The sequence below is a fragment of the Streptomyces sp. NBC_00390 genome (genome assembly GCF_036057275.1).
GTDB lineage: Bacteria > Actinomycetota > Actinomycetes > Streptomycetales > Streptomycetaceae > Streptomyces.
Genome location: NZ_CP107945.1, coordinates 2,240,135 through 2,355,477, shown reverse-complemented (window position 1 = coordinate 2,355,477; position 115,343 = coordinate 2,240,135). Strand labels below are relative to the sequence as shown.

The 115,343-nt window shown below is 70.2% G+C and carries 97 protein-coding genes, 1 pseudogene and 1 riboswitch (2 of these 99 running past the window's edge); of the genes and pseudogenes, 63 read left to right on the top strand and 35 right to left on the bottom strand.

From position 1 onward, the window contains the following. The 7 genes from OHS70_RS09650 to OHS70_RS09620 form a co-directional block, all read left to right on the top strand. A protein-coding gene (locus OHS70_RS09650) for a helix-turn-helix domain-containing protein (RefSeq protein WP_328395721.1) crosses the window boundary here: on the top strand, positions 1-612 show its 3' portion. The gene continues 207 nt to the left of window position 1, outside the view; only the last 612 of its 819 coding nucleotides appear in the window; its start codon lies off the left edge, out of view; the stop codon is at positions 610-612. Positions 613-712: 100 nt separating this feature from the next. Beyond that, entirely contained in the window at positions 713-2,194 is a 1,482-nt protein-coding gene (rimO, locus tag OHS70_RS09645; protein ID WP_328395719.1) for a 30S ribosomal protein S12 methylthiotransferase RimO, read from the top strand. Then, positions 2,191-2,877: a CDP-diacylglycerol--glycerol-3-phosphate 3-phosphatidyltransferase gene (pgsA, locus tag OHS70_RS09640; RefSeq protein WP_328395716.1), complete on the top strand. Its 687-nt coding sequence runs from the start codon at positions 2,191-2,193 to the stop codon at positions 2,875-2,877. The genes rimO and pgsA overlap by 4 nt, the downstream gene beginning before the upstream one ends. Beyond that, positions 2,874-3,383, top strand: coding sequence for a CinA family protein (locus OHS70_RS09635; RefSeq protein ID WP_328395714.1), 510 nt, complete (start codon positions 2,874-2,876; stop codon positions 3,381-3,383). The genes pgsA and OHS70_RS09635 overlap by 4 nt, the downstream gene beginning before the upstream one ends. 109 nt (positions 3,384-3,492) lie before the next feature. Then, positions 3,493-3,876, top strand: coding sequence for a helix-turn-helix domain-containing protein (locus OHS70_RS09630; protein WP_019889909.1), 384 nt, complete (start codon positions 3,493-3,495; stop codon positions 3,874-3,876). 146 nt (positions 3,877-4,022) lie between these two features. Continuing rightward, positions 4,023-4,493: a Dps family protein gene (locus OHS70_RS09625; RefSeq protein ID WP_328395710.1), complete on the top strand. Its 471-nt coding sequence runs from the start codon at positions 4,023-4,025 to the stop codon at positions 4,491-4,493. Between the two features lie 103 nt (positions 4,494-4,596). Next, positions 4,597-4,836, top strand: coding sequence for a hypothetical protein (locus OHS70_RS09620; protein WP_328395708.1), 240 nt, complete (start codon positions 4,597-4,599; stop codon positions 4,834-4,836). Here the strand turns inward: OHS70_RS09620 and OHS70_RS09615 are convergent. The 3 genes from OHS70_RS09615 to OHS70_RS09605 form a co-directional block, all read right to left on the bottom strand. Next, positions 4,784-5,548 (bottom strand): SDR family NAD(P)-dependent oxidoreductase, encoded by a 765-nt coding sequence (locus OHS70_RS09615; protein WP_328395706.1) that lies wholly within the window; start codon positions 5,546-5,548, stop codon positions 4,784-4,786. The genes OHS70_RS09620 and OHS70_RS09615 overlap by 53 nt on opposite strands. A gap of 32 nt (positions 5,549-5,580) precedes the next feature. Further along, on the bottom strand, positions 5,581-6,402 hold the full coding sequence (locus OHS70_RS09610; protein ID WP_328395704.1) for an Fpg/Nei family DNA glycosylase: 822 nt from the start codon (positions 6,400-6,402) through the stop codon (positions 5,581-5,583). 193 nt (positions 6,403-6,595) lie between these two features. Next, entirely contained in the window at positions 6,596-11,221 is a 4,626-nt protein-coding gene (locus OHS70_RS09605) for an ATP-dependent helicase (protein WP_328395702.1), read from the bottom strand. Positions 11,222-11,358: 137 nt separating this feature from the next. On the opposite strand from OHS70_RS09605, the gene OHS70_RS09600 reads away from it, so the two are divergent. Genes OHS70_RS09600 through OHS70_RS09590 form a run of 3 tightly spaced genes read left to right on the top strand, consistent with a single transcriptional unit; the run spans position 11,359 to position 13,335 of the window. After that, complete coding sequence (locus OHS70_RS09600) at positions 11,359-12,231, top strand: AraC family transcriptional regulator (protein WP_328395700.1); 873 nt, start codon at positions 11,359-11,361, stop codon at positions 12,229-12,231. Between the two features lie 10 nt (positions 12,232-12,241). Next, a complete protein-coding gene (locus OHS70_RS09595; protein WP_443062587.1) occupies positions 12,242-13,030 on the top strand; it encodes an AzlC family ABC transporter permease in 789 nt (262 codons plus the stop codon). Further along, on the top strand, positions 13,027-13,335 hold the full coding sequence (locus OHS70_RS09590) for an AzlD domain-containing protein (protein ID WP_328395698.1): 309 nt from the start codon (positions 13,027-13,029) through the stop codon (positions 13,333-13,335). The genes OHS70_RS09595 and OHS70_RS09590 overlap by 4 nt, the downstream gene beginning before the upstream one ends. A gap of 12 nt (positions 13,336-13,347) precedes the next feature. On the opposite strand, the gene OHS70_RS09585 is transcribed toward OHS70_RS09590, so the two are convergent. Continuing rightward, positions 13,348-14,283, bottom strand: a complete 936-nt coding sequence (locus OHS70_RS09585; RefSeq protein ID WP_328395696.1) for a hypothetical protein — start codon at positions 14,281-14,283, stop codon at positions 13,348-13,350. Positions 14,284-14,362: 79 nt separating this feature from the next. On the opposite strand from OHS70_RS09585, the gene OHS70_RS09580 reads away from it, so the two are divergent. Both OHS70_RS09580 and OHS70_RS09575 read left to right on the top strand, forming a co-directional pair. Then, positions 14,363-14,557 carry a DUF3046 domain-containing protein gene (locus OHS70_RS09580; RefSeq protein ID WP_328395694.1) on the top strand — a complete coding sequence of 65 codons (195 nt, stop codon included), beginning with the start codon at positions 14,363-14,365 and terminating at the stop codon, positions 14,555-14,557. A 181-nt stretch (positions 14,558-14,738) separates the two neighbouring features. After that, positions 14,739-15,917: an AI-2E family transporter gene (locus tag OHS70_RS09575; protein ID WP_328405522.1), complete on the top strand. Its 1,179-nt coding sequence runs from the start codon at positions 14,739-14,741 to the stop codon at positions 15,915-15,917. 216 nt (positions 15,918-16,133) lie between these two features. Here OHS70_RS09575 and OHS70_RS09570 read toward each other — a convergent pair whose 3' ends face one another. Beyond that, positions 16,134-16,988 (bottom strand): alpha/beta hydrolase, encoded by an 855-nt coding sequence (locus OHS70_RS09570; RefSeq protein ID WP_328405520.1) that lies wholly within the window; start codon positions 16,986-16,988, stop codon positions 16,134-16,136. Between the two features lie 502 nt (positions 16,989-17,490). Between OHS70_RS09570 and recA the strand changes: the two genes are divergently transcribed. Continuing rightward, positions 17,491-18,618 carry a recombinase RecA gene (recA, locus tag OHS70_RS09565; protein ID WP_328395692.1) on the top strand — a complete coding sequence of 376 codons (1,128 nt, stop codon included), beginning with the start codon at positions 17,491-17,493 and terminating at the stop codon, positions 18,616-18,618. Between the two features lie 3 nt (positions 18,619-18,621). Next, a complete protein-coding gene (recX, locus tag OHS70_RS09560; protein ID WP_328395690.1) occupies positions 18,622-19,191 on the top strand; it encodes a recombination regulator RecX in 570 nt (189 codons plus the stop codon). Between the two features lie 137 nt (positions 19,192-19,328). On the opposite strand, the gene OHS70_RS09555 is transcribed toward recX, so the two are convergent. The 8 genes from OHS70_RS09555 to OHS70_RS09520 all read right to left on the bottom strand — a co-directional run bounded on the left by OHS70_RS09555 (position 19,329) and on the right by OHS70_RS09520 (position 25,567). Then, the gene (locus tag OHS70_RS09555; protein WP_328395688.1) at positions 19,329-19,721 is read right to left on the bottom strand and encodes a rhodanese-like domain-containing protein; all 393 of its coding nucleotides are present in this window, start codon (positions 19,719-19,721) and stop codon (positions 19,329-19,331) included. Continuing rightward, positions 19,718-20,257, bottom strand: coding sequence for a cysteine dioxygenase (locus tag OHS70_RS09550; RefSeq protein WP_328395686.1), 540 nt, complete (start codon positions 20,255-20,257; stop codon positions 19,718-19,720). Before OHS70_RS09550 ends, OHS70_RS09555 begins: the two co-directional genes overlap by 4 nt. A gap of 69 nt (positions 20,258-20,326) precedes the next feature. After that, complete coding sequence (locus OHS70_RS09545) at positions 20,327-20,374, bottom strand: hypothetical protein (RefSeq protein ID WP_309506048.1); 48 nt, start codon at positions 20,372-20,374, stop codon at positions 20,327-20,329. Positions 20,375-20,445: 71 nt separating this feature from the next. Continuing rightward, positions 20,446-22,041, bottom strand: a complete 1,596-nt coding sequence (locus OHS70_RS09540) for an FAD-dependent monooxygenase (RefSeq protein ID WP_328395684.1) — start codon at positions 22,039-22,041, stop codon at positions 20,446-20,448. Between the two features lie 175 nt (positions 22,042-22,216). After that, positions 22,217-23,128 carry an amino acid ABC transporter permease gene (locus tag OHS70_RS09535; RefSeq protein ID WP_328395682.1) on the bottom strand — a complete coding sequence of 304 codons (912 nt, stop codon included), beginning with the start codon at positions 23,126-23,128 and terminating at the stop codon, positions 22,217-22,219. Then, the gene (locus OHS70_RS09530) at positions 23,125-23,790 is read right to left on the bottom strand and encodes an amino acid ABC transporter permease (protein WP_328395680.1); all 666 of its coding nucleotides are present in this window, start codon (positions 23,788-23,790) and stop codon (positions 23,125-23,127) included. The genes OHS70_RS09535 and OHS70_RS09530 overlap by 4 nt, the downstream gene beginning before the upstream one ends. Before the next feature lie 85 nt (positions 23,791-23,875). Beyond that, complete coding sequence (locus OHS70_RS09525; RefSeq protein WP_328395678.1) at positions 23,876-24,727, bottom strand: glutamate ABC transporter substrate-binding protein; 852 nt, start codon at positions 24,725-24,727, stop codon at positions 23,876-23,878. A 54-nt stretch (positions 24,728-24,781) separates the two neighbouring features. Beyond that, positions 24,782-25,567, bottom strand: a complete 786-nt coding sequence (locus tag OHS70_RS09520; protein WP_328395676.1) for an amino acid ABC transporter ATP-binding protein — start codon at positions 25,565-25,567, stop codon at positions 24,782-24,784. A gap of 275 nt (positions 25,568-25,842) precedes the next feature. On the opposite strand from OHS70_RS09520, the gene OHS70_RS09515 reads away from it, so the two are divergent. Further along, positions 25,843-26,550 carry a response regulator transcription factor gene (locus tag OHS70_RS09515; protein ID WP_328395674.1) on the top strand — a complete coding sequence of 236 codons (708 nt, stop codon included), beginning with the start codon at positions 25,843-25,845 and terminating at the stop codon, positions 26,548-26,550. Between the two features lie 15 nt (positions 26,551-26,565). Then, positions 26,566-27,960 carry a sensor histidine kinase gene (locus OHS70_RS09510; RefSeq protein ID WP_328395672.1) on the top strand — a complete coding sequence of 465 codons (1,395 nt, stop codon included), beginning with the start codon at positions 26,566-26,568 and terminating at the stop codon, positions 27,958-27,960. A gap of 21 nt (positions 27,961-27,981) precedes the next feature. Here OHS70_RS09510 and OHS70_RS09505 read toward each other — a convergent pair whose 3' ends face one another. Continuing rightward, a complete protein-coding gene (locus tag OHS70_RS09505; protein WP_328395670.1) occupies positions 27,982-28,989 on the bottom strand; it encodes a TAXI family TRAP transporter solute-binding subunit in 1,008 nt (335 codons plus the stop codon). Between the two features lie 109 nt (positions 28,990-29,098). Between OHS70_RS09505 and miaB the strand changes: the two genes are divergently transcribed. Both miaB and OHS70_RS09495 read left to right on the top strand, forming a co-directional pair. Continuing rightward, entirely contained in the window at positions 29,099-30,589 is a 1,491-nt protein-coding gene (gene miaB / locus OHS70_RS09500) for a tRNA (N6-isopentenyl adenosine(37)-C2)-methylthiotransferase MiaB (RefSeq protein WP_328395668.1), read from the top strand. Between the two features lie 62 nt (positions 30,590-30,651). Continuing rightward, complete coding sequence (locus OHS70_RS09495) at positions 30,652-31,359, top strand: class III extradiol dioxygenase subunit B-like domain-containing protein (protein ID WP_328395666.1); 708 nt, start codon at positions 30,652-30,654, stop codon at positions 31,357-31,359. Positions 31,360-31,468: 109 nt separating this feature from the next. On the opposite strand, the gene OHS70_RS09490 is transcribed toward OHS70_RS09495, so the two are convergent. Next, on the bottom strand, positions 31,469-31,708 hold the full coding sequence (locus OHS70_RS09490) for an antitoxin (protein WP_328395664.1): 240 nt from the start codon (positions 31,706-31,708) through the stop codon (positions 31,469-31,471). Positions 31,709-31,732: 24 nt separating this feature from the next. Continuing rightward, entirely contained in the window at positions 31,733-32,026 is a 294-nt protein-coding gene (locus OHS70_RS09485) for a hypothetical protein (protein WP_328395662.1), read from the bottom strand. Between the two features lie 180 nt (positions 32,027-32,206). On the opposite strand from OHS70_RS09485, the gene miaA reads away from it, so the two are divergent. The 6 genes from miaA to hflX all read left to right on the top strand — a co-directional run bounded on the left by miaA (position 32,207) and on the right by hflX (position 40,231). Next, positions 32,207-33,145 carry a tRNA (adenosine(37)-N6)-dimethylallyltransferase MiaA gene (miaA, locus tag OHS70_RS09480; protein ID WP_328395660.1) on the top strand — a complete coding sequence of 313 codons (939 nt, stop codon included), beginning with the start codon at positions 32,207-32,209 and terminating at the stop codon, positions 33,143-33,145. A gap of 106 nt (positions 33,146-33,251) precedes the next feature. Next, complete coding sequence (locus OHS70_RS09475) at positions 33,252-33,692, top strand: hypothetical protein (protein ID WP_328405518.1); 441 nt, start codon at positions 33,252-33,254, stop codon at positions 33,690-33,692. A 151-nt stretch (positions 33,693-33,843) separates the two neighbouring features. Beyond that, positions 33,844-34,755: a diaminopimelate epimerase gene (gene dapF / locus OHS70_RS09470; protein ID WP_328395658.1), complete on the top strand. Its 912-nt coding sequence runs from the start codon at positions 33,844-33,846 to the stop codon at positions 34,753-34,755. A gap of 140 nt (positions 34,756-34,895) precedes the next feature. Continuing rightward, positions 34,896-36,974: a RelA/SpoT family protein gene (locus tag OHS70_RS09465; RefSeq protein ID WP_328395656.1), complete on the top strand. Its 2,079-nt coding sequence runs from the start codon at positions 34,896-34,898 to the stop codon at positions 36,972-36,974. Between the two features lie 75 nt (positions 36,975-37,049). Further along, positions 37,050-38,549, top strand: a complete 1,500-nt coding sequence (locus OHS70_RS09460; protein WP_328395654.1) for a M1 family metallopeptidase — start codon at positions 37,050-37,052, stop codon at positions 38,547-38,549. Positions 38,550-38,728: 179 nt separating this feature from the next. Next, the gene (hflX, locus tag OHS70_RS09455) at positions 38,729-40,231 is read left to right on the top strand and encodes a GTPase HflX (protein WP_328395652.1); all 1,503 of its coding nucleotides are present in this window, start codon (positions 38,729-38,731) and stop codon (positions 40,229-40,231) included. Between the two features lie 93 nt (positions 40,232-40,324). On the opposite strand, the gene OHS70_RS09450 is transcribed toward hflX, so the two are convergent. Further along, on the bottom strand, positions 40,325-41,500 hold the full coding sequence (locus OHS70_RS09450) for a trypsin-like serine peptidase (RefSeq protein WP_328395650.1): 1,176 nt from the start codon (positions 41,498-41,500) through the stop codon (positions 40,325-40,327). A gap of 325 nt (positions 41,501-41,825) precedes the next feature. Here OHS70_RS09450 and OHS70_RS09445 point away from each other — a divergent pair, with 325 nt between their 5' ends. The 5 genes from OHS70_RS09445 to OHS70_RS09425 all read left to right on the top strand — a co-directional run bounded on the left by OHS70_RS09445 (position 41,826) and on the right by OHS70_RS09425 (position 49,894). After that, complete coding sequence (locus tag OHS70_RS09445) at positions 41,826-43,196, top strand: diaminobutyrate--2-oxoglutarate transaminase family protein (RefSeq protein WP_328395648.1); 1,371 nt, start codon at positions 41,826-41,828, stop codon at positions 43,194-43,196. 29 nt (positions 43,197-43,225) lie between these two features. Beyond that, positions 43,226-45,127, top strand: a complete 1,902-nt coding sequence (locus OHS70_RS09440) for an IucA/IucC family protein (RefSeq protein ID WP_328395646.1) — start codon at positions 43,226-43,228, stop codon at positions 45,125-45,127. A gap of 75 nt (positions 45,128-45,202) precedes the next feature. After that, positions 45,203-45,946 carry a GNAT family N-acetyltransferase gene (locus OHS70_RS09435; protein ID WP_328395644.1) on the top strand — a complete coding sequence of 248 codons (744 nt, stop codon included), beginning with the start codon at positions 45,203-45,205 and terminating at the stop codon, positions 45,944-45,946. 59 nt (positions 45,947-46,005) lie between these two features. Further along, complete coding sequence (locus OHS70_RS09430) at positions 46,006-47,871, top strand: IucA/IucC family protein (RefSeq protein ID WP_328395642.1); 1,866 nt, start codon at positions 46,006-46,008, stop codon at positions 47,869-47,871. A 52-nt stretch (positions 47,872-47,923) separates the two neighbouring features. Next, positions 47,924-49,894, top strand: a complete 1,971-nt coding sequence (locus OHS70_RS09425) for an ATP-dependent DNA helicase (RefSeq protein ID WP_328395640.1) — start codon at positions 47,924-47,926, stop codon at positions 49,892-49,894. Positions 49,895-49,997: 103 nt separating this feature from the next. On the opposite strand, the gene lexA is transcribed toward OHS70_RS09425, so the two are convergent. Then, positions 49,998-50,783 carry a transcriptional repressor LexA gene (gene lexA, locus OHS70_RS09420; protein WP_328395638.1) on the bottom strand — a complete coding sequence of 262 codons (786 nt, stop codon included), beginning with the start codon at positions 50,781-50,783 and terminating at the stop codon, positions 49,998-50,000. Positions 50,784-51,373: 590 nt separating this feature from the next. Here lexA and nrdR point away from each other — a divergent pair. Together nrdR and OHS70_RS09410 are read left to right on the top strand one after the other, a co-directional pair. Then, positions 51,374-51,886, top strand: a complete 513-nt coding sequence (gene nrdR / locus OHS70_RS09415; RefSeq protein WP_328395636.1) for a transcriptional regulator NrdR — start codon at positions 51,374-51,376, stop codon at positions 51,884-51,886. A gap of 170 nt (positions 51,887-52,056) precedes the next feature. After that, positions 52,057-54,948: a vitamin B12-dependent ribonucleotide reductase gene (locus OHS70_RS09410; RefSeq protein WP_328395634.1), complete on the top strand. Its 2,892-nt coding sequence runs from the start codon at positions 52,057-52,059 to the stop codon at positions 54,946-54,948. 139 nt (positions 54,949-55,087) lie between these two features. Here the strand turns inward: OHS70_RS09410 and OHS70_RS09405 are convergent, their stop codons facing one another. Together OHS70_RS09405 and OHS70_RS09400 are read right to left on the bottom strand one after the other, a co-directional pair. Beyond that, positions 55,088-55,618 (bottom strand): TerD family protein, encoded by a 531-nt coding sequence (locus tag OHS70_RS09405; RefSeq protein ID WP_328395632.1) that lies wholly within the window; start codon positions 55,616-55,618, stop codon positions 55,088-55,090. Between the two features lie 55 nt (positions 55,619-55,673). Further along, positions 55,674-56,631, bottom strand: a pseudogene (locus tag OHS70_RS09400) (DUF1152 domain-containing protein). A 90-nt stretch (positions 56,632-56,721) separates the two neighbouring features. Here OHS70_RS09400 and OHS70_RS09395 point away from each other — a divergent pair. The 4 genes from OHS70_RS09395 to OHS70_RS09380 all read left to right on the top strand — a co-directional run bounded on the left by OHS70_RS09395 (position 56,722) and on the right by OHS70_RS09380 (position 60,838). Continuing rightward, on the top strand, positions 56,722-57,327 hold the full coding sequence (locus OHS70_RS09395; protein ID WP_328395630.1) for a YdbC family protein: 606 nt from the start codon (positions 56,722-56,724) through the stop codon (positions 57,325-57,327). 14 nt (positions 57,328-57,341) lie between these two features. After that, positions 57,342-58,001: a histidine phosphatase family protein gene (locus tag OHS70_RS09390; protein ID WP_328395628.1), complete on the top strand. Its 660-nt coding sequence runs from the start codon at positions 57,342-57,344 to the stop codon at positions 57,999-58,001. Positions 58,002-58,013: 12 nt separating this feature from the next. Then, positions 58,014-58,922 carry an ADP-ribosylglycohydrolase family protein gene (locus OHS70_RS09385; RefSeq protein ID WP_328395626.1) on the top strand — a complete coding sequence of 303 codons (909 nt, stop codon included), beginning with the start codon at positions 58,014-58,016 and terminating at the stop codon, positions 58,920-58,922. A gap of 428 nt (positions 58,923-59,350) precedes the next feature. After that, complete coding sequence (locus tag OHS70_RS09380) at positions 59,351-60,838, top strand: DUF4153 domain-containing protein (RefSeq protein ID WP_443062586.1); 1,488 nt, start codon at positions 59,351-59,353, stop codon at positions 60,836-60,838. Between the two features lie 82 nt (positions 60,839-60,920). Here OHS70_RS09380 and OHS70_RS09375 read toward each other — a convergent pair whose 3' ends face one another. Next, positions 60,921-62,468, bottom strand: a complete 1,548-nt coding sequence (locus OHS70_RS09375; protein ID WP_328395624.1) for an MFS transporter — start codon at positions 62,466-62,468, stop codon at positions 60,921-60,923. 121 nt (positions 62,469-62,589) lie between these two features. Here OHS70_RS09375 and OHS70_RS09370 point away from each other — a divergent pair, with 121 nt between their 5' ends. From OHS70_RS09370 to OHS70_RS09360, 3 genes are all read left to right on the top strand, one after another. Next, the gene (locus OHS70_RS09370) at positions 62,590-63,216 is read left to right on the top strand and encodes a TetR/AcrR family transcriptional regulator (protein WP_328395622.1); all 627 of its coding nucleotides are present in this window, start codon (positions 62,590-62,592) and stop codon (positions 63,214-63,216) included. Between the two features lie 74 nt (positions 63,217-63,290). Further along, complete coding sequence (locus tag OHS70_RS09365) at positions 63,291-63,989, top strand: ribonuclease HII (protein WP_328395620.1); 699 nt, start codon at positions 63,291-63,293, stop codon at positions 63,987-63,989. A gap of 83 nt (positions 63,990-64,072) precedes the next feature. Next, positions 64,073-64,690, top strand: a complete 618-nt coding sequence (locus OHS70_RS09360) for a hypothetical protein (protein ID WP_328395618.1) — start codon at positions 64,073-64,075, stop codon at positions 64,688-64,690. A gap of 79 nt (positions 64,691-64,769) precedes the next feature. Here OHS70_RS09360 and OHS70_RS09355 read toward each other — a convergent pair whose 3' ends face one another. Then, positions 64,770-65,399 carry a hypothetical protein gene (locus OHS70_RS09355; protein WP_328395616.1) on the bottom strand — a complete coding sequence of 210 codons (630 nt, stop codon included), beginning with the start codon at positions 65,397-65,399 and terminating at the stop codon, positions 64,770-64,772. Positions 65,400-65,613: 214 nt separating this feature from the next. Beyond that, positions 65,614-67,785, bottom strand: coding sequence for a RecQ family ATP-dependent DNA helicase (locus tag OHS70_RS09350; RefSeq protein WP_328395614.1), 2,172 nt, complete (start codon positions 67,783-67,785; stop codon positions 65,614-65,616). Positions 67,786-67,895: 110 nt separating this feature from the next. Between OHS70_RS09350 and OHS70_RS09345 the strand changes: the two genes are divergently transcribed. From OHS70_RS09345 to OHS70_RS09315, 7 genes are all read left to right on the top strand, one after another. Next, positions 67,896-69,293, top strand: a complete 1,398-nt coding sequence (locus OHS70_RS09345) for a DUF4192 domain-containing protein (protein WP_328395612.1) — start codon at positions 67,896-67,898, stop codon at positions 69,291-69,293. 141 nt (positions 69,294-69,434) lie between these two features. Beyond that, positions 69,435-71,504 (top strand): glycogen debranching N-terminal domain-containing protein, encoded by a 2,070-nt coding sequence (locus tag OHS70_RS09340; protein WP_443062585.1) that lies wholly within the window; start codon positions 69,435-69,437, stop codon positions 71,502-71,504. Between the two features lie 98 nt (positions 71,505-71,602). Next, positions 71,603-72,367 (top strand): NUDIX hydrolase, encoded by a 765-nt coding sequence (locus OHS70_RS09335; RefSeq protein ID WP_328395610.1) that lies wholly within the window; start codon positions 71,603-71,605, stop codon positions 72,365-72,367. 149 nt (positions 72,368-72,516) lie between these two features. Then, positions 72,517-74,436, top strand: a complete 1,920-nt coding sequence (locus tag OHS70_RS09330) for an ABC transporter ATP-binding protein (protein ID WP_328395608.1) — start codon at positions 72,517-72,519, stop codon at positions 74,434-74,436. Between the two features lie 159 nt (positions 74,437-74,595). Next, positions 74,596-75,483 (top strand): FadR/GntR family transcriptional regulator, encoded by an 888-nt coding sequence (locus OHS70_RS09325; RefSeq protein WP_328395606.1) that lies wholly within the window; start codon positions 74,596-74,598, stop codon positions 75,481-75,483. Between the two features lie 356 nt (positions 75,484-75,839). After that, on the top strand, positions 75,840-77,399 hold the full coding sequence (locus OHS70_RS09320) for an RNA polymerase sigma factor (protein WP_328395604.1): 1,560 nt from the start codon (positions 75,840-75,842) through the stop codon (positions 77,397-77,399). Positions 77,400-77,541: 142 nt separating this feature from the next. Next, positions 77,542-78,375: a S1 family peptidase gene (locus OHS70_RS09315; protein WP_328395602.1), complete on the top strand. Its 834-nt coding sequence runs from the start codon at positions 77,542-77,544 to the stop codon at positions 78,373-78,375. A gap of 147 nt (positions 78,376-78,522) precedes the next feature. Here OHS70_RS09315 and OHS70_RS09310 read toward each other — a convergent pair whose 3' ends face one another. Beyond that, positions 78,523-78,753: a DUF7455 domain-containing protein gene (locus OHS70_RS09310; protein WP_328395600.1), complete on the bottom strand. Its 231-nt coding sequence runs from the start codon at positions 78,751-78,753 to the stop codon at positions 78,523-78,525. A gap of 434 nt (positions 78,754-79,187) precedes the next feature. Here OHS70_RS09310 and OHS70_RS09305 point away from each other — a divergent pair, with 434 nt between their 5' ends. The 5 genes from OHS70_RS09305 (at position 79,188) to OHS70_RS09285 (ending at position 85,449) form a co-directional block, all read left to right on the top strand. After that, a complete protein-coding gene (locus OHS70_RS09305) occupies positions 79,188-81,314 on the top strand; it encodes a DNA gyrase/topoisomerase IV subunit B (RefSeq protein ID WP_328395598.1) in 2,127 nt (708 codons plus the stop codon). A gap of 103 nt (positions 81,315-81,417) precedes the next feature. Further along, positions 81,418-82,578 carry a sensor histidine kinase gene (locus OHS70_RS09300; protein ID WP_328395596.1) on the top strand — a complete coding sequence of 387 codons (1,161 nt, stop codon included), beginning with the start codon at positions 81,418-81,420 and terminating at the stop codon, positions 82,576-82,578. Next, complete coding sequence (locus tag OHS70_RS09295) at positions 82,575-83,249, top strand: response regulator transcription factor (protein ID WP_328395594.1); 675 nt, start codon at positions 82,575-82,577, stop codon at positions 83,247-83,249. Before OHS70_RS09300 ends, OHS70_RS09295 begins: the two co-directional genes overlap by 4 nt. A gap of 98 nt (positions 83,250-83,347) precedes the next feature. Continuing rightward, positions 83,348-83,830: a DUF485 domain-containing protein gene (locus OHS70_RS09290; RefSeq protein ID WP_328395592.1), complete on the top strand. Its 483-nt coding sequence runs from the start codon at positions 83,348-83,350 to the stop codon at positions 83,828-83,830. Next, positions 83,827-85,449, top strand: a complete 1,623-nt coding sequence (locus OHS70_RS09285; RefSeq protein WP_328395590.1) for a solute symporter family protein — start codon at positions 83,827-83,829, stop codon at positions 85,447-85,449. The genes OHS70_RS09290 and OHS70_RS09285 overlap by 4 nt, the downstream gene beginning before the upstream one ends. Here OHS70_RS09285 and OHS70_RS39035 read toward each other — a convergent pair. The 3 genes from OHS70_RS39035 to OHS70_RS09270 form a co-directional block, all read right to left on the bottom strand. Further along, on the bottom strand, positions 85,446-85,628 hold the full coding sequence (locus OHS70_RS39035) for a hypothetical protein (protein ID WP_443062584.1): 183 nt from the start codon (positions 85,626-85,628) through the stop codon (positions 85,446-85,448). The two genes, OHS70_RS09285 and OHS70_RS39035, sit on opposite strands and share 4 nt — an antisense overlap. Further along, positions 85,625-87,355, bottom strand: a complete 1,731-nt coding sequence (locus OHS70_RS09275; RefSeq protein WP_328395588.1) for a sensor histidine kinase — start codon at positions 87,353-87,355, stop codon at positions 85,625-85,627. The genes OHS70_RS39035 and OHS70_RS09275 overlap by 4 nt, the downstream gene beginning before the upstream one ends. A 152-nt stretch (positions 87,356-87,507) precedes the next feature. Next, positions 87,508-88,089: a DUF6817 domain-containing protein gene (locus tag OHS70_RS09270; RefSeq protein ID WP_328405511.1), complete on the bottom strand. Its 582-nt coding sequence runs from the start codon at positions 88,087-88,089 to the stop codon at positions 87,508-87,510. 225 nt (positions 88,090-88,314) lie between these two features. Between OHS70_RS09270 and OHS70_RS09265 the strand changes: the two genes are divergently transcribed. Then, positions 88,315-89,256, top strand: coding sequence for a LysR family transcriptional regulator (locus OHS70_RS09265; RefSeq protein ID WP_328395586.1), 942 nt, complete (start codon positions 88,315-88,317; stop codon positions 89,254-89,256). 356 nt (positions 89,257-89,612) lie between these two features. Here the strand turns inward: OHS70_RS09265 and OHS70_RS09255 are convergent, their stop codons facing one another. Both OHS70_RS09255 and OHS70_RS09250 read right to left on the bottom strand, forming a co-directional pair. Beyond that, positions 89,613-89,849, bottom strand: a complete 237-nt coding sequence (locus OHS70_RS09255; RefSeq protein ID WP_328395584.1) for a hypothetical protein — start codon at positions 89,847-89,849, stop codon at positions 89,613-89,615. Between the two features lie 107 nt (positions 89,850-89,956). Beyond that, the gene (locus OHS70_RS09250) at positions 89,957-90,622 is read right to left on the bottom strand and encodes a DUF6082 family protein (RefSeq protein ID WP_328395582.1); all 666 of its coding nucleotides are present in this window, start codon (positions 90,620-90,622) and stop codon (positions 89,957-89,959) included. 552 nt (positions 90,623-91,174) lie between these two features. Between OHS70_RS09250 and OHS70_RS09245 the strand changes: the two genes are divergently transcribed. Further along, positions 91,175-92,857, top strand: a complete 1,683-nt coding sequence (locus OHS70_RS09245; RefSeq protein WP_328395580.1) for an RICIN domain-containing protein — start codon at positions 91,175-91,177, stop codon at positions 92,855-92,857. A gap of 94 nt (positions 92,858-92,951) precedes the next feature. Continuing rightward, entirely contained in the window at positions 92,952-94,046 is a 1,095-nt protein-coding gene (locus tag OHS70_RS09240) for a CobW family GTP-binding protein (RefSeq protein ID WP_443062739.1), read from the top strand. A 35-nt stretch (positions 94,047-94,081) separates the two neighbouring features. Here OHS70_RS09240 and OHS70_RS09235 read toward each other — a convergent pair whose 3' ends face one another. Further along, entirely contained in the window at positions 94,082-96,532 is a 2,451-nt protein-coding gene (locus OHS70_RS09235; RefSeq protein WP_328395576.1) for a DNA gyrase/topoisomerase IV subunit A, read from the bottom strand. Positions 96,533-96,705: 173 nt separating this feature from the next. Here OHS70_RS09235 and OHS70_RS09230 point away from each other — a divergent pair, with 173 nt between their 5' ends. From OHS70_RS09230 to OHS70_RS09215, 4 genes are all read left to right on the top strand, one after another. Beyond that, positions 96,706-98,085 (top strand): M16 family metallopeptidase, encoded by a 1,380-nt coding sequence (locus OHS70_RS09230; RefSeq protein WP_328405509.1) that lies wholly within the window; start codon positions 96,706-96,708, stop codon positions 98,083-98,085. Positions 98,086-98,102: 17 nt separating this feature from the next. Next, positions 98,103-99,470 carry a M16 family metallopeptidase gene (locus OHS70_RS09225; RefSeq protein ID WP_328405507.1) on the top strand — a complete coding sequence of 456 codons (1,368 nt, stop codon included), beginning with the start codon at positions 98,103-98,105 and terminating at the stop codon, positions 99,468-99,470. A 227-nt stretch (positions 99,471-99,697) separates the two neighbouring features. Beyond that, positions 99,698-99,863: riboswitch (cyclic di-AMP (ydaO/yuaA leader) on the top strand. Between the two features lie 12 nt (positions 99,864-99,875). Further along, positions 99,876-100,646, top strand: coding sequence for a M23 family metallopeptidase (locus OHS70_RS09220; RefSeq protein WP_328395574.1), 771 nt, complete (start codon positions 99,876-99,878; stop codon positions 100,644-100,646). Between the two features lie 215 nt (positions 100,647-100,861). Beyond that, positions 100,862-101,539, top strand: a complete 678-nt coding sequence (locus tag OHS70_RS09215) for a GntR family transcriptional regulator (protein WP_328395573.1) — start codon at positions 100,862-100,864, stop codon at positions 101,537-101,539. Positions 101,540-101,711: 172 nt separating this feature from the next. On the opposite strand, the gene OHS70_RS09210 is transcribed toward OHS70_RS09215, so the two are convergent. Continuing rightward, entirely contained in the window at positions 101,712-101,993 is a 282-nt protein-coding gene (locus tag OHS70_RS09210) for an HPr family phosphocarrier protein (RefSeq protein ID WP_328395571.1), read from the bottom strand. Positions 101,994-102,160: 167 nt separating this feature from the next. Here OHS70_RS09210 and OHS70_RS09205 point away from each other — a divergent pair, with 167 nt between their 5' ends. Genes OHS70_RS09205 through OHS70_RS09190 form a run of 4 tightly spaced genes read left to right on the top strand, consistent with a single transcriptional unit; the run spans position 102,161 to position 108,016 of the window. Further along, entirely contained in the window at positions 102,161-105,439 is a 3,279-nt protein-coding gene (locus tag OHS70_RS09205; protein ID WP_328395569.1) for a bifunctional acetate--CoA ligase family protein/GNAT family N-acetyltransferase, read from the top strand. Between the two features lie 46 nt (positions 105,440-105,485). Then, positions 105,486-106,070 carry a DUF5998 family protein gene (locus tag OHS70_RS09200; protein WP_328395567.1) on the top strand — a complete coding sequence of 195 codons (585 nt, stop codon included), beginning with the start codon at positions 105,486-105,488 and terminating at the stop codon, positions 106,068-106,070. After that, complete coding sequence (locus OHS70_RS09195) at positions 106,070-107,272, top strand: alkaline phosphatase family protein (protein WP_328395565.1); 1,203 nt, start codon at positions 106,070-106,072, stop codon at positions 107,270-107,272. The genes OHS70_RS09200 and OHS70_RS09195 overlap by 1 nt, the downstream gene beginning before the upstream one ends. 60 nt (positions 107,273-107,332) lie before the next feature. Continuing rightward, complete coding sequence (locus tag OHS70_RS09190; RefSeq protein ID WP_328395563.1) at positions 107,333-108,016, top strand: thymidine kinase; 684 nt, start codon at positions 107,333-107,335, stop codon at positions 108,014-108,016. Here OHS70_RS09190 and OHS70_RS09185 read toward each other — a convergent pair. Further along, positions 107,988-108,761, bottom strand: a complete 774-nt coding sequence (locus tag OHS70_RS09185; protein ID WP_328395561.1) for a VOC family protein — start codon at positions 108,759-108,761, stop codon at positions 107,988-107,990. The two genes, OHS70_RS09190 and OHS70_RS09185, sit on opposite strands and share 29 nt — an antisense overlap. Before the next feature lie 225 nt (positions 108,762-108,986). On the opposite strand from OHS70_RS09185, the gene OHS70_RS09180 reads away from it, so the two are divergent. Next, positions 108,987-109,817: a sulfurtransferase gene (locus OHS70_RS09180; RefSeq protein WP_328395559.1), complete on the top strand. Its 831-nt coding sequence runs from the start codon at positions 108,987-108,989 to the stop codon at positions 109,815-109,817. 561 nt (positions 109,818-110,378) lie between these two features. Here the strand turns inward: OHS70_RS09180 and sepH are convergent. The 3 genes from sepH to OHS70_RS09165 form a co-directional block, all read right to left on the bottom strand. Beyond that, the gene (gene sepH / locus OHS70_RS09175) at positions 110,379-111,428 is read right to left on the bottom strand and encodes a septation protein SepH (protein ID WP_328395557.1); all 1,050 of its coding nucleotides are present in this window, start codon (positions 111,426-111,428) and stop codon (positions 110,379-110,381) included. Between the two features lie 437 nt (positions 111,429-111,865). After that, on the bottom strand, positions 111,866-113,194 hold the full coding sequence (locus OHS70_RS09170) for a D-arabinono-1,4-lactone oxidase (RefSeq protein ID WP_328395555.1): 1,329 nt from the start codon (positions 113,192-113,194) through the stop codon (positions 111,866-111,868). After that, positions 113,145-114,395: an MFS transporter gene (locus tag OHS70_RS09165; protein WP_328395553.1), complete on the bottom strand. Its 1,251-nt coding sequence runs from the start codon at positions 114,393-114,395 to the stop codon at positions 113,145-113,147. Before OHS70_RS09165 ends, OHS70_RS09170 begins: the two co-directional genes overlap by 50 nt. A gap of 141 nt (positions 114,396-114,536) precedes the next feature. On the opposite strand from OHS70_RS09165, the gene OHS70_RS09160 reads away from it, so the two are divergent. Continuing rightward, positions 114,537-115,343, top strand: partial view of a ferrochelatase gene (locus tag OHS70_RS09160; RefSeq protein ID WP_328395551.1) — the 5' portion only. The gene runs 321 nt beyond the window's last position; 807 of the gene's 1,128 nt are visible here — the first part of the coding sequence; the start codon lies at positions 114,537-114,539; its stop codon lies beyond the right edge, outside the window.

Genomic DNA, 115,343 nt, shown 5'->3' with positions numbered 1-115,343 from the left:
CATATCCGTACGCTCGCCCGCGCCGTCGGGCTCGATCCCACTCCACTGATCGCGCGGTACGACGCGGCCCACGGCGGGCGGCCCGCGCCGACGCCCGCGGCGCCGCTCTTCGAGGCGGAGCGGATCCGTCCCGAGCGCCGGCGCCCCAACTGGACCGCGGCCATGGTCGCCGCGATCGTCGCCGTGGTCGGCTTCGCCGGCTTCACTCTCCTCAACGGCGGCGACGGCCAGGACACCCAGGTCGCCGAGGGTCCGGCGCCCGAGACGACCGGTCCCACCAAGGCGCCGCCGAGCAAGCCTGCCGATCCCAAGCCCGCCCCGTCGGACAGTGCCATCGCGGCCGTGCCCTCGGACAAGGTGACGGTGAAGCTGTCGGCCGTGGACGACAAGAGCTGGATCTCCGCCAAGTCGCACAACGGCAAGCTGCTCTTCGACGGCACCCTGAAGAAGGGCGAGAGCAAGACCTTCCAGGACGACGAGCGCGTCGATCTCATCCTCGGCAACGCCGGGGCGATCGAGCTGTATGTGAACGGCAAGAAGGTCGAGGCCGAGTTCGAGATGGGCGGCGTCGAGCGGCTGTCCTACACCAAGGGCGACCCCGAGGTCGGCTAGGCCTGTCAGGACGGCACGTACATCGGCCGGGGCGACGGTACGAGGGAGCGCAGAACCCTCGCGGCAAGGGCGTGGGCCAGGACAAAGTAGTCTTGAGCTCATGCCCGAACGCCGTACCGTCGCCCTTGTCACTCTCGGCTGCGCCCGTAACGAGGTGGACTCGGAGGAACTCGCAGGCCGCTTGGCAGCGGACGGCTGGGAGCTCGTCGAGGACGCCTCCGACGCCGATGTCGCCGTGGTCAACACCTGCGGATTCGTCGAGGCCGCCAAGAAGGACTCCGTCGACGCCCTGCTGGAAGCCAACGATCTCAAGGCTGCGGCTCAGGAGGGGGGCGGCAGAACCCAGGCCGTGGTCGCTGTCGGCTGTATGGCCGAGCGGTACGGCAAGGAGCTCGCCGAGGCGCTGCCCGAGGCCGACGGCGTGCTCGGCTTCGACGATTACGCCGACATCTCCGACCGGCTGCAGACCATCCTCAGTGGCGGCGTCCACGCCTCGCACACCCCGCGTGACAGGCGCAAGCTGCTGCCGCTCAGCCCCGTCGAGCGCCAGCAGGCGACCGATGTGGCGCTTCCCGGCCACGGAGACGTCTCCCCGGCGCCGGAGGACCTGCCCGAAGGCGTCGCCCCGGTGTCCGGCCCGCGCGCGCCCCTGCGCCGCCGCCTCGGCACCAGCCCTGTCGCCTCCGTGAAGCTCGCCTCCGGCTGCGACCGGCGCTGCTCCTTCTGCGCCATCCCCTCCTTCCGCGGCTCCTTCATCTCGCGCCGCCCCAGCGATGTGCTCGGCGAGACCCGCTGGCTGGCCGAGCAGGGCGTCAAGGAGGTCATGCTGGTCTCCGAGAACAACACCTCGTACGGCAAGGACCTCGGCGACATCCGGCTGCTGGAGACGCTGCTGCCGGAGCTTGCCGCCGTCGACGGCATCGAGCGGGTGCGGGTCAGCTATCTGCAGCCCGCCGAGATGCGGCCCGGACTGATCGACGTCCTGACGTCGACGCCGAAGGTCGCCCCGTACTTCGATCTGTCATTCCAGCACTCGGCGCCCGGTGTGCTGCGCGCGATGAGGCGCTTCGGGGACACCGAGCGGTTCTGGGAGCTGCTGGAGACCATCCGCGGCAAGGCCCCGCAGGCCGGCGTGCGGTCCAACTTCATCGTCGGCTTCCCCGGCGAGAGCGAGGCGGACTTCGCGGAACTGGAGCGCTTCCTCGGAGCGGCGCGTCTGGACGCGATCGGTGTCTTCGGCTACTCGGACGAGGAAGGCACCGAGGCAGTCTCGTACGACGGCAAGCTGGACGCGGACGTCATCGCGGAACGGCTCGAGCATCTGTCGCGCCTCGCCGAGGAGCTCACCGCGCAGCGCGCCGAGGAGCGGCTGGGCGAGAGCCTGGAGGTGCTCGTCGAGTCCGTGGACGGTGAGGACGGGGCCGTGGGCCGCGCCGCGCACCAGGCGCCCGAGACCGACGGCCAGGTCCTGTTCACCTCACGCGACGGCCTTGAGCCCGGTCGTATCGTCATGGCGAAGGTTGTGGGTACGGAAGGCGTCGACCTGGTGGCCGACTGTCTTGGCGAGGAGGCGGGCAGATGACCGGAGTGCCGGCATCCGCGGCGGGCGGGACCGGCAGGCCGGCGCCGGGCGGCAAGCTGGGTGCTGCGGCCGTCAATCAGGCCAGCCTGTGGAACATCGCCAACATCCTGACCATGCTGCGGCTGGTCCTGGTGCCCGCCTTCGTGGTGCTGATGCTGCAGGACGGCGGGTACGACCCGGCATGGCGGGCCTGGGCCTGGGCCGCCTTCGCGGTCGCCATGATCACGGACATCTTCGACGGGCATCTGGCACGCACGTACAACCTGGTCACCGACTTCGGGAAGATTGCTGATCCGATCGCCGACAAGGCGATCATGGCTGCGGGCCTGATCTGCCTGTCGGCCCTCGGCGATCTGCCGTGGTGGGTGACCGGTGTGATCCTCTTCCGGGAGCTCGGGATCACGCTGATGCGGTTCTGGGTGATCCGGCACGGAATCATCCCGGCCAGTCGCGGCGGCAAGATGAAGACGCTGGCGCAGGGCACCGCGGTAGGGATGTACGTGCTCGCGCTGACCGGGGCACTGGCGACCCTGCGCTTCTGGGTGATGGCGGTGGCCGTCGTGCTGACGGTCGTCACAGGTCTGGACTATGTGCGGCAGGCGATCGTGCTGAGGCGCAAGGGGCTCGCCGAGGAGCGAGCCGCGCGGGCCGGGGACCGGGCCGGGAAGGGCTCAGCCGGGTGAATACGGCGGCCCGGGTGCTGGCACTGCTTGCGGAGCGTGGTGAGACGCTGGCCGCCGCGGAGTCGCTCACGGGTGGTCTGGTGGCCGCGGAGCTGACCGCCGTGCCCGGCGCCTCCCAGACCTTCCGCGGTTCCGTCACGGCTTACGCAACCACCCTCAAGAGGGATGTTCTGCGGGTCGACGGGACTCTTCTGGAGCAGCGCGGAGCGGTGGATCCCGAGGTCGCGGGGCAGATGGCAATCGGTGTGCGCGATGTGCTGGGCGCCGCATGGGGCATCGCCACCACAGGCGTCGCGGGGCCCGAGCCCCAGGACGGGCAGCCGGTGGGGACGGTCTACGTGGCCGTCGCGGGGCCGGGTCGCGAGGCGAAAGTGGCCGCATTGCGGTTGAACGGGGACCGTGCGGAAATCCGTAGAGAGAGTGTACGGAGAGTGCTCGAGCTGCTCTCCGTAGAACTCCACGAGAATGTGCGGACACAGGATACGGAACACAACGGGGGGACTTGATGTTTGCAGCCCTGAGTGAACACGACATCGCTCCCCGCACGGCCGCGGCGCAAGGCGGTACGGTGGGGCGTGAAGGATGCGGCTACGCGGTCCGAGGAGGGAGCCACCGATGATTCTGCTCCGTCGCCTGCTGGGTGACGTGCTGCGTCGGCAGCGCCAGCGCCAGGGCCGTACTCTGCGCGAAGTCTCCTCGTCCGCCCGAGTATCGCTCGGCTATCTCTCCGAGGTGGAGCGGGGGCAGAAGGAGGCATCCTCCGAGCTGCTCTCCGCGATCTGCGACGCGCTTGACGTACGGATGTCCGAGCTCATGCGCGAAGTGAGCGACGAGTTGTCGCTGGCCGAACTGGCCGAGTCGGCAGCCGCCAGCGAGCCGGTGCCTGCGCCAGTACGCCCGATGCTCAATTCCGTCTCTGTGACGTCGGTGGCAGGTGTGCCGACGGAGCGGGTGACGATCAAGGCGCCTGCGGAGGCGGTCGACGTCGTCGCCGCCTGATCCGCGAAGGCTCTGCACGGCTTGGTTTGCAACTGGGCCCCGGTTGGTACTCGATGCCGACCGGGGCCCATTGCTATTCCCCGAATGAGCGTTTTGTGCAGCTGTGCAATGGTGGACGGTATCGGCGGAACCGAGTGGAGGCATGCATGTCTGTCGTGAAGAGCTCGTTGTCGGACGCGGACCTCAAGACTGTCGGCGGTGCCCTGCAGGGTGCGCTCGTGGATCTGGTGGATCTCGGGCTCGTGGCCAAGCAGGTCCACTGGAACGTGGTCGGCCCACGATTCAGGTCCGTCCACCTGCAGCTCGACGAGGTGGTGGACACGGCGCGTCAGCACTCGGACATCGTCGCCGAACGGGCGTCCGCGATCGGTGTGACACCCGACGGGCGGGCCGCGACCGTGGCCGCTCAGAGTGCGATCGGAGCGGTCCCTGACGGATGGATCAAGGACGGGGACGCCGTGCAGACACTTGTGGACGCGCTCGGCGCGGTCATCGGGAGGATGCGGGAGCGGGTCACGGCGACCGCGGACCCGGATCCGGTGAGCCAGGACATCCTGATCGGGCTCACGGCCGACCTCGAGAAGCACGCCTGGATGTTCCAGGCGGAGAGCGCATAGCGAGGTCGGGGCGTTCCGGCCGGCCGTGCGCGCCGGATCGGCCAACCATGCGCCCTCCCGGGGGTCGAGCGCGTCGCACTAGCGTGGACCGGAGGAGGCAGCCATGGCGATACGCGGGGCGGCCCTCGTGCCCGTCGTCGCGCTCGGGCTCGTGGTGGGCGGAGCGTGGTGGTGGGCAGTTCTGCGGCTGGTGCTGATGCCGGAACAGTCCGGGGCCATCGAGGGGGCGGTGGCGGCCGGCGGCTGGGGGCTGAGTCTGCTTCCGGTGCATGTGACGGCAGCCCGAGGGGTCACCAGGGCATCACGACGCCGCCGTTCGGACGGAGTATCTGACCCGTCATGAAGGACGAGGCGTCGCATGCCAGATGAAGCACGGTATGTGCGATGTCCTCGGGCTCGCCGACCCTGCGCAGCGGGGACATCCTGACCAGAACGGCCTCGGCCTGCTGCTGGAGACCGGCATCGTGACGGTCGGTCATCGGGGTGCGCACCCAGCCGGGGGCGACGGCATTGACGCGGATGGAGTGCGGGCCGAGTTCGGTCGCCAGGGTCTTGGTGAGCTGGACCACGGCTGCCTTGGCCACGCTGTAGCAGAGCAGACCCGCGTTGGCGGCGTCCATGGCTCCGGATGCCATGGTGATGATCGAACCGCCCGTGCCCGCGGCGATCATGGCTCGGGCCGACTCCTGGCAGGCGTAGAGAACACCCTTGAAATTGACGGCGAGAACGTGGTCGAGGTCTTCGTCCCGGGTTTCCAGGACGGGGCTGGTGTGCATGATCCCGGCGATCGCGGCCATGATGTCGAGCCGCTCCACGCTGAGCACCGCTGCGCGCAGCTGGGCGCGGTCGGTGACGTCCAGCGTGTGGGTCAGGGCGGTGCCGCCGATGCCTGTGATCAGGGCGCGGGTCCGGTCGAGGCCCTTCTCGTCCAGGTCGGCGCAGTGGACCGTGGCGCCCGCCTCGGCGAGCAGGACGGCCGTGGCGCGGCCGATACCGCCGGCCGCTCCGGTGACGAACGCGGTGCGCCCGGTGAGGTCGTACGCCGTGAGGCCCATGCCGGGACCGTACGACTGGATCTGACGGATCGTCAACTGATCGGTCCCGATTGGCAGCGCGGGCACCAGAAGGTGGGGCGCTCGCGGCTGCCGTCGCCCTGGTCGGCCTTGCGGATCAGGGTGCCGCAGCGGGGGCAGGGGCGGCCCTCGCGACCGTAGACGTACAGCCGTGGGGCCGGATGACGGGCGGCGGCGGGAGCGGGACCGGTGGTCGTGGTGCGAAGGTCGGGGCGGTCCTTGTTCGCGTCGAGGAGGCGGCGGGCGGTGGCGACGAGCCGCTCAGGAATGCCGGGCGGGAGTTCGCCGATCGGGAGCCAGGGCGTCACCCGTGCCAGGAAGGCCAGCTCGGACTTGTAGACATTGCCGATCCCCGCGAGATTGCGCTGGTCGAGGAGGGCTTCGCCGAGAGGGCGGGCCGGGTCGGCGAGCAGATTGGCCACGGCGGTCGCCGGATCCCAGTCCGGGCCCAGCAGATCGGGTCCAAGATGCCCGACGACCTGGTCCTCGTCCGTCGTCCTCAGCAGTTCCAGCACGGGCAGGCGGTAGCCGACCGCGGTGTGCGAAGCGTTGCCGAGGATGGCTCGGATCTGGTGCGCCGGCCCGCCACGCCAGCGCTCACCCGCGCCGTACACCTGCCAGGTGCCCTCCATACGCAGATGCGAGTGCAGGGTGAGACCACCCTCGATGCGGGTCAGCAGATGTTTGCCGCGCGGGGTGACGTCCAGGACACTGCGGCCGGTGAGATCGGTGGTCGCAAGGCGCGGAACCCGCAGATCCGACCGGGTCAGCGGCCGTCCGGCGAGGGCGGTGTGCAGGCGCTTCGCGGTCAGCCAGACGGTGTCTCCTTCGGGCATGTGTCCATGATGCGGGCGAGTCGCTGCGCGGGAGTGCTTTCCCGGCCCTGCCTTCCCGGCCCCTGCCGCACGGACGGCCGGTGGGCCGTCCGGCGAACGGCGGGCCCGCCACCGAGTACGGCGGGGGACAGAGCGCCGGCGGCGGGGCCGCCGCTGGGGGAGGGGCGGGTCGGGGAAGGCCTCGCTGAGGTGGTCAGGGACGCAGTCGCAGCCCCCTCGGAGTGGCGTGGAAGCCCGCCGTCTCCAGCGCGCGGCCCAGCGGAGACGTCAGGGCCGGCGTGCCGTTCACCCGCTCCACCGTGACGGAGCCGAGCGCACCCCCACGCGCCGCCGTCGCCAGGGCCTCCGTCGCCGCGTGCAGTGCCGGCGACTCCTCGTCCGTCGCCCAGGACAGCAGCGTCTTGCCGCCCCGCTCCATGTAGAGCGTCAGCTCGCCGTCGACCAGGACCACCAGCGAGCCCGCCTTGCGCCCCGGCTTGTGGCCCGCGCCCGTCGGCGGCTCCGGCCACGGCAGCGCTGCACCGTAGGCGTTGGCCGGGTCGGCGGCGGCCAGCACGATGGCGCGTGGCGCGCTCTGCCCGTCCGCGCGATCCCGGGCGGTGGCCGCCGCGCGCAGCCGGTCGACGGCGCCGTCCATGGCGAACTGGGCTGCCCCCAGCCCTTCGATGACATAGCCACGGCGAGCCTGTCCGCTGTCCTCGAAGGCGGACAGGATGCGGTACGTGGCGGAGAAGCCGCCTTCGACCCCTTCGGCTGCGACAGCGCCGCGGGTCACTACGCCATGGCGGTCCAGGAGCGTACGGGCGAGAGCGTGCGCCCGGTGGGTCGGCTCGGGTTCTGCCGCCGGCAGCAGGGACCAGCGGCCGCTCACCGTCGGCGGCCCCGTCCGCGACACGGGCCGGGCGGCGGCGGTGAGGCTGCCGTAACGCCCCCTCGGTACCGTGCGCTTCGCCCGGTGTGCCGTGGAGCCCGCCGTGCGGCCGGAGCCGAGCAGCGAACGCAGCGGGGCCAGGGTGTCGTTGGTGAGCCGACCGGACCAGGCGAGATCCCAGACGGTGTCGGCCAGTTCGGGATCGGTGGCGTCCGGGTGGGTGGTGGCGCGGACCTGGTCGGCGATCTGGCGGAAGAACAGCCCGTACCCGCCCGAGAGCGCGGTCAGGACCGATTCGTGGAGGGCGGTCAGCTCCAGCGGGTGGGGCGAGGGAAGCAACAGGGGTGCGGCGTCGGCGAGATAGAGCGAGACCCAGCCGTCCTTGCCCGGGAGCGCTCCGGCGCCTGCCCACAGAACCTCCCCCGTTGTGGTCAGTTCGTCGAGCAGGGTGGGGGCGTAGCCGGTGACCCGGGAGGGGAGGATCAGCTTCTCGAGAGCGGACGCGGGCACCGCGGCACCCTGCAACTGCTCGACGGCACGGGCCAGTCCGTCGATGCCCCGCAGGCTGTTGCTGCCCAGGTGCTGCCACTGCGGCAGGAAGGTGGCGAGCGCGGCGGGCGGAACCGGCTCCAGCTCGTGGCGCAGGGCAGCCAGCGACCGGCGGCGCAGCCGGCGCAGTACGCCCGCGTCGCACCACTCCTGGCCGATGCCGGAAGGGTGGAACTCGCCCTGAACCACGCGGCCGCTTGCCGCGAGCCGGTGCAGGGCCCCGTCCGTGACTGCCGCGCCGAGCCCGAAGCGGGCCGCTGCCTGCGCCGAGGTGAACGGTCCGTGTGTGCGCGCATACCGGGCGAGCAGGTCGCCCAATGGGTCCTTGACCGGCTCGGTGAACGCCTCCGGGACCCCGACGGGAAGCGCCGTGCCCAGTGCGTCCCGCAACCGGCCGGCATCCTCGACCGCGGCCCAGTGGTCCGCGCCCGCGATCCGCACGCGAATGGCCCGCCGCGACCCGGCCAGCTCCTGGGCCCACCCGGCCTCACTGCCGCGCTCGATCAGCTCTGCATCAGTGAGCGGACCCAGCACCCGCAGCAGATCGGCGACGCCCTCCGTGTCCTTGATCCGCCGGTCGTCCGTGAGCCACTGCAGCTCGCGTTCCAGCTCGCTGAGCACCTCCGCGTCGAGCAGTTCCCGCAGCTCGGCCTGGCCCAGCAGCTCGGCGAGCAGCCGGGAGTCCAGCGAGAGTGCCGCGGCGCGCCGCTCGGCGAGGGGCGAGTCCCCCTCGTACAGGAACTGGGCGACATAGCCGAAGAGCAGTGAACGGGCGAAGGGGGAAGGCTCCTGGGTGGTGACCTCGACCAGGCGGACCCGGCGGGACTCGATGTCACCCATCAGCTCCGTGAGTCCGGGGACGTCGAAGACGTCCTGGAGACATTCGCGGACCGCCTCGAGGACGATGGGGAAGGACCCGAACTCGCTCGCAACCTGAAGCAGTTGGGCGGCGCGCTGACGCTGCTGCCACAGGGGTGTGCGCTTTCCGGGGGTGCGCCGCGGTAGCAGCAGCGCACGGGCGGCGCACTCGCGGAAGCGCGAGGCGAACAGCGCGGAGCCGCCGACCTGGTCCGTGACGATGTGGTCGATCTCGCCCTTGTCGAAGAGTGCGTCCGCCGCGCCGATCGGTGCCTGCTCGCTGTCGAACGTCGTGTCCAGATGGACCGGATCCTGGTCGAGCAGGTCGAGGCCCATCAGATCGGCGTCCGGCAGTCGCAGCACGATGCCGTCGTCGGCGTGCATCACCTGCGCGTCCATGCCGTAGCGCTCGGCGAGCCTGGCACCCAGCGCGAGCGCCCACGGGGCGTGCACCTGAGCGCCGAACGGGGAGTGGATCACGACCCGCCAGTCACCGAGCTCGTCGCGGAACCGCTCCACCAGGATGGTGCGGTCATCGGGGACATGACCGCACGCGCGGCGCTGCTCGTCCAGATACGCCAGTACGTTGTCGGCCGCCCAGGCATCCAGACCCGCGGCGAGCAGCCGCAGCCTGCCGTCCTCGTCGGACAGGCCCCCGACCTCGCGCAGAAACGCGCCGACCGCCCGTCCCAGCTCCAGCGGTCGGCCCAGCTGGTCGCCCTTCCAGAACGGCAGCCGGCCCGGGACGCCGGGGGCGGGGGAGACCAGCACCCGGTCGCGGGTGATGTCCTCGATCCGCCAGGACGTGGTTCCCAGGGTGAAGACATCCCCCACCCGGGATTCGTAGACCATCTCCTCGTCGAGCTCACCGACCCGGCCGCCGCCCTTCTTGGGATCGGCGCCGGCGAGAAAGACTCCGAACAGGCCGCGGTCGGGGATCGTGCCCCCGGAGGTGACGGCCAGGCGCTGGGCACCGGGCCGGCCCGTGACCGTACCGGCGACGCGGTCCCACACCACACGGGGCCGCAGCTCGGCGAACGCGTCGGAGGGATAGCGTCCGGCGAGCATGTCGAGGACGGCGGTGAAGGCCGACTCCGGGAGGGACGCGAACGGGGCCGCCCGGCGGGACAGTGCGAGCAGGTCGTCGACCTGCCAGGTGTCCATGGCGACCATGGCGACCAACTGCTGGGCCAGCACGTCCAGGGGGTTGGACGGGACGCGCAGCGACTCGATCGAGCCGGTGCGCATCCGCTCGGTGACCACGGCTGCCTGCACGAGGTCGCCGCGGTACTTGGGGAAGACGACGCCCGTGGAGACGGCGCCCACCTGGTGCCCGGCGCGGCCCACCCGCTGCAGCCCTGAGGCCACGGAAGGCGGCGACTCGACCTGGACGACCAGGTCCACCGCGCCCATGTCGATACCCAGCTCGAGGCTGGAGGTGGCGACGACCGCGGGGAGCCTGCCGGCTTTCAGGTCCTCTTCGACCAGGGCACGCTGCTCCTTGGAGACCGAGCCGTGGTGCGCGCGGGCGAGCAGCGCCGGCGCTCCCTTCGCGGCGCCGGACTGCGCCATGATCTCGGCCGGCGGGGCTCCCTCGGGCATCGCCTCGCCCGTGGCCCGCTCGTACGCGATCTCGTTGAGGCGGTTGCACAACCGCTCCGCGAGCCGGCGGGAGTTGGCGAAGACGATCGTCGAGCGGTGCGCCTGGACGAGGTCGGCGATCCTCTCCTCGACGTGCGGCCAGATCGACGGCTTCTCCCCAGCGCCCTCGGACGCGTCGGTGGCGGGGGAGCCGCCCAGCTCACCCAGGTCCTCGACCGGTACGACCACGGAGAGGTCGAACTCCTTGCCCGAGGGCGGCTGGACGATCTCGACCCGGCGCTGAGGCGAGAGGAAACGCGCAACCTCGTCCACCGGCCGCACCGTCGCCGACAGCCCGATCCGGCGGGCCGGTCGCGGCAACAGCTGGTCGAGCCGCTCCAGCGACACCGCGAGATGGGCGCCGCGCTTGGTCCCGGCCACGGCGTGCACCTCGTCGAGGATCACCGTCTCGACACCCGCCAGCGCATCCCGGGCGGAGGAGGTGAGCATCAGGAACAGCGACTCGGGCGTGGTGATCAGGATGTCCGGCGGCCGGGTGGCCAGCGACCGGCGCTCGGCGGCCGGGGTGTCGCCAGAGCGGATGCCGACCCGGACGTCGGGCTCCGGCAGCCCGAGGCGCACGGACTCCTGCCGGATACCGGTCAGCGGGCTGCGGAGATTGCGCTCCACGTCCACGGCGAGCGCTTTGAGCGGCGACACGTACAGGACCCGGCAGCGTGCCTTCGCGTCCGCGGGCGGCGGCGTGGACGCGAGCCGGTCGAGGGCGGCCAGGAAGGCTGCCAGCGTCTTGCCGGATCCGGTCGGCGCCACGACCAGGACGTCCGAGCCTTCCCCGATGGCCCGCCAGGCTCCCTCCTGCGCGGCGGTGGGCGCGCTGAACGCCCCCGTGAACCAGCCTCGGGTCGCGGGGGAGAAGAGGTCGAGCGCAGTCCTGGCCATGTCCCCCATCGTGCACCCGGCCACTGACAACGGAAGCCCGCCGGCGATTCCGGCGCCGGACGACGCCTGCCCACTCTGCGTGTCCACCACCTGGACGGACTGCAGGCGGCCCGGCGGGCGGGCGCAGAATGGTCTGTATGGACACGGACGGGGCGGCGGACCGGAAGGGCGAGTGGGCGCGGCACTGGCAGTACCCGGGCGTACCCGGTCTCGATCTGCTCAGGGCCCGGTACGTGCGCCACTCATTCGCCCGTCACACCCATGAAGGGTTCGTCCTCGGCGCGGTCCGCCGCGGGATCGAGGACGTCGTCATGCCGGAGGGCACGATCCAGGCCAGACCCGGCACCGTCGTCATGATCAACCCCGAGGTGCCGCACTCGGCCCGTGCCGGGGTGCCCGAAGGCTGGGTGTACTCCACCCTCTACCCGTCGTCGGAGCTGATCGCCTCAATCGCGGCGGAGACGACCACCCTGCGCGGCACCGCGGCGTTCGCCGAGACCATCGTCGAGGACCCCGACACCGCCCGCCTCGTGCACGAGGTGCACCGCGCGGCCGAGGAGGGCAACGCGCTCGCGGCCGACAGCCTGCTGCGGATCGCCGTCGCCCGGCTGCTGCGCCGGCACGGCCGCTCGCTGCCTGCCCGTACACCCACGGAGTCCGGTGCACCAACCGCGGCGCTCGCCAGGCAGCTCCTCGAGGAACGCATGACCGAGCCGCCGTCCCTGGAGGAGCTGGCACAGGAACTGGACACCAGCCCGTTCGCCCTGCTGCGCGCTTTCAAGGCCAGCTATGGACTGCCACCGCACACCTGGCTCACCGACGCTCGGGTGCGCAGCGCGCGCCGCCTGCTGGATTCGGGCGTCGCACCGGCCGAGGCCGCGGTCGCCGTCGGCTTCACCGATCAGCCTCATCTGAACCGGCACTTCACCCGGATCGTCGGCGTCCCGCCGGGGGCGTACCGCAAGGAGCGCGCAAGAACGTACAAGACCGGCGACGGCGCTCCTGCGTAGCGTCGCGGACGTGGCAGAACAGACAGTGCAACCAGAGATACCCGCAGGGTCGCCGACGCCTGTGGCGGAGCCGGTGTCCAAGGCGGACTCGGCCGTCGTACGCGACGCACTCGGCGTCGGCATCGCCGTCGGCCTGTCGGGCTTCGCCTTCGGCGTGACGTCCGCGGGTTCCGGACTCACGCTCCTGCAGACCTGTGCGCTGAGCCTGCTGGTGTTCACCGGCGCCTCGCAGTTCGCACTGGTCGGGGCACTCGCGGCGGGAGGCAACCCGCTCACCGCCGCCGCGGGCGCGTTCTTCCTCGGCGTACGCAACTCGTTCTACGGGCTCCGTCTGTCGCAACTGCTCGCCCTGCCCCGCTTCGTACGGCCCTTCGCCGCGCACTGGGTCATCGACGAGACCACCGCGGTCGCCCTCGCGCAGCCCACCCGACGCAGCGCCCGGCTCGGCTTCACCGTCACCGGCCTCACGCTGTACGTGCTGTGGAACCTGACCACGCTGCTCGGGGCGCTCGGCGCGGAGGCGCTCGGCGACACCGACGCCTGGGGTCTGGACGCGGCCGGCCCCGCGGTCTTCCTCGCGCTGCTCGCGCCCATGCTGCGTACGGCCACGGAGCGCTCGGTGGCCGCCCTCGCGGTGCTGCTCGGGCTCGGCTTCCTGCCGGTACTGCCCGCCGGGGTACCGGTTCTGGTCGCCGCGCTGGCGGCCCCCGCGGTGCTGTGGCTCAAGGGCCGCGGGGCGGACGGCAAGGTCCGCGCGGACGAGGCGAAGGCCGGACGGACGAAGGGTGAGGGCCGATGAGCATCTGGATCGCAATCGCAGCGACTGTTGTCGGCTGCTACCTGGTGAAGCTCGTCGGCCTGCTGGTGCCGGCCGACACCCTGGAGCGTCCGCTCGTCCAGCGGCTGGCTGCCCTGCTGCCCGTCGCCCTGCTGGCCGCGCTCACCGCGCAGCAGACCTTCAGCGTGGACAACGCCCTGGTCCTCGACGCCCGGGCCGCCGGGGTCGCGGCCGCGGCGGTCGCCCTGGTGGTGCGCGCACCCTTCCTGGTGGTCGTCGGGGCGGCGGTTGCCGTCACCGCCGGCGTACGGGCGCTGGGCGGCTGATCCGAGAGGCGGTCAGCCGATGGCGCGGCCGTGCGCCCGTAGCGTGCGCAGCGCCTCGACGGTCACGATGGACCGCGCCTCCAGTGCGCTCCCGGGCGTCCATTCGCGCCAGGTGATGGGCCAGCCACCGTCCTCGTGCTGCTGCCGGGCCAGATGGTCCAGCGAACGCTCCATCTCCTCGTCCGTGAACCAGCGGCGGGCGAGCGATTCGGGCGTGCGGGCGAAGTGGTAGGCGAAGTGGTGCTCGCCCGGCGCGTAGCCGGGAGGGACGGGCTGCTCGGCGGCCCGGTCCGGGTCGAGCACCACCAGGCCCTGCTCCCGCACAAGCCGGCCGAGCCGGTCCGCCGCGGCCTGGGCGCGCACCCGGTCCGGGACGCCGTCGAGGAACGTGACTGCTGCCTCGATCTCGTACGGATGCGATTTCTCGAGCGCGTCCACCGCGGCCCAGCAGAAGTCAGTGGCGCGGAACAGCCACGCGTGCCAGACCTGATTGCGGTGGAGCAGACCGACCACCGGCCCGGTCGCGAGAAGCTCGCCGGGCGGGTCGTCCACGATGGGGATGAACGGGGCGGCAGGGTAGCCGCGCTGCGAGGGATGGATCGCCGGCAGTGCGCCGTCCGGCGTCGACACATCCGTGAGGTAGCGGCACATCCGCTCGATGCGCAGACCGTCGCAGCGGCCGATCGAGTCGAGCACGCGCAGTGCGTACGCGGTGTGCAACGGCTGGCTCACCGGGCCGCGCAGATCCGGCTCGAGGGCGTGCCCGTAGCCGCTGTCCTCGTTGAGATACGCGGTCAGGGCGCTCTCCACGGCATCCGCGCTGCCCCGGAGGAAGTGGTAGGCGAACCGCCGCTGCTCGAGCACGCGTGCTGTCAGCCAGATGAATCGTTCCGCGCGGGCGAGGGGGGACGGGTGAGAGGGCGCTGTGGTTGCTCCGGTTCCGGCCATGTTCCGACCGTAGGGCGGAAACGGCGTCCGGCAAGCAGGACGGCCAGGGCTGCACTCTCAGGGGCGGGATACTGAGTTCATGCGGTTGACGATTTTCTGGGAGCGGATGGCGGACCACTTCGGCCCGGCGTACGCCGACTCCTTCGCGCGTGACCATGTGATGTCCGAGCTCGGCGGCCGTACGGTCCACCAGGCGCTCGCCGCGGGCTGGGAGGCCAAGGACGTGTGGCGCGGGGTCTGCGCCGCCGTGGGTATCCCTGCCGACAAGCGATGAGTCACGGGGCGGACCTTTTGCCGCCACTCAGGTAGGCGACACTTGCCGGGTGGCCCAGACCGACGAGACCGCCCAGGACGCAACCGCCCCCGAGACGACGGCGCGGGACACCGCCACGGCGACCGCACCGCCCAGCGTGCCGCCGCCCCGGCACGGGAACGGGGTGGCCGGCCCCGTCCGGATGCCCCGCTGGCTGCCGCGCGCCATGGTCCTAGCCCTGGCGCTCTACGCCTGCTTCCAGCTCGGCAGCTGGGCCTTCCACCAGCTCATCGGACTGCTGATCAACGTCCTGATCGCGTTCTTCCTCGCGCTTGCCATCGAGCCTGCCGTGGGACGGATGGCGGCGCGCGGCATGCGCCGGGGACTGGCCACCTTCCTGGTCTTCTTCGCCGTGCTGATCGCGAGCGCCGGCTTCGTCGTCCTGCTCGGCTCGATGCTGGCCGGCCAGATCGTCGACATGGTCGAGGACTTCCCCAAGTACCTCGACTCGGTGATCCGCTGGATCAACGACACCTTCCACACCGAGCTCTCCCGGGTCGAGGTCCAGGACAGTCTGTTGCGGTCCGACTGGCTGCGGAAGTACGTGCAGAACAGTGCGAGCGGGGTGCTGGACGTCTCCGCCACCGTGCTCGGCGGGCTGTTCAAGCTGCTGACGATCTTCCTCTTCTCGTTCTACTTCGCGGCCGACGGGCCCAGGCTGCGCCGCGCGCTGTGCTCCGTACTGCCGCCGGCCAAGCAGACCGAGGTGCTGCGGGCCTGGGAGATCGCGGTCGACAAGACCGGTGGGTATCTGTACTCGCGCGGTCTGATGGCGCTGATCTCCGGCATCGCGCACTACATCCTGCTGGAGATCCTCGAGGTGCCCTACGCCCCCGCGCTCGCGGTCTGGGTGGGGCTCGTCTCGCAGTTCATCCCCACCATCGGCACGTATCTGGCAGGCGCGCTGCCGATGCTGATCGCCTTCACGATCGACCCCTGGTACGCGCTGTGGGTGCTCGGGTTCGTCGTGGTCTACCAGCAGTTCGAGAACTACGTGCTGCAGCCCAAGCTCACCGCCAAGACCGTCGACATCCACCCCGCCGTGGCCTTCGGGTCGGTCGTCGCGGGTACGGCGCTGCTCGGTGCGGTCGGTGCGCTGATCGCCATCCCGGCGGTCGCGACGCTGCAGGCGTTCCTGGGCGCGTACGTGAGACGGTACGACGTGACCGACGACCCGCGGGTGCAGGGCCATCACCGGCCGCGCGCGGGGCGCGCGCTCGCGCGGATGCGACGTCTGCTGCGCGACCCGGCCGCCCCGGCGGGGACGGCGGCTGTGCCGGAGACCGCCGACAGCGGTCCGAACGAAGCGCAGCAGACCTGAGGACGTCACCGGCAGGGCGGCCGTCATGCCACGTGACTCGGACGGGCAACCGTCGAGCCGGAGCCTCCGTGGTCCTCGTCGGCCGGGGTATGCCTCGGTGTCCTGTGACACTGAACCTTGAGCGTGTGTCATCGAGGTTTGAGCCGGCCACGGCGGCATGGAGCAGTCCGCCGTGGCCTTGATGTCGCCATCGGGTCGTGCTCTTCCTGCCCCCGGCTATCCCGCCAGTGCTGCGAGTTCACCCAGGACTCGGGCCGCTGGTGCCGGGTCGACCAGCCACTTCAGGTGGCTGCCGTCAAGGGTGCGGACGTCGTACGGGTTGTCCGGCCTCAGCGCGTTGCCCTCGCGGATCAGCCGGTCCTGTATGGCGAGCGGCAGGCTCGTGTCGTCGGCCAGGCGGACGTAGGTCTTCGGGATGCGGCCCCAGGTCTCGGCCTGTGCCCGATCGGTGGAGGTGCCGACGTCCAGGTTCTCGTCGGGCTGGAAGGTGTTCAGGAAGGTCAGGAACTCCTCGTCGGTGCCGTCAGCGAGGAAGGCCGCCTTGAAGGCCGCGAGGGCGTCCGGGTCCGCGGTGCGGAAGTTGACGCGGAGCAGACCGAGTTCGGCAGGGTTCCCGGCCAGCGCCAGGCCCAGGGAAGCGGCGTCGACCGTGGCCATCTCCGGCTCGGCGTAGTAGTCGTTGACGTCGAGATCGACAGGGCACCAAGCCGAGACGTAGACGATGCGGTCGATCAGGTCCGGCCGTACGTTGGCCGCCGCGGTGGCCGTGATGCCGCCGCGGCTGTGGGAGACGAGGATCACCGGCCCGTTCTGCTTGGCCCTTTCGAGGGTCCCGATCAGGTGCGCGGCATTGTCGGCGAGCGTGACGCCCTTGATCGAGCCGGGTGCCGTGGCGAGCCCTTCGAGATCTTGTGGGGTCTGGTAGGCGCGCGTGTAGGTCGCCTGGAATCCATGGCCGGGCAGGTCGACGGCGACCGAGCGGTGTCCGAGGAGGCCGAGCTCGGCCTGGAGTGGTGCGAATGAGAAGGAGTTCGAAAAGGCTCCGTGAACCAGTACGAACGTCGGTTGCATCTGTCTGCTCACTTTCTGACATCCTGCGGCATCGGCGGCACGCGCGTCGCTGGTCCCGGCCCGCAGTCACCTGCTCGAACCGGATGTCCCAGTAGGACCGGAGCGGCGTCGCACCCGGACGCCGCCTTCACAGGAGCCAAGGTCAAACGCTCCAACAGTCGGATCCGCGTACGCACCCGCGAGCTTCCCCACCGCCACCCCCGGCACGCGGGCACCCCGTGCCACTCGAACTTCGATGGCACCAACCTAATGATCATCAAGGTTCGGTGGCAATGATCAAGGTCCGATGGCACAGGACACCCGGTCGCGGCCGCAAGTGACGGTCTGCGTGGTGCGCTTGACACCAAAATCGAACATCCATTCTCATGGGGTTCCGGCCCTGGATTCCCGCGCGGTCTCCCGAGTTATCCACAGGTTGGACGGACGGCGGGGCCCATTGTCAGTGGCAGGGGTTAGCGTCTTTGACGTGAAGCGATCGACTCAAGCAAATCGGGTGGAACCCATGGCAGGAACCGACCGCGAGAAGGCGCTCGACGCCGCGCTCGCACAGATTGAACGGCAATTCGGCAAGGGTGCCGTGATGCGCCTGGGCGAGCGGCCGAACGAGCCCATCGAGGTCATCCCCACCGGGTCGACCGCGCTCGACGTCGCCCTCGGCGTCGGCGGCCTGCCGCGCGGCCGCGTGGTGGAGGTGTACGGACCGGAGTCCTCCGGTAAGACGACCCTGACGCTGCACGCCGTGGCCAACGCGCAGAAGGCCGGCGGTCAGGTCGCCTTCGTGGACGCCGAGCACGCTCTCGACCCCGAGTACGCGAAGAAGCTCGGCGTCGACATCGACAACCTGATCCTGTCCCAGCCGGACAACGGTGAGCAGGCGCTCGAGATCGTCGACATGCTCGTCCGCTCCGGCGCGCTCGACCTGATCGTCATCGACTCCGTCGCGGCCCTGGTGCCGCGCGCGGAAATCGAGGGCGAGATGGGTGACTCGCACGTGGGTCTTCAGGCCCGGCTCATGAGCCAGGCGCTCCGGAAGATCACCAGCGCGCTCAACCAGTCCAAGACCACCGCGATCTTCATCAACCAGCTCCGCGAGAAGATCGGCGTGATGTTCGGCTCGCCGGAGACCACAACCGGTGGTCGCGCGCTCAAGTTCTACGCCTCGGTGCGTCTGGACATCCGTCGCATCGAGACCCTCAAGGACGGCACGGACGCGGTGGGCAACCGCACCCGCGTCAAGGTTGTGAAGAACAAGGTCGCGCCGCCCTTCAAGCAGGCCGAGTTCGACATCCTCTACGGCCAGGGGATCAGCCGCGAGGGTGGCCTGATCGACATGGGCGTGGAGCACGGCTTCGTCCGCAAGGCCGGCGCCTGGTACACGTACGAGGGCGACCAGCTGGGCCAGGGCAAGGAGAACGCCCGCAACTTCCTCAAGGACAACCCCGATCTCGCCAACGAGATCGAGAAGAAGATCAAGGAGAAGCTGGGCGTCGGCGTCAGGCCGGAGGCCCCCGCGGCGGAGCCCGGCACGGACGCGGCAGGCGGGGCGGCCCCGTCGGACGACGCGGCGAAGTCGGTGCCCGCACCGGCCTCGAAGGCCAAGGCGTCCAAGACGGCGGCGGCCAAGGGCTAGCGCGTGGCCCGGCGAACCGAATGGCCGGGCGACAGCGCCGACTCGTCGAGGGCCGAGAAGGAGCTGTCGCCCCAGGATCCGGCCGAGCGGGCGCGGGCGATCTGCCTGCGCCTGCTCACCGGGACCCCGCGCACCCGCAAGCAGCTCGCGGACGCGCTGCACAAGCGTGAGGTCCCGCCGGAGGTGGCCGAGGAGGTCCTGTCCCGCTTCGAGGACGTGGGACTGATCAACGACGCGGCCTTCGCGGACGCCTGGGTGGAGTCACGCCATCACGGCCGTGGCCTTGCCAGGCGGGCACTCGCCAGGGAGCTGCGCACCAAAGGCGTGGACTCGACGCTGATCGACGAGGCGGTCGGGCAGCTGGACTCCGACCAGGAGGAGGAGACGGCCCGGGAGCTGGTGGCCCGCAAGCTCCGGGCCACGCGCGGTCTGGACCGCGACCGACGCCTGCGCCGCCTGGCCGGCATGCTCGCCCGCAAGGGGTACTCCGAGGGCATGGCCCTGCGGGTGGTCAAGCGTGCCCTGGAAGAAGAGGGCGAGCAGACCGACGACTTGGACGACATCGGCTTCTAGGGCCGGGAGCGAGGGCGGTCGCAGGGACCGGGTGGCGTTCTGTAGCGCGCGCCGCACACCGCACCGTCCCCCCGCCCCGCGCGCACGGAGCGACCGGGTGGCCACCGCGGGCGCAGTGACCAACCCCGCCGGCGTACCTACCGGGCGACCGGCAGCCCCGCGGCCTTCCACGCCTGGAAGCCCCCGACGAGGTCGGTCGCGCGGTGGAGTCCGAGCTGGTGCAAAGAAGCAGCTGCGAGGGAGGAGGCGTATCCCTCGTTGCACACCACCACGACATGCAGGTCATGGCTGACCGCCTCGGCGGCTCGGTGGCTCCCCTGCGGGTCCAGCCGCCACTCCAGCTCATTGCGCTCCACCACCAGAGCGCCCGGGATCAGCCCGTCCCGCTCGCGCAGCGCCTGGTAGCGGATGTCCACCAGGAGCGCCCCGGCCGCGGCGGCGTCATAGGCCTGCTGCGGTCCGATGCGCTCGTACCCTTCGCGCACCTGCTCCAGCAGTTCGTCGATGCCGATCGGCCTGCCCGTGCTCACTGCCAGTCCTCCGGACGCTCGACATGCTCCAGACGCAGGACCGCACCGGACCGGCTGAAGCGCCTGAGCAGCGGCAACGGCGGGAAGTACGCATGCACCGAGACGGCATGCTCGGTGTCCGACTCGTTCAGCACCTCGTGCACATGGTGCTTGCCGAACGCGCGGGACTGACCGACTGCCACCTGTCGTTCCCGGTCCACGCCCTCGTTCAGCTCAAGGGTCTTCCAACCGCTCGCCGGAAGCCGCACGGCGAGGGAGTGCTCCGTCAGCTCGCCCCCGGCCGTGGCGAAGGCCCCGAACGACTCGGCGTGGTCGTGCCAGCCGGTGCCGGTGCCGGGCGGCCAGCCGATCAGCCAGGCCTCGCTGCCGCCCGGCCCGTCGAGCCGCAGCCAGGTACGGCCCTCGGGGTCGAGGGGCAGGGTGGCGATCAGTTGCTCGTCCGCCGCCGCGCGGCGGACGAAGTCCACCAGTTCAGCGGCGGTCGGTGCGCTGGTCGCGGTGGAGGAGGGTGCGGGTGGAGACGCTGTCTGGGACACGTATACCGTCCTGGAAGTTCGCTGGAGCGCGCGCGGGCGCAGCAGGCCACGGCGCGTAGGAAGGCGAATTCAGCAGGAAGGTCGACACACGCAGCCCGCATAGCGGACGAGGTCCATATGGACCCTCCGCCACAGGCGCACATCGGTGTCGGTCACGCTCCGGAGTACACCATGCAGATCCTCGAGGGTCAATTGATGTCCGCAGTGCGGTCAGTGCGCACCGCCGACGGGGCACCCCCGCGCACCGCGTCCGCCGCCGCGTACAGCTCAGCGGGCCGCACCCCGCCGAAGGCCGCGACCAGGTGCCCGTCCGGACGCACCATCAGCACGGTGTGCGCCGAGGCTCCGGGATAGCTCTCCGTCACCAACAGCTCTGCCCGGACCGGCAGCGCGTCCACCGCGGCCGCGAGCCGCGGCATCACCCCCGCGCTCACCCAGTGCCGCCGGTCCCACACCCCTGTCCCGGGCGCGACCAGTACCACCAGCAGCAGTCCCCGGCCCAAGCGGTCCCGCAACTGTGCCGGGTTCCCGTCCGGAGCGGTCACGCGTACATCCTCGACCGCCGCACCCGTTTCCGTATCGACGGAGGCCTGTGAAGGGGCGTGTTCAGGTGCGAGAGGGGAGTGCCGGTAGATGGGGGGCGCGCCGAGCGGCCCCTGCCCGAGGTGACTGTCGGTGAGCATCGCATCATGTCCTCGCGCGGCACCCGGAAGGTACATACGCAGCCCACCGCCACCGCGCAGTATCGGCAGCGACTGGTCGGCGGCGCGCAGCCGTGCGGCGACCGCGCCTCGTCGCTCGGCCTGATAGCTGTCCAGCAGCGTGGCCGACGCGCCGTGGTGCCAGCACTGCGCCAGTTTCCACGCCAGGTTGTCGACGTCCCGCAGCCCTTCGTCCAGGGCCTGGGTGCCGATCGCTCCGAGCAGATGGGCGGCGTCCCCCGCGAGAAAGGCCCGGTCCACCCGCCACCGCCGGGCGAGCCTGTGATGGAGCGTGTAGACGCCGGTGTCGAGGAGTTCGTACGGGGGAGTGGTGCCGCACCAGCCGGCCAGGGTGTCCCGGACCCGCGCCACGAGGGCGTCCGGAGTCACGAGTTCGCCCCGGGGCGGCAGCAGCCAGTCCAGCCGCCACACGCCGTCCGGCAGGGGACGGGCGGTGATCTCGTCTCCGCCGGTGTGCCACGGCGGCTGATGGTGCAGCAACGCTTCGTCGGGCCAGGGAAGTTCGGTGCGCAGGGCCGCGACCGCGTGCCGTTCCACAGCAGTGCGTCCCGGGAAGCGGATCCCGAGCAGTTTGCGCACAGTGGACCTCGCGCCGTCGCAGCCGACCAGATAGCTGCCGCGCCACCAGGTGCCCGAGGGCCCGCGCGTGTGCACGGTGACGCCGCTCGGGTCCTGCTCCAGGGAGTCGAGTCGGCTGTCGGTGACGGTCCTGACCAGCCGGTGGCCGGCCAGGGCGTCGCGCAGCCCGTGGGTGAGCACATGCTGCGGAATGTGCAGCGGAGCGGCTGTGTCCCCGCTGCCCAGCGGCAATTCCGTTACGCCCTGCTTGCGCCGCATGGTGCGCCAACCGGTCCAGCGGGTGCCTTCGTCACACACCGTGGCGCAGCCGAGCCGCTCCACCAGCGCCGCCGTGTCGGGGCGCAGCACCGCGGTCCGGGCGGGTCGCGGCTCGTCCTTGCCGCCGCTCTCGTCCAGCACGACGGACGGAACCCCCTGGGCAGCTAGGGCCAAGGAGAGGGCGAGGCCGACAGGTCCCGCGCCGACGACGATCACCGGGTCCATGTCGAGACTCCTGGGGCCCGGAGGGTCGTGCGGTGAAGTGCGGCTGGAGCCCGGTGAGCGATCACAGAACGTATGCAACCCACTGCGGGTGTCCGCGTCAAGCGCCGCCGGAACTCGGCGAGGGGCGGCGGCCGCCTGGCCACCGCCCCTCGCGAGCCGAATCCGTGACGGACAATCAGCCCGACTGGCCGTCGTCGGTGTGGATCGTCGGCGGGCCGATGGTCTCCAGACCGCCGCCGGGACCGGCGTGCACCACCGCACCCGTGCTCTTCTTGCCGCGCCGCAGCTTGCGCTCCAGCCAGCTCGCGAACGAGGTGAGCGCGAAGTTCAGGGCGATGAAGATGAGGGCGACGACCGTGAAGCTGGCGATGTTGTTCGCGCCGTAGTTGGCGCTCATCGGGCGTACCGATGCCAGCAGTTCGGAGAAGGTGAGCATCGCGCCGCCGAGGGCGGTGTCCTTCACGATGACCACCAGCTGGCTGACGATCGCCGGAAGCATGGCCGTCACCGACTGCGGCAGCAGCACGTACCGCATCGTCTGGCCCTTGCGCATGCCGATGGCCTTGGCCGCGTCCGTCTGGCCCGTGGGCAAGGACTGGATACCGGCCCGGACGATCTCCGCGAGGACCGAGGCGTTGTACAGCACCAGGCCGGTGACCACCGCGTACAGCGGCCGCATATCGCTGTCGATGTCGGTGAAATCCGAGTACGCCTGGTTGGCGAACAGCATCAGGATCAGCACCGGGATGGCGCGGAAGAACTCCACGACCGTGCCGGCGATGCCTCGGACCCACCAGTGGTCGGAGAGCCGGGCGATACCGAAGAACGCTCCGAGCGGAAGCGCGATGACCAGAGCGAGGGCTGCGGCGGTCAGGGTGTTCTGCAGCCCTGGCCAGATGTAGGTCACATACGGCTGGGAGCTGGTGAAGAACGGCTCCCACTTGACCCAGTCGAGCTGGCCCTTGGAGTTGAGACCGTCGTAGACCCACCACACGACGACCGCGGAAGCGGCCAGGAACAGAGCCGTGTAGAGGAGGTTGCGCCGCTTAGCGCTCGGCCCCTGTGCGTCGTAGAGAACGGAAGTCATCGCTTCACCGCAACCTTCTTGCTCACCCAGCCGAGGATCAGTCCGGTCGGCAGTGTCAGGCAGATGAACCCGAGCGCGAAGACGCCGGCGATCAGCAGAAGCGCGGCGTATTCCTCGATCAAGCCCTTCATCAGGTACGCGGCCTCGGCGACACCGATGGCCGAGGCCACAGTGGTGTTCTTCGTCAGCGCGATCAGCACGTTGGCCATCGGATTGACGACCGAGCGGAAGGCCTGCGGGAGGACTATCAGCCGCAGCACCTGTGTGAAGCTCAGACCGAGCGCACGCGCGGCCTCCGCCTGTCCGACGGGCACCGTGTTGATGCCGGATCGCAGCGCCTCGCACACGAAGGCAGACGTATAGGCGATCAAGCCCAGTACCGCCAGCCGGAAGTTGATCACCGGGATGGTGTCGCCGCCCAGGGCGATTCCCAGGGTCGAGTAGAGGCCCAGCGACGTGAAGACGATGATCACGGTGAGCGGGATGTTACGGACCACGTTCACGTAGACCGTGCCGAAACCCCGCATGAGCGGGATCGGCCCCACCCGCATGCCGGCCAGCATTGTTCCCCATATCAGGGAGCCGAGGGCCGAGTAGACGGTGAGCTTCACCGTCACCCAGAACGCCCCCAGCAGCTCGTTCATATCAAGAAAATCGAACACGATCTCCCGCGCTTCCGCGTGTGCGTGTGGGAAGGGCCGGGCGCGCCGCCGCCGTCAGCGGCGGCGCGCCTCGTCAGCCCTGCAGTCACTTGACGATGTTGCCGATCTTCGGCGCGGGCTCGTTCTTGTAGCCGGCGGGGCCGAAGTTGGCCTCCACGGCCTTGTCCCAGGAGCCGTCCTTGACCATCTTCTCGAGCGCGGCGTTGATCTTCTTCTTGAGGTCGGCGTCGCCCTTCTTCAGGCCGATGCCGTAGTTCTCGTTGCTCATCCGGAAGCCGGCGAGCTTGAACTTGCCCTTGAACGCCTCCTGCGCGGCGTAGCCGGCGAGGATGGAGTCGTCCGTGGTCAGAGCGTCGATGACCTTGTTCTCCAGGCCGGTCAGGCACTCGGAGTAGCCGCCGTACTCCTGCAGCTGGGCCTTCGGGGCCAGCTTCTCCTTGACGTTCTTCGCCGAGGTCGAGCCGGTGACCGAGCACAGCTTCTTGCCGTTCAGGTCCTTCGGGTCCTTGATGGAGTCGTCGTCCGCGCGGACCAGGATGTCCTGGTGGGCCAGCAGGTACGGGCCGGCGAAGTCGACCTTCTGCAGACGCTCGTCGTTGATCGAGTAGGAGGCGGCGATGAACTTGACGTCACCGCGCTCGATCGCCGTCTCGCGGTCGGCGCTCTTCGTCTCCTTGAAGACGATGTCCGACTCCTTGTAGCCGAGCTCCTTGGCGACGTACGTGGCGACGTCGACGTCGAAGCCGGTGTACGAGCCGTCGGGGGTCTTCAGGCCGATGCCCGGCTGGTCGATCTTGATACCGATCGTGATCTTGCCGCCGGCCTCGGAGCCGCCGCCGGCAGCGTCGTCCTTCTTCTTGCCGGAGCCACAGGCGGTGGCGGCGAGGGCGAGCGAGAGCACGGCGGCAGAAGCGGCGGTGACCTTACGAAGCTTCATGGTGACTTCCCTAAGAGTTGACGCGATGAGGTGATCGGCTGATCCGGGACGGACTCAGTGGTGCAGGATCTTCGACAGGAAGTCCTTGGCGCGGTCGCTGCGCGGGCTGCTGAAGAAGTCCTCGGGCGAGGCCTCCTCGACGATCTTGCCGTCGGCCATGAATACCACCCGGTTCGCGGCGGAACGTGCGAAGCCCATTTCGTGGGTGACGACGACCATCGTCATTCCGTCGCGCGCCAGTTGCTGCATGACCTCGAGAACCTCGTTGATCATCTCGGGGTCGAGAGCCGACGTGGGCTCGTCGAACAGCATGACCTTGGGGTTCATGGCCAACGCCCGTGCGATCGCAACTCGTTGCTGCTGACCGCCGGAGAGCTGCGCCGGGTACTTGTCGGCCTGCGTGCCGACGCCCACCCGGTCCAGCAGGGCGCGGGCCTTGCTCTCGGCGTCCTTCTTGTCCGCCTTGCGTACCTTGACCTGGCCCAGCATCACGTTCTCCAGCACAGTCTTGTGCGCGAAGAGGTTGAACGACTGGAAGACCATGCCCACGTCGGCACGGAGCCTCGCGAGCTCCTTGCCCTCCTGGGGCAGCGGCTTTCCGTCGATCGTGATGGTGCCGGAGTCGATCGTCTCCAGGCGGTTGATGGTGCGGCACAGCGTGGACTTGCCGGACCCTGAGGGCCCGATGACGACCACGACCTCGCCACGGGCGATGGTCAGGTCGATGTCCTGGAGCACATGCAGCGCGCCGAAGTGCTTGTTGACGTTGCTCAGCACGACCAGGTCGCTCGCCGGGACAACCGCGTCCTCCGCGCCCTTGGTCACTGACACTCCGCTCATCGGCTTCTTGCTCCGTCCTCCTCGGTTGCTGAGGACCCTAGACAGGCGGTGCGACGAGCGTCATTACATCTGAGCGGAAATTGAGGATAACGATCCGGCTTCGACCGGACACCATGCGTGAACAGGACGGTGATCGGCGTACCGGGTGGGTAACGGAAACCCGGTGACAACAGGAACCCACTTGACTCCATGGGTGGGCATCGGTCTTGATGCTCTGTGCACTCCGTACAACTGACCAATGGCGGGGACACGACCAAACACGCTGGAGGGGGGCCATGAGACTACTGCTCGTCGAGGACGACGACCATGTCGCGGCCGCCCTGTCCGCCGTGCTGGCCAGGCACGGTTTCCAGGTCGTGCACGCCCGCAACGGCGAGGAGGCACTGCGCGCCGTGCTGCCCACCGCTGCCCCGGACAAGCCGCCCTTCGGGGTCGTGCTGCTGGACCTGGGCCTGCCGGACCAGGACGGCTACCAGGTGTGCGGCAAGATACGGAAGCTCACCTCGACGCCTGTGATCATGGTCACGGCGCGCGCCGACGTCCGCTCCCGGATCCACGGCCTCAACCTCGGCGCGGACGACTATGTCGTCAAGCCGTACGACACCGGTGAACTGCTCGCCCGTATCCACGCCGTGAGCCGGCGCACCGTGAGTGGTGACGAGGCCGCGGCGACCCCTGCGGACGACGCCCTGCGGCTCGGCCCGGTCACCATAGAGCTGCCCACCCGCCGGGTCAGTGTCGACGGTGTCGTCGTCCAGCTCACCCGTAAGGAGTTCGACCTGCTGGCCCTGCTCGCTCAGCGGCCCGGTGTCGTCTTCCGCCGGGAACAGATCATCAGCGAGGTGTGGCGCACCAGCTGGGAGGGCACAGGCCGCACGCTCGAGGTGCATGTGGCGTCGCTGCGTTCCAAGCTGCGGATGCCGGCGCTGATCGAGACCGTGCGCGGTGTCGGATACCGCCTCGTCCCTCCCGTCGGCTCGTAAGGTTCTCCGGCTCCGGTGCGTACCCGACTTCTCCCGCTGCTCATCGTGCTCATGGCCGGTGTGCTGCTCGCGCTGGGGTTCCCGCTGGCGGTGAGCGTCGCCGCGGCGCAGCAGCAGCGCGTCGTCGTCGACCGCATCGACGACACCGTGCGCTTCGCGGCCCTCGCGCAATTTGTCACCGACGAGAGCTCGGCGACGGACGAGCGGCGATCCACGCTCCAGGAGCAGCTCAACCGCTACCGGGACACGTACGGCATCGACGCCGGCGTCTTCTACCGCAACCGTGACTCGATGGCGAGCGCGCCCGAGTACCTGACGGTGCCGGAGGAGGGCGAAGGGCGCAACGCGTTCGAAGAGGCTCTCACCGGGCGGCGCAGCCAGGATCCGCCCCAGGTCTGGCCATGGCAGCAGGCCGGCCGGCTCGTCGTGGCGTCGCCGGTGGTACGGGACGGCGACGTCGTCGCCGTCGTACTCACCGACTCCCCCACCGACCAGCTGCGCTCGCGGGTGCTGCGCGGCTGGCTGCTGATCGCCGCCGGCGAGAGCGCGGCGATGCTGCTCGCCGTCGGCGCAGCCTTCCGCCTCACTGGCTGGGTGCTGCGCCCCGTACGCGTCCTCGATGCGGCGACCCACGACATCGCGACGGGCCGGCTGAACTCGCGCGTCGCCGCCGCCGGCGGGCCGCCGGAACTCAGACGGCTGGCCCGCTCGTTCAACGAAATGGCGGACAACGTCGAAGAGGTCCTGGAGCAGCAGCGGGCGTTCGTCGCCGATGCCTCCCATCAACTGCGCAATCCGCTCGCCGCACTGCTGCTGCGCATCGAACTCCTCGCGCTCGAACTTCCCGAGGGCAATGAGGAGATCGCGTCGGTGCGCACCGAGGGCAAGCGCTTGGCCCAGGTCCTCGACGACCTGCTGGACCTGGCACTGGCGGAGCACGCCTCCGCCGTTCTCCAGCTGACCGACATAGGAGAGCTGACGGGCGAACGGGTCGCCGCCTGGCGGCCGCTCGCCGACGAGAAGGGCGTCGTGCTGACCTCCGACATCGCCGCGATGACCGCCTGGGCCGATCCCATCGCCCTGTCCAGTGCGCTGGACGCAGTGATCGACAACGCTCTGAAGTTCACCCCGCCGGGTGAGGAGGTCAGGGTTTCGGTCGAGTCGAACGGCGATTCGTCGCGCATCGTGATCACCGACCGCGGACCCGGACTGACCGATGAGGAGCTGACCCGCATCGGCGACCGCTTCTGGCGCAGTGGACACCACCAGAACATCAAGGGGTCGGGCCTCGGACTGTCGATCAGCCGGGCGCTGCTGATGGCGGGCGGCGGCTCGATCGCGTACGCCCACCATGAGCCGAACGGCCTGCGGGTGACCGTCACCGTCCCGCGTACGTCCCCGGCCGCCTGACCAGCCCCCGCGGGCCGAAGGCTACGGCTTGGCGGAGCGGTAGTAGCGCCGGGCGCCCTCGTGCAGCGGCACAGGGTCGGTGTAGACCGCGGTGCGCAGGTCCACCAGCTGTGCCGGGTGGACCGTGTTGCCGATGTGGTCACGGCTCCTGATCACCGTGCGGGTGAAGCCCTCGGTCAGCTCCGGATCCATCCGGTCCGTGGTCACGAGCAGGTTGGGCACCGCCATCGTCGGTACCGGCACGCCGCCCTGAGCCAGCCGATAGGCATCGGCCGGCATCACGGCAGGGCGGTAGTACCCGGTCGCGTCGCCCTTCGCGTCGCCCGCCGCGTGCACCTTGTCCACGAGCCCGGGCGTCAGCGGCACCAGCCGGATCGCGAAGCGCTCGGACAGCTCCTGCACGGTGTTGGTCGGCAGGCCGCCCGACCAGAAGAACGCGTCGAGCTCGCCCTTCTCGAGCTGCGCCGGGGTCTTGTCGATACCCGCCGGGACAGGGGTGATGTCCTTCGTCGGATCGATCTTCGAAGCTCTCATTATCCGGTCGGCGACCAGCCGGATTCCGGAACCTTCCTGGCCGATGCCCACCACTTTGCCGCGGAGATCGCCGACCGAGCGGATCGAGGAGCGCTTGGGCACGATCAGCTGCACATAGTCGTCGTAGAGCCGCGCGCACCCGCGCAGCCGGTCGGCGCCCGGCAGCCCCTGCCGCTTGTACTTGGCGACCGCGTCCGCCGTGGCGATGGTGAAGTCCGCCTCGCCCGACGCGACCCGTGCCAGGTTCTGCTGGGAGCCCTCGCTGGTCTGCAGCGCTATCTCCACGTCCGGCATGTCCTGTGCCAGCGCCTCCTTCAGGAGCACCCCGTAGCGCTGGTAGACGCCGCTGTGCGAACCGGTGCTGAAGGTCAGCTTCCCGCTCGGCGACGACTGCCCGAAGGGCAGCAGCCACCACAGCAGCAGTCCGAAGACCACCAGGGCGGCCGCGGAGCCCTGCAGGGCACGGCGACGGCTGATACGGGAGGCGGGGAGCATGGCGCGATCCTGCCAGTTCGCTCCCCGTGATGGCCAGGGCCTGCATCCTCGCGGGGCAGCGGAAGGCAGAGGCGTACGGGCACGGGGACCCCGTACCCTGGTGGGCGCGATGAGTGCGAAAACTTACGAGGTGCGCACCTACGGGTGCCAGATGAACGTCCACGACTCCGAGCGGCTGTCCGGCCTGCTGGAGGACGCCGGATACGTGCGCGCGCCCGAGGGCGCCGACGGGGACGCAGATGTTGTTGTCTTCAACACCTGCGCGGTGCGGGAGAACGCCGACAACAAGCTGTACGGCAATCTCGGCAGGCTCGCCCCGATGAAGGCCGCCCGCCCCGGAATGCAGATCGCGGTCGGCGGCTGTCTGGCCCAGAAGGACCGCGACACCATCGTCACCAGGGCGCCGTGGGTCGACGTCGTCTTCGGTACGCACAACATCGGCAAGCTGCCGGTGCTGCTCGAGCGCGCCCGTATCCAGGAAGAGGCGCAGGTCGAGATCGCGGAGTCGCTGGAGGCGTTCCCCTCCACGCTGCCGACCCGCCGCGAGTCCGCGTACGCCGCCTGGGTCTCGATCTCCGTCGGCTGCAACAACACCTGCACCTTCTGCATCGTCCCTGCCCTGCGCGGCAAGGAGAAGGACCGCAGGCCCGGCGACATCCTGGCCGAGATCGAGGCACTCGTCGCCGAAGGCGTGTGCGAGATCACGCTGCTCGGCCAGAACGTCAACGCCTATGGCTCCGACATCGGCGACCGTGAGGCCTTCAGCAAGCTGCTGCGCGCCTGCGGCAGGATCGAGGGCCTGGAGCGGGTCCGCTTCACTTCGCCGCACCCGCGTGACTTCACCGACGACGTGATCGCCGCGATGGCAGAGACATCGAACGTCATGCCGCAGCTGCACATGCCGCTGCAGTCCGGCTCGGACACGGTTCTGAAGGCGATGCGCCGCTCGTACCGGCAGGAGCGTTTCCTCGGGATCATCGAGAAGGTGCGCGCGGCCATTCCGCACGCCGCCATCTCCACCGACATCATCGTGGGCTTCCCCGGCGAGACAGAAGAGGACTTCGAGCAGACCCTGCACACGGTCCGCGAGGCGCGCTTCGCGAACGCCTTCACCTTCCAGTACTCCAAGCGTCCCGGAACCCCGGCCGCCACCATGGACGGCCAGATCCCCAAGGAGGTCGTCCAGGAGCGGTACATGCGCTTGGTCGCCCTGCAGGAGGAAATCTCCTGGGAGGAGAACAAGAAGCAGGTCGGCCGCACGCTCGAGGTCATGGTCGCCGAGGGTGAGGGCCGCAAGGACGGTGCCACCCACCGCCTCTCCGGCCGCGCCCCCGACAACCGCCTCGTCCACTTCACCAAGCCGGACGCCCAGGTGCGCCCGGGAGACGTGGTCACCGTCGAGATCACCTACGCCGCGCCGCACCACCTGCTGGCCGAAGGTGTCGCGACGTCCGTGCGCCGTACCCGCGCGGGGGATGCCTGGGAGAAGCGGAACGCGGTCGAGGCGGCGAAGCCGGCCGGTGTGATGCTGGGTCTGCCGAAGATCGGCGTGCCCGAGCCGCTGCCCGCGGCTGCGGCCCCGGGCTGCGGCTGCGACTGACGCCGACGGCAGCGAGGCGGGCAGCGCGGTCCACCGGGCCGGACACGCATTAGGCTCCGATCATGCTTGTCGCCGCCGCCGTCTGTCCGTGTCCGCCGCTGCTGGTGCCCGAGGTGGCCTCGGGCGCCGCACCGGAGCTCGACACCGCCCGGGCCGCCTGTGCCGATGCCGTGGCCGTGCTCGCGGCTGCCCGGCCCGACCTGCTGCTGGTGGTCGGACCCGCCGACGAGGAGGGGCGCGGCGCGCATCACGTCGGTGCGCGCGGTTCCTTCCGCGGTTTCGGCGTGGACGTCGACGTGCGGTTGGGCGACGGCCCGGAGCAGGACCGTCCCCTGCCCCCCTCGCTGGCCGTCGCGGCCTGGCTGCTGGAGCGCACCCGCTGGGCGGCCGCGCCGCTCGAAGGCCTCGGTGTCGGGGAACGGCTCGACGTGGAGCAGTGCGCGGAGGTGGGCCGGGACCTGGCCGGCCGGGCGGAACGTGTTGCCCTGCTCGTCATGGGGGACGGCAGTGCATGCCGCACACTCAAGGCCCCCGGCTATCTCGACGCGCGCGCCGAGGACTTCGACCGGTTGGTGGCCCGGGCACTGGATGCCGCCGACGTCGATGCGATGTCGGCGCTGGACCCCTCACTGGCGTACGAACTCAAGGCGGCCGGCCGCGCTCCCTGGCAGGTGCTGGCCGGAGCCGCGCAGGGCGCCGGGCTCGCCGGGCAGCTGCTGTACGACGACGCGCCGTACGGCGTCGGTTACTTCGTCGCTGCCTGGTCCTGAGGTCACCTGCAGCCGGTAGCCCCAGCCGGAGCGCGGAGTCGCGAACGTGAGGACGGCCGTGGAGCGAAGCGCTCCACGGCCGTTCTGCGGTGAACTCACGAACGTGGACTCACGAGGCCGGCGGTGGTGTCATGCCGTCGTCCTTGTGCGCGATGCGGCCCAGGGTCTCCTTGGCCTTGCCGGTGCCGGTCTCGATCTTGCTGCTGTACTTGCCCTTGGTCGTGGTGTCGACCTTGTGTGCGGCCTTGTCGAGGCGCTGCCCGAACTTGTCCTCGTGTTCCAGGGCGAAGTGGGAGACCTTGTCCTTCGCCGGGGCGAGCTTGGCCTTCAAAGTGTCCATGAAGCCCATGGGTCACCTTCCCTCGTCGGGGGACTACTTACGGGCGCCTTCCCCGGCTTCGTTGTCCGCCGCCTCCCCGGCCGACTGCTGCTTCGGGATCTCCACGCCCTCCACTGCAGCGGGCCCGGATGGGACGCTCTCCGTCTCGTCGGCCCCGGTCTCCTCGGTGAGCCCGGCCTCTGCGCGGGCGGGCCCCTCTGTGTCCGATGCCGGACCGGACGTGGTGCCGGCCGCGGACCCGGCCGCGAGGCCCGTGGTGCCGGCCTCCTCGGTCGATGCCTCGGCCGTCACCGTGGGCTTACTGCGAAACCATGAAAAAACACCCATATCTACTCCATAGCGTACTCGTGTGGGCGAGGGCCCGCGCTGCCCGGAGCGTCCCATTGCGCCGCCCACGGGCACCGGCCCGAAACCGGCGCGCGAAACCTCGTAACAGGCAACGAAGCGCTCTCCGTGACGTCACCTCGCTCGTTCGGGGACGGTGCCGGGGTTTGCGAGACTGGGGCAGTGAGAAGTGCAGCTCCCGCACCGCGGGTCATCGCCGTCGTCGGTCCCACTGCGGCCGGAAAGTCCGACCTGGGGGTATTCCTTGCCCAGCGGCTGAACGGCGAGGTCGTCAACGCCGACTCCATGCAGCTCTACCGGGGGATGGACATCGGCACCGCCAAGCTGACGACCGAGGAACGCGGCGGCATCCCGCATCATCTCCTCGACATCTGGGACATCACCGAGACCGCGAGCGTCGCCGAGTACCAGAGGCTGGCCAGGGCCGAGATCGACCGGCTGCTCGCCGAGGGCCGCACCCCCGTCCTCGTGGGCGGCTCCGGGCTCTATGTACGCGGTGCCATCGACGCACTCGAGTTCCCCGGCACCGACCCCGATGTGCGCGCGCGGCTCGAGGAGGAACTCACGGTGCGCGGCTCCGGGGCGCTGCACGCACGGCTGGCCGCCGCCGACCCCGAGGCAGCCCTGGCGATCCTGCCGAGCAATGGTCGCCGCATCGTGCGGGCGCTGGAGGTCATCGAGATCACCGGGAGGCCGTTCACCGCCAATCTTCCTGGTCATGACGCTGTGTACGACACCGTGCAGATCGGCGTCGATGTCGCCCGGCCCGAGCTCGACGAGCGCATCGCGCGGCGGGTGGACCGGATGTGGGAGGCCGGACTGGTGGACGAGGTGCGCACTCTGGAGGCGCAGGGACTGCGTGAGGGGCGCACCGCATCCCGGGCCCTGGGTTACCAGCAGGTGCTCACGGCGCTCGCGGGGGAGTGCACCGACCAGCAGGCGCGGGAGGAAACCGTGCGCGCCACCAAACGCTTCGCGCGCCGCCAGGACTCCTGGTTCCGGCGCGACCCGCGAGTGCACTGGCTGAGCGGCGCGGCCGAGGGCCGGAGGGAACTTCCGCACCTGGCGCTGGCGTTGATCGAACGAGCGGTCACAGCCTGATCACGTGATGGCATCGGGACGCTCCGGCCGTCAATCCGGGCCCCCGGAGCGTGCCATCATCGAGCATCGATCGACAGCTGAGTCCGAGTTGGGAGGGCGCGTGGCGATGGAGGCCGGCCCTCGCGACACAGAGCGGGAACGACGGGACACCGTGGACGGCGCGCCCGGTCTGAGTCCGGACGGGCCCGACGAGCACGTCGTTGTCGCCGACGAGGTCGAGGTCGAACTGCGCCCGCAGCGACGGCTGCGGATCTGGCAGCTCGCCCCGATCGTGATGCTCGCCGCTGTCGGCTCGCTGATGTTCGCCTTCCCGCTGGCCTTCGGCACCGGTGACGGCGGCGCGGTCGTCGCCATGCTGGGACTGCTGATCAGCTGCTGCGCCGCCGGCTGGGCCATGATGGCCGCCCGCCGCGTCGGACACACCTGGCCGGGCCTGCCGGCCCGCGGCTCCGGCGAGCGCCCCGACTGGCGTGTGATCGCCCTGTACGTGGGAGTGAGCGCGGTCCTGGTCGCCCTCGCCGTGTGGCGGGTGGCCCGCCTCCGTTGAAGGCCCGTATACCGGTCGGTCCTCCTTTGGATCCTGCCGGGCTCTCGGCCCCGCAACGTCCGTCCCGGATGTCGCTGAGCTGTCCTGCCCGATCCGATGGGCGGGTCCGCGGGCCGACCGCAGCGGTGGGTGTCCCGGCCCCCCTCGTACGATGGTGGGCGTGAGCACCTCGCAGACCTCGCCGATCGCCTTCCTCAAGGGCCACGGGACCGAGAACGACTTCGTGATCGTCCCCGACCCCGACAACGTCCATGAGCTGCCCGCCGCGGCCGTCGCCAGGCTGTGCGACCGCCGGGGTGGAATCGGCGGCGACGGGCTGCTGCACGTCGTGCGGTCCGCCGCCCACCCCGAGGCGAAGCACATGGCCGACGAGGCCGAATGGTTCATGGACTACCGCAACTCCGACGGCTCCATCGCCGAGATGTGCGGCAACGGCGTACGCGTCTTCGCCCGCTACCTCCAGCGCGCGGGCCATGTCGACGCCGGTGATCTGGCCGTCGCCACCCGCGGCGGCGTCAAGAAGGTCCACCTCGCCAAGGCGGCGCCGGACGGATCCGCCGCCGGTGACATCACCGTCGCCATGGGCCGCGCGCTGCTGCCCGCCGACGGCGTCACCGTCACCATCGGGGCCCGCAGTTGGCCCGCGACGAACGTGAACATGGGCAACCCGCACGCGGTCGCCTTCGTCGAGGACCTGGGCCACGCCGGAGACCTGTACTCCGTACCGCCGTTCAGCCCGGCATCCGTCTACCCCGACGGGGTGAACATCGAATTCGTCGTCGGCCGCGGCGAGCGTCATGTCGCCATGCGCGTGCACGAGCGCGGCTCCGGCGAGACCCGCTCCTGCGGCACCGGCGCGTGTGCTGTCGCCGTCGCGGCCGCCCGCCGGGACGGAGGGGACCCCACGGTGACCGGCGTGCCCGTCACCTACACCGTCGATCTGCCCGGCGGCCGTCTGCTGATCACGGAACAGCCCGACGGCGAGATCGAGATGACCGGCCCCGCCGTGATCGTCGCTGAGGGGTACATCGATCCGGCCCTGCTCGAAACCGTGCACGTATAGAGCTTCGCTCGAATGGGTGATCCGGTTCACGCTGAGCGAGAGCGGGACTGCGCCACGTGGTGGGCTCGGTAGCATCAAGCACCGGCCCGGAGGGCACGCCTGCCTTTCCCACCGCCGGTCGAAGCAGCCGGAGGTGCCCCATGAGTGCAGAGGCCGCCAACCCTGGTGCCCACAGTCGCAGGCGCGGCCGCCCCAGGATCGACCTCCGCAGGCTGGGCCGCGCCGCGCTGCTCGGCACCACCGGCCGCGACCGGCTCCCCGACGCCATCAGCCATGTCGCCGACGTCCACCGGGCGCACCACCCGGACGCCGACCTGACCATCCTGCACAAGGCATATGTTCTGGCGGAATCCTCCCATCGCGGACAGTTCCGCAAGAGCGGCGAGCCGTACATCACCCATCCGCTCGCCGTCACCCTGATCCTCGCGGAACTGGGTGCGGAGACCACCACATTGACCGCGTCCCTGCTGCACGACACCGTCGAGGACACCGAAGTGACGCTCGATCAGGTGCGCGAGGAGTTCGGCTCGGAGGTGTGCTACCTCGTCGACGGGGTCACCAAACTCGAAAAGGTCGACTACGGAGCAGCCGCCGAACCAGAGACATTCAGAAAGATGCTCGTCGCCACCGGCAATGACGTCCGCGTGATGTCCATCAAACTCGCCGACCGGCTGCACAACATGCGCACCCTCGGCGTGATGCGTCCCGAGAAACAGGCCCGGATCGCCAAGGTCACCCGCGACGTGCTCATCCCGCTCGCCGAACGGCTCGGTGTGCAGGCGCTCAAGACCGAGCTGGAAGACCTCGTCTTCGCGATCCTGCACCCCGAGGAGTACGAACGCACCCGCGCGCTGATCGCGGAGAACTCCACGGCCTGCGACGCGCTCGCCGCCGTCGCCGACGACTTCCGGGGTGTGCTGCGCGACGCGGGCATCAGTTCCGAAGTCCTCATCAGACCAAGACACTTCGTCTCCGTGCACCGTGCCTGTCTCAAACGGACCGAACTGCGCAGCACCGACTTCGGCCGGCTGCTGGTACTCGTCGGCGAGGACGCCGACTGCTACGGGGTGCTCGGCGAACTGCACACCTGCTTCACCCCGGTGATCTCCGAGTTCAAGGACTTCATCGCCGCCCCCAAGTTCAACCTCTACCAGTCGCTGCACACGGCGGTCGCGGGCCCCGAAGGCGCCATCGTCGAAGTCCTCATCCGTACGCACCAGATGCACAAGGTCGCCGAGGCGGGAGTGATCGCGCTCGGCAACCCCTACGTACCCGTCGAAGGCGCCGAACCGCTCGACGGCGAGCGCGCCGACCCCACCCGGCCCGGCTGGCTCTCCCGCCTTCTGGAATGGCAGCAGTCCGCCCCCGACCCCGACACCTTCTGGACCTCATTGCGTGCGGATCTCGCGCAGGACCGTGAGATCACCGTCTTCCGCGCCGACGGCCGGGCGCTCGGCCTGCCCGCCGGTGCGAGCTGTGTCGACGCCGCCTACGCGCAGTACGGAGGAGAGGCGCACGCCTGCATCGGCGCCCGGGTCAACGGCCGGCTCGCGACCTTGAGCACCGTCCTGAGAGACGGTGACACGGTGCATCTGCTGCTCGCCCAGGACTCGGCGTCCGGACCGTCGCCCGACTGGCTGGACCACGCCCGCACACCCGCGGCGCGCATCGCGATCAAGGGCTGGCTGGACACCCACCCGGAAGGCGCGAGCACCCCTTCGGCCGCCCCCCGCCGCCCCGCCCCGGTCACCGCCGACCGCCCCACGGTCGCGAACGCCGTGGTCGACCTGCCCGAAGCGACTGTACGGCTCGCCGGGTGCTGCACACCCGTGCCGCCCGACGCTGTCATCGGCTTTGCCGTGAGGGGCGGCGCCGTGACCGTCCACCGTGCCCAGTGTCCCGGGGTGACCCGGATGAAGGAGACCGGCCGTGAGCCCGTGCCGGTGCGCTGGGGCGACACCGCCGAGTGCCGGGTCACGCTGATCGCCGAGTCCTTCGGACGCCCGCGACTGCTCGCGGATCTCACGGAAGCGATCGCAACCCAGGGCGCGGCGATCGTCTCGGCCACGGTCGAGCCTCCCAGCCAGCAGCGCGTACGGCACACGTACACCCTCCAACTCCCTGATTCCGCCGGGCTTCCCGCTCTGATGCGCGCCATGCGGGACGTTCCAGGGGTGTACGACGTGAGCCGCGCCCAGCATCCGGCGGCCACCGGCTGACATCGTTCGGGTGGTGCACACGCGTCTGTCGCGTGCCGTCACCGGACACGCCGGGCGCGCTGGTAGCCGTAATGCATGCCGCACTCTTCCCGGCGCCGTCTGCGTGCCGTACTGCTCGCCGCCACGTCCGTCGCTCTCGTCGCCGCGTCCGTGCCCTCGCCCGAACCCCTCGGCATCGGCGACCGGCTGTTCCCCCAGCTCGGCAACCCCGGTTACGACGTCCTCGAATACGACATCGCATTCACGTACAAGGGCAGCAACTCCAAGCCGCTGGACGCCGTCACCAGGATCGGCGCCCTGGCCACGCAGCGGCTGGAGCGCGTGAATCTCGACTTCCACCACGGCACGGTGCGCACGGTGGAGGTCAACGGCCGGACCGCCGAGTTCGCCACGGCGGGGGAGGACCTCGTCATCGAGCCGTCCTCCGTCGTCCGGCGGGGCACGATGATGCAGATCACCGTCACTCACACCAGTGACCCCCGCGGCCCCATGGACGCGGGCGGCTGGGTCCGGACCGGCGACGGGCTGGTGATGGCGAACCAGGCGGACGCCGCACATCGCGTCTTCCCCTCCAACGACCACCCGGCGGACAAGGCGTATTTCACCTTCCGGATCACCGCCCCCGCCACGTACACGGTGGTGGCCAACGGCCGTCGGCTGGCTCACGCCGTGAACGGCAGGACCGCCACCTGGGCCTATCGGACCGAGCACCCCATGGCCACCGAACTGGCCCAGGTGGCCATCGGCCGCTCGACCGTGATCGAACGGAAGGGGCCGCACGGGCTGCCCGTCCGCGACGTCGTCCCCACCGCCGACCGCACCAGGCTCGAACCCTGGCTGAAGAAGACACCCGCCCATGTGACCTGGATGGAAAAGAAGGTCGGCCGCTATCCCTTCGAGACGTACGGGCTGCTGGTCGCCGACGCCGAGACCGGATTCGAGCTGGAGACGCAGACTCTCTCGCTCTTCGAACGCGCGCTGTTCACCAACACCGCGCTCCCGGTGTGGTACGTCGACTCGGTCATGGTGCACGAGCTCGCCCACCAGTGGTTCGGCAACAGCGTCTCGCCCCGGACCTGGGCCGACCTGTGGCTGAACGAGGGACACGCCACCTGGTACGAGGCGCTGTACGCCGACGAGAAGGCGAACCAGTCGCTGGTCAAGCGCATGCGGCTGGCCTACCAGCACTCCGACGGCTGGCGTGCCGCGGGCGGACCGCCCGCCGCGCCCGAGACGCCGGCGCCCGGGAAGAAGCTCAGCATTTTCAGGCCTGTGGTGTACAACGGCAGCGCCCTGGTCCTGTACGCGCTGCGCCAGACGATCGGGACGGACGCCTTCGCCCGCCTCGAGCGCGAGTGGGTGCGCCGATACCGCGACGGCGTTGCCTCAACGCAGGACTTCACCCGGCTCGCATCGCAGATCGCGGGGCGTGACCTCACGCAGTTCTTCCAGGGCTGGCTGTACGCAAAGAGGACGCCGCCGATGCCGGGCCATCCCGACTGGCGCAGCGAGCCGCCGGTGCGCAACACCGCGCCGGACGCTCCGCACGCCGCCGCAGGGCATGGCACCCCCTGAAACCTGCGTGACGCCGCAGCGTGACCGTGCGACCATCGACAGGTCGGCGATGCGTCGCCACCTGATTCCCGTGAGGGAATCATCCGGGGCCGTCACACGTTGTCACGGTTGTACCGGGTGAGATTTCCCGGTCCGCGGCACATCCCGGCAACCAGCTGTTCCATCGACGTAAGGATCCAATGACCTCCTCTTCATCCCCTTCCCAGGACGAGCAGAGCTTCGCGCAGACGCGTACCGAGAGCCTTCGGGCCGATGCCCTGATGGAAGAGGACGTCGCCTGGAGCCACGAGATCGACACGGAGCGGGACGGCGATCAGTTCGACCGCTCGGAGCGCGCCGCGCTGCGGCGTGTGGCGGGCCTCTCCACCGAGCTCGAGGACGTCACCGAGGTCGAGTACCGACAGCTGCGCCTGGAGCGTGTGGTGCTGGTCGGCGTCTGGACCTCGGGGACCGTGCAGGACGCGGAGAACTCCCTGGCGGAGCTCGCCGCGCTGGCAGAGACCGCGGGCGCACTCGTGCTCGACGGCGTCATCCAGCGCCGTGACAAGCCGGACCCGGCCACCTACATCGGATCGGGCAAGGCGTTCGAGCTGCGCGACATCGTGCTCGAAACCGGGGCCGACACCGTCGTGTGCGACGGTGAGCTGAGCCCCGGCCAGCTGATCCACCTCGAGGACGTCGTCAAGGTCAAGGTGGTCGACCGCACTGCCCTGATCCTCGACATCTTCGCCCAGCACGCCAAGTCCCGAGAGGGCAAGGCGCAGGTGTCGCTCGCACAGATGCAGTACATGCTGCCGCGGCTGCGCGGCTGGGGTCAGTCGCTTTCCCGGCAGATGGGTGGCGGTGGCTCCGGCTCCTCGGGCGGCGGTATGGCCACCCGTGGTCCCGGTGAGACCAAGATCGAGACGGACCGTCGTCGGATCCGCGAGAAGATGGCGAAGATGCGCCGGGAAATCGCGGAGATGAAGACCGGCCGCGAGATCAAGCGACAGGAGCGCCGGCGCAACAAGGTGCCCTCGGTCGCCATCGCCGGCTACACCAACGCGGGCAAGTCGTCCCTGCTCAACCGCCTCACGGGCGCCGGTGTCCTGGTGGAGAACGCGCTGTTCGCCACCCTGGACCCGACCGTCCGCCGGGCCGAGACGCCGAGCGGCCGGCTCTACACCCTGGCCGACACCGTCGGTTTCGTACGGCATCTGCCGCACCACCTGGTGGAGGCCTTCCGTTCCACTATGGAGGAGGTCGGTGACTCCGACCTGATCCTGCACGTGGTGGACGGATCGCATCCCGCACCGGAGGAGCAGCTGGCCGCCGTGCGCGAGGTGATCCGTGATGTCGGCGCGGTGGACGTGCCCGAGATCGTGGTGATCAACAAGGCTGACGCGGCCGACCCGCTGGTGCTGCAGCGCCTGATGCGCCTGGAGCGGCATGCGATCGCCGTGTCCGCGCGGACCGGCAGGGGCATCGACCAGCTGCTGCAGCTGATCGACGCGGAACTGCCGCGGCCGCAGGTCGAGATCGAGGTTCTTCTGCCCTACACCCAGGGCGGTCTGGTCTCGCGTGTGCACGCCGACGGCGAGGTGATCTCCGAGGAGCACACCACGGAGGGCACGCTGCTCAAGGCGCGGGTGCATGAGGAGCTGGCCGCAGCGCTGGCGCCCTATGTCCCGGTGACGCACTGACGCCCACCTGTAGCGACGGACGGCGCCCGCCCCTCGTGAGCGAGGGGCGGGCGCCGTCCGTTGTGCTGCCGGGAGGCTCGATGCCTTCGGGTCCTACCGGCCCGCGAACTTCTTGCTGACCGCGCTGTAGACGCCCTCGGCCTCCTTGCCCAGGCGCGGACCGGCCAGCCAGCCGGCCGTCACCGGGCCGATCGAGGTGTTCGACACCAGGGCGGGCTTGCCGTCCTGGCCCTGGGCGACCCAGCCACCGCCGGAGGATCCACCGGTCATCGTGCAGCCGATGCGGTACATCGTCGGCTCCTCGGCCTTGAGGGAGAGCCGGCCCGGCTTGTCGCCGCACTGGAACATCTTCTGGCCGTCGAACGGCGGGGCCGCCGGGTAGCCGGTCGCCGTCATGGTGGCGATCTTCGGCACGGCGGGAGCGTTGAACTCGACCGGGAGCGCCGAACCGACCGTCTCCTCCAGCGACTTGCCCGTGCCGCCCTTCTCCGGGGTGACATGGATGACGGCGAAGTCGTACGGCGCACCCTGGCCGCCGGTGGCGGCGCCCTGGGAGATCCACTGCTCGGAGGTCTGGGCCCAGTCGCCCCACCACACACCGTACGGAGCGATCTCTTCCTTGGGAGTCTGCTCCAGGTCGGCCGTCGCCTTGGCGCCGTTGTTGTACGAGGGTACGAACGCGATGTTGCGGTACCAGCCGCCCTCCTTGCCCGCGTGCACGCAGTGGCCCGCGGTCCACACCAAGTTGGACTTGCCGGGGTTGGCCGGGTCCTTGACGACTGTCGCGGAGCACACCATCGAACCCTGCGGACCGTCGAAGAACACCTTGCCGGCCTCGGCCGCATTCGCGTGGTACGGGGCCTTCACCGCCTGCGCGTTGACCGGAGCGGGCGTCGGGTCGGTGACACCCTCGTCGCCCGATATGTCGTTGTCGACGGGCTTCTCGGGAGGAGTGTCGGCATCGCGCATCCGGTCCGGGTCCCAGAGGTCCTCGATGATCGGGTTGACGAAGTCCTTGGCCTCACGCAGCCACTTGTCCCTGTCCCAGTTCTTCCACTCGCCGTTCCTCCACTTGTCCAGGTCGATCCCGTGCTCCTTGAGCCGGTCCTTGAGATCTTCCGGAATGGTGAGGTTCGGGTCGGCAGGCTGGCTGGCCGGCACGCTCGGCTTGTCACCCGCGTTGTCCTCGCTCGGCCCGCAGGCGGTGGCAGTCAGCGCGAGCACAGCGGCGATGGAGGCCGCGGCAAGCGTCGGGCGAATGGGTCGCATGTCTTGATCCCCCTGGGACTTCATACTGCTGGTGATCTGTCAAAACCGTCGCAACTCCGGGCAATTACCGCATATGCAGCGTTGTCTCGCCCGCCCCGGTGTCATGCTTCGAGCCGAGGTGCAGCCCCCCACTATGCCGGTGCCGACTGGGACGGTGCGCAGCAGGTCCGCGGTTCCGCTCCGGCAAGGATCTCCCGGATGACCGTGATCCGCGGCTGTCGGCGTCGTTGGTACGTACGGGGGACTCAAGGGCGGTGTTCACCACAGGTGGGCGGCGTGCGAGTGCCGTACCGGGACAACTGTGACAGCGGGAGGACCAACAGCCGTGGCCGTGACCGAATCTGCACCCGCGGCGCTGTCCGCCGCGCACGAGGGCATTCTGCGCCGGCAGTCGCTCCGTGAATCCGCGGCCCGCACCTACGCCCGATCACTGCCCATCGTGCCGGTACGGGCCCGGGGCCTGACCATCGAGGGCGCCGACGGCCGGCGCTATCTCGACTGTCTGTCAGGAGCGGGCACGCTGGCGCTCGGCCACAACCACCCCGTCGTCCTCGAAGCGATCAAGAAGGTCCTCGACTCGGGCGCCCCGCTGCATGTCCTCGACCTCGCCACACCGGTCAAGGACGCCTTCATCACCGAGCTGTTCGCCACGCTGCCGAAGCAGTTTGCCGAGGGTGCCCGCATCCAGTTCTGCGGACCCGCGGGCACCGACGCCGTCGAGGCCGCGCTCAAACTCGTCCGCACCGCGACCGGCCGCACGGGTCTTCTCGCTTTCACCGGCGCGTACCACGGCATGACGGCGGGCGCGCTCGACGCTTCCGGTGGCGCTACCGACGTACGTGTGACCCGGCTGCCCTTCCCGCAGAACTACCGCTGCCCCTTCGGTGTGGGCGGCGGCCGCGGGGCCGAACTCGGCGCCCGCTGGACCGAGAACCTCCTCGACGACCCCAAGGGCGGTGTGCCGAAACCGGCCGGCATGATCCTGGAACCCGTGCAGGGCGAGGGCGGAGTCCTTCCCGCCCCCGACGACTGGCTGCGCCGGATGCGCGAGATCACCGCCGAGCGGTCCATCCCCCTGATCGCCGATGAGGTGCAGACAGGAGTAGGACGCACGGGCACCTTCTGGGCCGTCGAGCACAGCGGGATCGTGCCTGACGTGATGGTCCTCTCCAAGGCCATCGGAGGCTCCCTTCCACTTGCAGTGATCGTCTACAGGTCCGAACTCGACGCATGGGAGCCCGGCGCCCACGCCGGCACCTTCCGCGGTAACCAGCTCGCCATGGCGGCAGGCGCGGCCACCCTCGCCTTCGTACGCGAGAACCGCCTCGCCGACCGCGCCGCAACACTCGGCGCCCGGATGCTCGGCCGCCTTCAAGGCCTGGCCGCTGCCCATCCCTTCATGGGAGACGTACGCGGCCGGGGCCTGATGATCGGCGTGGAAATCGTCGATCCCGAAGCCTCCGACGCGCTGGTCCCTCCCCCTGCGCCCGACCTTGCCGCCGCGGTTCAGCAGGAATGCCTGAACCGAGGTCTCATCGTCGAACTCGGCGGCCGCCAGGCCGGTGTCGTGCGTCTCCTCCCGCCGCTCACCATCACCGACGAACAGGCCATGGCCGTCCTCGAGCGCTTCGCCGACGCCCTGGCTGCCGCAGAGCGCTCCGCAAAAGGCCGCGCCGACAGCCGGCAGCCGCACTGACCCCGGACAACGTCACAAGGAAGCCCTCCGTGAACTCCAGCCCCACCCCCGATGCGCCCGAGGCCGACTCCCGTGCCACTGCAGCCCACAGCGGGCCGGGCGGAGCACGCCGCCCCGTCACGGTCGAAGCCGCGACCGTGCCCCGCCAGCAGAGCAGGGGCATCCGCGAACAGCTCCCATCCGCCGCGGACCGGCCGGCCGCGGGAACCGCACCCGAGCCCCTCGACCACACCGACCCGAGCCGTGCGGCGGACGCGGCGGCCGTGGAGAACCTCCTCCGCTGCTGGGTGCGGGAGAACAACCTGGCCGAACCCGATGGCGACACCCTGCACATCCCGCTCGACGCCAGCGGAGTCGCCCTCATCGTCCCGGTCCGCTACTGGTCACCCGCCGGCTGGCACCGCTTCGGCCCGCCCAGCATGCAAGGGAGCCGGCCGGACGCCCCCGTCGTCGACGCGGTGACCCTGGCCGCCCTGCTCGGCCGCGAAGCCGGTCAGAGCGACGGAGCCGACCTGGTCGCCCGGGTCGCCGACTCCGTACGGCGCACCGCCGGTTTCATCGCCGACCGCCGCGAGCGGCCCGCCGCTCCGCCCGAGGCGGACCTCTTCCTCACCGCCGAGCAGTCGCTGCTGCTCGGCCACCCACTGCATCCGACACCCAAGAGCCGCGAGGGTCTGTCCGAGACCGAAATCCAGCTCTACTCACCCGAGGTGTACGGCTCCTTCCCGCTGCACTGGATGGCTGTCGACCGCTCCGTCCTCGCCACCGGCTCGGCCTGGACGGAACAAGGAAGGACCGTGCCCGCCGAGCGGCTCACCACCCGGCTGGCCGGGAATCTCGAACTCCCCGACAACGCCGTCCCCTTGCCCATGCACCCTTGGCAGGCCCGCGACGCGAAGAACCGCCCCGCCGTCGCCGCGCTTCTTGACTCCGGTCTGCTGCGTGATCTGGGGCCTCACGGTGACCCCTGGCACCCCACCTCCTCGGTCCGCACCGTGCACCGCCCTGGCTCACCGGTCATGCTCAAGCTCTCTCTCGGCGTACGCATCACCAACTCCCGTCGTGAGAACCTCCGCAAGGAACTCCATCGCGGGCTCGAGGTCCACCGCCTGCTCCGCAGCGGGCTGGCCGAGCAGTGGCAGGCCGCCCACCCCGGCTTCGACATCGTGCGCGATCCCGCCTGGCTCGCCGTCGACGCCCCGGACGGTGAGCCGCTCCCCGGACTCGACGTCGTCCTGCGCCACAACCCCTTCGGACCGGGCGATGACGCGGTCTGCATCGCGGGACTGACCGCCCCCCGTCCCTGGCCGGGCCGCCCCGCCATGTACTCCCGCCTGGCCGATGTGGTCGAGCGGCTCTCGACCCGTACCGGCCGGCCCACCGGCGCGGTCGCCGCCGAGTGGTTCCTGCGCTACCTGGACCACGTGGTGCGACCCGTGCTGTGGCTGGATGCCACAGCGGGCATCGCCCTGGAAGCCCACCAGCAGAACACGCTGGTGCTCCTTGACCCTGAGGGATGGCCCGTAGGCGGCCGATACCGCGACAACCAGGGCTACTACTTCCGAGAGTCCCACCGCGCCCAACTCGAGCACCGCCTCCCCGGCATCGGCACCGTCAGCGACACCTTCGTCTCCGACGAGGTCACCGACGAGCGCTTCGCCTACTACCTCGGCATCAACAACGTGCTGGGCCTGATCGGAGCCTTCGGCGCACAGCGCCTCGCTGACGAGCGCGTACTGATCGCAGCCTTCAGGCGGTTCCTCGCCGGCGCGGCCGATCTCGGCTCGCCCCTGCCCGCGCAGCTTCTCGACGCGTCCACGCTGCGGTCCAAGGCCAACCTCCTGACCCGGCTCCGCGGCCTCGACGAGCTCATCGGACCCGTCGACACCCAGTCCGTGTACGTCACCATCACCAACCCCCTTCGTTCCTGAGGACGTGCTCGAGGATCTCTCCAGGAGTCCCTCGACAACTGATCACTGACCGAACCGCGAGAGGAGAACGCCACCGTGCCTCCAACCGATGCGAGCACCGACACCGGAGCCGGTCCCGCACCCCAGCCCGGAGGAGGCGTGGAGGACACCCTCGATCTGCGGCTGCCCGAGGAACTCCTCGCGCTGTTCCGGAAGAACGAGATGCCTGTGGAGCCTCACCGGCCGGCCGGTGAGGAGGACTCCTCAGGCGATCTGCTCGACAACCTCGCCGACTGGGCTCCCGTAACCACGTCGGTCGGCCTCTTCCAGCTCGTGCCCGTACGCATCGACCGCGATCTCTCACTCCTCACCCGCTGGATGAACGACCCGGCCGTGGCCGCCTTCTGGGAGCTGGCGGGACCGGAATCCGTCACCGCCGCCCATCTGCGCGCCCAGCTCGACGGGGACGGCCGCAGCATTCCCTGCCTCGGGCTGCTGGACGGCACACCCATGAGTTACTTCGAGATCTACCGCGCCGACCTGGATCCGCTCGCCCGTCACTACCCCGCCCGCCCGCATGACACAGGCATCCATCTACTGATCGGCGGCGTCGCCGACCGCGGACGCGGGATCGGCTCCACGGTCCTCAAAGCCGCAGCCGACCTCGTGCTTGAGAGTCGGTCCAGATGCGCACGTGTGATCGCAGAACCCGACCTGCGCAACACCCCCTCCGTCTCGGCTTTTCTGAGTGCCGGCTTCCGCTTCTTCGCCGAAGTCGACCTTCCCGACAAGCGAGCGGCCCTCATGGTCCGTGACCGCGTCCTGCGGAACCTTTTGTGAACCGCCCGCTGCCTTACTTACACCGCTCGATCCGCATCGGTTCCACTCGAGGAGTCCCCGTGCCGAAGTCACCTGCCAGCAACGACTCCACCGACTCCGCGCACCCGGCCACCGTCCCCTTCACCCCGGCCGGACTGACCCGTGAAGCCTGGGACCGGGCAGCTGCCCGGCTCCTGGCCAAGATGCTCGGCGAGTTCGCCTACGAAGAGATCATCGAGCCGGTCCCGGTCCCGGCCACCGTTCCGGACTGCCACGACGCCGGCGAATCGGGGGGCCGCGGGGACCCCTACACCCTCCCGATCGACGACAACGGCGGCGGCCTGACCGTCCGCGCCCGGCGCGGCGCGTACGGCAGCTGGCGCGTCGATCCCAGCTCCGTCATGCTCGACGGCCGGCCCTTCCGAGACCCGCTCGCCTTCCTCGCCCGGGCCCGGGATCTGCTCGCCCTGGACGGGGCCACCCTCGGCCACCTCCTTCGCGAGCTGTCCGTCACCCTCACCGCCGACACCGCACTCGACGGCACGGCGCTGAACTGTGCCGAACTCGCCGACCTCGGCTATGCCGAACTCGAAGGACACCAGACCGGGCACCCGTGGCTCGTCCTCAACAAGGGCCGCATCGGCTTCTCCGCAACCGATACCGCCGACTGGTCACCCGAGGCCCGCCGCCCCGCCCGTCTGCCGTGGGTCGGGGTCAGCTCGGCCATCGCTGCCTACCGAGGCGTTTGCGGCCTCGCCGAGCCCGACGAGCTGTACGCCCGAGAGCTGGACCCACCCGTGCGAGAGTCGTTCGCCGCCGCGCTCCGAGCGAAAGGGCTGGACCCGGCCGGCTATCTCTTCCTGCCCGTACACCCATGGCAATGGGACGAGGTGCTGCTCCCCCTCTTCGCCCCCGCAATCGCCCGCGGGGACATCGTGCCGCTGCCGACCGACGGCGATCGCCGACTGCCCCAGCAGTCCATCCGTACCTTCGTGAACCTGGACCGCCCCGAGCGGCACACCGTGAAGCTGCCGCTGTCCATCCTCAACACCCTCGTCTGGCGCGGCCTGCCCACCGAGCGCACCCTCGCCGCCCCGGCCGTCACTCGCTGGGTGCACGCGCTGCGTGACGCGGACCCCTTTCTGCGGGACGAATGCGGCGTGATCCTGCTCGGCGAGGTCGCCTCGGTGACCGTCGAGCACCCGCTCTACGACCATCTCGCCGAGGTGCCGTACCAGTACAAGGAACTGCTCGGAGCGATCTGGCGCGAGCCGCTCCAGCCGCGCCTCGCGCCCGGAGAGCGGGCACGTACCCTCGCCTCCCTCCTCCACACCGATCCACACGGCCGCGCCTTCACGGCGGAACTGGTCGCCCGCTCAGGGCTCACTCCCACCGTGTGGCTGCAGCGGTTGTTCTCCGCGCTGCTCCCCCCTCTGCTGCACTTCCTGTACCGCTACGGAACGGTCTTCTCACCGCACGGGGAGAATGCCATCGTCGTGTTCGACGGCGACGACATCCCGGTGCGGCTGGCGATCAAGGACTTCGTCGACGATGTGAATGTCAGCGCGCAGCCGCTGCCCGAGCACGACTCGATGCCGGACGACGTCCGCCGCACTCTTCTGACGGAGGAGCCGGCCTTCCTCACCCAGTTCATCCACTCGGGACTCTTCGTCGGAGTGTTCCGGTATCTCGCGCCGCTGTGCGAGGAGCAACTGGGGGTACCGGAAGAGCAGTTCTTCTCGCTGGTACGGGCGGAGATCCTGCGGCACCAGGCACGGTTCCCGGAGCTCAAGGAGCGTTACGAGCTGTTCGACCTGCTCACCGCGCGTATCGAGCGGCTCTGTCTGAACCGCAACAGACTCCACCTCGACGGCTACCGGGACCGTCCTGAGCGACCTCACGCGGCCGTGCACGGAACCGTCGCCAACCCCCTCGGCCCGTCGTGACGGGCCGATGTCCGACCGCGCTGTCAGTGGCGCCCCGTAGGCTGGTCGGGCTATGACGAAGCCATCCCTCCCCGAGCTCCTCCACGCCGCCGTGACCGCCGTCGGCGGTGTGGAGCGGCCAGGCCAGGTCACCATGACCGAGGCCGTCGCCGAGGCCATCGACGACAATTCCCATCTGCTCGTCCAGGCAGGCACCGGCACCGGAAAGTCGCTCGGCTATCTGGTCCCGGCCCTGGCGCACGGGGAGAGGGTGGTCGTGGCCACGGCCACCCTGGCGCTCCAGCGGCAGCTCGTGGAGCGGGACCTTCCGCGGACCGTCGAGGCGCTCCATCCACTGCTGCGCCGTCGGCCCGAGTTCGCCATGCTCAAGGGGCGTTCCAACTACCTGTGTCTGCACCGGCTGCACGAGGGCGTCCCGCAGGAAGAGGAGGACGGGCTCTTCGACCAGTTCGAGGCGGCCACGCCGACGAGCAGGCTCGGTCAGGACCTGCTGTGGATGCGCGACTGGGCGGACGAGACCGAAACGGGTGACCGTGACGATCTCGCCCCTGGTGTCTCCGACCGCGCCTGGAGCCAGGTCTCGGTCTCTTCCCGGGAGTGCCTGGGCGCGTCCAAATGTGCGTACGGCGCGGAATGCTTCGCCGAGGCGGCGCGTGAGCGGGCCAAGCTCGCCGATGTCGTCGTCACCAATCACGCGCTGCTGGCGATCGACGCGATCGAGGGCGCGCCGGTGCTCCCTCAGCATGAGGTGCTGATCATCGACGAGGCCCATGAGCTGGTCTCGCGGGTCACGGGCGCCGCCACCGGCGAGCTCACTCCCGGCCAGGTCAACCGCGCGGTCCGCCGAGCGGCGAAGCTCGTCAACGAAAAGGCCGCGGACGCGCTGCAGACGGCTGCGGAGGGGTTCGAGCGGCTGATGGAGCTGGCGCTGCCCGGCCGCCTGGAGGAGATCCCCGAGGACCTCGGGTACGCGCTCATGGCTCTGCGCGACGCAGCTCGTACGGTGATCTCCGCGCTTGGCTCCACCCGCGACAAATCCGTCCAGGACGAGGACGCGGTGCGCAAACAGGCGCTGGCCTCCGTGGAGAACGTGCACGGTGTGGCCGAGCGCATCACCCAGGGCTCCGAGTACGACGTCGTCTGGTACGAGCGGCACGACCGCTTCGGGGCGTCGCTGCGCGTCGCGCCGCTGAGCGTCTCCGGGCTGCTGCGCGAGAAGCTGTTCGCCGAACGGTCGGTGGTGCTGACCTCGGCCACGCTCAAGCTGGGCGGGGACTTCAACGGCGTGGGTGCCTCGCTGGGGCTTGCTCCGGAAGGCACCGGAGGAGACGAGGTGCCGCAGTGGAAAGGCCTCGACGTCGGCTCGCCGTTCGACTACCCGAAGCAGGGCATCCTCTATGTCGCCCGTCATCTGGCGACGCCGGGCCGTGAAGGCTCACGCGGCGACATGATGGACGAGCTCGCGGAGCTCGTGGAGGCGGCGGGGGGCCGCACACTGGGACTCTTCTCGTCCATGCGGGCTGCTCAGGCGGCCGCGGAAGAGCTGCGCGGCCGGCTCGAGAAGCCGATTCTGCTGCAGGGCGAGGAGACGCTGGGTGAGCTGATCAAGTCGTTCGCCTCCGACGCCGAGACCTGCCTGTTCGGCACGCTGTCCCTGTGGCAGGGGGTTGATGTGCCCGGGCCCGGCTGTCAACTGGTGGTGATGGACCGCATCCCGTTCCCGCGTCCCGACGATCCGCTGATGAGCGCTCGCCAGAAGGCGGTCGAGGAGGCGGGTGGAAACGGGTTCATGGCGGTCGCCGCGACACATGCGGCGCTGCTGATGGCCCAGGGAGCAGGGCGGCTCGTCCGGGCCTCGGGCGACCGCGGAGTCGTCGCCGTGCTCGATCCGCGGCTGGCGAACGCCCGCTACGGCAGCTTCCTGCGGGCTTCCATGCCCGACTTCTGGTACACCACGGACCGCAATCAGGTGCGGCGTTCGCTGGCTGCCATCGACGCGGCCGCCAGGGCGGACGGCACGTAGCCGACTGCGTGAGCAGCCGGCCGTGCGTGGCCGGTCCTGAGGCAGAGCAGGACCCCGGGACCGGCGCAGTGGGTCCCGGGGTCCGGTCAGGGCGGGCGGGCCGTCAGACCCGCCGCAGGACCGCCACCACCTTGCCGAGGATCGTCGCCTCGTCACCGGGGATGGGCTGGTACGCAGCGTTGTGAGGGAGCAGCCACACATGGCCGCTCTCCCGCTTGAAACGCTTGACCGTGGCTTCGCCGTCCAGCATGGCGGCCACGATGTCGCCGTTCTCCGCGACCGGCTGGCGGCGCACGGTCACCCAGTCACCGTCGCAGATGGCGGCTTCGATCATGGAGTCGCCGACGACCTTCAGGACGAACAGCTCTCCGTCACCGACCAGCTGCCGCGGCAGCGGGAAGACGTCCTCTACCGACTCCTCGGCGAGGATCGGGCCGCCGGCCGCGATCCGGCCGACGAGGGGCACGTAGGAGGCCGCGGGCTTGCCCGTGGTGTCGGTCGGCTGGCTGCTGGGCTGGTCGGAGCCGCGGACCTCGTACGCCCTGGGGCGGTGCGGGTCCCTGCGCAGGAAGCCCTTTCGCTCCAGAGCCATGAGCTGATGCGCGACGGAGGACGTGCTGGACAGCCCGACCGCCTGGCCGATCTCGCGCATCGACGGGGGGTATCCCCGGCGCTGCACGGAGTCACGGATCACCTCGATGACACGCCGCTGCCGGTCCGTGAGGCCGGAGCTGTCCGCCCGGATCCCTGGAGGTCGGCCGGGCAGCGAGCGGGTGGGCTTGGGCCCCTCCGGGGTCGTGGCTGCGTCATTCATGGCATGCACCGGCTCGAATCGGTTCTGGGAGCGGTCCTGGGCAGTGATGGTGGCACTGTCTGCGGTGGTGGTCACGTCGGCCCCTCTCGAAATGGTCTCCCTAGCTGGACAACGGTAGTTGGTTTCGAAAGGTTGCGCCAAACACACGTTCGAGTGAAAAATCGCAGATTTCCTGACGTCCCCGCTCGGCTGGGTGTATGTGCGAACGATCGAACCGCGAGGCGGCTCGCGCCTTCACGGTACGCTTCACCGCCGGTCGCAGTGAAGCGTGCCGTCACCGCGGAAGCGCTCAAGCGGTGATGCGGGTGCAGGGGTTGCTGCGCCATGAAGTGGGCCGAGGTGGTCCCCAGTCTGGCATCCATCCGCCGCGATTCCGCGGAGCCGCGCGCCCCGCGTAGCCTCGTCGGGCGTTCGGATGCGCTGGGTGCACATGAGCGATACGGCCCGTGCACGGCCGGGCTGCCGTCCTTCCGTCAGGCGACACGCTCAACGGCGCAAAACGCGACCCACCACCAGATCTAGTGGTTGGATTGTGTGCGCCACCCAGAAGTTGTGGTCCCCCGTCCTTCAGGGGCGAGGGCATCGCCTATGCTTGTGGCTGCTTCACGGGGCTTCAACACACCTGTGAGGCCATTCAGTCGTGCTGTGAGGGAGGGTTGGGAGCCATGCACTGCCCCTTCTGCAGGCACCCAGACAGTCGTGTCGTCGACAGTCGAACCACCGACGACGGAACGTCGATCCGCCGGCGCCGTCAGTGCCCCGACTGCTCCCGCCGCTTCACGACGGTGGAGACCGCCTCGCTGATGGTGATCAAGCGCAGCGGGGTGACCGAACCCTTCAGTCGTACCAAGGTCATCTCAGGCGTGCGCAAGGCGTGCCAGGGACGGCCGGTCACCGAGGACGCCCTCGCCCAGCTCGGCCAGCGGGTCGAAGAGGCAGTGCGCGCCACGGGCAGCGCCGAGCTGACCACCCACGACGTGGGTCTGGCCATACTCGGCCCCCTGCAGGAACTCGACCTCGTCGCGTACCTGCGCTTCGCGTCCGTGTACCGGGCGTTCGATTCGCTCGAAGACTTCGAGGCCGCCATCGCGGAACTGCGGCATGAGCGGCCTCCTGCTGAGGAAGGCGGAAGCCCCGGGGACGTCGAGGTCCCCGTGCCCGCCACTGCCGCCGACTGAGCGACACCGGCCGTACAGAACGGGTCGGGGGGCCGGCCTTGCCGGTCGGCTCAAAGCGGCGAAAGACCTGTCACGGGCGCTGTGTGCGGCGCCCGGGGCAACAGACACAAACTGTGCCACGGGAAGAACTGGGCACTTCAGGGCGTTTTCGCCCGTATATGGGAGGCGGCATGACCGAGACGACGAGCGGCCCGGCACGAGGGTCCCGAGCCAAGGGATCCAAGGCGAGCAAGGGCCTGCGTATCGAGCGCATCCACACCACCCCCGGCGTGCATCCGTACGACGAGGTGGTCTGGGAACGCCGTGACGTCGTCATGACCAACTGGCGTGACGGCTCGGTGAACTTCGAGCAGCGTGGCGTCGAGTTCCCCGACTTCTGGTCGGTGAACGCGGTCAACATCGTCACCAGCAAGTACTTCCGCGGGGCCGTCGGCACCCCGCAGCGCGAGACCGGTCTCAAGCAGCTGATCGACCGGATCGTGAAGACCTACCGCAAGGCCGGCGAGGACTACAGCTACTTCGCCTCGCCCGCCGACGCCGAGATCTTCGAGCACGAGCTGGCGTACGCCCTCCTGCACCAGGTCTTCAGCTTCAACTCGCCGGTGTGGTTCAACGTCGGCACGCCTCAGCCGCAGCAGGTCTCCGCCTGCTTCATCCTGTCCGTCGACGACTCCATGGAGTCCATCCTCGACTGGTACAAGGAAGAGGGCATGATCTTCAAGGGCGGCTCCGGCGCCGGCCTGAACCTCTCCCGCATCCGCTCCTCCAAGGAGCTGCTCTCCTCCGGTGGCAACGCTTCCGGCCCGGTCTCCTTCATGCGGGGTGCCGACGCCTCCGCAGGAACGATCAAGTCGGGCGGCGCGACCCGTCGCGCGGCCAAGATGGTCATCCTCGATGTCGACCACCCCGACATCGAGGGCTTCATCGAGACCAAGGTGAAGGAAGAGGAGAAGATCCGCGCGCTGCGCGACGCGGGCTTCGACATGGACCTGGGCGGCGACGACATCACGTCCGTCCAGTACCAGAACGCCAACAACTCCGTCCGGGTGAACGACGAGTTCATGAAGGCCGTCGAGTCCGGCGGCAAATTCGGGCTGCGTGCCCGGATGACCGGCGACGTGATCGAAGAGGTCGACGCCAAGGCGCTCTTCCGCAAGATGGCCGAGGCCGCCTGGGCCTGCGCCGACCCGGGCATCCAGTACGACGACACGATCAACCACTGGCACACCTGCCCCGAGTCCGGCCGGATCAACGGCTCGAACCCGTGCAGCGAGTACATGCACCTGGACAACACCTCGTGCAACCTGGCCTCGCTGAACCTGATGAAGTTCCTCAAGGACGACGGCAAGGGCCGCCAGTCCTTCGACGCCGAGCGCTTCGCCAAGGTCGTCGAGCTGGTCATCACCGCGATGGACATCTCGATCTGCTTCGCGGACTTCCCGACGCAGAAGATCGGCGAGAACACCCGCGCCTTCCGTCAGTTGGGCATCGGCTACGCCAACCTCGGCGCCCTGCTCATGGCGACCGGCCACGCCTACGACTCGGACGGCGGCCGCGCCCTCGCCGGAGCCATCACCTCCCTGATGACCGGCACCTCGTACCGGCGTTCCGCCGAGCTCGCCGCGGTCGTCGGCCCGTACGACGGCTACGCCCGCAACGCCGAGCCGCACAAGCGCGTCATGAAGCAGCACGCCGACGCCAACAGCGCCGCCGTCCGTGTGGACGACCTGGACACGCCGATCTGGGCCGCCGCGACCGAGGCCTGGCAGGACGTCATCCGCCTCGGCGAGAAGAACGGTTTCCGTAACTCCCAGGCGTCCGTGATCGCCCCGACCGGCACCATCGGCCTCGCAATGTCCTGCGACACCACCGGCCTCGAGCCCGACCTCGCCCTGGTCAAGTTCAAGAAGCTGGTCGGCGGCGGCTCGATGCAGATCGTCAACGGCACGGTCCCGCAGGCGCTGCGCCGCCTCGGCTACCAGCCGGAGCAGATCGAGGCGATCGTCGCCCACATCGCCGATCACGGCAATGTGATCGACGCCCCGGGCCTGAAGACCGAGCACTACGAGGTCTTCGACTGCGCCATGGGCGAGCGTTCCATCTCCGCGATGGGCCACGTCCGCATGATGGCGGCCATCCAGCCGTGGATCTCGGGCGCGCTCTCCAAGACGGTCAACATGCCGGAGTCGGCGACCGTCGAAGAGGTCGAGGAGATCTACTTCGAGGCGTGGAAGATGGGCGTCAAGGCGCTCGCGATCTACCGCGACAACTGCAAGGTCGGCCAGCCCCTCTCCGCCAAGACCAAGGAGAAGGAGAAGGCCGCGGTCACGGAGAAGGCCGAGGAGACCATCCGGGCCGCGGTCGAGAAGGTGGTCGAGTACCGCCCGGTCCGCAAGCGCCTTCCGAAGGGCCGTCCCGGCATCACCACCTCCTTCACGGTCGGCGGCGCCGAGGGCTACATGACCGCCAATTCCTACCCGGACGACGGCCTCGGCGAGGTCTTCCTGAAGATGTCGAAGCAGGGCTCCACCCTCGCGGGCATGATGGACGCCTTCTCGATCGCCGTCTCGGTCGGTCTGCAGTACGGCGTTCCGCTGGAGACCTACGTCTCGAAGTTCACCAACATGCGCTTCGAGCCGGCCGGGATGACGGACGACCCGGACGTGCGGATGGCGCAGTCGATCGTCGACTACATCTTCCGCCGCCTGGCGCTGGACTTCCTGCCCTTCGAGACGCGCTCCGCGCTCGGCATCCACTCGGCGGAGGAGCGCCAGCGTCACCTGGAGACCGGTTCGTACGAGCAGTCCGTCGACGATGTCGAGGTCGATGTCGAGGGACTGGCCCAGTCCGCTCCGCGCCATCAGGACACGCTGAAGGCTGTCGTCGCTCCCAAGGCGGAGATCCCGGCCCCGAAGGAGGCGCACACCTCGGCGGAGCTGGTCGAGATGCAGCTGGGTATCAGCGCGGACGCCCCGCTCTGCTTCTCCTGCGGCACCAAGATGCAGCGGGCAGGCTCCTGCTACATCTGCGAGGGCTGCGGCTCCACGAGCGGCTGCAGCTGAACATGACGCCTTCCAGGCGTGAATGACTGATCGGAGCGGGGAGTCGCACAACGCGACTCCCCGCTCGGCTGTACCGACCACCGGGGCTTCGGCGCTTCCCTTCCGTGGTGGCCCCGTGGTCACGCCCCGGAGGAAGCGTTCAGCCGGCGCCGCCGCCCATGACCGTGATGAAGGACTGCGGATCAGCGTCGAAGCCCTGCACGGCCTCCCGGAACTCCCAGTCGCCGGCTGCGGTCCGGGTGAACTCGCAGATGACTGCGGCCCTCGACCCCGAGACCGCGGCGAAGTCGCACTTCCCCAGCTCGACATGGCCCTCCAGCACCCGCACCAGGGTGTTCGCCACATCGCCGAACACCCTCCGGCCGTCCCGCTGCTGGATGACCACGCCCACGACGACGCGTCCGTACGTCGCTGCCAGCCGGTGGAACTCGAGGGTCATCACCTCGTCGGAGCCGAAGCCCTGGCCTGTCCGGCTCTCCCTCGTCAGCGTGATCGTGCCGTCGGGCGAGCGACTGTCGAAGTGCACGACGTACGAGGGCTTGCCGTGAGGCGCGTCCGCCGGATACGTCGCAGCGACGATGTCGAGATCGATGTCGGGCTCACCCAGGGGGCTGGGGTCCCACTTGAGTGTGACCTCGGCTTTCCCGACCCCCTTGTTGAGGCTGCTCACCAGATTTCCCTTCCCCGTAACTGCCAAGAGCTATTGGTGCGTTGACCGTATCCGGTCAGTGCGGGATGCGGCGAGGCGGCCTCTGGCGCGGGACTTCCTCCCGGAATTCCGCAATCGCGCTGCTGACCTGGCGGATCAGGTGGGTGTTCTCGATCCGGTCGAGGTAAAGACAGCGGCGGGCGAGACCGTCCAGTTCGAAGGCGAAGCAGATCGACATCAGCGGATTGATGAACAGCTCACTGCCACGGGTGCGTGAGGTGAACCGCACATCGCCGAACGCCCCCTGCACCGCTGCCGCTATGGAGCCGTTCACGATGCTCGGATGGTCCGGCGTGTGCGCCTGCGCATGAGCCACCGCGTCGACGAACAAGGCGCCCTCACGCGTCGAGCGGGGCACGGAGAAGGCACCGAGGTAGGCGCCGCCGGTTTCCAGGGCGGCGATGTTCTCCAGGACGAGGCCATGGCTCACCCCGTGGTACGCGTCGACCCCGAAGCCGACCGAGACGACCAGCCGCACGGGCACATCGATGCCGTACAAGGCGGCCACGCTGGTCGTCCTCCTCGGGTGTCCCGAGCCCCGACTCGTCGCCGCGCATCAGGATGTCCGTGCCACCGTCCACGAGCACGACCGCGTCGATGTCGTACCGCTCGATCAGAGCCCGGTAGGCGTCGCGCAGCGGCTGGACACCGGTGCGGGCGAGGGCGTGCACGGTGCCGGGGTAGCCGTGCAGCGCGAGCCACTGCGCGAGGGTTCGCTCAGGGAAGTACGTCTGGTGCAGCGATGTTTCCGGGGTGATCACCGCGACATCGGGAGCGAGGAAGTCGTCCACGGACAGCCCTTCGATCGGGCTGAAGGTGAGATTCGCCAGGTGCACTTCCTTTCCCTGGTGGAGAAGGGAGAGCGCCACGGGCAGCCCGGCATAGATGTCGAAGCCGCCGCCCGCGCCAGCCACGAGGATCCGCTCGGCGGCTTCGAGACGGGCGAAGAGCGGGTTGGTGTGCAGGGCTGTCATGCAGATCATTGTGCCGAGGCGGCACAGCCGGTTCGGGTGGTCTGTGCCGGAGAGTGACCGGCGCCACGTTCCGGGCCGTACGATGGCGCGGTGCTGGTCAAGTGGATTCGCTGCACCGTGGTGGACCGTCGAGGGTTCGAGCGGGGGCAGCGGAAGTGGGCGGGGCTGCTGGGTGAGCCGGGTTTCCGTGGGCAGGGCGGAGGGTGGAGCCGAATACGGCCGGATGTGGCGCATGTGTTCGGCTTCTGGGAGAGCCGCGCCTTCTACGACTCGTTCATGGCGCGCTCCCATGACCGGCTGGCGTCGGGGCAGTCGGGGACGTACAAGGACAGTCAGGCCAAGCTGTTCGACCATCGCTTCGATGTGAAGACGGGCTTCGAACCGCGGTTCACGGACGCCGACGTGGTGCGGGTCGCCCACTGCCGGGTCCGCGAGCACCGGATCGAGCACTTCGCGCTGATGCAGGAGAAGGTGTGGAACCCGGCGATGGCCGGATCCCCGGGGATGGTGCGCGGGCTGTTCGGGGAGGCGCCAGGGAACGAGTTCCTGGTGATGTCGATGTGGCAGTCGGCGGCCGAGCACGGGAAGTACCGGACGGAGCGGGTCGAGCGGCTGCTGCTGCGCGCGCAGACCGAGGCCGATGTTTCCGCTCTCGCGGGGGATGTGGTGGAGCTGGAACCTTCCTGGACCGTGTGACTTAAGGTCGTGGCATGGCGCGACCGCGACGCATCGTCCTCGTCCGGCACGGCGAGTCGGAGGGGAACGCCGATGACACGGTGTACGAACGTGAGCCCGACCATGCGCTCCAGCTCACTGCCACCGGCTGGGCGCAGGCCGAGGAGACGGGGGCACGGCTGCGGGAACTGTTCGGACGGGAGCGCGTGAGCGTCTACGTCTCGCCGTACCGCCGCACGCACGACACCTTCCGGGCGTTCGCCCTCGACCCCGAGCTGGTGCGGGTCAGAGAGGAGCCCCGGCTGCGAGAGCAGGACTGGGGGAACTGGCAGGACCGGGAGGACGTGCGGCTGCAGAAGCAGTACCGCGATGCGTACGGGCACTTCTTCTACCGTCTGGCGCAGGGGGAGTCGGGCGCCGATGTGTACGACCGGGTGGGCGCGTTCCTGGAGAGTCTGCACCGCAGCTTCGAGTCCCCCGATCACCCCCCGAACGTGCTCATAGTCACGCACGGGCTGACGATGCGGCTGTTCTGCATGCGCTGGTTCCACTGGTCGGTCGCGGAATTCGAGTCGCTGTCCAACCCGGGCAACGGGGAGATGCGGATACTGCAGCTGGGGGAGAACGGGCGGTACACGCTTGACCGGCCGTTCGAACACTGGCGGACTCCGGAGTCGTACGGCGTCACGGGATAGAGTGGCAGGAAGATGACCGCTGACTCCTCTCGCGACCGGCGCTTCGAACGCGCCCTGGACAGCCTGCGCGGGCTGTCCGTGGGAGACGCCCTGGGCTCCCAGTTCTTTGTACCGACGAACTATCCCCTGCTGAAGCGGCGCGAGCTGCCGCCGAAGACCTGGCAGTGGACCGACGACACCGAGATGGCCTGCTCGGTCCTCGCCGTGCTCGTGGACCATGATCGCGTGGACCAGGACGCACTCGCCCGGTCCTTCGCCGAGCACCACGACTTCGACCGGGGTTACGGTCCGGCGGTCAACAGGATGCTCCGGCTGATCCGGGAGGGTGGCGACTGGCGCGAGCTGGCCGCCGAACTCTTCAAGGGCCAGGGCTCGTGGGGCAACGGGTCCGCGATGCGGATCGCCCCGCTCGGAGCCTGGTACGCGGGCGACCCGGAACAGGCCACCCATCAGGCCGAGATCTCCTCGTACACGACGCACCAGCACCGCGAGGCCGTGGTCGGCGCCATGGCCGTGGCGGCGGCAGCAGCATTGGCCGGAAACCCCGCCGGACCGCCCACGCCCGAGGAACTGCTCGACGGTGTCGTGGACCTCGTGCCGCGCAGCGCGGTCGGGGCCGGTCTGCGGCGGGCCCGGGACATGCTCGACTACAGCGACGCAGGCACCGTCGCAGCGGTGCTCGGCAGCGGCCGACGCACCAGCGCTCATGACACCGTGCCCTTCGCGCTGTGGTCCGCCGCACGTTCGCTCGGTGATTTCGAGCAGACTTTCTGGACGACGGCCCAGGTCGGCGGCGACGTCGACACCACCTGTGCAATCGCCTGTGGTGTGGTGGCGGCGGGTAAGGCCGGGCAGCCGCCCGCCGAGTGGCTGGAGCGTACGGAGGGCCTGCCCGGCTGGGTGCCCGACGGCACCAGCTGAGCAGCCCTGCCCCCTCGAGAAGGCCGGACGGTGAGCAGCCGGCAAGGTCGCATGTGAGAAGCCGCCCGGGCCTGCCGGGCGGCTCATGTGTCACGGTCCGGCTTCAGCCTCGCAGGAGAGGGGGCGGCCGGTGCCACCAGGGCTACTCTGTCCGTCACGCCGCGCTGCTGATCATGGACAGGAGCGCGCCGACGAGACACCGGGTCGTACCGCCTCAGAGCCGTGGCGGGGTGATCCGGTCGGGAGGGGGTCCCGTGCCGGACGTACATGACACACCACCGCCGAGGTCCAGTGCCGGGCCGTCCAGGCCCGCGGCAGGACCGTCCGTGCCCGGGCCCTGGGCGCCACCACCGCAGCCGCCCCGGCGCACCAGCAGAACAGGCGCGCGCAAACCGGCCGCGGCGAGCGTTGCGACACTGTGGTGCGTAGTGGCCACCGCGGTGCTCAGCGCATTTCTGCTCGGCGAAGGAGCCGGCCTCAATCTGCTGATCGTCGCGGTGCCCGCCGGACTCGGCGCGTACTTCGCCGCGAGGGCCGCCGGCCGCAGGCTGCGCCCGTGGACACTAGTGTGGGCGCTCGGCGGCATCGCGCTCCTCGCCGTACCCGTGCTGCGTGACGCCGGATGGCCGACGTTCCTCGCCGTCGTGTCGGCGCTGGCCCTCGCGTCGCTGGCGCTGAACGGCGGCCGTACCTGGCCGGGCGTGCTGCTGGGCCCGTTCGGCCTGCCGGCTTCGCTGGGTACCGGCATGGTCTGGGGATGGAACGGACTGCGCAGCCACGCTGCCGGGTCGAACGGCCGCGTGGCGCCGGTCCTGCGCACCGGCGCGGTGGCGGCGCTGCTGGTCATCGTGTTCGGAGCGCTGTTCGCGGGAGCGGACGCAGCCTTTGCCGATCTTCTCGGCAACCTGATCCCGGACGTCTCGGTCGCCGACGGCCCCTGGCGTTTCCTGCTCCTTCTGGTCGGCCTGGTCGGAGCGCTCGCCGCGGCGCACCTGGCCGCCGCCCCTCTGCGCTGGGACCGCCTTGAGATACGGCCCGGCCGGGCCCGGTCCCGCTGGGAGTGGGCGCTGCCGCTCGTGGTGCTCGACCTGCTCTTCGCCGTGTTCATAGCCGTCCAGCTCGCCGTTCTCTTCGGCGGATACGACAAGGTGCTCAGCGAGACGGGACTGACGTACTCCGCATACGCGCGCCAGGGCTTCTGGCAGCTGCTGTTCGCCACCCTGCTGACACTCGTCGTGATCGCCCTTGCGCTGCGCTGGGCACCTCGCTCCGCGGCGGGCGACCGCACTCTGGTCCGTGCCGTCCTCGGGACGCTGTGCCTGCTCACTCTGGTCGTGGTGGCGTCGGCGCTGCGCCGGATGGATCTGTACGTCGATGCCTATGGACTGACCAGGTTGCGGGTGTCCGTCGCAGCCATGGAGCTGTGGCTCGGGCTGGTGATCGTCCTGATCATGGCGGCCGGGGTGTACGGCATGAAGTGGCTGCCTCGCGCGGTAGCAGCGAGTGCCGCGGCCGCCGTGCTCGCGTTCGGTCTCGCCTCCCCGGACGGACTCGTCGCGGAACGCAACGTACAGCGCTACGAGCGCACCGGAAAGATCGACGTCGCCTATCTCCAGGAGCTGTCCGCGGATGCCGTTCCGGCCCTCGACGGGCTGCCCGAGCCGCTGCGCTCCTGTGCGCTGGACGGCATCGCACGTGCGCTGGAGGAGACGGACGACCCCTGGTACGCGACGAGTTGGGGCAAGTCCAGGGCGCGCAGCATCCTGGCCGATCGCGGCGCCCACACCGACGACACTTCGTGCGACGCGTACGACTCCGACCGCTCCGACGACTACGACGACCAGGACGACCAGGACGACCAGGACGATCGCGGCGAGTGGGAGAAGGAGGGCGAGCTCGGCCCGTACGACCAATGAGACGGCGCATCTCGCAGCAGGTCTGAGGCGCCGTGGGGTACGGGCCGTCCCCTCGCGCCGGCCCGTACCCCGGCAGCCGCGGCTACGAGGCCGGGCCGCCCGCTGTCCCGCTGAGTGCCTCCAGGTCGCTCGCGCGTACCCGCATGACGAACAGCGCGGTCAGGACGGCCAGGCCGACCAGGCCCACGCCGGCCCAGAACGCCGTGGCGATGCCCTCGGCGAGCACCTGATGGCCCCACGGCGGCGGGAGTTCATGCGTCCTGGTGAACTGCTCCTGTTGAGCCGGGGTCGACTCGGCAAGGAACGAGGGCAATTGGCGTGCGGTTTCGTCGCGGCCGGCGGTGGTGAAAACCGTCATGAGAATCGACAGTCCGAGGGAACCACCGACCATCTGTGTGGCGTTGAGCAGACTGGAGGCCGCTCCCGACTCGTGCTGCGCCACACCCGACACCGCGGTGAGTGTCGCGGTCACGAACACCAGGCCCATGCCGAAGCCGAAGAGCAGCATCGGTCCCAGCACGGCGCCCGCATACGAGCTGCCCGGATCGATCATGGTCAGCCAGGCCATCCCGCTCCCGGCGAGCAGGGCGCCCGCTGTGAGGAACGGCTTGGGGCCGAACACCGGCAGCAGCTTCGAGGAGATGCCCGCAGCGGTCACGATCATCACGGTGACCGGCAGAAATGCAAGACCGGCGTCGATGGGGCTGTAGTTCAGTACGTTCTGCACGAACAGCACGATGAAGAAGAACATGCCGAACATCGCCGCGGCGAGGCTCATCATGATCACATAGGTACCCGAACGGTTTCGGTCGGCGAACATGCGCAGCGGCGTGATCGGCTCCCGCGCCCGCCGCTCGGTGAGTACGAACGCGGTGAGAAGGACCGTCGCCGCGGCGAAGGCGCCGAGGGTCAGGCTGTCGCCCCAGCCGTCCTCGGAGGCCCGGATGAATCCGTAGACCAGGGACGCCATCCCGGCCGTCGAGGTGAGTGCGCCGGCCGCATCGAACCGGCCGGAGTGCCGCTCGGACTCGGTGATGAACACCGGCGCGAGCGCCGCGATCAGGACGCCGATCGGGAGGTTCACGTAGAACACCCAGCGCCAGTCCAGCCACTCGGTCAGCATGCCGCCGGCCAGCAGTCCGATCGCCGCGCCACTGGCGGAGACCGCGGCGAAGATGCCGAAGGCGCGGTTGCGTTCCGGGCCTTCGCGGAATGTGGTGGTGATCAGCGCGAGCGCGGTCGGCGATGCGATGGCTCCGCCCACGCCCTGGAGCGCCCGGGCCGCCAGTATCTGCCACGGTTCCTGGGCCAAGCCGCACAGCAGCGAGGCGAGGGTGAAGAGCAGGACGCCGGATATGAACACCCGGCGGCGGCCGAGGATGTCACCGGCTCTGCCGCCGAGCAGCAGCAGTCCGCCGAAGGTCAGTGTGTAGGCGTTGACCACCCAGGACAGCTGGGTCGTGGTGAACTCGAGCGCCCCTTGGATATGCGGAAGGGCGATATTCACAATCGTTGTGTCGAGGACCACCATGAGCTGCAGGGCGGCGATGACGGCAAGCGCAATGCCCGGCCGCCCCTGCCTGCGGGCCGCCCCCGGACTGCTTGGAGCTGTTAACTGAGAAGTTGTCACGATGAGTCCCCCACAAACGAGTTAGTGAACGTAGGCGTTCACTGTCCCGTCAACCGTAGAGAGTCCCTGTCTGTGAACGCAAGCGTTCACTAGATGTCTTGTCCCCAACGGAGAGATGACCATGGCCACTTCGCGCTCGACAGCGGCCGCCGGGACGCCCCCGGCCTCGCTGCGCCGCCGCGGAGCCGTACTGGAACGCGCGATCCTCGAATCCGCACTGGAGCAGCTGAGCACGGTCGGATGGAGCGGACTGACGATGGAACGCGTCGCCGCCGGCGCGCAGACGGGGAAGGCTGCCGTCTACCGCCGCTGGCCGTCGAAGCAGGATCTTGTCGCGGACGCTCTCGAGGCCGGACTGCCGGTACTCGACCAGGCGGCCGACCACGGAGGAATCCGTGAGGACCTTCTCCAGCTCTGCCTCCGAGTGCGTGACGCCATGTTCTCCCCCACCGGCATCGCGCTGCGCTCCGTCCTTCACGAATGTGACACGGCGAGCGCGCATCGCTTCCAGGGTGTGATCTTCACTCGCGTCGTGGAGCCGTCCACCCGGCTGCTCCAGGACGTGGTGCGCCGCGGGGTGATGCGCGGGGACGTGCGTCCCGATGCCGCCGGGGACCTGGTCTTCGACGTGATCCCGGGCCTGATGATGTACCGCTCCAAGGTGTGTGGCAGCGAATGGCCGGACCAGGACATCGCCGACATGATCGATCAGGTGATGGTTCCGCTGCTCAGCCCGCGCAACGGCTGATCGACGGCTGCGCCGCCCATGACCGGAATCCGGTTGTCGCTGGTGGGGTCCGGCGGCGTACGCTTGCTGGCGCCATGCCGTACGAACCACCCACCCACACAGTCGAGCGCTCGATCCGGGCCACAACCGGCGCCAAGATCGTTGCAGGCGTGGACGAGGTCGGCCGCGGGGCCTGGGCAGGGCCGGTAACGGTGTGCGCGGCGATCACCGGACTGCGCCGACCCCCGGCCGGGCTCACCGATTCCAAGCTGATCAGTCCCAAGCGCCGTACGGAACTGGCAGGACAGTTGGAGTCCTGGGTCACCGCGCACGCTCTCGGACACGCCTCACCCGAGGAGATCGACGAGCTCGGAATGACCGCGGCACTGCGGCTCGCCGCCGGCCGCGCGCTGGACGGTCTGCCGGTTCGTCCGGACGCCGTGATTCTGGACGGCAAGCACGACTACCTCGGTGCGCCATGGCTGGTCCGTACAGTGATCAAGGGCGACCAGTCGTGTGTCGCGGTGGCCGCCGCTTCGGTCATCGCCAAGGTGCGCAGGGACGCCATGATGGCGGAGCTGCTGGAGTGCGCCGACTTCGCCTTCGCGGAGAATGCCGGCTATCCCTCGCCCGTGCACAAGGCGGCACTCCGGACGCTGGGCCCCACCCCGTACCACCGGCTCTCGTGGTCCTATCTCGATGCGCTGCCCCAGTGGCGGCACCTCAAGAAGGTCCGGATCTCGCCGGAGGCGGCCGCACTGGAAAGCGGGGGCCAGCTCGGCTTCGACTTCTGAACTCACCCATGCCGGCAGCACGGTCGCGCTTATGTGCCCACCCGCCGATGCCATCCGCACCGACGTTTGATAGATATCAACCCATGCCTCTCATACCCGAGGAGCCTCAGATTCACGAGAGTGCCCAGGGTCCCCGCGTTCCGGCCGCAGGCCGTACCGCGCCGACCCCTCGTCCCGTACCCGGTCCGCGTTCCGCGGCCTCGCCGCGTCCCGGACACCCGGGCCCCGGCCCGGCCCGGCCCACGCCCCCCGCGCAGCGCACCCACGTGGCTGCCGCGAAGCCCCAGCCGTCCCGGCCGGAGAATCGTTCCGGGCCGCAGGTCCAAGTGATTCCCGCTCCCGCGGACGGCGCGCTCGACGCCGCCGGCGAGGCGGTCGACCTGCTGCTCGACACCGGCCGTGCCCCGGGCGACGTGCTGGTGCTGACGACCGGTGAACAGCACCCATGGGCAGCTCACGAGCTGTCCTTCGGTGAGACTGCCTACTGGGCCCAGCACGATGCCCGCGACGATGTCTTCTACGCGGACGCCGCCGCTCTGGGGCGCGCCTCGTCCCGGCCCGTCGTGGTCGTCGCGCTCAACGGGGGCCCGGACGACGCGGCTGCCCACGCGCTGCCGGCCGCCATGCAGAAGGCCGGAGCGCTGCTGATCGTGTGCGGTGACCCCAAGCGGATCAGCGCCGTGCTCGGCATCGGCGTCTGAGCCGTCCTGCCGGTACGGACCCGACGGTCCGGTCGTGACCCGGCTGCCCATGTCGTGGGCAGCCGGTGGATGACCTCCTTCAGCGGGCTGCCGTGCGTCGAAGGGCGTCGGCGGCACCACTTGCGGTACGCAGGGGCAGCGCATCCGCCTCTGCCATGGCGTCGGCCGGATGCCCCGGCGTCGACGTCGAGCTGGGCCGGCGGCCGCCACGGCCTTCGCCCAGCACCTGCCAGCCGTCACTCGTCAGCGTGATGTACGCGCCGCAGCGCAGCCCATGCAGGGTGCAGGCGTCCCGCAGCCCCCACATCCACGCACCGTCCTCCTCCGTCCAGCGCTCGTCGCCTTCACGGCAGTAGAGCAGCACGGCGGTCCGCACCGGTGTGCGGCGGCGCAGGTCGTGCGGGATGACGCGGCGCAGATGTGCCAGCAGCGCATTGCGCAGCTCCCAGCCGTCCGCCGGCGCGGAATGCCGGGAGAACGAGGCGCTGGCGGCGAGTCGTTCCTCGTGGTCGAGCACGGCGACGACAGCCGTCGAGGGCTTGGGGTGATGCCGCGTGTGCAGCGCACTGACCACCTCGCGCGGGTTGCGCAGGAGCGGGATACCTGCCGCAGCCCACTCGGCAGGCTCGAGCATCCTGGCGAGGCGGTTCGCGGAGTTCGCCGGTGCGGTGAACGAAGTGGCTGAGGACGGAGCGAATCCGAAGGTCACGTTCCTCCCTTCGCATACGCGCCCACGTGCGGGCAGGGTCGGGTGAGGGCGCGCCACGGCAAGGCCCTTCAGGACCCGAACGGGCCGTGCGGGGGAGCAGCCCCAATTGTTCCTGCCGCATGGGAATGCGGCAACGAGCAATTTGGCATGACCGGCAAGAATCGGCGGGTATGACGCTCATATCCCTGTCCTGCAGGCCCAACTGACCCCCGCGTCAGGTCTGAACGGCGAGGACCAGCGGAAACACCCCCTTCGCGCCCGCCCTGCGCAGCAGCCGTGCAGCGACTGCCAGCGTCCAGCCGCTGTCCGCGTAGTCGTCGACCAGCAGCACCGGGCCGTCGGCGGCGGACAGTGCGGCGGCCAGCTCCGGCGGCACAGCGAACGATTCGTGCAGTGCCCGTACGCGCTGTGCGCTGTTGGTGCGTGATGTCTGCACGTCCGAGGCCTCTGACACGTACTCGACACTGCCCAGCAGCGGCATCCGGCCGACCTCGGAGATCCGGCCGCTGAGCGACCCGATCAGGCGGGGCCTGCTGCGGGAAGCGACGGTGACGACACCGACCGGTCGCGGTGGCGCGTCGGATTCCCCGGAGGCCCAGCCGCCTGGCCCCTTCGCCCAGTCGGCGAGCACGGTCACCACCGCGCCCATCATGTCGTCAGGGACCGTCGCGTCCGGTGCGTGCGCGGCGAGCATCGGCCGCAGCCGGTTGCCCCAGCCGATGTCCGAGAGTCGCCCCAGTGCTCGCCCGGAGAACGACTGCTCGCCTTCCGGAATGCGGCCCTTGAGACCGACACCGACGGCCGCGAGCCCCGTGGGCCACATCTTGCGCGGCTCCACAACGACGCCCGGACGGCCCAACTCCCCTCGTGCGGCGTCCAGCGCGGCCGCCGACACCTTGTCGCTGAAACGCGCACCTGAGCAGTTGTCACACCGTCCGCAAGGAGCTGCCTCCTCGTCGTCCAGTTGACGCCGCAGAAACTCCATCCGGCACGAGGTGGACCGTGTGTAGTCCCGCATCGCCTGCTGCTCGGACTCGCGCTGCCGCGCCACCCACGCGTACCGCTCCGCGTCGTAGATCCATGGCTGTCCCGTGGCGGTCCAGCCGCCCTTGACCCGGCGCACCGCGCCGTCCACGTCCAGCACCTTGAGCATGGTCTCCAGACGTGTACGCCGCAGCTCGACGAGGGGCTCCAGGGCGGGCAGCGACAGCGGCCTGTCCGAACGGGCCAGCACGTCCAGGGTGCGGCGGACGAGCTCCTCGGGCGGGAAGGCGACCGAGGCGAAGTACTGCCAGATCGCCTCGTCCTCCTTGCCCGGGAGCAACAGCACTTCGGCGTGTTCCACACCGCGGCCCGCCCGGCCCACCTGCTGGTAGTACGCGATGGGGGAGGAGGGTGAGCCCATGTGCACGACAAAACCGAGGTCGGGCTTGTCGAAGCCCATCCCCAGGGCGGAGGTGGCGACCAGCGCCTTCACCCGGTTCGCGAGCAGGTCCTCTTCCGCCTGCTGCCGGTCGGCGTTCTCCGTACGGCCTGTGTACGAAGCCACCGTGTGTCCGCACTGGCGCAGATACGCGGTGACCTCCTCGGCCGCCGCGACCGTCAGTGTGTAGATGATTCCCGAGCCGGGCAGTTCGCCGAGATGGTCGGCGAGCCAGGCAAGGCGGTTCGCGGCGTCGGGAAGCCGGAGCACACCCAGGCTGAGGCTCTCCCGGTCGAGCGGACCGCGCAGCACCAGGGCGTCCGTGCCCGCTCCCGTGCCCAGCTGCTCGGCCACGTCCGCCGTGACCCGCGCATTGGCGGTGGCCGTGGTGGCAAGGACCGGGACGCCTGCGGGCAGCTCGGCCAGCATCGTGCGCAGCCTGCGGTAGTCCGGCCGGAAGTCATGACCCCAGTCGGAGATGCAGTGGGCCTCGTCCACCACCAGCAGACCCGTGGCCGCGGCCAGCTTCGGCAGCACCTGGTCACGGAAATCGGGGTTGTTCAGCCGCTCGGGACTGACGAGCAGCACATCCACCTCACCCGCGGCCACCTCGGCCTGAATGGTGTCCCACTCCTCGGCGTTGGAGGAATTGATCGTCCGGGCGTGGATCCCTGCCCGCGCCGCAGCCTCCACCTGGTTGCGCATGAGCGCGAGCAGCGGAGAGACGATCACGGTCGGTCCCGCACCTCGGGCCCTGAGCAGCGAGGTCGCGACGAAGTAGACCGCGGACTTGCCCCAGCCCGTCCGCTGCACGACCAGCGCTCGGCGCTTGTCGGCGACGAGCGCCTCGATCGCCCGCCACTGATCCTCACGCAGCCGGGCGGTGCCCGACCCGTCGGAGACGAGACGGGCGAGTACGGAGTCGGCGGATGCTCTGAGCTCTGCGCGGTCTGGGTTGGTCATGCCCCCATGCAACCTGATGGCACCGACAATGCGCGAACGCGGCCGTGAGCCTGTGGATAACGTTATCCACAGGGGTCGCGCAGCCGGGTTCCCTGCGAGACCGTCGTGCCATGAACCAGCACCACGACCCCAGCGGCCCCGCCACCGACCCGCAGATCACCCTGCGCGGCCCCGCCGAACTGGCCGATGCTCTGCCGTACATGATGGGTTTCCATCCGAACGATTCCATCGTGCTCGTCGCCCTGCACGGTAACCACGGCCGCTTCGGCGGGCGGCTGCGGCTCGGTATTCCGCGCTCGCCGCGCGAATGGCAACCCGTGGCCGGGCAACTCGCCGAGTGCCTGATCCACGGCTGCGAGCGCCGCGGCTCGCGACCCGACGGCATCGTCGTCTTTCTCTGTCAGGACCCGGCCGGCGAGGAGACTGGGCTGCAGGTCATGGAGCGGCTTCGGCCGCTCGCGCAGCGGCTGCGCACTGCGTGCGGTGCCCTCGACGTGCCCGTGTACGAGGCGCTGTGCATCTCCGACGGGCGCTGCTGGTCCTACTGCTGCCCCGATGCGCGGTGCTGCCCGCCCGAAGGTACCCCCCTGGCGCTGCCCGGCACCTCGGTGATGGCCGCCGCTGCCGCTTACGCGGGGATTCAAGTGCGCGGGAGCCTGAGGGATTTGGAGGGACGGTTCGCGCCGGCGGCCGTGTCCGTAGCCCAGGAGCAGATCCAGGCTCTGGACGACGCGGGTGCGGCGCTGGTGCCGAGGATCCTCGAAGAGCAGGGCAGGCGGCAGGTCGCGGCGGAGACGCTCGACCTTGCCCGGAAACTGGTCGAACGGATGGCTTCCACGCCGCTCGCGGGCGAAGGGGCAGCGGCCGACGTCGCGGACGACAGGCTGATCACACCCCGCGAGGCCGCTCTGGTGATCCTCGGCCTGCAGGACCGGGAGACCCGGGACCGGGCGGCGGAGTGGATGGAAGGACCCGAGGCACCCGCCGCGCTGCGCCTGTGGCGCGCCTTGTCGCGGCGATGCAGCGGTGCCTATTTCGAACACGCGGCGGCTCCCCTCACTCTTGCCGGCTGGGTCTCCTGGTCGACCGGTGACGAGCCCGGCGCACGGGTCGCACTCGGACTCGCGCTGCGCGCCGATCCCGAGTACGTGTTCGCGCGACTGCTGCACCAGGCCTGCAACGAGGGCCTGGATCCGGAGACGCTGCGCAGCTGTCTGCGCCGGACACGCGATGAGCAGCCCTGCGCCGCGGTCCCTGACGCGCCTGGTACCCCGGAGACTGCCGTCCCCGCCGGCTCCCCAGGTCCTCCCGGAGCCTTCCCGACGCTCACTCTCCCGGGCGCCACGCGCCGGCGCCCCCGGCGGGTACGCGCGTCGGCCGCAAAACGGCAACGCGTGTCGGTCCGGAATCGTCCCGGTGCCGCTGCCGCTGCCGCTCGGACGCGGGCCCGCGCCGGTATGCGTTCGGGCAGGCACGGCGGGCAGCGCGGTGGCCGGGACGGGCGGTGACGGCATGACCCGGGGGGCCTCGGCCAGGCGATGCGTGACTCGGGCAGGGGTGCCGACGTTCATCGTCGTGGCGGTGTCGACCGACCCGTGCCGCCCGTCCTGCGGCGGCTGCTCGAAGTGCACGGAAGGCGCAGATCACCCATGGCCCCCACCGCACCTCGCCGACCGCTCTCCGCTCAGATCCGACAGCCCATCCGGCCCGGACCCGGTCGTGGGGATCCGGCAGGGCCGAGGCCGCTGCCGGGACGGTCCGCCGATCCTCCGCCGGTGCACCGCACGATCATCTGCGTCGCTCTGCCCTGCATGGCGATCCTGCCGGAGGACGGCCAGCTCGACGGCCATGGGATCGCGGGTGTCTACCATTCGGGCCGGCGACTGCTCTCCCGCAGTCAGTTGCGGATCTCCGGGTGTGAACCGACCCTGGTTCAGGGAAGGTCGGTCTCGCCGGACCGTGCGACGTTCGTGGCCGTCGTGCGTACCTCGGCCGACGGCGTGCCCGATCCGGACGTATGCGTGGAGCGGGTGCGCGACGCCCTGGGAACGGAACGGATCACGCTGCGCAGCTTTGCGGCCCAGCCGCTCAAGCTGCCCGTGGAGGTGGCGCTCGGCACAGACCTCGCCGAGCTCGGTGCCGTCACCGCCGGCCGGTCCGGGCCGGAACTGGCCGCCAGCGTCCATGAATCGGGACTGCGCTGGTCGACGGACGACGGCGGCCACGCCGTCGTCACCGCCGATCCGTCGCCGCACGACGCCCTTGCCTCGGCCGGACTGCTGCGATGGGAGCTGGTGCTGCGGCCGGGCACCACCCAGACCATCGAACTGCGCGTGACGTCCGACAGGACCGAGCGTGACCGCCCCCTCAGCCGGGCCGGCTGTGCTTCCGACAGGTTCCTGCCGGAAGCACAGGCAGCGGGCGACGACCACAGACTGCCCGCACTGCTCGGCACCGCGCTGGGCGATCTGCGAGCACTGCTGATCCGCGACCCCGCCCACCCCGCCGACATCTTCCCCGGCGCAGGCGCACCGTGGCGGTGTGGATCCGCGCCGGCAGAGGCGCTGTGGGCCGTGCGGATGGCGCTGCCGCTCTCCACCCGGCTCGCCGCAACCACCCTGCGCATGCTCGCCCGTACCCAACTCTTGGTCCAGGGGCCGGATTTCGGTCGGATCCCCGGACCGTTGCGGGACGCGGGCCCGCATCTTCCGCCGAGTTGCACGGGCATGGAAGCGACCCTCGCCTTCCCCGCGGTCCTGGCTGAGGCCTGGCGCTGGGGGATGCCCGAGCAAGAGTTCACGGAGCTCGTACCGGCGGCGGAGCGTTGTCTGCAATGGCTGCGGCAGGCTGCGGGCGACGAGGGACTGCTTCCCGAACCCGGCGCGGCCGGTGTGCTGCGCTCCGACACCCAGGCGCACGCGCACCGGGCCGCGATCCTCGGTGCGGATGTGCTGGAGGCCACCGGCCGTCCCGGGGCCGAGGACTGGCGGCAGTGGGCCGGTGCGCTGAGAGACCGGTTCCAGGAGGACTTCTGGATCGACGACCGCGCCGGAGGCCGGCCTGCGGCGGCCAGGCTGCCCGGCGGCCGACCGCTGTCGCTGCTCGGAAGCAGCGCCGCTCATCTCCTCGACACAGGGCTGGTGGGCGGCGGTCGGCCGGCCGCCGGATTGCTGGACAAGGAGCGGACCGAGCAACTGGCCCGGCTGCTGGGCGGGCCGGCACTCGACAGCGGCTGGGGTCTGCGCAGCCTCGGCACCGGAGAACCCGGGCACAACCCCTTCGGGCACCGGTCCGGAGCCGTGCGGGTGCATGAGACCGCTGTCGCCGTGGCGGGGCTGGCCGCCGCCGGCCACGAGAAGGAGGCGTCGTCCCTGGTACGCGGTCTTGTCGACGCGTCCGAAGCGTTCGGTAACCGGCTGCCCGAGATGTACGCGGGCCGGCAGCGCACGGCGGACGGTGTGCCGGCGCCGCATCCCGCGGCGTGCCGGCCGGCGGCAGTGGCCGCCGCCTGTGCGCTCCATCTGCTGACCGCGCTCGCCGGGATCCGCCCGGACGCTCCCGCCCGCATGGTTGCGCTGCGGCCCATCCGCTGCGTGCCGCTCGGAGCCGTACAGATCTCCGGGCTGCGGGTGGCCGGGGAGCCGTTCGCCGTGCGGATCAGCAGGCGGGGACTCGCCATGGTGGAACAGGCGGCGGAAGGGCTGCAGCTGGGGGCGTGAGCCACTGCGGCCGCAACGCCGTGGCGCAGGGGCGCAAAAGAGTCGCCGCAGGTGGCGAAGGCTGTGTTTATCGTCAGGCAGACGACTATGATCGCGGCATGTCGCCCTACGACCCGTCGGCCTTTCCGCCCTTCGCCGTCACTGTCGATCTGGTCGTGCTCACCGTGCGCCGTCATGCGCTCTGTGCGCTCGTTGTGCGCCGGGGGGAGCCTCCGTTCCAGGGCAGGTGGGCGCTGCCGGGAGGTTTTGTCCGGGGTGACGAGGATCTGGCAGCAGCGGCGGCGCGCGAGCTTGCCGAGGAGACCGGGCTGTGTGCACACGACCCGGCATCCCCGGCACCGGGAAACGGCGCCCATCTGGAACAGCTTGCGACATACGGTGACCCCAAGCGCGACCCGCGGATGCGCGTGGTGAGCGTCGCGCATCTCGTGCTCGCCCCCGATCTGCCGGCCCCTCGCGCGGGCGGGGACGCGAACAGTGCGCGCTGGGCTCCTGTCGAGGATCTCCTCGGCCAGGAGAACGGGGTGCTGCGCGAGGACGAGCGGCACGGACCGCTCGCGTTCGATCATGCGCGGATCCTGGCGGACGGAGTGGAGCGGGCTCGTTCCAAGATCGAGTACTCGTCCCTGGCCACCGCCTTCTGCCCGCCCGAGTTCACGGTCGGCGAGCTGCGGAGGGTGTACGAGGCGGTGTGGGGCGTCGCTCTCGACCCCCGTAACTTCCATCGCAAGGTGACGGGCACTCCCGGCTTCCTCGTCCCCGCCGGAGGCACCACGACCCGCCAGGGAGGCCGTCCCGCGCAGCTGTTCCGGGCCGGAGGGGCCACGGTCCTCAACCCGCCGATGCTGCGCCCTGAGGTCTGAAGCACTCCGTCGGTAACTCGCGGCGCCGGGCCTCTGACACCCGGGCACTTGACCGCTGCGCAAAAAGTCTGAAATGTCGCGTTATCGTGCTGCGGTACCCGTGCTGCCGCTGAGCGGTCCCACCTTCCGGGAGAGAGGCGAGGGAAGCGATGATCCAGGCCGTCGGACTCACCGGCATCCCCCGCAGAGACCGGCCGCCCGCGGTTGACGACCTCTCCTTCGAAGCCCGGTCCGGTGCCGTCACGGCACTGCTGGGCGCGCCGGGCTCCGGAAAGACCACGGCGCTGCGGCTGATGCTCGGGCTCAGGTCCGGCCGGGGTGTCACCTACTTCCGCGGCCGCCCCCTGCATCACGTCGCGAATCCGGCAAGGGAGGTCGGGGTGCTGCTCGGCGATGTACCCGGCCACCCCGCCCGTTCCGTCCGCGGTCAGTTGCGCATGCTGAGCGCGGTCGCCGGCGTGCCCGCGGCCCGCGCCGACGAGCTGATCGATGTCGTCGGACTCGCAGGGCTCGGCGAGCAGCGACTGGGCCTGCTGTCCGTGGGCATGGACCGCAGACTCGGCCTCGCCGCCGCTCTGTTGGGCGATCCGCAGTCACTGCTTCTCGACGAGCCGTCCAAAGGCCTCTCGCCGGGCGACAGCAGTTGGTTGTCGGGACTGCTGCGAAGCCATGCCTCCCAGGGCGGCACCGTCCTGTGCACCACCAGCGACCCCAAGGAGGCCGCCCGGGTTGCCGACCGCGTCGTCACGATCCACGACGGTCGCCTTGTCGCGGACCAGGACGTCGCGGACTTCGCACGTACCAGGCTCCGCCCCCGTGTCGCCGTCCGGACGCCGCATGCGGCCCGTCTCTCCGCGGTCCTCAGCCGCGAGGCGCGAGTGGACCGGCGTTCGGTCGAGGTGGTCGCCGAGAGCAGCAGCCTGCTGTCCGTCTACGGCAGCAGTTGCGCCGAGATCGGCGAGACCGCGTTCCGCCACGGCGTACTGGTCCACCGGCTCACCGACGAGGTCGGCGACACGGGCCCCGCCGCCGCGGCCGCCGGCCCGGCCCGGACACGGAGCGCTGTGCCCGATGCCGATGCCGATTCCGCCTCCGTACCGGACGACCGTCGCGTGGCCTCTTCCGTGCCGGAGAACGGCAGCTTGGCCGTCTTCGTGCCGGAGAACGGCTCCGCCGCGGCCTCGGCCGTGCCATCCGCGGTCGCGTCCAAGGCGGCGGCCGAGGCCGCACCCGAGACCGCGGAGCCGTGGACCCGGCCCGCGCAGGGCGACGAGGACGTACCGGAACTGCGCCCCGTCCGGAGCCCCGTACGGCCGCTGCGCTACGAACTCCGCCGCCTCCTCGGCACCCGGACCGCCCCGCTCGCCGCGGCGGCCTCCCTCGCCGCCTCCCTCGCCCTGTGCGTGCTGCTCGCCCGCACCGGCAAGGTCCTGGAGCCGAGCGTGTACGCCGCCTGGCCCCCGTACCTGCCGCTGCCGCCCGCCGCTCTGTGCGCCGGGCTCCTCGGGGCGCTCTCCTTCGGTGAGGAGTTCCGCTACCCGGTCCTCGCCGCGACGCGCGGCACCGTGCCCCGCCGCCTCGCCCTCCTGCTGGCCAAGCTTGCCGTGAGCGCGGGCGCCGCCCTGCTGCTGGCGGCCCTCGTCGTGGTGGCCGATGCCGCGGCGCTCCGTCTGGTGTACGGGGTGGATCCGAGTCCCGTCGTGCGGAACTGGAGGGTTCTGGCCGTCGGTTGGGGCGGACTCTGCGTGGGATGCGCCTGGGCCGGGCTGCTGGCCGCCGGGATCTTCCGTGTCACGGCAGCAGGAGTCGCCGCAGTGCTCGCCGTACCGATCCTCGTCGCGCCGCTCGTCGAAAGCGCGCTCGTCGTACCGGCCGCCCGTTCGATCGCCGGACTTCCGGGCCGGCTGCGTGAACTCGCCTGGATGCAGCTTCCGAAGCAGACCGACCACTTGCCGGCGGCCGCCGCGCGGGTCGTGGCCCAACCTGTCGGAGCAGCCCTCGCCTTGTCGTTGTCCGTTCTGATCTGCGCATTTCTGCTCATCGGCCTTCGGCGCAGGGCCCGTTGGTGATCACCGCCGACCGGGTATCGGTGAACTGTTCACAACTCCCGTGAGGGTGCTCGTTTCTTTCCGATAAGGCGTCAATTGCAGGGTGGACGCCGATCACCCTTTCGTGTGCTTTTCACCAAAGACCTCAAGGGGTCCGTGGGCCGCGCCGACAAAGGATGCGTGAGTACCCTTGCGCACACCATGATGACCGCCGCCCGCTCTGCCGATTCCGGCCTCGCCGGTCCGGGCGAACTCGACCGATACCCCTACGCGGAGTCGCCCGGCGCCGACCGCGTCGGCCCGCCCTCGTGGGAGGGATCCGATGCCGAGCTCGGCCGGGTGGGCCGCCGCGCGGCGGGCAGCCGGGGCCGCGGACTGCACGGCCAACTCGTCCAGCAGCTCGGCCAGATGATCGTTTCCGGGGACCTGGGTGCCGACCGCCCGCTGGTGCCCGAGGAGATCGGCCAGCGCTTCGAGGTCTCCCGCACCGTCGTCCGCGAGTCGCTGCGTGTCCTCGAGGCCAAGGGCCTCGTGAGCGCCCGCCCCAATGTCGGCACCCGGGTCCGCCCCGTCAGCGACTGGAACCTCCTCGACCCCGACATCATCGAGTGGCGGGCCTTCGGTCCCCAGCGGGACGACCAGCGCCGGGAGCTGAGCGAGCTGCGCTGGACCATCGAGCCGCTCGCCGCCCGCCTGGCCGCCGGGCACGGCCGCGAAGACGTCCAGCAGCGCCTCGCGGACATGGTCGAGATCATGAGTCATGCCCTTGCGCAGGGTGACGGGATCACCTTCTCGCGGGCCGACGCCGAGTTCCACTCCCTGCTCATCCAGCTCGCGGGCAACCGCATGCTCGAGCACCTCTCCGGGATCGTCGCCGCGGCTCTCCAGGTCTCCGGAGGTCCGGTCACCGGCTGTGACCGCCCCACCGAGGCCTCCCTCACGCACCACGCCCGGATTGCCGACGCCCTCGCCTCCGGCGACTCGCACGCGGCAGAGTCCTCCATGCGACAGTTGCTCAACGCCCACCCCGAGGTGGAGCGGGTGGTGCCCGCCCCGCGCGAGCACTGACCCCCGGCCGTGGCCGGCCGGCACTCGCGGCCGGGGACCGAGGGGGGCGTACGCACGGCGCGTCGCCGGATTCCACGGGGATCCGGCGACACGATTGTGCGTATTTCCTGGTTTTGCCTGCCATGTCCCATATGGAGTGTGACTCGGGCCACGTGGATTGGGCGTAACACTCCTCGGAGCAGCGCGATGACCTAAGAGGTGACAGCCGAGGAGGGAATACAGCCGCCATGGGCGGCGCTGTGAAGCTCCGAGGCTCAGCCCGCGCCACCGGTTCATCCGCATCGCGGTGGTCGTCGGCTCCGGCCCGTTCATGGGTGGGGCCGGAAGCCGTTTTCCATCGTTCCGAGAGGTTGTTCGTGTCGGCCAGCACATCCCGTACGCTCCCGCCGGAGATCGCCGAGTCCGAGTCTGTGATGGCGCTCATCGAGCGGGGAAAGGCTGATGGGCAGATCGCCGGCGATGACGTGCGTCGGGCCTTCGAGGCTGACCAGATTCCGCCAACCCAGTGGAAGAATGTTCTGCGCAGCCTCAACCAGATCCTCGAGGAAGAGGGTGTGACGCTGATGGTCAGTGCAGCGGAGTCGCCGAAGCGCGCCCGCAAGAGCGTCGCAGCGAAGAGCCCGGCAAAGCGCACCGCCACCAAGACCGTCGCGGCCAAGACCGCCACGGCGCAGACTGTCGCGGCCACCGCGGCGCCGGCGGCCGAGTCCGTCGACGTCCCGGCCGACGACGAGTCCACGGCGACCGCTCCTGCCAAGAAGACGGCCGCCAAGAAGACGGTGGCCAAGAAGACGGTGGCGAAGAAGACCGCTGCCAAGAAGACCGCGGCGAAGAAGACCGCGGGCAAGAAGGACGCCGACGAGGCTGTCGAGGGCGAAGAGCTGCTCGATGAGGTCCAGCCCGGCGGCAAGGGGGACGAGGAAGAGGCCGAGGGCGAGAGCAAGGGCTTCGTCCTGTCCGACGACGACGAGGACGACGCGCCTGCCCAGCAGGTGGCCGTCGCCGGCGCCACCGCAGACCCGGTCAAGGACTACCTCAAGCAGATCGGCAAGGTTCCGCTGCTCAACGCCGAGCAGGAGGTCGAGCTCGCCAAGCGCATCGAGGCGGGTCTGTTCGCCGAGGACAAGCTGGCGAACTCCGACAAGCTCGCCCCCAAGCTCAAGCGTGAGCTGGAGATCATCGCCGAGGACGGCCGCCGCGCCAAGAACCACCTGCTGGAGGCCAACCTCCGGCTGGTGGTCTCGCTGGCCAAGCGCTACACCGGCCGCGGCATGCTGTTCCTGGACCTGATCCAGGAAGGCAACCTCGGCCTGATCCGCGCGGTCGAGAAGTTCGACTACACCAAGGGCTACAAGTTCTCCACGTACGCCACCTGGTGGATCCGGCAGGCGATCACCCGCGCCATGGCCGACCAGGCCCGCACCATCCGTATCCCGGTGCACATGGTCGAGGTCATCAACAAGCTCGCGCGTGTGCAGCGCCAGATGCTCCAGGACCTGGGCCGCGAGCCCACCCCGGAGGAGCTGGCCAAGGAGCTCGACATGACCCCGGAGAAGGTCATCGAGGTCCAGAAGTACGGCCGTGAGCCGATCTCGCTGCACACCCCGCTGGGCGAGGACGGCGACAGCGAGTTCGGTGACCTCATCGAGGACTCCGAGGCGGTCGTCCCGGCCGACGCTGTCAGCTTCACACTGCTCCAGGAACAGCTGCACTCGGTGCTCGACACCCTGTCCGAGCGTGAGGCGGGCGTGGTCTCCATGCGCTTCGGTCTCACGGACGGCCAGCCGAAGACGCTGGACGAGATCGGCAAGGTCTACGGCGTGACGCGTGAGCGGATCCGCCAGATCGAGTCCAAGACCATGTCGAAGCTGCGTCACCCGTCGCGTTCGCAGGTGCTGCGCGACTACCTCGACTAGGCCGCAGGCGCAAGCGATCACTCGGTGAAGGGCCCGGCATCCGCGAAGGATGCCGGGCCCTTCTGCGTGCCCCGCAGGTGCGCACCTGGCCCGAGTGGCTGACTCTGAGTGGACTGGATTCACGCAGAGTGCTGGAGGCTGTATGCGTCGTCGTTCCACCCTCCGAGGTCCGGCCCGGGTGTCGGCCCTGCTCGCCGCGGTGTTCGCGGCTCCATTGGTCCTGCCCCCGCCCGCCGCGGCCGACAGCATCGTCGTCGGCGGCTTTCCGGTGAAGATCGAGGAGAACCCCTGGGTCGTCGCCCTCTCCAGCCGTGACCGGTTCGGAGGAACCCGGGCCGGACAATTCTGCGGTGGGGCGGTGGTGGCGCCCGACAAGGTCATGACGGCGGCCCACTGCCTGAGCCGGACCGTCCTCGGCAAAGAAGTCAGTGACGTACGGGATCTGCGGGTGATCTCCGGGCGTTCCGAGCTGACCGGCTCGCAGGGCCGGGAGATCCTCGTGCGCAGTGCCTGGACCGCGCCTGCCTTCGACGCGGCGGCCAACAGCTCCGACATGGCCGTGCTGACCCTGGCGGAGTCGCTGCCCGCGTCCGCAGTGCTGCCGCTGGCGGGCGAGGGCGACGCGGCCTACGAGCCGGGCACACCGGCGAAGGTCTACGGCTGGGGCGACATGAAGGGCGACGGGAGCTATGCGCCCTCGCTGCGGGCGGCGCAGGTGTCGGTGCTGCCGGACGAGACGTGCGGGACCGCGTATCCGGGCGGCCCCGGCGGGCTGTACGCGAAGGCCACGATGTTGTGCGCGGGGGACTTGCGCGGCGGGCACGACGCCTGTCAGGGGGACAGCGGGGGACCGCTGGTCGCCCGCGGGCGTCTGATCGGTCTGGTCTCGTGGGGCAGCGGCTGCGGGCAGGCTGATGGGCCCGGTGTGTACACCAGGGTCGGGACGGTGGCCAGGAACGGCATCGGAGGGGGCTGAGCCCGACCGGACCCAGGGTTGGTCGGCCGCTGGGTCACGCGCCTCGGTGGTGACCGAACGAGAGCGGGCGGCTGCCCCTGGTGTTCAGGGGAAGCCGCCCGTCACCCGGTCCAGGACCGGGCCTTGGCTCGTCGTGGATGCGAGGTGTCAGCGTTCCTCTTCGCCGGTCGCTGCCGGTACGGCCGTCAGTCGGTCCGTCTCATCCTGTATCTCTGCGGCGATCTTCTTGAGTTCCGGCTCGAACTTGCGCCCGTGGTGCGCGCAGAAGAGCAGTTCACCACCGCTGATCAGGACGACGCGCAGATATGCCTGGGCGCCGCATCGGTCACAGCGGTCTGCCGCCGTCAGCGGGCTCGCGGGGGTCAGAACAGTAGTCACGTCGCCTCTTCTCTAGCTCGACGAGCTGTCGTACCAGGGTCAACATCCAACCAGGCCGGAAACGTTCCCGCTCGTGGCTTCTCCTTGAAACTTCTTCCCAAGGTGGCTGTCTGTTGCCGGTTGGCGGCGAATGAGCCGTATTGCTTCGCTCTACGGATTTCGCGTTGCTTGTCTCTTTTGGCCCTCCCGGCTGGGTTGCCGGTTGTTCATGAGGACGTGCCCGGAGCCTAAATGGTTCATGCCTCGAAGGGAACGTGATGTGCACGTCACCCCATCGAGGGATCGAACATGTATGCGAGGCTGGACTAGCATAAGAAATCACGAGGGTGGCGTTACATCGGCTCTACCAGGCCTCGGTACGCTCTGAGCGGCGACCGACGCCCAGGCCTTTACCCCACTTGGCCACATCTGAAATTCAGCGAGGAGCGAACCGCGTGACCGCCGAAACGTCCGTGCCGTCCACAGCGCTGCTGACTGCAGACCGTGACGGTTCCAACTACACCGCGCGGCACCTGCTCGTCCTGGAAGGGCTCGAGGCCGTCCGCAAGCGACCCGGCATGTATATCGGGTCGACCGACAGCCGTGGTCTGATGCACTGCCTCTGGGAGATCATCGACAACTCCGTGGACGAGGCTCTCGGAGGCCACTGCGACCACATCGAGGTCATCCTTCACGAGGACGGATCGGTCGAGGTCAAGGACAACGGCCGCGGCATCCCCGTCGATGTCGAGCCCAAGACCGGCCTGTCCGGCATCGAGGTCGTGATGACCAAGCTGCACGCCGGCGGCAAGTTCGGTGGCGGCTCGTACGCCGCCTCCGGCGGTCTGCACGGCGTGGGCGCATCTGTGGTGAACGCCCTGTCGGCCCGCCTCGACGTCGAGGTGGACCGCAATGGCTCCACCCACATGATCAGCTTCCGGCGCGGTGTGCCCGGCATCTTCACCGAGTCCGGCCCGGACGCCCCCTTCGACCCGGCCAACGGTCTGCTCAAGGGCAAGCGTGTGCCCAAGACCCGCACCGGCACCCGGGTGCGCTACTGGGCCGACCGCCAGATCTTCCTCAAGGACGCCAAGCTCTCCCTGGAGAACCTCCACCAGCGTGCCCGCCAGACGGCCTTTCTCGTGCCCGGCCTGACCATCGTCGTCCGCGACGAGCGCGGCGAGGCCGCGGAGGCCGGTGACGGCAAGAGTGTGGAGACCTTCCGCTTCGACGGCGGCATCAGCGAGTTCTGCGAGTTCCTCGCCCAGGACAAAGCCGTCTGTGACGTACTGCGTCTCACCGGGCACGGCACCTTCAAGGAGACCGTCCCGGTCCTCGACGACCGCGGTCACATGACCCCCACCGAGGTCACCCGCGAACTCGCGGTCGACATCGCCCTGCGCTGGGGCACCGGGTACGACACCACGGTCAAGTCGTTCGTCAACATCATCGCCACGCCCAAGGGCGGCACCCACGTCACCGGTTTCGAGCGCTCCGTGACCAAGACGGTGAACGAGGTGCTCCGCTCCGCCAAGCTGCTGCGCGTGGCCGAGGACGACATCGTCAAGGACGACGCCCTCGAGGGCATGACCGCGGTCGTCACGGTGCGGCTCGCCGAGCCGCAGTTCGAGGGGCAGACCAAGGAGGTTCTGGGCACCTCGGCGGCAAACAGGATCGTGGCCAATGTCGTCGCCAAGGAACTCAAGGCGTTCCTGACCTCCACCAAGCGCGATGCCAAGGCTCAGGCCCGTGCAGTGCTGGAGAAGACCGTGGCCGCCGCGCGTACGCGCATCGCGGCGCGCCAGCACAAGGAGGCACAGCGGCGGAAGACCGCCCTGGAGTCCTCCTCGCTGCCGGCCAAGCTCGCCGACTGCCGCAGCGACGACGTCGAGCGCAGCGAGCTGTTCATCGTCGAGGGAGACTCCGCGCTCGGCACCGCCAAGCTCGCGCGCAACAGCGAGTTCCAGGCGCTCCTGCCGATCCGCGGAAAAATTCTGAACGTGCAGAAGTCGTCCGTCTCGGACATGCTCAAGAACGCCGAGTGCGGTGCGATCATCCAGGTCATAGGGGCGGGCTCGGGCCGGACGTTCGACATCGACGCGGCGCGGTACGGAAAGATCGTGCTGCTCGTCGACGCCGATGTCGACGGTGCGCACATCCGGTGTCTGCTGCTCACGCTCTTCCAGCGCTATATGCGGCCCATGGTGGAGGCAGGCCGGGTGTTCGCCGCCGTGCCGCCGCTGCACCGCATCGAGCTGACCCAGCCCAAGAAGGGCCAGGACAAGTACGTGTACACGTATTCGGACAGCGAACTGCGCACCACGCTGCTGGAGTTCCAGCGCAAGGGCATCCGGTTCAAGGACAGCATCCAGCGCTACAAGGGCCTCGGTGAGATGGATGCCGACCAGCTGGCCGAGACCACGATGGACCCGCGCCACCGCACCCTGCGCCGGATCAACATCGGCGACCTGGAATCCTCCGAGCAGGTCTTCGACCTGCTCATGGGCAATGAGGTCGCACCGCGCAAGGAGTTCATCACCAGCTCGGCGGCCACCCTGGACCGTTCGCGCATCGACGCCTGACCGGGCCCTGCCCACCCAGGGGTGGAGTCGCGAACTCCACCCCTGCGCCGATCCGCCCACGGCGCCCGCTCCGTAGCATCGAAGCCGACGGAGGGGGGCCGCAGTGGCTCGTGACAGGTGGGCCGGGTGGCCGATGCGGGAGTCGCTCACGCGCGTCGGCATCCCCCGTGCCCGGACGGTGCTCGACGGCGTCCTGATGGTCTCGCTGTCGAGCTGGGCGGGCTACAGCGCCTACGCATCAGAGGCCTTCGACGGTCCGCGGGCTGTGCTTCCGCTGCTGGGCTTCCTCGGCTGCGCCGCAGCGGTCCTCGGCTACCGCGCCACCACCCTCGACAACCGGCTGCTGCCCTCGATCGGGATGCTCGCGGCCATCGCTGCCATCGGCGCGGCCGCGTACGAGGGCGGGGCGGCCGTTCCGGCGACCGTGCTGTGGGTCTGCACCGGCGTCATGGCGATGGAGCGGCTTCCGCTCGGCGCCGCGGTCGGCACCGTCGCCGTGCTGGTCCCGGGGTTCGTGCTGACCGACGACACGGAGCTCGGGCCGTTGCTCACCACGGCGGCCGTACTGCTGGCCGGCTATTCGTTGCGCCTGGACGCCGCCGCCAGGGGCACCGGCTTCCGGCTCCTCGCTCAGGAACGGGCCGCGCGCGAAGCCGAGGCCACCTCCGCGGCCCTCGCCGAAAGGGCCCGGATCGCCCGCGAGATCCACGATGTGCTGGCACACAGCCTCTCTGCCCAGCTGGTGCACCTGGAGGCGGCCAGGCTCCGGATCGAACAGGAACCGGAAAGCACATTCCGGAACCAGATCCTGGAGCGCGTGGTGGCGGCGCGCGCCATGGCCCGGGAAGGGCTCGCAGAGACCCGGCAGGCGCTCTCCGCGCTGCGCGGCGAGTTGGCGCCCGTCGAGGACTATCTGTCGGAGCTGGCCGCCGCCGATGGAGTCGTGGCAGAAGTGACGGGGGAACGGCGGCCGTTGAGCGCCGAGGCCTCGCAGGCCGTGCGACGAGTGGCGCAGGAGGCACTCACGAATGTGCGCAAGCACGCGCCCGGAGCGGTCGTACGGATGCTGCTCGCTTATCGGGAGGGGGAAATCGCCCTGGACATACGCGACTCGGGCGCCGGTGCGGAGCAGGGTGATCTCACGGCATCAGGCAGCGGGTACGGTCTTCTGGGGATGCGGGAGCGAGCAGAGCTGCTCGGCGGCTCGCTGGAGGCAGGACCGGACGGAGAGGGCTTCGTGGTGCGGCTGCGAGTGCCGGCATGACCGGGCAGATCGCCCGAGTGATCGTCGCCGATGATCAGGCGGTGGTGCGCGAGGGCATCGTGATGCTGCTGGGGCTGCTGCCCGGTATCCAGGTCGTGGGCTCGGCCAGGGACGGTGAGGAAGCGTTCGCCCTGGTCGCCGAACTCGATCCCGATGTCGTCCTGATGGACCTGCGGATGCCCCGCTGCGACGGGGTCGAGGCCACCCGCCGTATCCGCCGTGAGCATCCTGCGACCCAGGTGGTGGTGCTCACCACGTACGCGGACGACGACTCCCTCTTCCCGGCGCTGCGTGCGGGCGCACGCGGCTATCTCACCAAGGACGCCGACGGCGACGAGATCTCGCGGGCCATCCGCGATGTCGTCGCCGGACGGGCCGGGCTTTCCCCGGTGGTGCAGCAAAGACTGCTCGAGCAGGTCACGGCACCGACCGAGCCGGCCGCGCCGCGGCTGCCCGACGGCCTGACCGCCCGTGAGGGCGAGGTGCTCACCCTGATCGCGGAGGGCCTCAGCAACGCCGACATCGCCCGCAGTCTGCAGATCTCGACCGCCACCGTGAAGACCCACATCAACAACCTGTTCGCCAAGGCCGGACTCCACGACAGGGCCCAGGCAGTGCGCTACGCCTACCGCGAGGGCCTCGCGCAGCCGCCCCGGAACCGCATCACCTGATGGGGTGAAGAGCACGGAGAGAAGAGTCCGGGATCTTCCCCATCTGTCCATCCTTGGGCAAGCGGCCGAAACGGTTCGTTGGCAAGGAGAGTTGAGCGGTGGAGAAGCAGGACGGGCGGGATGCCGCAGCTGTGCGGCTCGAGGACCCTTGGTACGACGCACTGGCCTCCGGTTGGGGCGATGTGGACGGCACAGGAACTCCCGCGTCCGTACCACCGGACGCCGCGGCCGCAGGCGGCACCGGCACCGGCCGCAGCGCGGCCGACATCTATCTGGAGGTGCAGCGCAGCGCCGCGTTCCAGGAGGTACGCAGCCGCTACCGGCGCTTCGTCGTTCCGGGCGCCATCGGCTTCCTCGCTTGGTACTTGGCGTATGTCGTGGCCGCCACCACCGCGCCGGACCTGATGGCGAGACCGGTAGCCGGAGCGGTGAATGTGGCGATGGTCGCCGGGCTCGCTCAATTCCTCACCACCTTCCTGCTGACCTGGGCCTACGCCCGCCATGCCCGGCTGCGGCGGGATCGAGCCGCCCTCGAACTGCGCTGGGACACCCAGGAGATGACGCGAGGGGCCGAGCGTTGAACGGTGATCACCAGGCCCTGGCGCTGCTGCTGTTCAGCGCGTTCGTCGCGGTCACGCTCGGCATCACCACCTGGGTGAGCCGCAACAGGCACGGCTCGGCGGAGGAGTTCTACGCCGGCGGGCGGCTGTTCTCGCCCATGGAGAACGGCTTCGCCATCGCGGGTGACTACATGTCCGCGGCTTCCTTCCTCGGTATCTCCGGGCTCATCGCGCTCTTCGGCTACGACGGGATGCTCTACTCCGTCGGCTTTCTGGTCGCCTGGCTCGTCGTCCTGTTCCTCGTCGCCGAACTGGTCCGCAACTGCGGCCGGTTCACCCTGGCCGATGTCATCGTGTCCCGGATGAGGGAACGCCCCGTCCGCATCGCCACGGGAACTTCTTCGGTCACCGTGTCCGTTCTGTATCTGGTGGCGCAAATGGTCGGGGCAGGAAGCCTGGTCGCGCTGCTGCTCGGCGGGACGAGCGAGGCCGCACGCTCGTGGACCGTCGTCGGAGTGGGTGCTCTGATGGTGATCTACGTGTCGATGGGAGGGATGCGAGCCACCACCTGGATCCAGATCGTGAAGGCCGTGCTGCTGATGGCCGGCGCGGTCGCGATGACCGTGCTGGTGCTGATCCGATTCCACGGCGACTTCGACGAACTGCTCACCACCGCTGCCGAACGCAGCGGGCACGGCAAGGACTTCCTCTCACCCGGACTCCGGTACGGCGGGGACTGGACCGCGCGCCTGGACTTCATCAGCCTGGGCCTGGCGCTGGTCCTCGGTACGGCAGGGCTGCCGCACATCCTGTCGCGCTTCTACACCGTGCCGACCGCGCGGGCCGCCCGCCGCTCGGTCGTCTGGTCCATCGGTCTCATCGGCAGCTTCTATCTCATGACGATCGTGCTCGGCTTCGGCGCCGCGGCCGTGGTCGGTACGGACGAGGTACGGAAGTCGAGCGCCGCGGGAAACACGGCCGTGCCGCTGCTCGCCCTCGACCTCGGCGGGGGAGCGGGTTCGTCCGGAGGAGCCGTCCTGTTCGCGGTGGTCGCCGCCGTGGCGTTCGCGACGATCCTGGCAGTCGTCGCGGGGATCACGCTGGCATCGTCGGCCTCGGTGGCCCACGATCTGTACGCCTCGCTGCACCGCCGACGTACGCGCGGAGCCGCGTCCGGCAGACACGCGCGGGCCCAGCACAGCGAGGTCGCGGTGGCCAGGGTGGCCGCGGTGGGTATCGGTGCGGTCGCGATCGCACTCGGCCTGCTGGCGCGCGATCTCAACGTCGCCTTTCTGGTGGGGCTGGCCTTCGCGGTCGCCGCCTCCGCCAATCTGCCCGTGCTGCTGTTCTCGCTGTTCTGGCGCAATTTCACCACCCGTGGCGCGGTCTGGTCGGTGTACGGAGGTCTCGTCCCGGCCGTGCTGCTCGTGGTGCTGTCCCCGGTGGTCTCCGGCAGTCCCCAGGCGCTCTTCCCCGGCGTGGACTTCCATCTCTTCCCGCTGGAGAACCCTGGACTCGTCTCGATCCCACTGGGCTTCCTCGCCGGGTGGATCGGCACGGTCATCTCGTCCGAGCCGCCGGATGCCGCCAAGCACGCCGAGACGGAGGTACGGGCGCTCACAGGTGCCGGCGCGGTCTAGGTGTACTGCCTTGTCCGGGCGGACCAGGTGCGTTGCGCCGTCTGCCGGCTGACTCCTGCGCGTGCCGCGATGGCCGAGTGGGCCTGCGCGACAACCTGGAAGCCGGGTACCTCGGACACATACGCCGCGTTGATCTTCGCGACCCGGAAGCCGTCGCCCATGACCAGTACGTGGATCACCGGGCAGCCTCTCCCGCGGAGTCGTCCTCCACGGCTGCTCGGCCCGCGGGTGCGGCCACCCCGCCCGGGGATGCGTCCGTCGCTCCGTGTTCCGCTGCCGCCGGCGCCGGCTCCGGCTCGGTCAGCGCTTCGGGGAGTACGACGGTGAATTCGGCGCCTCCCGCCGCGGCCTCGCGTACCTGCGCGCTGCCGCCCTGGCGCTGCGCGAACCGGCGCACCAGGGCCAGGCCCAGCCCCCGCTTGCCATGGGCCGGCAGTTCCTTGGTGGACCATCCCTCGGTGAAGATCAGCTCACGGTGCCCGTCCGGGACGCCCGGCCCGCTGTCCGTGATGCGCAGCACCACCGTGCGTCCCTCGGCGCGCAGCTCCACCTCGATCCGCGGATCCTCGGAGCCCGCGGCAGCGTCCAGCGCGTTGTCCACGAGGTTGCCGACCACTGTGACCAGCCCGCGCGGATCCACCAGCCGGTCGGGCAGCAGCGTCACGGGCGAGATGCGCAGCGAGACACCGCGCTCCGCCGCCACCGTCGCCTTCCCCACCAGCAGCGCGGCCGGCAACGGGTCATGGATCTTCTCCGTGATCTGCTCCGCGGTGGCGCGGTGCACCCCGACCACCTCGGTCACGAACTCCACCGCCTCCTCGTGCATCTCCAGCTCCAGCAGCCCGAGCAGGATGTGCATCCGGTTGGCGTGCTCATGATCCTGCGCGCGCAGGGCGTCGATCAGGCCCCGCGTCGAGTCCAGCTCCCGGCCGAGCTGCTCCAGCTCGGTGCGGTCGCGCAGCGTGGCCACGGCACCGCCGTCGTCCGTCGGCATCCGGTTGGCGATCAGCACCCGGCTGCCACGTACGGTCAGCAGGTCCGTGCCGCTCACCCGGCCGGCCAGCACATCGGTCGTGCGTCCCTCGCCCAGGACTTCGTCCAGCGGTCGCCCGGTGACATCCGTGCCGAGGCCCAGCAGCCGCTGTGCTTCGTCGTTCAGCAGCCGGATCCGCCCGGAAGCATCGAGGGCCACGACGCCCTCCCGTATGCCGTGCAGCATTGCCTCGCGCTCGGCGAGCAGCGCCGCGATGTCGGAGAAGGCGAGGTCGTGGGTCTGCCGCTGCAGCCTGCGGGAGATCAGATAAGCGGCCAGTGCCCCGATGGCCAGCGCCCCGCCCGCGTAGGCGAGCAGGCCTGGAATCGCCGCCAGGAGCCGGGCGCGCACGCTGTCGTACTCGATGCCCACCGACACCGCACCCACGATGTGGCCGTCGGCGTCGCGCAGCGGCGCCTTGCCGCGGGCCGAGCGGCCGAGAGTGCCGCTGTCGATCTCCATCACCTCCCGGCCCGCCAGCGCATCGCTGGGGTCCGTGGACACGATCCGTCCGATCTCGCCGGGGGAGGTGTGGGACCACCGCACTCCGTTGTGGTCCATCACGACGATGTACTCGGCGCCTGTGGCCTGCCGGATCCGTTCGGCCTCGGCCTGCACGGGACCGGTGGCGGTCGGCCGGGTGGCGGTCAGGTCCGCGGCGAGCTCCGGTGACGCGGTGGTCTCGGCGATCGCAAGTGCGCGCCGCATGGCCTGGTCGTCGAGCTGGGCGCTGAGCGGCGCGAGGAACAGTCCGGTGGCCAGCGCGGTGACTCCGGTGGCGATGGCCAGCTGCATCAGCAGGACCTGGGAGAACACCCGCTGCGGCCAGCCGAAGCGCCGTCGCCGGGCGGGGGCGGTCGGTACGCGGCTCATGCCTAACGTTAAGGGGGGCAGTGGCCCTTACCGAAATTTCGTGTGTGCCGGACGTCGGCCCTCCAGGCGGAACGACAGAGGGCCGACCGGCGGTGCCGTGCCAGTAGACGTCCGAATGGGGACCGCGGCAGTGGCCGATGGTCCGCCCTGTGTCAGTGCTGGTCGGTCGTCCACACTGACGGGTTGGAACCGGTGCGTCGCGTTCGTTCATGGTGAGGCCGGTGCGCAGGTGCGGCAAGCACCGTACGGCAGTCGAGCCAGGCTTCAGCGCTCAGCAAGTCCTGGAGTCGGGTGAACAGGCCAAGCAGCTCAGCGCCCCACTCGTCACGGAAAGCGGGGTCGCCGTGGGCGAGGTCGAGTTCGTTGGCAGCCGACAGTTCGACGAAGTCCCGACGCAACTGGGGTCCCGGAATGTGGGAGCGTCCGGTGAACCGGTCGTGGAAGGCGGCGTCGGCCTGGCTGAGAGACGGGTAGGTGGCCTTCCGGTCGCATGAGGCGTACAGATACACGATGGCCTCGGCCTCCGCGCCGATCACCGCCGAAAGGTCAGCGCGGCGGTCCGGTGGCAGCAGGCCTGTCGGGAAGCCGTCGGTGCCGTAGAAGGCGTGGCACAGACCGGCGAGCTGGAGGGCGGGGCGGGCTCGCCACGCGGCGAGCCGGGCCTGTACGCGCCGGAGGTGGGCAAGGAGAGTACCGCCGGGATGGGCGATGCTTTCGGCGCCGGACCGGTGCATGAGCGCGACGGCTCGGTCAGCCGCGGCAGCAGGGGGAGCAGGCACAGTGTCCGTGTCCTTTCGGTGCCGGGTCGGTCGGCACCCGTACGGCGCCTTCGCCGGTCCGGATCCACGCGAAGGCACCGGACGGGTTGCCGCCTGGGCCCTGCAACGATCTTCTGGCCCCTCAGCCCCCCAGTCAATCCTGGAGATTGCTCTCCTGGTCTTAGGTATAGCTTGGGTGCCGTGACTCTGGATGACCTGCGTGTGTTCGTGGCCGTGTGCCGGGCGGGAAGCCTCAGTGCTGTGGCCCGGGATCTGTCCTGTACGCAGTCGGCGGTGAGTCAGCACGTCAAGCGCCTGGAGCGGGAGACCGGTGTGAGCCTGCTGGAGCGTCAGCCGCGCGGGGTCGTGCCGACAGCGGCCGGGCGGATCCTGCGCGACGCCGCCGCCGAGGGGATCGGCGGGCTCGATCTTGCGCTGCGCCGCCTCGGCGACCTTGTGAACGGAGAAAGCGGCTCCGTGCGGATCGCGACGGGCGGAACGACCGTCCGGCATTTCATGGCCGAAGCGATCGTCTCCTTCCGTCGGCGCTTCCCGAAGGTGAGCCTGGAGTTCCAGACCGAGACCTCCAGCCGCAGCTGCTTCGACGCCCTCCTGGCCAGCCACCTCGACCTGGCCTGGATCACCATCGGCGGCCCGGTGCGTGGCATCGAGCAGCGACCCGTTGTCAGCCTGTCCTGGGTACTCGCCGTGCGGTCCGACGATCCGCTCGCGACCCGAGTGCGCATCGACGTCTCCGACCTCATGGACATCCGCCTCGTCCGGCTGCCGCCGAATTCGACCTCCGGCGCCCATCTGGACGCCGTCTTCGCCGGAATGGGCGTCCGAGCCGGTTCGGACACGAGTGTCGCCGACTGGGACACGGCCCTGCTGCTTGCCGAACTCGGTCTGGGGCACGCCGTCGTGCCCGCCGTACCGCGTCCACCGAAGCCCGGCGACGGCGGCCCGCTTCGCCTCATCCCCATTCCCGCGCTGCCGCCACTGTCCGTCGGCTGGGCCGTACGCCGCTGGGACGCGCTCTCCCCACTTGCCCGGACTTTCGCCGATGCGGTCGCCGACAGCTGTGCGAAGACGCCATCGCTGTGCGCCGGAGAGGCAACTCTGATGCCCGGCAAAGATCAGTAGCCGGACGCGCGGCCTGGCGCAGGCCGTTTGCTTGGCTTGCGCCATTCGCACCAGGTGTACCGACCCGGCCCCCCTGCTTCGGCGACGGCCCCTGTCAGGACACCCCGCCCTCGGTCCTCGCCTTCACCCGCACGGACGGCCTGGCCTGCGTGGTCAACCTCGGTGGGAGCCCGCTTGAACTCCCGCCCCACAGCGGGGGGCCTGCTGACCAGCGGCACGCTCGACGCGGAGGGACGGCTCACCCAGGACACGGCGGTGTGGCTGAGCACCTGATCCTGCGCTGTGCGCACCCTCGGGACACGACAACGTGCCCGGCGCCTGTGGGCCCCGGGCACGTGTTGATCCCTTCGTGCCGGTCAAGCGTCGGGGATGTCCGCCTTGGCCCTGATGAGCGTCTCGCGACTGATGATCACGATCCGTTCGTAGTCCGCTCGTGCGGCGTCGGCCGGTAGCTCTTGGTCGAGCGTGGCTGTCGCCTCGGTGCCGATCACGGCGAAGCGTCCGTCGCTGAGCTCGAAAATGTCCGGGCAGGTCTGCCCGGACAAACTTCCACGCTCGCGAGGAGAGGCTCCGATCCTACGCAAGATCTTCACTGCGCCGTTCCCTGGGGTGTCGAGGGGCGGATGAGGGAAAGGGATCAGCGTACATTGGTGACGGACCGTCAGCTCGTGTTCCATGGTGAAACGGGGAGCGTTGTCGATCATTCGGCGTCGCGGTCGGCTGCGCCGTCCGCATCGGCGATCAGACGATCGAGCCTGCGCCCTAACTGGGCCTCCTGCGACTCGTACCGGAGACGGGCACGGTGCGGCCTGGTGACGGACCAGTACTCACGGAAGATCTCGTTCCTGCTGAGCGCCTCGAGATGCGCCGGAAGATCCTCCCAGCTCGTCGAGCCGATCCGGTAGGCGTGCAGGACATTGTTGTACAAGGTGTTGGCGTACAGATACTGACGCTGCTTCAGGGGTGGGATGTCGTCTTCGTAGGCGTCCAGCACTGCGGCGAGGTCCGGATCGTCGAGTGCCTTGGACAGCAGCTCGAAGTGCAGGCGGTGCTGATTGGTGATGTCGGCGCGCCGATGGTAGCTGTTGGCGGCTGCCATGTGTTCGAGCTGGGTGCTGAGGTTGGAGTTCTGGCGGCGAAGCTGGCCGTGCTGGATCACCAGGGCGACGAGGACCGCGCCGAAGGCCAGACCGGAGAAGACGGCATTCGCGGGCGAGATGTCGGTGTCCGGTGCGAGAGCCTCCATCGATGTGCTGATGGCCAGACTGAGCGCGGCGACCAGGCTCACCACGCCTATTACCGAGGCGAGGACGAGCGCGATGCCGGCCACCACCCCCCGCTGCTGCGGATTTCCCTGTGTGTTCATGTCAACCCCCGAATCACAGGCGACCGATCACCGGGCCGGGAGAAGGACGGGCGTTGCGGGACCGGTGACAGTGGTCGTTGACTGCGTGCGCCGACTCCCAGAGTGCCGAGCGGCTCTGACCGGCGGGGAGGCGGAGGAACGGCGCACGGAGGGAATGCAGTGGCGTTTTTCCGCTTGCCGTGTCGAATGTGTGCCCGTTGCGCGCTGCTAACAATCGTTCACTTGGGGGCCGGGGGTTGCTCCCTCCCGCCGTCCCGGCGGAGCGTGTGGCCTGCGAGGATCCAGTGGTGACTGAGCAACCGCCGCAGGCTCGTCGCCCACTGCCGACCGATGAGTCCCGCCCGGCCGCCATGGACGAGGGCACGGTCTTCCGAGTCGGCCCCGCGGTGACCGTTGCCCCGCGATGCGTTTTCGGACACGGCTTACCCGCGGAAACACTTTTCCCGCAGGGCTCGCTGCTCCACCATGGGCTCTTGTTTCCGGCTGGTAACTCCGACTCGTTCTCCGACGAGCAGGCGAGGCGGCTGTCGTAGTGAGCGAGGAGTCACGAGCGTGTCAGAGCTCCACCAGGTCGGTCCGGACGCCATGTACGACAAGCCGGTCGGTACCGCCCTTTCGGATGCGGAGCTCACCGAGCGCATTCGCGCCGGTGCCCCGGCCGCCCATCTCGCCTCCCAGGAGCTCAAACGCCGCCACCAGGCCGCGGTCATCTCCTACGCCCGACTCTGCGGACGTGACCAGGTCGCCGGCTACCAGCTGGCCGTCCAGGCCTTCGGCCTCGCCACCCAGGAGGCGTGCCGGGGGATCGAGCCCAGGGGTACCTGGCGTCACCATCTGCTGATGCATGTTCAGCGGATCGGCGCCACCTGGGCCGCCGGCGGCCGGCGGGACCTCCTCGCACCCGAGTTCGCCGCGTGGATCGACAGGACGGCCGAGGTGCCCGCATCCGGTCTTCCCGAGAACCTGCGCGCCGAGGCCTCGTCCGCCATGCTCACCGGCTTCTACCGGCTGCCCGAGCTGACCTGCGGCGTCCTCTGGTACGCGGTGGTGGACGACGAACCCGACGCCACGGTCGCGACCTACCTCGGCATCCGCCCGGATCTCGTTCCCGAGCTGCGGATCAAGGCGCAGGACGCCCTGCGCCAGGCCTGCATCCAGGCGTATCTGGAGCGCAGCGGGGACCGGAAGTGCCTGGGGTTCCGCCGCATCATCGAGGCGTCGGCACGGCCGGGGGACCGGCGCTACAGCGAGGATCTGACGCTCCATCTGGCCGAATGCCCCAGCTGCACAGGGCTGGTGGCCGAGCTGACGCGGATGGCGGACGACCCACGGGCGGTGTTCGCGGAGGGCCTGCTCCGGTGGGGCGGAGCGGTCTACGCGGCACGCGCCTTGCTGCGCGGGCGGCTCGACGACGTACCGCAGCCGCCCGACAGTTCGAAGCCCGCGTCCGCCCTGGCGCGGCTCACTGCCCTGGCCAAGTCGCCCCGGAGCGACGGGACGCAACCGAAGGGTGTGCGGCAGCCCCGCGCCGTTCTCCTCGTCGCTGCCGCGGTCGCCGTCGCCGTCGTCGCCGGAACGCTGCTGGCAACCGCCTCCGAGAACTCCGACCCCGCCCGCAACCGTGCGGCGGAGCCCGTGCTCCAGCCATCCTGGCCCCCGGCAGCCGTGCAGGCAGCCGTGCCGTCCACGAGCCCCACCGCAAGCCCCACCAAGAAGCCGAAGAAGCCTTCGCGCTCGCCGAGCCCCAGCGCATCGGCTTCCGCCCCCGAATCACCGGCAGCCGCTCCCACGAAGAGCGCGCCTCCCCGGGCCGTGCCGATCGCCGTCGGAGGCGGATTCATCCAGGTCGTCAACGCGGAATCCGGACTGTGCCTGGACATCGAGGACGGCGTGATGGCAAACCGCACAGATGTCGTCACGGCTCGCTGCACCGGTGCCCGGACCCAGCAGTGGAGCGTGGATCCCAACGGCCTCCTGCGCAGCAACGAGGACCCCGACTACTGCCTCGACTCGCGCGGTGACACCGACCGTGGCGTCGGTATCTGGTCCTGCGCCTCCGTCAACGGCAGGAACGGCCTGAACCTGCTCTTCAGCGTCGACGGATCAGGGGCCATACACCCGCGGATCGCACCGGACTTCGCCCTTGAGCCCGCGGGAGGCTCCGAAGGCAGTTCTCTCGAGTTCGACCCGGCCGACGGAGACAGCGACCAGCGCTGGAACGCGGGCGGCTCCTAAGGAGGCGGGGCGAGCGCATCGTGCGGTGCTCGCGCCGCGCCCTATCCTGGGGGCGGCCCGAGCAGTCCAGAACCACCGAGGTGCCGCCGTGAGCGTGACCAAGTCGCAGATCCCCGTCGTCGTCCTTGCGGGCTTCCTGGGATCCGGCAAGACCACGCTGCTCAACCACCTCCTGCGACGCAACGGCGGCAATCGCATCGGGGTCGTCGTCAACGACTTCGGCTCCATCGGGATCGACGCCATGACCGTTGCCGGACAGGTCGGCTCCACCGTCTCCCTCGGCAACGGATGCCTGTGCTGCGCCGTCGACGCGAGCGAGCTGGACGACTATCTGGACCGGCTCACCCGCCCCGGTGCCCGGATCGATGTGATCGTCATCGAGGCCAGCGGACTGGCCGAGCCTCAGGAGCTCGTGCGGATGATCCTCGCCGGCGACAATCCGCGCGTCGTGTACGGCGGGCTCGTCGAGGTCGTCGACGCAGCCGAGTTCGACCGGACACGGGCACGGCACCCCGAGATCGACCGGCATCTGGCCGTCGCGGATCTGATCGTGCTCAACAAGACCGACCGGGTCGCGCCGGCCGTACTGGACCGGCTGCATGCCACGCTCGCCGAACTCGCCGCAGGCACCCCGGTCATCGGCGCCGAGTACGGTCGCGTCGACCCAGAGCTGCTCCTCGATCCTGCGGCGGGGCACCCCGAGCAGGAGGCGGACGTACGACAGCTCTCCTTCGAGGACCTGTACGCGGAGGTCTACGACCACGAGCACGGCCACGAGGACCATCTGCACGCCGCGTACGAGAGCGTGGCCGTCACCTCTGCGCTGCCCCTGCACCCCCGTCGGCTGATGGACTTCCTCGACTCGAGGCCCGCCGGGCTGTACCGGATCAAGGGGTTCGTCGACTTCGGCGCCGCCGATCCGCGCAACCGGTACGCCGTGCACGCCGTCGGGCGGTTTCTGCGGTTCTACCCGGAGCCCTGGCCGCCCGGCGAGGAGCGAATGACACAGCTGGTGCTCATCGGTTCGGGTATCGACGCCCCGGCGCTCGGCAAGGAGCTGGACGTCTGCGCTCAGAACGGACCCGAGGACCGTCCCGACGAGCGCAGCATGTGGGGTGTCCTGCGCTTTGTGCCGAAGGAGCCGGACGGCGAACCGTCCGACCCCTTCGACGGCGACGATCAGGCCTGATCCTTGGAGACAGGCCTGATCCTCGAAGAAGGGCCCTAGCTCGCCGGGCCGGCAAGCACCGCGACCGGCGAGGTCAGCGGCGTCCCCGAACCGTCGCGGCGCGGGTCGGGCTCCGGCAGCTCGGCCGGTGAGCCGTTCTTCTGCGCCGCACGCGCCGGGGTCGCGCCCGCCCAGGCCAGAATCAGCTTGTCCTCGCCTTTCAGGAAGCGCTGGCAGCGCACACCACCGGTCGCGCGCCCCTTGCGCGGGTACTGGTCGAACGGTGTGAGCTTCGCCGTCGTCGGCGCGTCGTCCAGCGTGTCCGACGAACCGGCCACCGTGAAGACCACCGCGTCCGCGGCAGGGTCGACCGCGGTGAACGAGATCACCTCGGCCCCGTCCGTGAGCTTGATGCCGGCCATACCGCCCGCCGCGCGGCCCTGCGGCCGCACCTGCGAGGCGGGGTAGCGCAGCAGCTGGGCGTCGGAGGTGATGAAGACCAGGTCCTCCTCGCCCGTGCGCAGTTCGATGCCGCCGACGATGCGGTCCCCGTCCTTGAGGGCGAAGACCTCCAACTCGTCCTTGTTCGACGGGTAGTCGGGCACCACGCGCTTGACGACGCCCTGCAGGGTGCCCAGCGCGAGGCCGGGCGAGGACTCGTCGAGCGTGGTCAGGCACACCACGGTCTCGTCGGCCTCCAGGGACAGGAACTCGGCGACCGGGGCCCCGCCCGACAGGTTCGGCGTGGACGCGGTGTGCGGCAGCTGAGGCAGATCGATCACCGACAGCCGCAGCAGCCGCCCGGCCGAGGTCACCACGCCCACGTCGCCGCGCGCGGTCGCGGGAACGGCCGAGACGACCACATCGTGCTTACTGCGCTTTCCGCCGTCGTCGGGGAGCGGCTCCCCGGTGACCGTACGCGCCAGCAGGCCAGTCGAGGACAGCAGCACTCGGCACGGGTCGTCGGCGACCTCGAGCGCCACCGCGGACACCGGCGTGGCCGCCGACTCCAGCAGCACCGTGCGCCGCTCGGTGCCGAACTTCTTCGCCACCGCGGCGAGTTCGCCCGAGACGAGCTTGCGCAGCTCTGCGTCCGACTCCAGGATCGCGGTCAGCTCGGCGATCTCCGTGTTGAGCCGGTCGCGCTCGCTCTCCAGCTCCAGGCGGTCGAACTTCGTCAGTCGCCGCAGGGGTGTGTCCAGGATGTACTGCGTCTGGATCTCGGAGAGCGAGAAGCGCTCCATCAGGCGCTGCTTGGCCTCCGCGGAGTTCTCGCTGGACCGGATCAGCCGGATGACCTCGTCGATGTCGATCAGGGCCACCAGCAGGCCCTCGACGAGGTGCAGCCGGTCGCGCCGCTTGGTGCGGCGGAACTCGCTGCGCCGGCGCACCACGTCGAAGCGGTGGTCGAGGTAGACCTCGAGCAGCTCCTTGAGGCCGAGGGTCAGCGGCTGCCCGTCCACCAGTGCCACATTGTTGATGCCGAAGGACTCCTCCATCGGCGTCAACTTGTACAGCTGCTCGAGGACCGCCTCGGGGATGAACCCGTTCTTGATCTCGATGACCAGCCGCAGTCCGTGCCGCCGGTCGGTGAGGTCCTTGACGTCCGCGATGCCCTGGAGCTTCTTCGCCGAGACCAGATCCTTGATCTTCGCGATGACCTTCTCAGGGCCGACCGTGAAGGGCAGTTCGGTGACGACCAGGCCCTTGCGGCGCGCCGTCACGTCCTCCACGGTGACCGTGGCGCGGATCTTGAACGTGCCGCGGCCGTTCTCGTACGCGTCCTTGATGCCGCTCAGGCCCACGATGCGGCCGCCGGTCGGCAGGTCCGGTCCCGGTACGTAGCGCATGAGGGTCTCGAGGTCGGCGCCCGGGTGCCGGATCAGATGGCGGGCGGCGGCGATGACCTCGCCCAGATTGTGCGGGGGCATGTTCGTCGCCATACCGACCGCGATGCCGGACGCGCCGTTGACCAGCAGATTCGGATAGGCGGCGGGCAGTGCGACCGGCTCGCGCTCCTGGCCGTCGTAGTTCGCCTCGAAGTCGACCGTGTCCTCGTCGATCGACTCCGTCATCAGGCTCGTGGCGTCCGCCATGCGGCACTCGGTGTAGCGCATGGCGGCCGGCGGGTCGTCGTTGCCCAGCGAGCCGAAGTTGCCGTGGCCGTCGACCAGGGGCAGCCGCATGGAGAATGGCTGCGCCATGCGCACGAGCGCGTCGTAGATCGACGCGTCGCCGTGCGGGTGCAGCTTGCCCATGACCTCGCCGACGACACGGGCGCACTTCACATAGCCGCGGTCCGGCCGCAGACCCATCTCGTTCATCTGGTACACGATCCGGCGGTGCACCGGCTTCATGCCGTCACGTGCGTCCGGCAGGGCCCGGGAGTAGATCACCGAGTACGCGTACTCGAGGAAGGAGCCCTGCATTTCGTCCACCACGTCGATGTCGAGGATCCTCTCCTCGAAATCGTCCGGCGGCGGGGTCTTCGTGCTGCGGCGGGCCATCGCGGCTGCTGCTCCTTCACGTACCAGGTCTGGATCTGACGCGGACCATTGTGGACCGTCCCACTGACAACGCCGACCTCGACCCGGGAACTTCGCCAGGTGTCAGCGCGCTTGCATACAGTGGCAGGTCTGGCAGCAATTACAGTTTCGCGATCGAAGGGACGTACATGCCCATGGGTCACACGGCCACAGCGCAGGCCGACTCCGGCGGCCTGACAGCGACAGAGCACCGCCTGGCCAACGGCCTGCGCGTGGTGCTCTCCGAGGACCACCTGACCCCGGTCGCCGCGGTCTGCCTCTGGTACGACGTCGGCTCACGCCACGAGGTCGAGGGCCGCACGGGCCTCGCCCACCTCTTCGAGCACCTGATGTTCCAGGGCTCGGGCCAGGTGAAGGGGAACGGCCACTTCGAGCTCGTCCAGGGCGCCGGCGGCTCGCTGAACGGCACGACGAGCTTCGAGCGCACCAACTACTTCGAGACCATGCCGACCCACCAGCTGGAGCTGGCGCTCTGGCTCGAGGCCGACCGCATGGGGTCGCTGCTGGCCGCCCTCGACGACGAGTCGATGGAGAACCAGCGCGACGTCGTCAAGAACGAGCGCCGCCAGCGGTACGACAACGTGCCGTACGGCACGGCCTTCGAGCGGCTCACCGCCCTCGCCTACCCGGAGGGCCACCCCTACCACCACACCCCGATCGGCTCGATGGCCGACCTGGACGCGGCGACCCTCGAGGATGCCCGCGCCTTCTTCCGCACCTACTACGCGCCGAACAACGCGGTGTTGTCGGTCGTCGGCGACATCGATCCGGAGGAGACGCTCGCCTGGATCGAGAAGTACTTCGGCTCCATCCCCGGCCACGACGGCAAGCAGCCCCCGCGCGACGGCTCCCTGCCCGAGAACATCGGCGAGCAGCTGCGCGAGGAGATCGTCGAGGAGGTCCCGGCCCGCGCGCTGATGGCCGCCTATCGCCTGCCGCACGACGGCACACGCGAGTGCGACGCCGCCGACCTGGCGCTCACCGTCCTCGGCGGCGGCGAGTCCTCCCGGCTGCACAACCGCCTGGTGCGCCGTGACCAGACGGCTGTCGCGGCAGGCTTCGGCCTGCTGCGCCTCGCGGGCGCGCCGTCGCTGGGCTGGCTGGACGTCAAGACGTCCGGCGGCGTCGAGGTCCCGCAGATCGAGGCCGCGGTCGACGAGGAGCTGGCACGGTTCGCCGCCGAGGGCCCCACGCCCGAGGAGATGGAGCGAGCCCAGGCGCAGCTGGAGCGTGAGTGGCTGGACCGGCTCGGCACCGTCGCCGGCCGGGCCGACGAACTGTGCCGGTACGCCGTGCTGTTCGGCGACCCGCAGCTCGCGCTGACCGCCGTGCGGCGGGTGCTCGAGGTCACCGCCGAGGAGGTGCAGGCGGTCGCCAAGGCCCGGCTGCACCCCAGCAACAGGGCGGTCCTCGTGTACGAGCCCGCAGCCGAGGACAAGGGCGAGGAAGGCGACGAGGCCGGCTCGGCGGACACCTCCGCCGACAACGACGAGCAGGAGGGCGCGGACCAGTGAGTGACGCTGCCGTGACCATGGACTTCCACCCGCAGCCCACCCCCGGCACCGCCCGGCCCTGGGCCTTCCCCGCGCCCGAGCGCGGCACGCTGGGGAACGGTCTGACCGTGCTGCGCTGCCACCGCCCCGGCCAGCAGGTGGTGGCCGTCGAGATCTTCCTCGACGCCCCGCTGGACGCCGAGCCGGACGGTCTGGACGGCGTCGCCACGATCATGGCGCGTGCCCTGTCGGAGGGCACCGACAAGCGGAGCGCCGAGGAGTTCGCGGCCGAGCTCGAGCGCTGCGGCGCCACGCTCGACTCGCACGCCGACCACCCCGGCGTCCGGGTCTCCCTGGAGGTCCCGGCCTCCCGGCTGCCCAAGGCGCTCGGCCTGCTGGCCGAGGCACTGCGGACGCCCGCGTTCGCCGACAGCGAGGTCGATCGCCTGGTGCGCAACCGGCTGGACGAGATCCCGCACGAGACGGCGAACCCGGCCCGGCGCGCCGCCAAGCAGCTCTCCAAGGAGCTCTTCCCTGCGAGCTCGCGCATGTCGCGGCCGCGTCAGGGCACGGAGGAGACCGTGGCGCGGATCGACTCCGCGGCGGTGCGGGCCTTCTACGCCGCCCATGTGCGGCCCGCCACCGCCACTGCCGTGATCGTCGGTGACCTCACGGGAGTCGATCTGGACGCCGTGCTCGCCGACACCCTCGGCGCCTGGACCGGTGACAGGACCGAGTCACGTCCGGTACCGCCGATCACCGCGGACGACACCGGCCGGGTGGTCATCGTGGACCGTTCCGGGGCGGTGCAGACCCAGCTGCTCATCGGCCGCATCGGCCCGGACCGCCACGACCGCGTCTGGCCGGCCCAGGTGCTGGGCGCGTACTGCCTGGGCGGCACCCTCACCTCCCGCCTCGACCGCGTGCTGCGCGAGGAGAAGGGCTACACCTACGGCGTACGGGCCTTCGGCCAGGTGCTCCGGTCCGCGCCCGACGGCACCGGTGCGTCGATGCTCGCCATCAGCGGCTCGGTCGACACGCCCAACACCGGCCCGGCGCTGGACGACCTGTGGAGGGTGCTGCGCACACTGGCGGCCGAGGGCCTGACCGATGCCGAGCGCGACGTCGCCGTGCAGAACCTGGTGGGCGTCGCCCCGCTGAAGTACGAGACGGCGGCGTCCGTGGCGGGCACGCTCGCCGACCAGGTCGAGCAGCACCTCCCGGACGACTACCAGGCGGAGCTGTACAGGCGGCTGGCCGAGACGGGTACGGTCGAGGCGACCGCGGCGGCCGTCAACGCCTTCCCGGTGGACCGGCTGGTCACGGTGCTTGTCGGTGACGCGTCGCAGATCGAGGAGCCGGTGAGGGCGCTCGGTATCGGTGAAGTGACCGTCGTCAGCGGCTGATTGAGCCGCGGGACGACCGGCGCAGCAGACATACAACTCAAAACCGACAAGTGGAACCCCGGCTTCAGGTGTGATGCCGGGGTTCCGTCTTTTGTCCGTTTTCATGCGGCAGTTGGGGCTATGCCCTGTGGCGTGCGCTACAAAAGGTGCTGAATTTTTGGCGATCGGATGAAGATCGGCCTAGCGTCAATCCGGCTGTTCGCCGTAGCCCGCCGCATCCGCGGCACGGACAGTCATCGCCGAGTCCCCGTCAGGCGCGAGCCTGGGGAGCCGGGGACCCACTCAGTCCCTGGGGTGAATCGGTCGCCTTCACACCCCGTGCGGAGGTGCCCGTAGGAGACCTTCCTGCTCCGAACCCGTCAGCTAACCCGGTAGGCGAGAAGGAAGGAAAGGACCAGCCTCTTCATGGCGTTCACCCGTGCCACCGGGAAACATCGTGGTCCGAGCCGGCTGGCGCGTCGCAGCGCGGGTATGGCCACCGTCGCGACCCTCGCCACCACCGGCGTCATCGGAACCCTCGCCTCTCCGGCCCTCGCTGCCGACGCCGAAGCCCCCTCGCCCGAGGACACCGGCCTGACGCAGGTCGTGGCGGTGGACACCGTCGCCGACGAGGTCGCCGACCAGGCTGCCGCGCAGAAGGAGGAGGCCGCCAGGGCCGCCGCCCAGGCCAAGGCCGCGGCCGAGGCCAAGCGCAAGGCCGAGGCCCGCGTCAAGGCCGCCCGCGAGGCCAAGGAGCGCGCCGCCCGTGAGGCCGAGCGCCGTCGCCTCAACTCCTTCCAGCTGCCCGTCGCCGGCTCCTACGTCTCCACCGCCTACCAGGCCGGCGGTGCGCAGTGGTCCTCCGGCAGCCACACCGGCATCGACTTCCATGCCGCCTCCGGCACCTCGGTCGTGGCCGTCGGCTCCGGCACGGTCGTCGAGGCGGGCTGGGGCGGTGCGTACGGCAACAACGTCGTGATCCGGATGAACGACGGCACGTACACCCAGTACGGTCACCTCTCGTCCATCGGCGTCTCGGTCGGCCAGCGGGTCATCCCCGGCCAGCAGATCGGTCGGGCGGGCTCCACCGGCAACTCCACAGGCCCGCACCTCCACTTCGAGGCCCGGACCACCGCGGACTACGGCTCCGACATCAACCCGCTCGCGTACCTGCGCGCCCGCGGCGTCACGGTCTGAGGCCCGCGCCGCCCGCAACCGACCCCCGCACCACATCGAAGGCCCTGGCCCGCCGCCAGGGCCTTCGGCGTTACTTGTACTGGCCAAAAGATATCCATGAATTTCGGTCTGCCATCGGAAAATCACGCCGATTGCAATAGAGTCACGGCCAGGAACAGGGGTGGGAACGCACACCGTCGGCAGCGTTTCGCGCGAATTAAAGCGGAGGTTCGGTCATGCGCATTCCCGCGCACTCGGTATGCACGGCGATCCGCGACGACATCGTCTCCGGTGTGTTCGAGCGCGGCAGCAGACTGACCGAGGAACAGCTCGCCCGCCGCTACGGGGTCTCCCGGGTCCCGGTCCGCGAGGCCCTGCGCACCCTGGAGTCCGAGGGCTTCGTCGTCAGCCGCCGGCACGCCGGCGCCCATGTCGCCGAACCCACCGAGCAGGAGGCGGCCGACCTCCTGGAGATCCGGCTGCTGCTGGAGCCCCTGGGGGCGGCACGGGCGGCGCAGCGGCGCACCGAGGCACACCTCAAGGTGCTCCGCGGCCTGGTCAGGCTGGGGCAGGAGCGGGCGCGTCGCGGTGAGGGCGAGGATCTGCGTTCGCTCGGCAGCTGGTTCCACGAGACGCTCGCCCAGGCCTGCGGCAGCCCGGGGCTGACCGCCCTGCTCACCCAGCTGCGCCACAAGATCGCGTGGATGTACACCGTGGAGCAGCCCGCCAAGCCCGTCGAATCCTGGGCCGAGCACGGCGCGATCGTGGACGCCGTGGCGCGCGGGGACGTGGAGCGGGCCAGGACTCTGACCGCCCTGCACGCGGAGCGGGCCGCGGTGGCGCACCGGCTGCGCCGTCCCGAGTGGGTGAGGACTTCGCAACATGCCGTAAACACCACGAGCGTCCGTCATTAACACGAGCGCCGTATACAAAGATGTGTAATGTCGTGCAGCGGGCCTATTTATGCTGCCCGAATTCCGTGCGGCATTCAAAAGGCCGGGGGAAAGAGTGAAGCCGCGGTGTCCCTGATTCGGGATGCCGCGGCTTCGCCATGAATTCGACCGCCCGGTTGCGCGGCCGAACGCGTCAGACGGTCTCGGGGAGTTCCTCGAGGCCCTCGGCCACCAGCTTGGCCAGACGGTCCAGGGCGGCTTCGGCACCCTCGGCCTCCGAGGCGAGCACGATCTCTTCGCCGCCCTGTGCGCCGAGACCCAGGACGGCGAGCATGGACGCGGCGTTGACCGGAGTGCCGTCGGCCTTCGCGATCGTCACGGGGACGCCGGAGGCCGTGGTGGCACGGACGAAGATGGACGCGGGGCGGGCGTGAAGGCCCTCGGCCCAGCCGACAGTGACGCGGCGCTCAGCCATGGTGTTGCCCTTCAAGTCTTCGGGGTTGTCTAGACCAGTCTCTCACGGGAGGTGGCGTGCTCCTCGCGCCGGTGGGCGGGCCGGTGCGAGGCCGCCGATCGGCGCTGTCCAGCCTGCCCGTCGGCAACAGCCTCCGCGACCCGTGGGGCGGGCCGTACGCTGGCCCCATGCAGACCTCGTCGGAGCACGCTTACCCCGATCACTGGGAAGCGGACGTGGTGCTGCGCGACGGCGGCACCGCGCGCATCAGGCCCATCACCACCGAGGACGCCGACCGTCTGGTCAGCTTCTACGAGCAGGTCTCCGACGAGTCGAAGTACTACCGGTTCTTCGCGCCCTACCCCCGCCTGTCCGCCAAGGACGTCCACCGGTTCACCCACCACGACTACGTGGACCGGGTGGGGCTCGCGGTCACGGTCGGTGGCGAGTTCATCGCGACCGTCCGCTTCGACCGGATCAACGCGCAGGGCCGCCCTGCCAGTGCGCCTGCCGACGAGGCCGAGGTCGCCTTCCTGGTCCAGGACGCCCATCAGGGCCGGGGTGTGGCGTCCGCGCTGCTGGAACACATCGCGGCGGTCGCCAGGGAGCGCGGCATCAGGCGGTTCGCGGCCGAGGTGCTGCCCGCCAACAACAAGATGATCAAGGTGTTCACGGACGCCGGCTACACCCAGAAGCGCAGCTTCGAGGACGGCTCGGTCCATCTGACCCTCGACCTCGAACCGACCGCCAGGTCCCTCGCCGTCCAGCGCGGCAGGGAGCAGCGCGCCGAGGCCCGCTCGGTACAGCGCCTCCTCGCACCCGGCTCGGTCGCCGTGGTCGGAGTGGGCCGCGCGCCCGGTGGCGTGGGCCGCACCGCGCTGCGCAACCTCCTCGGCGGGGGGTACACCGGGCGTACCTACGCAGTGAACCGCGCCTTCCCCGATGACCGGACCGAGATCGACGGCGTCCCCGCAGTGCGTCGGGTCGCGGAGATCGGCGAGCCGGTCGACCTCGCGATCGTCGCCGTTCCCGCCGAACGCGTGCCGGAGGTGGTCGCCGACTGTGGAGAGCACGGTGTCCAGGGACTGGTCGTCCTGACCGCCGGGTACGCCGAGAGCGGCGCGGCCGGCCGGGAACGCCAGCGCGAGCTGGTGCGCCAGGCCCGTTCGTACGGGATGCGCATCATCGGCCCCAACTCGTTCGGGATCATCAGTACCGCGGATGCGGTACGGCTCAACGCCTCGCTCGCCCCCGAGGCACCGGTGCCCGGCCGTATCGGCCTGTTCACCCAGTCCGGGGCGATCGGCATCGCCCTGCTGTCCGGGCTGCACCGGCGCGGCGCGGGGCTGTCGGCCTTCATCTCGTCCGGCAACCGGGCGGACGTGTCCGGCAACGACTTCCTGCAGTACTGGTACGAGGACCCCGGCACGGACGTGGTCCTGATGTACCTCGAGTCCCTCGGCAACCCGCGCAAGTTCACCCGGCTCGCCCGGCGTACGGCGGCGGTGAAGCCGGTCGTCGTCGTCAAGGGAGCCCGCCACAGCGGTGCCACGCCCCCTGGGCACGCCGTGCCCGTGACCCGGATCCCCGACGCGACGGTCGGGGCGCTGCTGCGTCAGGCGGGCGTGATCCGGGTCGATACGGTCACCGAACTCGTCGACGCGGGGCTGCTGCTGGCCGGGCAGCCGCTGCCGAAGGGGCCGCGGGTGGCCATCCTCGGCAACTCCGAGTCCCTTGGACTGCTCACGTACGACGCGTGTCTGACAGAGGGCCTGCGTCCGCTCCGGCCGCTCGACCTCACAACGGCGGCGACACCCGCGGACTTCCGCGCCGCGCTCGTTCAGGCGCTGCACGACGACGCATGCGATGCCGTGGTGGTCACCGCGATCCCCTGGGTGGGTGAGAACGGGGTCACCGAATCGGGCGACGGCGAAGTCCTGGCGGAGGCCCTGCGTGCGGCGGCGGCCACGTCTCCGGCGAAGCCGGTGGCGGTGGTGCACGTGGAGCTGGGCGGCCTGGCGGAGGCGCTCTCGGCGGCGACCGGCACGAGCGGGGCCCGCCCCGGGGGGACGAGCCCGCGGCTCAAGGAGCCGGAGCAACCCCGTCCCGGCGCGGGAACCGCACCCGTCGGCCCACACCCGGTCGGCGCGGCGCGCGTCGAAGCCGGTGCGCCCGGCACGGCCTCGGCGGATGCCGCGGCCTCCGGCGGCAGCACCGGCGCGCGGATTGCGGCCTCCGGTGGCGCGGCTCCGGCGCCCGGCCGGGCCGGTGCGTCATCGCAGGGCGCCGACGCCGCGGCCCCCGGCGGCACCATCGGCTCCCGGGGCGAGGCCCCCGCAGGAGCGGCTCCGGCGTCCGGACCGGTGAGTGACGGGCAGGGCCCGCGTTTCACGGCACCGCACGGCGAAGCCGCGGACGCGTTGCGCGCCGGCAGCGGCCCGGCCGGTACGGCATCCGCTGCCGTGGGCGGGCCGCACACGGCGTCGGCGCTGCACGACCGCAGCGCCGCTCCCGGCGGCACGGGACCGTTCGGGGGAGCGGGTCCCGGGGCCGCACAGTCGCCGGCGGGTGCCGCCGCGGACGGGCCGGCTGGCGGCAACCGCATTCCCGCCTACCCGGCCGCCGAGCGCGCCGTCCGGGCTCTCGCCGAAGCGGCCCGGTACGCACAGTGGCGTCGCGACGCCGCCGAGCCCGGCAAGGTGCCCGAGTACGACGACATCGACGAGGCAGGAGCAGCCGGAGGGATCGAGCGGCTACTCGGGGGGCCCGGGGATCCCCGGGGGTTCACCCTCGACGCCACGGACGCGCACGAGCTGCTCGCCCGCTACGGCATCCACGTCCGCACCGCCCTCCCCGCGCCGGATCCCGACGCCGCCGTCCGGGCCGCCGAGCGGCTCGGCTATCCCGTCGCCCTCAAGACCACCGCGCCGCACCTGCGCCACCGTGCCGACCTCGGCGGTGTGCGGCTGGATCTGGCCGACGAGGTACAACTGCGACAGGCGTACCGCGAGTTGACCGATGCTCTCGGTAAACCCGCCGAGCTGCAGCCCGTCGTCCAGGCGATGGCTCCGCGCGGTGTGGACACCGTCGTGCGCGCCGCCATCGACCCCGGCGTCGGCGCCGTGCTCTCCTTCGGACTGGCCGGCGCGCCGTCCGAGCTGCTCGGTGACACCGCCCACCGGCTCGTCCCGGCCACCGACCGCGACGCCGCCGAGCTGATCCGGAGCATCCGTACCGCGCCCCTCCTGTTCGGCTGGCGCGGCTCCGCGCCGGCCGACACCGCCGCGCTGGAGGAGCTCCTGCTCCGTGTGTCGCGGCTGGTCGACGATCACCCTGAAGTGGTCGACATCAGCCTTGAACCGGTCGTCGTCGCGCAGCGCGGCCTCTCCGTGCTGGGCGCATCCGTACGCCTCGCACCCTCATCCGCCCGGACCGACCTGGGTCCCCGCAGGCTCCCCAGCGTCTGAGGCTACTGAGCGCTCACCGTCCCCATGGCCCCGTAGGATGGACCGCATGGCGAAGACCGGTACGACGACCCAGGGGCTGCGCGCGGCGATCGAGCGCAGCGGCTACTACCCGGCCCTCGTGGCCGATGCGGTGGAGGCCGCTGTCGGTGGCGAGCAGATCGCGTCGTACCTGGTGCACCAGGAGACCACCTTCGACGCCAACGAAGTGCGCCGCCATGTCACGGTCCTCGTCCTGACCGCCAACCGCTTCATCGTCAGCCACACAGACGAGCAGGCCGCCGACTCCAGCTCCCCGACGCCGTACGCCACCACCTCCACCGAGTCGGTCAAGCTCGGCCGGATCTCGTCCGTCGTGGTCAGCCGGGTCGTCGCCAACCCGGAGTCGTACACCCCCGGCACCCTGCCGCGCGAGGTCGTCCTCACCATCGGCTGGGGCGCCGTCTCCCGTATCGACCTCGAGCCCGCCGCCTGCGGCGACCCGAACTGCGATGCCGACCACGGCTACACGGGCAACTCCACCGCCGACGACCTCAGCCTGCGCGTCAGCGAGGCCGGCGACGGCCCGGACACCGTCCGCCAGACGCTCGCCTTCGCCCAGGCGCTCTCCGAAGCCACGGCAGCCACACGCTGATGGTCCAGCCTGCCCAGCCCGCCGTCTGGCCGGACGAACCCGTCCCACTGTCTCTCGACACCGCGCCCGTCCCCGCGTACGGCAGCGGCTCCCTCGCCGATCTGCTGCCGACGCTCGCCGCCGGACAGGGGGTGCCGGGGCTCATACAGAGCCTGCCCGAGCTCATCCCCGCCGACCGCAACTGCGTCTTCCTGATCGACGGCCTCGGCTGGGAGCAGATCAAGGCCCATCCCGACGAGGCCCCCTATCTGACCTCGCTCCTCGGCACGTCCCGCGGCGGCACCGGGCGCCCGCTCACGGCCGGCTTCCCCGCCACGACCGCCACCTCGCTGGCCTCCGTCGGCACCGGACTGCCGCCAGGCGCGCACGGCCTGCCCGGTTACACCGCGCGCAACCCCGAGACCGGCGAGCTGATGAACCAGCTGCGCTGGAAGCCGTGGACCTCGCCGCGTGCCTGGCAGCCGTACCCCACCGTCTTCCAGCTCGCCGACGCGGCAGGCGTGCACACCGCGCAGGTGACGTCCCCGACGTTCGAGCACACCCCGCTCACCAAGGTCGCACTCAGCGGCGGCACGTTCCACGGCCGGCTCTCGGGCGAGGAGCGCATGGACCTCGCCGCCGAGCAGCTGGCGGCCGGCGACCGGTCCCTCGTCTACACGTACTACAGCGACGTCGACGGCAAGGGCCATCGCTTCGGCGTGGACTCCGACGCCTGGCGCGGCCAGCTGATGTACGTGGACCGGATGGTGCAGCGCCTCGCCGAGCAGCTGCCGCCCCGCGCCGCCCTGTATGTCACCGCCGACCACGGCATGATCGACATCCCGTTCGACGAGCAGTCGCGCATCGACTTCGACGAGGACTGGGAGCTTCGTGCCGGTGTCGCCCTGCTGGGCGGCGAGGGCCGTGCCCGCCATGTCTACGCCGTCCCGGGCGCCGAGTCCGATGTGCTCACGGTGTGGCGCGAGGTGCTGGGCGAGCAGTTCTGGGTGGCGAGCCGCGACGAGGCGATCGCGGCCGGCTGGTTCGGCCCCGGTGTCGACGAGCGGGTGTACGCGCGGATCGGCGATGTCGTCGCCGCGGCCTGCGACGACGTGGTGATCACCGCCTCGGTCAACGAGCCCAACGAGTCGGCGATGGTCGGGATGCACGGTTCGATGACCCCTCTCGAGCAGCTCGTCCCGCTCCTCGAAGTACGCTCGTAGCCCGCCCACGCCGTCACGCTCCCGACCGCGCGCACAGACCCGAAAGGTCCTCAACTCTCCATGCCCGAGCTGGTGTTCTTCTCTGGAACGATGGATTGCGGGAAGTCGACCCTGGCTCTCCAGATCGAGCACAACCGCTCCACGCGCGGCCTTCAGGGCATGATCTTCACCCGCGACGACCGGGCCGGCGAGGGCAAGCTCTCCTCCCGCCTCGGTCTGGTGACCGACGCGGTCGAGGCCGCGGAGGGCTTCGACTTCTACGCGTATCTCGTCGCCCATCTCTCCAAGGGCGGCCGCTGCGACTACGTGATCGCCGATGAGGCGCAGTTCCTCGCGCCCGAGCAGATCGACCAGCTCGCCCGGGTCGTCGACGACCTGGAGCTGGACGTCTTCGCCTTCGGCATCACCACGGACTTCCGCTCCAAGCTCTTCCCCGGCTCCCAGCGGCTCGTCGAACTCGCCGACCGCGTCGAGGTACTCCAGGTCGAGGCGCTGTGCTGGTGCGGCGCCCGCGCCACGCACAACGCGCGCACCGTGGGCGGGGTGATGGTCGTCGAGGGTGCCCAGGTCGTCGTCGGGGACGTCCACCAGCCGACGGACGTGATCGGTTACGAGGTGCTGTGCCGGCGCCACCACCGCCGGCGGATGACCGCGGCCACCGCCCGTGCGGCCGCGCTCTCCCCGGACGTCCTTCCCGTCGAGGACGGCGAGATCGTCAGGAACTCTCCGACCGTACGATCGTGAACACCGCGCCCTCCGGGTCCGCCACCGTGGCGAGCCGCCCTGTGGCGCCGTCCCGGGGCTGCTCCACCACATGCCCGCCCAGGTCCAGCACCTGGTGCGCGGCCGCGTCGGTGTCCTCGACCTCGAAGTAGGTCATCCAGTGGCTGCCCCGGCTGCGGGGCAGCGCATGACCGACACCGTGCAGGGATGCGACCGGCCGTCCGGCGAGGCGCAGGGTCAGACAGTCGAAGTCGGCCGAGACGGCCGGCTCCACCTCGTAGTCGAACAGCGCCTGGTAGAACTTCCCGACGGAGGAGGTCTCCCGGGTCAGGAGCTCGTTCCACACCGGCGTGCCATGGGTGCCGTGCACCGCGGTGCCCCGGTGCGCGGCGACCTGCCAGATGCCGAACACCGCGCCTCCCGGGTCGGAGCCGATGGCCAACCGGCCCGCGTCCCCCGCGTCCAGCGGGCCCACCCCGACGGTGCCGCCGCAGCTGCGGATCACCTCGGCGGTCGCATCCGCGTCGTCCGTGGCGAGATACGGCGTCCAGGCGACCGGCAGGTGCCGGTCGGCCGGCAGTCTGCCGATGCCCGCGACCTCCTTGCCGTCGATCAGCGCGCGGACGTACGGGCCGAGCTGTGCCGGGCCGGGGGAGAACTCCCAGCCGAACAGTGACGCGTAGAACTCCTGCGTCGCGTCAAGGCCGTGCGCCATCAAGCTCACCCAACAGGGTGTGCCAGGTGTGTGCCGAGTCGCCTCGGTCATCGTCACTCTCTCCTCGGACCATCGTGGTGGCCGTGCGGGGGGACCGGCGCGTGCTGTTCCTGTAAGAACGGCCGCGCCCACGCAGATGCTTCCACCACGAGGGGTCCGGCGGGCCCCGGCCGCGCCGGTTTTGGCGGGTTCCTGCCGAAGGATGCCCGTTTTGATGTCACTCATCCGTTTCCGGGGCGTTACGGATCGGCCGATGGCTGCGCGAGGATGGTCTCCATGGATCCCATCATCTCCGCAGTCGATCTTGCGAACGAGCTCGCCGGCCCCACCCCGCCGGTCCTGCTGGACGTCCGTTACCAACTGGGCGGGCCGCACGGCCGGCCCGACTACGAGGCCGGTCACATCCCGGGCGCCGTCTTCATCGACCTCGACGCGGAGCTGGCTGGACCCCCCGGTGCCGGTGGCCGGCACCCCCTGCCCGACGTGGCGGCCTTCGGCGCGGCCATGCGCCGCGCCGGAATCTCCGCACAGACGCCCGTCGTGACGTACGACGCGGACAAGGGGTGGGGCGCGGCCCGCGCCTGGTGGCTGCTGCGCTGGACGGGGCACGAGAACGTACGTGTCCTCGACGGCGGACTCGCCGCCTGGGCGGGCCCGTTGGAGACCAAGACTCCCGAGCCCGTGGAGGGTACGTTCACCCCGCAGCCGGGCGCGCTCGGACTGCTCGACGCGGACGGAGCGGCCGGATGGGCCCGCGACGGCCTGCTGCTGGACGCACGGGCGGGGGAGCGCTACCGCGGCGAGGTGGAGCCCATCGACCGGGTCGCCGGTCATATCCCCGGCGCGGTCTCGGCCCCGACGGCGGAGAACATCGACGAGAACGGACGCTTCCTTTCACCCGAAAGGCTGACCGCGCGCTTCGTCGAACTCGGCGCGGGTCAGGACGCGAAGACGGTCGGCGTCTACTGCGGCTCGGGTGTCTCGGCCGCGCAGCAGGCGGTGGCTCTGGAACTCGCGGGCTTCGAACCGGTCCTGTACGCGGGCTCCTGGTCGGAATGGTCCGGGGACCCGGCGCGCCCGGTGGCCACGGGGCCGCAGCCGGGCTGACGGCGGACCCCGCGGTGGCGCCGATACGCCGGGACCCGACGCGGCAGATCGGGCAGGTCCGGGACCGGACCAAGGCGGTCGTGCGCAGCAGGTGCGGCCTGCGCGGAACCCCGGACGGCGCCGCAGCGCAGGCGGACACGCAGGCAGCGGCGTCCCGGCGCCACCCCGAAGCGCCGCCGCGCGTGGGCGCCCGTGAGGTCCTCGGGTCCGTTGCCCGGTGCAGGACCTGTCGCGTGCCGGGACTTCGCGCGCGGTGCCCGCCGACAGTCGGCCGGTGGTGCCTCCCGCACGCGAACGGGCCCGGCATGTCCACCGTGCCGGGCCCGTTCGGGACGTCCTGAGCCAGGGCCCTCTCGTCCGGATCTTGCCGGGCTCGCGTGCCCTGGTCACCCACAGCCTTCGGCGGGTGGTACCCCCGAGCTGCGTTGTCGTCGGTCGGTACGGCTCCGCCAAGCCTCCCTCCACCGCCTGCGATGTCCCCCGTTGCCCTTCGGGCACGGGAGATGCACCCCAAGCACCGGACCCCGCTCACTGGTCCGGCCCGATCCGGAAGAGAGAGCCCTAGTCCTGCTTCTTGCGGCGCGTGCCGAAGACGATCTCGTCCCAGCTCGGGACCGCCGCGCGGCGCCCCGGGCGGACGCCGTCCGCCTCTGCCTGGCGGTCCGTGGTGCCCGTGAGGCGCTCGCGGTGACCCGCCACCGAGCGCGGCATCAGGACATCGGCGTACGCCGAACCCGCGCCCGCCGATGCCGCCGGTGCGACCGGCTCCTCCGCCTCGTCGGGCTCCTGTGCCGGCTCGATGGCCGCCGGCTCGGGCTGTGCGGGCCGCTCCGGTACGACCATGTCTCCCCGGAAGCTCGGCACCGCTTCCAGAAGGCTGGTCAGCGAGTCCCGCTCGCCCGTGTCGTCCGTGTCGGACGAAGGCGCGGCCGTACCGGGACGCTCGATCTGGCGGTCCAGGGCGCGGTCCAGCGGACGGTCCCTGGGCAGCCGCGCGATGCGGGGCACGAAGGGGAAGCTCGGCTCCTGCGCGATCGAGTCGTCGGTCTCGCCGATCAGCGCGCGCGCCTCGTCGTCGACGGCCTGGACGAGCCGCCGCGGCGGGTCGTAGGTCCAACTCGCCGAGTGCGGTTCGCCCGCCACCCGGTAGACCAGCAGAACCTCCCAGGTGCCGTCGTCGCGGCGCCAAGAGTCCCACTGCGCGGTGTCCTTCTCGGCCCCACGCAGCAGCAGCCGCTCCTGCACAGCCTCTCCGAGCTGCGGACCCGTGTTCTCACCGGGGCGGCGTACGGGAGTCTTGCGGGCCCGCTCCGCCATGAAGGCGCGCTCCGCGAGCACAGGTCCCTCGAAACGGCGTACACGGTCGACGGGGATACCGGCGAGCTGCGCGACTTCCTCCGCGGAGGCACCGGCGCGTATACGGGCCTGGATGTCGCGGGGGCGGAGGTGGCTTTCCACCTCGATCTCGATCTGGCCGAGGCGGGCACGGTCGTTGCGTACGGCGGCACGCAGACGCTCATCGATCGGAAGCGTGTATTCCGTGCTGTCCGCAGCCTTGAGCACCAGTCGTGTGCCGTCGTTGGAGACGGCCACGACACGCAGTTCGGGCATGGGGACCTCCCGGGTGGTGCCTGCCGACGTCACCTGCGTCGCTGCTTCCGCTAGTCGAGTGTGGCCTGCCCGGGTGCAGCCTGCCACAACCTTGCCGAGTTGCCCGGCGTGTCGGGCACAGGCCCTGGATCGCCGTTATGGCACGGTTATCTATTTACGACTCAGAGTGACGGTGAAGTCACTCTCCGCAACAGACTTCCGTGCGACACCGCGGCTTCGCCGGATCGAGTGCCGCTTTCGGCCCCCTTGTCCCGGGCCCGGACGTCACGAGGGGACCGGACCCAAGGCTGGCCACAGTACTCCATTCGGGCCATCGGGGTGGGCCGCCGCGCCGCCGAACTTCTCCCGGGGCGCGGGAGTTGGGCTCCGGAGCCCCGGGAGGACGGGTGTCGCGGTTCGCGGAAACCGGAAGAAAGGGAACTATTCGCCAGGGGGAGTCAGTCGCCCAACACCCGCCGCAGATAGGCGTTCTGGAACAGCCGCTGCGGGTCCAGGCGGTCGCGCAGCGCCGTGAACTCGCCGAACCGCGGGTACGCCTCGGCGAAGTAAGCGGCGTCCCGTGTATGCACCTTGCCCCAGTGCGGCCGTCCGCCGTGCGCGGTCATGATCCTCTCCGCCGCGGTGAAGTACGACTGGTACGGCGTCCCCCGGTACATGTGCACGGCGATGTACGCACTGTCCCGGCCGGAGGCCGTGGACAGCGTGATGTCGTCCGCCGGAGCCGTACGCACCTCCACCGGGAAACTGACCCGCAGCGGCGAGCGTTCGACCATCGCCTTGAGCTCGCGCAGCGCGGTGACCAGAGCCTCGCGCGGCAGCGCGTACTCCATCTCGACGAACCGCACCCGGCGCGGCGACGTGAACACCTTGTACGGGATGTCCGTGTACGAACGGGCGGACAGTGCGCGGCTGGAGACCTTCGCGATCGCAGGGATGGCCGCGGGGAACGCCCGGCCCACGGAACAGGCCACCTGGAACACGCCGTTGGAGAGCAGCTCGTCCTCGATCCAGCCGCTGACCGCGCCGGCCGGCGCGGCGGGACCGGCGCTGCGGTTGTTGCGCTTGGTGTTGCAGTTGCCGGTGTGCGGGAACCAGTAGAACTCGAAGTGCTCGTTCTCCGCGACGAGCGCGTCGAACTCGGCCGTGACCTTGTCGAAGGACATCGGCTCCTCGCGGGCCGTCAGCAAAAAGACCGGCTCCACCGCGAGAGTGATCGCGGAGACGACACCCAGGGCACCGAGCCCGATCCGGGCCGCCGCGAAGACCTCCGGGTTCTCCTTCTCGCTGCAGTGCAGCAGCGAACCGTCCGCCGTCACCAGCTCAAGGGCCTTGATCTGCGCGGCGATCGAGGCCGAGTCGCGGCCCGTGCCGTGCGTGCCGGTCGAGGTCGCGCCCGCGACGGTCTGCTCCATGATGTCGCCCATGTTGGTGAGCGACAGGCCCTCACGGGCGAGGGCCGCGTTCAGCCGCTTGAGCGGAGTGCCGGCCTCGACCGTCACGGTCATCGACGTACGGTCGATCTCCCGGATCCCGGTCAGCAGATCGGGCCGTATCAGCACACCTTCGGTGGCCGCCAGGGCGGTGAAGGAGTGCCCCGTGCCGACGGCCTTCACCGTCAGATTGTCCTCTGCCGCGCTGCGCACGGCGTCGGCGAGCTCCTGCGGGGAGGCAGGAGTGACCTCCCGCACCGGCCGGGCCGTCACATTCCCGGCCCAGTTACGCCACGTGCTGGTCTGGCTGTTCAGACTGTTGCGCGTCCCGCTCACGCTGCCCCTCCCGCGTCGGCACCGGCCTGCGCAGCCGGCTGTACCCCAGGAACGCCACAACGGCCGCAAGCACTCCCGCGATCCCGGGCACCGCGTATCCCGCAGCGGCACCGTGCGCGTCGACCACCCAGCCGGCGGCCGAGGAGCCCAGCGCCACACCGACCGCGAGCCCGGTACCGGTCCAGGACATGCCCTCGGTCAGTTTGCTGCGCGGTACGTGCGCTTCGACGAGGGCCATGGTCGTCACCATCGTCGGTGCGATGGCAAGGCCCGCGACAAAGAGCGCCACGGCCAGGAACGGCAGGCTCCCGGCCAGTTGGAGGGGGATCATACTCACGGCCATCGCACACACACCCAGTACCCACCTGCGGGAAGGCCCACCCTTCAGATGCAGCAGGCCGAAGACCATGCCCGCCAGGCACGACCCGAGCGCGTACACGGCGAGCACCACGCTCGCCGCGGCCTTGTGGCCCTCCTCCTCGGCGAACGCCACGGTCACCACGTCCACCGCGCCGAAGATCGCGCCGGTGGCGACGAAGGCGGCCACCAGGACCTGCAGACCGGGGGAGCGCAGGGCCGAACCGCCGGTGTGCTCCCCGGCCGGGTGCGGCTCGGGCTCCGTGGCGCGCTGGGCCGTCAGCCACCAGACGCCGGCGAGCAGGAACAGCGCGGCCAGCAACGGGCCGGCTTCCGGGAACCAGATGGTCGACAGACCGATCGACACGATCGGGCCGAAGATGAAGCACACCTCGTCGATGATCGACTCCAGCGCGTAAGCGGTGTGCAGCTGCCGGGGTGATCCCCGGTAGATGGCCGCCCATCGCGCGCGGGTCATCGCGCCGACGCTCGGCACGCAGCCCATGGCCGCCGAGAACACGAACAGCGTCCAGTCGGCCAGGCCCTGCTGGGCACAGATCAGCAGACCCGCCGCCGCCGCGGCCGCGGCCAGGGTGGCCGGGCGCAGCACCCTGCGCTGACCGTGCCGGTCGACCAGCCGGGATATCTGCGGGCCGAGCACGGCGGCCGACATCGCGAGGGTTGCGCAGAGCGCGCCCGCCAGGCCGTAACGTCCCGTGAGCTGGGAGATCATGGTGACGATGCCGATGCCCATCATGGACAGCGGCATCCGGCCGACGAAGCCGGCGACGGAGAATCCGAGTGTGCCGGGGGCGGCGAAGATCGCGCGATAGGGACTGGGCACTGGTTCTCCGGTAAGGCGTAAGGGCGGCTGAGACAGCTTACGTCCGGCGCGACCTCGCACGCACGGCGATTTCCCGGGCGCAGTGGTTCCCCGGGCTCCGCGGTTTCCGGGGGGAACACGGCGGGTGGCAGGATCGGTGCCATGTCCGATCAGCGCGATCCCGCCCCTTACGACGCCCTGCTGTTGCTGTCCTTCGGAGGTCCGGAGGGCCCGGACGATGTCGTTCCGTTCCTGGAGAACGTGACGCGCGGCCGCGGTATCCCCAAGGAACGGCTCAAGGAGGTGGGGCAGCACTACTTCCTCTTCGGCGGCATCAGCCCCATCAACGACCAGAACCGCGCCCTGCTCGACGCGCTGCGCAAGGACTTCGCAGAGCACGGCCTGGATCTTCCGGTGTACTGGGGCAACCGCAACTGGTCGCCCTTTCTGACCGACACCCTGCGCGAGATGACCACGGCCGGACACCGGCGCATCGCCGTGCTCGCCACCAGTGCGTACGCCTCCTACTCCGGCTGCCGCCAGTACCGCGAGAACCTCGCCGACGCGCTCGTGACGCTGCAGGCCGAAGGGCTCGAGCCGCCCCGGGTGGACAAGCTGCGGCACTACTTCAACCACCCCGGGTTCGTGACGCCCATGATCGAGGGCGTCCTCGCCTCGCTCGCCGGCCTGCCCGAAGACGTCCGGGCCGGCGCGCATCTCGCCTTCACGACGCACTCCGTCCCGACGTCCGCGGCCGACACCTCCGGCCCCGCGTCCGGACACGGCGACGGCGGCGCGTACGTACGCCAGCACCTCGACGTCGCCCGGCTGATCGCCGAAGCCGTACGAGAGGAGACCGGTACCGAGCACCCCTGGCAGCTCGTCTACCAGTCCCGCAGCGGCGCCCCGCACATCCCGTGGCTCGAGCCCGACATCTGCGACCACCTCGAGGAACTGCACGGCGCGGGT

Bases quoted from the DNA above. Each gene is read 5' to 3' on its own strand.
- rimO (WP_328395719.1), top strand. From the start codon at position 713: ATGCCCGAACGCCGTACCGTCGCCCTTGTCACTCTCGGCTGCGCCCGT.
- pgsA (WP_328395716.1), top strand. From the start codon at position 2,191: ATGACCGGAGTGCCGGCATCCGCGGCGGGCGGGACCGGCAGGCCGGCG.
- OHS70_RS09630 (WP_019889909.1), top strand. From the start codon at position 3,493: ATGATTCTGCTCCGTCGCCTGCTGGGTGACGTGCTGCGTCGGCAGCGC.
- OHS70_RS09625 (WP_328395710.1), top strand. From the start codon at position 4,023: ATGTCTGTCGTGAAGAGCTCGTTGTCGGACGCGGACCTCAAGACTGTC.
- OHS70_RS09620 (WP_328395708.1), top strand. From the start codon at position 4,597: ATGGCGATACGCGGGGCGGCCCTCGTGCCCGTCGTCGCGCTCGGGCTC.
- OHS70_RS09615 (WP_328395706.1), bottom strand. From the start codon at position 5,548: ATGGGCCTCACGGCGTACGACCTCACCGGGCGCACCGCGTTCGTCACC.
- OHS70_RS09610 (WP_328395704.1), bottom strand. From the start codon at position 6,402: ATGCCCGAAGGAGACACCGTCTGGCTGACCGCGAAGCGCCTGCACACC.
- OHS70_RS09605 (WP_328395702.1), bottom strand. From the start codon at position 11,221: ATGGCCAGGACTGCGCTCGACCTCTTCTCCCCCGCGACCCGAGGCTGG.
- OHS70_RS09600 (WP_328395700.1), top strand. From the start codon at position 11,359: ATGGACACGGACGGGGCGGCGGACCGGAAGGGCGAGTGGGCGCGGCAC.
- OHS70_RS09590 (WP_328395698.1), top strand. From the start codon at position 13,027: ATGAGCATCTGGATCGCAATCGCAGCGACTGTTGTCGGCTGCTACCTG.
- OHS70_RS09585 (WP_328395696.1), bottom strand. From the start codon at position 14,283: ATGGCCGGAACCGGAGCAACCACAGCGCCCTCTCACCCGTCCCCCCTC.
- OHS70_RS09580 (WP_328395694.1), top strand. From the start codon at position 14,363: ATGCGGTTGACGATTTTCTGGGAGCGGATGGCGGACCACTTCGGCCCG.
- OHS70_RS09575 (WP_328405522.1), top strand. From the start codon at position 14,739: ATGCCCCGCTGGCTGCCGCGCGCCATGGTCCTAGCCCTGGCGCTCTAC.
- OHS70_RS09570 (WP_328405520.1), bottom strand. From the start codon at position 16,988: ATGCAACCGACGTTCGTACTGGTTCACGGAGCCTTTTCGAACTCCTTC.
- recA (WP_328395692.1), top strand. From the start codon at position 17,491: ATGGCAGGAACCGACCGCGAGAAGGCGCTCGACGCCGCGCTCGCACAG.
- OHS70_RS09540 (WP_328395684.1), bottom strand. From the start codon at position 22,041: ATGGACCCGGTGATCGTCGTCGGCGCGGGACCTGTCGGCCTCGCCCTC.
- OHS70_RS09535 (WP_328395682.1), bottom strand. From the start codon at position 23,128: ATGACTTCCGTTCTCTACGACGCACAGGGGCCGAGCGCTAAGCGGCGC.
- OHS70_RS09525 (WP_328395678.1), bottom strand. From the start codon at position 24,727: ATGAAGCTTCGTAAGGTCACCGCCGCTTCTGCCGCCGTGCTCTCGCTC.
- OHS70_RS09520 (WP_328395676.1), bottom strand. From the start codon at position 25,567: ATGAGCGGAGTGTCAGTGACCAAGGGCGCGGAGGACGCGGTTGTCCCG.
- OHS70_RS09515 (WP_328395674.1), top strand. From the start codon at position 25,843: ATGAGACTACTGCTCGTCGAGGACGACGACCATGTCGCGGCCGCCCTG.
- OHS70_RS09505 (WP_328395670.1), bottom strand. From the start codon at position 28,989: ATGCTCCCCGCCTCCCGTATCAGCCGTCGCCGTGCCCTGCAGGGCTCC.
- miaB (WP_328395668.1), top strand. From the start codon at position 29,099: ATGAGTGCGAAAACTTACGAGGTGCGCACCTACGGGTGCCAGATGAAC.
- OHS70_RS09495 (WP_328395666.1), top strand. From the start codon at position 30,652: ATGCTTGTCGCCGCCGCCGTCTGTCCGTGTCCGCCGCTGCTGGTGCCC.
- OHS70_RS09490 (WP_328395664.1), bottom strand. From the start codon at position 31,708: ATGGGCTTCATGGACACTTTGAAGGCCAAGCTCGCCCCGGCGAAGGAC.
- OHS70_RS09485 (WP_328395662.1), bottom strand. From the start codon at position 32,026: ATGGGTGTTTTTTCATGGTTTCGCAGTAAGCCCACGGTGACGGCCGAG.
- OHS70_RS09475 (WP_328405518.1), top strand. From the start codon at position 33,252: ATGGAGGCCGGCCCTCGCGACACAGAGCGGGAACGACGGGACACCGTG.
- dapF (WP_328395658.1), top strand. From the start codon at position 33,844: ATGGTGGGCGTGAGCACCTCGCAGACCTCGCCGATCGCCTTCCTCAAG.
- OHS70_RS09465 (WP_328395656.1), top strand. From the start codon at position 34,896: ATGAGTGCAGAGGCCGCCAACCCTGGTGCCCACAGTCGCAGGCGCGGC.
- OHS70_RS09460 (WP_328395654.1), top strand. From the start codon at position 37,050: ATGCCGCACTCTTCCCGGCGCCGTCTGCGTGCCGTACTGCTCGCCGCC.
- hflX (WP_328395652.1), top strand. From the start codon at position 38,729: ATGACCTCCTCTTCATCCCCTTCCCAGGACGAGCAGAGCTTCGCGCAG.
- OHS70_RS09450 (WP_328395650.1), bottom strand. From the start codon at position 41,500: ATGCGACCCATTCGCCCGACGCTTGCCGCGGCCTCCATCGCCGCTGTG.
- OHS70_RS09425 (WP_328395640.1), top strand. From the start codon at position 47,924: ATGACGAAGCCATCCCTCCCCGAGCTCCTCCACGCCGCCGTGACCGCC.
- nrdR (WP_328395636.1), top strand. From the start codon at position 51,374: ATGCACTGCCCCTTCTGCAGGCACCCAGACAGTCGTGTCGTCGACAGT.
- OHS70_RS09410 (WP_328395634.1), top strand. From the start codon at position 52,057: ATGACCGAGACGACGAGCGGCCCGGCACGAGGGTCCCGAGCCAAGGGA.
- OHS70_RS09390 (WP_328395628.1), top strand. From the start codon at position 57,342: ATGGCGCGACCGCGACGCATCGTCCTCGTCCGGCACGGCGAGTCGGAG.
- OHS70_RS09385 (WP_328395626.1), top strand. From the start codon at position 58,014: ATGACCGCTGACTCCTCTCGCGACCGGCGCTTCGAACGCGCCCTGGAC.
- OHS70_RS09370 (WP_328395622.1), top strand. From the start codon at position 62,590: ATGGCCACTTCGCGCTCGACAGCGGCCGCCGGGACGCCCCCGGCCTCG.
- OHS70_RS09365 (WP_328395620.1), top strand. From the start codon at position 63,291: ATGCCGTACGAACCACCCACCCACACAGTCGAGCGCTCGATCCGGGCC.
- OHS70_RS09360 (WP_328395618.1), top strand. From the start codon at position 64,073: ATGCCTCTCATACCCGAGGAGCCTCAGATTCACGAGAGTGCCCAGGGT.
- OHS70_RS09350 (WP_328395614.1), bottom strand. From the start codon at position 67,785: ATGACCAACCCAGACCGCGCAGAGCTCAGAGCATCCGCCGACTCCGTA.
- OHS70_RS09345 (WP_328395612.1), top strand. From the start codon at position 67,896: ATGAACCAGCACCACGACCCCAGCGGCCCCGCCACCGACCCGCAGATC.
- OHS70_RS09340 (WP_443062585.1), top strand. From the start codon at position 69,435: ATGGCCCCCACCGCACCTCGCCGACCGCTCTCCGCTCAGATCCGACAG.
- OHS70_RS09335 (WP_328395610.1), top strand. From the start codon at position 71,603: ATGTCGCCCTACGACCCGTCGGCCTTTCCGCCCTTCGCCGTCACTGTC.
- OHS70_RS09330 (WP_328395608.1), top strand. From the start codon at position 72,517: ATGATCCAGGCCGTCGGACTCACCGGCATCCCCCGCAGAGACCGGCCG.
- OHS70_RS09315 (WP_328395602.1), top strand. From the start codon at position 77,542: ATGCGTCGTCGTTCCACCCTCCGAGGTCCGGCCCGGGTGTCGGCCCTG.
- OHS70_RS09295 (WP_328395594.1), top strand. From the start codon at position 82,575: ATGACCGGGCAGATCGCCCGAGTGATCGTCGCCGATGATCAGGCGGTG.
- OHS70_RS09275 (WP_328395588.1), bottom strand. From the start codon at position 87,355: ATGAGCCGCGTACCGACCGCCCCCGCCCGGCGACGGCGCTTCGGCTGG.
- OHS70_RS09270 (WP_328405511.1), bottom strand. From the start codon at position 88,089: ATGCACCGGTCCGGCGCCGAAAGCATCGCCCATCCCGGCGGTACTCTC.
- OHS70_RS09250 (WP_328395582.1), bottom strand. From the start codon at position 90,622: ATGAACACACAGGGAAATCCGCAGCAGCGGGGGGTGGTGGCCGGCATC.
- OHS70_RS09235 (WP_328395576.1), bottom strand. From the start codon at position 96,532: ATGGCCCGCCGCAGCACGAAGACCCCGCCGCCGGACGATTTCGAGGAG.
- OHS70_RS09230 (WP_328405509.1), top strand. From the start codon at position 96,706: ATGGGTCACACGGCCACAGCGCAGGCCGACTCCGGCGGCCTGACAGCG.
- OHS70_RS09225 (WP_328405507.1), top strand. From the start codon at position 98,103: ATGGACTTCCACCCGCAGCCCACCCCCGGCACCGCCCGGCCCTGGGCC.
- OHS70_RS09220 (WP_328395574.1), top strand. From the start codon at position 99,876: ATGGCGTTCACCCGTGCCACCGGGAAACATCGTGGTCCGAGCCGGCTG.
- OHS70_RS09215 (WP_328395573.1), top strand. From the start codon at position 100,862: ATGCGCATTCCCGCGCACTCGGTATGCACGGCGATCCGCGACGACATC.
- OHS70_RS09210 (WP_328395571.1), bottom strand. From the start codon at position 101,993: ATGGCTGAGCGCCGCGTCACTGTCGGCTGGGCCGAGGGCCTTCACGCC.
- OHS70_RS09205 (WP_328395569.1), top strand. From the start codon at position 102,161: ATGCAGACCTCGTCGGAGCACGCTTACCCCGATCACTGGGAAGCGGAC.
- OHS70_RS09200 (WP_328395567.1), top strand. From the start codon at position 105,486: ATGGCGAAGACCGGTACGACGACCCAGGGGCTGCGCGCGGCGATCGAG.
- OHS70_RS09195 (WP_328395565.1), top strand. From the start codon at position 106,070: ATGGTCCAGCCTGCCCAGCCCGCCGTCTGGCCGGACGAACCCGTCCCA.
- OHS70_RS09190 (WP_328395563.1), top strand. From the start codon at position 107,333: ATGCCCGAGCTGGTGTTCTTCTCTGGAACGATGGATTGCGGGAAGTCG.
- OHS70_RS09185 (WP_328395561.1), bottom strand. From the start codon at position 108,761: ATGACCGAGGCGACTCGGCACACACCTGGCACACCCTGTTGGGTGAGC.
- OHS70_RS09180 (WP_328395559.1), top strand. From the start codon at position 108,987: ATGGATCCCATCATCTCCGCAGTCGATCTTGCGAACGAGCTCGCCGGC.
- sepH (WP_328395557.1), bottom strand. From the start codon at position 111,428: ATGCCCGAACTGCGTGTCGTGGCCGTCTCCAACGACGGCACACGACTG.